Source organism: Wolbachia endosymbiont of Spodoptera picta, from assembly GCF_018141665.1.
GTDB lineage: Bacteria > Pseudomonadota > Alphaproteobacteria > Rickettsiales > Anaplasmataceae > Wolbachia.
In genome coordinates this window covers 173,015-288,357 of sequence record NZ_CP067976.1, presented here as the reverse complement: position 1 = coordinate 288,357, position 115,343 = coordinate 173,015, and the positions used below count along the sequence as shown (strand labels likewise).

Genomic DNA, 115,343 nt, shown 5'->3' with positions numbered 1-115,343 from the left:
ATCCAATGTTAGAAACTGTATCTTTTGTTATAAAGGCTATTTCCCTCAATTTTTGATGTAAACTAGGTGGCAACCTTAACACTGACTGTGCTGGCTCTGATTTTCTAACAGTAGATAAGGCTTCCTCATAAACAGATTCAATTTCCCTAATTGCTTTTAAATCTAATGGTTTATATTCAACAATTGCCATACCTTCGCCAGAGGCGTCTTGAACTGCAGCTCGCCAACTTAAAAAACTATCGAACCTTGTTAAGTTGTCAAATTCACTTAAAAAATCATCACATTCTTCAATGTGTTTTTTAGCTGCACCTGGATTGGTGTGTACTCCATTAAATAGCACTCTTGCTTTAAAGGTTTTATTACAACTTTGAGTACCGTTAACTAAGTTGCTCAGAGTGTCAAACGTCCACATATCAATCCCAGATGGATTAATGGGAAATATAGCTAGATTAGCTAATGATAAGGCAGCCCTTAAAGTTTCATCTGCTCTTCTTGCGTCAACAATAATATCTTGATATTTGGACTGTAAAGCTTGTAGCTCATTTCTGATTACTACACCAATGTTAATTTGGCCTAACACCTTGTGAATACTGTTAATTTTCGGTAAACTTTTGTCCTTGTCTCGCAGGGATGCCCACAAGGTAGCTAGCATTAATGGGTCAAGATCATAGAGAAGGGTCTGGTAGAGACTTATGACCTTGAAATCAGCGATTTGGTCTCATAACCATAGTCTCCCCAAAAGAACCGTGCTTGCGGATTTCCCGCACACGGCTCCACAATACAGCGTTCACACTAGTGCTCCTGTGTATAAAGAAACATATACCTTTGGTTTTGGTAATGGATTTACTTTTAAATAGTGTATAAATTGTTCCCAATCGATACTTTTCTTTTGACTACGTCGGTTTATCCACTTAAATGCTAACTTTGTTGCCAGTCGATTGAATTGAATCAAACACCGATAATTTCCGCTAACTCCGAAGTAGCTATAGTGTCCTGTTAGTTTGGCTTTAAGTTTCTGCCACCAATCTTTGAGGCAGATACGACTTCGTACCATCTTCAACCACTCTTTGATTTCTTTAATCTTTCTAGCTAGGCTTATTTTTGAAGTTTTCTGCTTCATCATAAGTTTACCATTACGACTTTTTCCACAATAATGTGTAAATCCTAGAAAGTTGAAGCTAGCCGTCCTACGTTTCTCTCTTTCTGCTTGATACCATTCTTTCTTACCAAACTTTACTATTTTTGTTTTATTTTCAGCTATTTCCAATCCAAATTTACTTAGTCTTTGTTTCAGTAATTCTAGAAATTCTTTTGCGTCTTCTTCCCTCTCGCAGCCAACTACAAAATCGTCGCAAAACCTTATTAGCTGTATATATCCTCTGGCTTTTGGCTTAAATTTCTTTTCAAACCATAAGTCCAGCACATAGTGTAAGTATATATTAGCTAATACAGGGCTTACTATACCACCTTGTGGTGTGCCTTGATCGGTTGCTTTATAACATCCAACTTCGACTATTCCTGCCTTTAGAAATCGTTTTATTAACCACAATAAATTTGGGTCAGCTATTCGTTCCCTTAGACAATTCATTAGCCATTTATGTTGAACATTATCAAAGAACTTCTTGATATCCACTTCTACAATATAGTTAATTGGTTTGTGCATAACTGCTTTATCTAGAACGTTTATCGCCTGATGACAATTTCTTCCTGGTCGAAATCCATACGAGCTGTCCATAAAGTTTGCTTCATAAATATTTTCTAATATCTTCTTTAGCATTACCTGTACCAACTTTTCTTCTGTTGATGGTATTCCGAGACCGCGTTTTTCCTTGCTTCCAATTTTGGGTATGTATACCCTTTTCACTGGTTGCGGTCGGTATTGCTTTCTCTTCATACTATCCACTAGCATTCTAAGTTTCTCTTCTAGATTTTCTCCATAAGCTTCCACTGTCACACGATCTATACCGCAAGCCTTGTTGCGTTTTAGTTCCTTGTAACACTCTGCAAGATTCTCTTCATTAATCAAATGAACTAGCGATGTAAATTTTACTCGCTTATCTTGCTTAGCCCTTACTGCTATCTGGTTTAGTTTTCCTTGCATACTCCTCCAATCTCTGTTGTATTGGTATAGCAATCCCTATACCAGTCACTATATTGCTAACCGCTTCCCCTTGTATGTGGCTTTCCCACACTCCGAGTACTATCAGTTAGTCCGACTTCCTTTGCATCTTCCTCCAGTCCTTGCCTTTATTGACTTGTTCCAGAGTACCCTTACAGGAATACAAAGGATCTCCCAAGTTCACGTAAGGTCCATCTCAACACATGACGCGGCCTTCGATCCCGATGGGGTGAGTAATATCTTTCCTTAGCGTTATTACCCATGTTGCCTTCCACCAAATGTAAAGTGTCGGCCCCCATGACGCGTGAATTACGGGACTCAATACCTTCACTTTCGTTGCACCCTATGTTGTCCATTCCATTAGCTTTACTACGCTCGTTACCTTACGCAGCATAATGGTTTGTTCCAGGTTGCTGGCTAAGCTTTACCCGTGTTGGATTTTCACCAACTGTTCCTTACGTACTTCTTGGCGCACACAATTTTTCACCCCCCTTGAAATTAAAATAAAAGCAAGATGTCAAACATAGATAGCTCAACTACAAGCTGGTTTTTGTTGTAGTTATTTTCTCACTTTCTTTACTTGCTTTCATTAATTCATCAAAGTCAGATTCATGTAATTTATCTTGTATAACTCTATACTTTTCGTATTCTCCTTCAGCTAGAGCTTTTGCAACTTCAGCACTAACTTTACCAGCATCTTTAAGCACTTCATAATCATTGAACAATAGAAATGCATCCAACTTTTCAACCCAATTCTGCATTTTCATTAGCCGATGCTTTCTTGCTTGAAGTTCCGCATAATCTAGATACATCGAAACAATATGATTTAGTTCACTCAACTCTTTTTCAGTCAAATAGTTTTTTGCAGTACTCACATCACTCTTATGAATTTTGTTGCCAGAACCATCTTTCCATGTAGTTAGCCCCATATGTGGCTTTTCGTGATCAACTCGAGAACATATCAACTCTGCTGCAGTTAAACCATAAATTGCCCAATATAATTTATTTTGTACTTTTGCGTAAAATTGTCTTGTTATATCCGAATGTGGATCATAATCTGCAGAGCATTCAGCATAAATATCTGTAATCTTCTGGTAAAATCTGCGTTCGGATGCTCGTATTTCCCTGATTTTTTCAAGTAATTCATTGAAGTAATCTTTGCCAAACTTTGGGCCGTTTTTTAGCCGTTCACTATTCAATACAAATCCTTTGATGATAAAATCCCTCAAAACTTTTGTAGCCCATACTCTGAAAGATGTAGCCTTTTTAGAATTAACTCGATAACCAACAGCTATGATTGTATCTACATTATAAAATTGCGTCGGGTAATTTTTACCATCTGCAGCAGTTACCTCAAAAGTGGAAACAACTTCTTTTTCTTGTAATTCACCAGATTCAAATATGTTCTTTATATGCTTACTAATAGCCGGCAGTTGCACATCAAATAATTCAGCCATCCTTTTTTGCGTAAGCCAAAGATTTTCATCTCTGCATAAAACTTCAATTTCTATATTTCCACCTGGGGTAGTATAAAATACAATCTTATTCTCATCCATTATCTATCTCCTATAACTTACAAACAAACCATTAATGAAGTTTAAGGAATTTAACCAATTAATTGTCTTTACTGCAACCAAATTCTTTAAAACGTCTTTAGAGGGCTATTATAACTTATTAATGAGCTAGATAGAGGGGGATATATGTTTTATCAAAAATCCATTTGACCTCTTCTCAGCTCCAGTAAACAGTTATTTCCAAAATGGAAACAACTCAAATAGTAAGATGTCTAGGAGTTCCGTTTAGCGGATTCTTAAAGCTCTTTAATTTCTGAGCTACATTCAAATTATTTTAACTTTTTTTCAGAAAATCCCGGAAAAAGTAGCAAGAAATCCGGTATATATATTATAGAAGGGCATTGAGTGTAGATGTGCTTCAAACACAAAAGTCGGCAAACGAACAGAGTAGAAAAGATTGAAGAAAGCAAAAGAAACGAGATAGGTTTTTGGTGAGTTGCGTAATTGAGAATTTATATTTTCAAATTTCTTTAAATAAGACAAAAACTGTATTTTAAAGCTAGATGTGACTTTAGGGTAAAATATACTACTTTTACTTCTCGTCAACACAGTTAACGAACTACCACAGTAAAAGGGTTAATACGGTAACCATAATCTCTACGCAATGATCCAGGCCAACCAACTGTTTGAATCACATCATTACGTTCGATGTTTAGTCCTAATTTTTTAGCTAAGGTGGTTTTTATTGTTCTTTGGATTGTGTTTAGTGGTTTTCTGATGTGATGTTCTGGATCTGCTTCTGGATCAAGATTTAGGCGCTTTTCTATTTCAGTTATGCTAAGCAACATGTGTTTTTCAGGAGGTAATTCTTTTTTACAATCATTCAAAAATTGTTCAAATAATATGCGAAAAACCTTCATACATGCTACAGCTTTCTTATTTAGAATCTCTATATTGTTTACGTAAAGTGAGCCCTCTATCAATTGCAACTTTAATAATTCCTTCTCTTTAGGAGGTTCAATTAGATTAAGTGCAGTATGTAAGATTTGCATTGAAGTATTTGGTATGAACTCTAGTACTCCTCTTTGTGCTGCTTCTTGGAATACTTCAATTAAAGTCTTATGCTGAAAGAAAAGGTCAACCATTTTTACTATGGGCAAATCAAGAGGTATGTTTGATGGATTTTTTCTCAGTATTATTAATACAGTTGGATTAGCTTTAAGCTTATCTATCGTTAAGAATGTTGGATTGGTGCAAAAATCAAGTATGATTAAACTTACAATCTTACCTTGTCCACCAACATGATAAACTCCGCTTTCCACTTTTTGCCACATAAAATTTGTATCACTTAGCTGACCTTCAAACCAATTCATAAATTTCTCTGGGTTTAAATATGCAGATAAGTGGTGAAATCTTTGCTTCTTGTAGGTATTAGGTAAAATATCACGGTTGCAGTTTTCACAAATTATATTATCGCATGCTTCGTTAAAGTCCTCATCAATGAAAATCTCATTGTTACAGTATGGATCAACTATATTGGGCCAATCTAATTTATCTTGTCTACGAGAGCAGATAATGTAAGACCTCTCTTGCATCTTAATTAATTCAAGATCTGACAAATACCTTGCTGCTTCGATGTAATTTTGATTTGGATTAACCCAAGAGCTGCCAGAATTAAGAAGATCAGAGATTTGCTCTTGGCAAGATTGTAAGACCATAAAATTGTTTTATGTATGCTTTAAAATCCTCTCTTTCCCTTTTATTCAGAGGATGTTCAGAGTAGTAAATTGCTATATACTCATCACTTCGCTTGAAAAATAAGCCTATCTTTTTGCCTTGAAATATTACTTTAATCGACTCTATAAGTGGCACTATGTTTCCTACAAATGGCTTTAAAACATGCAATTCCGGTGCAATAGGATCATATGGAGCGACAGTCAAAGTGATATTAGTATAGCTGTAATTGAAACGATTTGACTGAAACTTTAACTCAAAAACACGAATATTTGAATCAGATTCATTAATACAAGTTTCTATAAATTTATGCACCTGTTCCGCGAAATTTTTATCCTGCACATCTACAAAAATACATTCGCAGCCAAAGTAACAACTTGCAATGCTATTTGCTATTTCTATAGCTTGATCAATATTTCTAGCACCAAGATCTACCTGAGTGCCATTTAGTAGAAAATCCAAAATCATCCACTCTGCCTTATGGCCATGAATAACTTTGTTTGAATTTAACAACAAATCTATATCGCTAGCTTTGCGTATTAACACATATAAACGATTCTGATGATAGAAGAAACCTTGTAGTTGATTCTCGAAACTGTCATTTCTCTTAATGTTATTTTCTTTCAGTATTTGTTGTATGATTTCCTCTGAGATAAAGTCCTTAAATGGAGTACTTGGTCGTCTTGGTATTTTTTGTAAGGCAAAAGACATGAAACTCTTTCTTTGTATTTTTTCAAAGTGATAGACAGACTTTAAAAGATTGTAATCTGCATGAAACAGTAGAAACAGCAAAGACTTCTTATCATATTTATTATTATTTTTTACAAGGTAGGATTTCATGAGTTCTGTAGTTAATGCAGATCTTGCAATTTCACTGACAGTAACTTCTAGTTTTGCACGGTCAAAACAGGTAATCAAGTAGTAAGTAACGAGAGAATCGGAATAATTAGCAATCACTTTACGTTTGTATTGTACAGATGTATTATCGTAACTTTCATCATCAAAGAGTTGAGCATTTAATTTATCTTTAAAGGAGTTTTGAAAAATAATATTTAATTGCTTACCAGAAAGTGAATCTATCCAAGACTGACGTATTTTTGTATTGTGAAAACGGTCAAGCAAATGGTTAACAGGGACTTCTAAATCATCTTCCCAAAATTTACGATTTGGATAAATGTTCATAAGAAACTAACCACACCATGATAACATAATAGACTATTTAAATAGTTAAGATAGAAATCTGAAAGTCTTGACCAATAATTATGCAATAGCTGTTTACTGATTTTTAACCAAGTTTTTTCTAAAAAGTTTGCTTAAGAAGAAGATTTTTTGGACAAAAATTTTTCAAATCCTGAATATATATTATATAGCACTCTAGCGAAACAAATTATGAATATAAATGTCAATCCTAACACTGGACCTTGGCAAGCAAACGGGCTGGGCAATTCTAACAGATGGAATAATTGAAAGTGGAAGCAAAGGCTTTCATGGTAGTCGTTTCAGTGGAGGTGGCATGTGCTTCTTGAATCTTCGTAATTGGCTTAATTCTTTGAAACATGAGTTCACTGCAGTGTATTTTGAAGAAGTGAGAAGACATCTAGGAACTGATGCAGCGCATTGCTACGGTGGTTTTCTTGCCGTTCTATCTGCTTGGTGTGAAGAGAACAATATTCCCTACCAAGGTGTTAATGTTAAAACTATAAAACGCTTTATAGCAGGCAAAGGCAATGCAAGTAAGAGTGAAGTTATTGAAGCGATACGTGAAAAAAGTTTTTCACCTAGAGATGATAATGAGGCCGATGCTTTAGCTTTGATGTTCTATATTAGTAAAGATATTAATAAGACAAAAAACCCATAAAAAGTGGGTCCTTTCGGCCATGCTGGAGGGTTTGGTGGGTTTGACCCCAGGCCTTCTTTAGCGTCAGAGATATTTTGAATATTAACTTTTTAATTATTAAGAATTTAAACATATATGAATTTAGCAATCCACTACTATCCTACTCGAGATCTAGTCGAATATGAGCGTAACCCACGTAAAAATGATGACGTAGTAAATAGAATGTGTGCTTCTATTCGGGAGTTTGGTTTTCGTATACCAATAATTGCAAAAAGCGATGGGACTGTGGTTGATGGCCATTTAAGACTTAAAGCAGCAAGAAAACTTGGTATGGAGAGTATTCCAGTGGTCTTAAGTGATAATTTAAATGAACCACAAACCAAAGCTTTTCGGTTACTGGCAAATCAATCAGCTAATTGGGCAAAGTGGGATGATGATCTTTTGAAGGTGGAAATTCAAGAGTTAGAAGATTTACAATTTGATCTTAAAATGACTGGATTTGAGCTAGAAAAAGTTCAACATTTCCTTGATGACTTAGATGGTGAAAAAGAAGATTTTTCTGACTTGGTTGGTGATGAAAAAAGGGTAGAAATAACAAAACCAGGGGATTTATGGATTTTAGGTGATCATAGAATCTATTGTGGTGATAGCTCTGTAGTTGAATCATATAAAGCGCTGTTAGATGATAAAATGGCAGACATTACTGTTTGTGATCCTCCATATAACGTTGATTATGGTAGCAGTCAAGAAAGAGAGGATAAAAAGATACTAAACGATAATCAAGGTGAAAAGTATGAGCTTTTTCTCTATGACATCTGTTCCCATATTTTAGCATATACGAAGGGGGCAATTTACATTTGCATATCATCATCAGAGTTTTCAACGTTGAAAAAAGCATTTGAGGAGGCAGGAGGAAAATGGTCAACATTTATCATTTGGGCAAAGAGTCACTTTACGCTAGGAAGATCAGATTATCAAAGACAATACGAAGCAATGCTCTATGGATGGAAAAGCGGTAATAAACGTGAGTGGCATGGAGGAAGAAATCAAAGTGATCTGTGGTTTTATGATAAGCCAACACATAACTCATTACATCCAACAATGAAGCCAGTAGAGCTAATGGAGAGAGCAATAGTTAATAGCAGTAGACCTGGAGATATAGTATTTGATCCATTTAGTGGTTCTGGAAGTACACTGATTGCATGTGAGAGAACAGGAAGAATCTGTAGGACAATAGAGCTAGATTCAAAATTTGTAGATGTAACCATAAAACGTTGGCAAATATATACCGGAAGAGATGCCCTTTTAGCCAGTACTGGTAAAACTTTTGCGGAAATTCAAGAAGAAAATTCGTAAAAAGGAGCGAAAAGAGAGGAGGAAAAGAGTGGAAAAAATCACACAAACAGAATGGGCAAGAGAGATAGGAGTATCAAAGCAATATGTCTGTTCTTTAGTAAAAAAAGGAATAGTTGAGCTGGAAGATGGACTCATTGACCGAGAACAAGCAAACAGGGCTATAGAAACAATCAGAGATCCAAGTCAACCACTGAGAAGAAAAAACTATTCAGAAAGCGGAGAAAAACTTTCCACGATGTTGCTTAAAACGCGAATAAAAAATGAAATGGAGCGAGGTAAACTTCTTGAGGCGAAAGCTAAGGCTGAGATAGGAGAACTTGTAGCAGTAGAAGAAGTAAAGCGCGATGCGTTTAATGTAGCAAGAGTTGTCCGTAATAATTTGCTTAATATTCCAAATAGAGTTTCAGCACTGCTTGCATCACTGAGCGACACTGAAAAGATTCATATGGCGCTAACCGAAGAGATTACAAACTCATTACAAGAATTATCTAATACTAAATTTCAAATATAAAAAAGATTTTGAATATAAAATGGCTGATAACTTAAGTTTAGAGTTAATAAAATGCCTCATTAATCAACCTGGATTAGATGTTAATGTCAGAGGGTTAAACGGAAAAACTCCACTGCATTGCGCTATAGAGTTTGATGAATTAAGTATGGTAGATCTGTTACTCACGAAAAAGAACATTAATCCTTTTGTTGAGGACAATGAAGGCAAAACCTCCTTAGATTATGCCAAAGAAGGTAAAAAAGCAGAAATATTACAAGCATTAATCAATCACAAATACGGATCAGAACAAGATAGCTTACTTCATTTAGCTGCAATGATAGGTGAAATTAATGCAGTTAGATATTTGATCAGAAAAGGTATTGACGTTAATGTACGAAATGCTCTGCATCATACTCCATTACATCTAGCAGCAGGCATAGGACATGAAAATGTTGTCAAAATTTTAGTGGAAGAAGGAAGCGCTGAAATAGATGTCTTTGATGCACGAAATCAGACACCAATGCACTATGCAGTTAATAACAAGAAGTTGGAGATAGTAAAGTTATTACTGGAGCTAGGAGCAGATGTAAATAGCGCACGTGTAGGACAAAACTCGATGAAATTATCACCTGTGCATATAGCTGTAAGTAATACTAATTACGATGAAAGGGATTTATGTCTTGATATTCTCAAATGCTTAATAAAGGAGCCTAATGCTCAAGTCAATTTGCAGGACTACGAAAATAGAACACCTCTACATTACGCTGAAAGACTTAAAACAATAGAGGTCTTACTAACGCGAGAAGATATAGACCCTCTGGTAAAAGACGATAGGGGCAAGACACCATTTGATTACGCTAAACCTGAGATAAAGAAGGCTTTGATGAGTAATAAATACGGTTCTGAAAAGAATAGTCTACTCCATTTAGCTGCACAAAGAGGAGAAATTGAGCTTGTAGATGCAATCTTAAAGGAAGAAATTGATATTGATATTGTAAATAATAAAGGTTTATCACCTATTTACCTTGCTGCAGAAAAAGGACATTTACATGTAGTAAAATTACTACTGAAAAAAGGAGCAAACTATACACCTGTTTTGCACTTAGCAATCAAGTCAAATAATTTAGAGTTACTTAAAGTTTTATTTACTGAAAAAAATGGAGCGTTACTCTGCAGAGATACCGTTGTTAATTTTCCAACCCTTCATAATAAATATATAGCACAGAGAGAAATAGCAGATAAAAGGATGAAAAAACATAATAATATTATCTGCATCTGTATTACAGTTAGCGCAGTAGCAATGGCAGCATATATAGGTTTAACAGCAACAACAATAAGCAGTACAATCATTTTTGCAACAACAACAGGAATACTTGCGCTTATTATAGCAATAATGATAAGTGAGATGAGCAAAAGATACATAGAAAAGGAATTTCAGAAAAAGATGTTTATGGAACTGGAAGAGTGTAGTTCTACTGTTAATGATGTTGAGATAGAGTCAATTATGAATAGATGCAGACAATGATATACGCTAGAGCTTTTTCTGAAGGTTTAAGACCAGATCCAGAGCTTAAAGTATCAGAGTGGGCAAATGAGTATCGAGTTCTAGCACCAACTGCAGCATCAGAGCCAGGGAAATGGAGAACAGAAAGAACTCCTTATTTAAAAGAAATAATGGATTCACTTTCTCCTTCTTCACCTGCAGAAAAAGTAGTATTCATGAAAGGAGCGCAGATTGGGGGAACAGAAGCTGGTAACAATTGGATAGGCTATATCATCGATCAAACACCAGGGCCAATGCTAGTAGTACAGCCAACAGTTGAAATGGGAAAACGTTGGTCAAAAGGAAGATTTGCGCCACTGATTGAAAGTACACCATGTTTAAAAAGTAAAGTAAAAGACCCAAGATCAAGAGATTCAGGGAATACTGTACAAAGTAAGGAATTTCCAGGTGGAATAGTAGTAATAACCGGAGCAAATAGCAGTGTAGGCCTCCGATCTATGCCAGTAAAATATCTCTTTCTTGATGAAATAGATGCCTATCCAGGAGATTCGGGAGGTGAAGGAGATCCAGTTTTACTCAGCATAGCCCGTACTAATACATTTGCACGGCGAAAGATTTTTTTAGTATCAACGCCAACGATTCATGGAATAAGCAGAATTGAGAAGGAATTTGAAGCTACAGACAAGAGATATTTTTTTGTACCATGTCCGCATTGTAATTATTACCAAATTTTAAAGTGGTCACAAATAAAATGGGAAGATAAAAATCCAAATACAGCACACTATATGTGTATAGAATGTGGTGAAAAGATAGAAAATCATCAAAAGACAGAGATGCTAGACCGTGGAGAATGGAGAGCTACAGGGGCAAAAGAAGGGGAGAAAAAAGGATTTCATCTTTCAAGTCTTTATAGTCCAGTAGGCTGGTATAGTTGGCAACAAGCAGTAGAGGACTTTCTCCATGCAAAGGAAAGCGAACAATTACTGAAGGTTTGGATAAATACTACGCTTGGAGAAACCTGGGTAGATAAAGGAGAAGTACCAGATTGGAAGCAATTATTTAACAGGAGAGAATTTTTTCCCGTAGGCACAGTACCAAAAGGTGAAGTGGTTCTCACAGCAGGAGTAGATGTCCAAAAAGATCGGTTAGAAGTAGAAGTTGTAGCATGGGGAAAAAGCCGTGAAAGTTGGTCAATAGACTACCGAGTATTTGAAGGAGATACAGGAGGAGGAGAAGTATGGGGAAAGCTTTCGGAGCTCCTCAATCATCATTTTATTGGTGAAAATGGTCTTGAATATATGATAAGTATGATGGCGGTTGATGCAGGGTATGCAACGCAGGAAGTGTATAATTGGGTAAGGAGTCATCAAGGCTCTGGAAGAGTAATGGCAGTAAAAGGTGTAAATAAAGCACTAGTGCCACTTAGCAGCCCAAGTAGAGTAGATATAACAGTTGGTGGTCAAAAGCTAAAGAGAGAATAAAGCTATGGCCAGTAGGAGTATCGATATTAAAGTCAGAGCTTTTTCAATTACTTAATGTTTTAAAAGAAGGTGAAGAAGCTCCAGCAGGATATTGTCATTTTCCCGAATATGCACCTGAATATTTTAAGCAGCTAACGGCAGAGCAATTAGTCAGCAAAGTGGTAAAAGGATACACCAAACAAGAGTGGCAAAAGGTAAGAGAAAGAAATGAAGTGCTAGATTACCAAATTTATGCGAGAGCTGCATCTATTGCGCTTGGAATCGATCATTGGCCAGAGAGTAAATGGAATAGTTTGAGTGGAAAAATGGAAAGCAAAAAGCCTAAAAAAGTAAGGCAAAGCCAATGGTTGAATGAGAAGTGAAATGTATAACGAAGAATATTTAATTCAAGTCGAAGAAGCGATAAAGAAACTACAAAATGGAGAGAGAGTAGTATCAATTGCATATGGTGACCATATTGTACGGTACGGGGAAGTTCAAATAAAGGATTTATTGGAGCTCAGGCAACGAATAAAAGCGGGGTTAAAAGTTGCGGGCATGAAGCCAAAGAGGAAAATTGTTTTTTCAACGAGTAAGGGGATCATATAATGATGAAAATCGTTGAAAGGAACCGTATGACAAAAATTATAGCAAAAGAATATACAGAATTTTTAGAGCAGCTGAAAGAACAGATTGCTATTAGTCGTTATAAAGCAGCAAGAACAGTAAATAAAGAGCTACTACTACTTTATCATTATATTGGAACACAGATTCTAGAAAAACAAAAGAGCCAAGGTTGGGGATCCAAAGTAATTGAGCAGTTAAGTAGAGACTTAAAGGCTGAGTTTCCAGAAATGAAAGGTTTTAGCACAAGAAATCTAAAATATATGAGGCAGTTTGCAGGGGAATATCAAGATATTGAATTTGTGCAACAACTTGTTGCCCAATTGCCATGGGGACATAATATATTTCTGATGGACTTAGTTCGGGACAAAGAAGCGAGGCTATTCTACATAAAAGAAGCTATAGAACATGGCTGGTCAAGAAACATCATGGTAATGCAGATTGAACTTGGGTTACATAAACGTCAAGGAAAGGCTATCACTAATTTTAAAGAGAAGTTACCTTCACCTCAATCAGATCTAGCGCATTACACGTTAAAAGATCCATATATTTTTGATTTTTTAAGTATAGGAAAGGATGCTCATGAAAGAGAAGTAGAAAAAGGTCTTGTAGGACATATGGAGAAGTTTTTGTTAGAACTTGGTGAAGGCTTTGCATTTGTAGGTAGACAATTTCATTTAGATGTTGGTGATGAAGACTTCTTTGTCGATCTATTATTCTACCATCTAAAATTACGTTGTTTTATAGTAATTGAATTGAAAGATAATAAGTTTAAACCAGAATACGCCGGTAAAATGAATTTCTACCTTTCAGCAGTAGATGACTTGCTAAAACACGAGACAGATCAACCATCTGTAGGGTTGATTTTATGTAAATCTAAAAATGATGTACTAGTAAAATACACTCTAAAAGATATGACAAAACCAATAGGACTAGCAGAATATCGAATAACTGAAAGTCTACCAGAGAATATAAAGACAGCTTTACCAACGATAGAGGAATTAGAAGCTGAGTTATCTAAAGTTTCAGATAAAGAGAAGTAATGCTACTCAAATCATTCAAACAACTATTTAGTAAGCCAAAAATCAAAAGCTCAGCCTGGGATGCAGCAGGATCAGGAAGAAGATTTTTTCACTTTCAACCAGAGTTAGGAAGTATAAACAATTTGCTGTCTCAAAGCCTTGAAACTTTACGTAGTAGATCACGTGATATGGTGAGAAAAAATCCTTACGCTGCAAATATAATTGATACGATAGTAAGTAACTCTATTGGAACAGGAATAAAACCGCAATCAAAAGCAAGAGATGGAGAATTTCGAAAGAAAGTACAAGAATTATGGCTAAGATGGACAGATGAAGCAGATAGTAACGGAGTAAGTGATTTTTATGGATTACAAGCTCTAGTATGCAGAAGTATGATAGAGGGAGGAGAATGTTTTATACGTTTAAGAACGAGAAAGCTAGAGGATAGATTTTCTGTACCATTACAACTACAAGTACTTGAGTCTGAACATTTAGATAATAAAACAAATCAAACTTTAGGAAATGGTAATGTAATAAGAAACGGGATTGAGTTTAACAGGCTTGGGCAAAGAGAAGCATACTACCTATTTAAAGAACACCCTGGTGAAAGTATGTTTGGAGAATCAGTGAGAGTGCCAGCAAATGATGTTTTACATATTTATAGACCATTAAGACCTGGGCAAATCAGAGGGGAGCCTTGGCTTTCTAATATACTGCTGAAGCTTTATGAGCTTGATCAATATGATGATGCAGAGCTGGTGAGAAAGAAAACTGCAGCAATGTTTGCTGGATTTATTACGAGACTCGATCCAGAAGCAAATATCATGGGAGAAAGTGAAAGTAATGAGCAAGGAGTGGCACTATCAGGTTTAGAGCCAGGAACAATGCAGCTTTTAGACCCAGGAGAAGACATAAAATTTTCAGAACCGTCAGATGTTGGAGGAAGTTATGAAGCGTTTATAAGACAGCAACTCAGGGCAATAGCGATTGGTACAGGGATAACATATGAGCAACTAACAGGAGATTTAACCGGTGTTAATTATTCATCAATTAGAGCAGGATTAATAGAGTTTCGTAGGAGATGTACAATGTTACAGCATAACATAATGGTATTTCAGTTTTGCCGTCCTGTATGGGATAGGTGGTTAGAGTTAGCACTACTTTCTGGAGAGCTAGACATAGGTGAAGAATGGACAAAGGGAAAAGAAGGAGCAAAAAAAGAAGTAAAATGGATACCACAGGGATTTGATTGGGTCGATCCGCTAAAAGATCAGCAAGCACAGCAAATGGCAGTAAGAAATGGATTCAAGAGTCGAGCGGAAGTAGTATCAGAAATGGGTTATGATGTAGAAGAAATTGACCAAGAAATAGCAGAAGATCAAAGACGTGCAAGTGAACTGGGCTTAAGTTTTGATTCTGACGTTACGGCCAATCAAGAGGTGATATGAAACAACAATGGCTAAACAGATGTGTAATGGTAGAACCAAGGAGTTTTGAATTACTGTCACTACAAACAGGAAAGCAGCCTATCTTTAAAAATATAAAACATGCAGTAGGAAATAGTGAAAGAGGAATAATACCGATACATGGAATCTTGACAAAAAAGTCAGAAACTTTTGATGATATTTTGGGAATGACTTCCTATAATCAAATAGAAGCACAAATTACACAAGCAATAGAAGATAGTGATATAGAAACAATCCTGTTGGATATAGACAGTCCAGGAGGAGAAGTAAATGGAGTGTTTGACCTTGCTGATTTTATTTACAGTGCAAGAGGAAAAAAGAGGATAATAGCGATAGCAAATGATGATGCATATTCTGCAGCGTACGCTATAGCTTCTAGTGCTGAAAAGATTTTTCTCACCCGCACTTCAGGAGTTGGGAGTATAGGAGTAATAGCAAGTCATATAGATCAAAGTGGATTTGATGAAAAATGTGGAATAAAATATACCACAGTGTTTGCAGGAAGTAGAAAAAATGATTTAAATCCACATGAGCCAATAACTTCTGAGAGTTTAGAAAATCTAAAAAGCGAAGTGAATCGTTTATATGAAATGCTGGTTGAGCTAATAGCACGGAATAGAAACCTCTCTGTAGAGGCAATAAAAAATACTGAAGCAGGGCTTTATTTTGGTGAAAATGCAGTAGAGATAGGTCTTGCAGATGGAATTACAATTCTTTCAGAGTTTAAATCTATTAATAAAAACAGGAGTATTACTATGAACGAGCAAACTATAACTGACCTAGAAACTAATAATTTAACTAAGTATCGTACTGAAGTTCTTGAATTAGTACGTTTATGTAACTTATCACGAATGCCAGAGAAAATAGGAGAATTTATTGAGCAGGGCGTAAGTGTTGAGCAAGCAAGGGAGGTTTTAATGGAATTACTTGCAGAAAGAACGAAAAAGACAGAGATACTGAGTGCAATACCACAGAATTCAGGAGAAGAGTTGATGATGCAGGTAGCGAAAAGTCGTAGGCATTTAAAATATATAACAAAAGGAGAAAAGCAAAATGAGTAGTATAACAGAACAAAATAATCTAGGTGACTTATTAAAGTATGAGGCATCAAGTCTATATTCAAGAGACCAAATAACGGTAGCAAAGGGTCAAAATCTGAAGCTAGGGACAGTTGTTGGTCGTGATAAAGACAACATGATTAGGATAATAAATCCAACTGCCACAGATGGCACACAAACAGCAATAGGTGCAATAGTAAGTGATGTAAATGCGACAGAAAATGCCAAAGCAGTAATTATTACTCGTAGTGCAATGCTAGCTGATTATGCAGTTGTATGGCCAGCAAATATCACTAAAGAGCAGAAAAATGCAGCAATAAAGCCACTTGAAGCACGAGGGATCATTGTCCGCAAGGGAGTTTAACTAAAATTAATAAGGAGAAAAAGAATGCAAAATCCATTTACAAATACAGCATTTAGCATGACGGCACTAACAAATGCGATGAATATATTGCCGATAAATTATGGACGTGTTGGAAATTTAAATTTATTTCCAAGTAGATCAGTAAGATTTAGACATATTACGATAGAAGAACACAACGGAGTGTTAAGTTTACTACCAACGCAGTTACCCGGAGCACCAGCAACAGTAGGAAAAAGAGGGAAAAGAAAAGTAAGAACATTTACGATTCCACATATTCCTCATGATGATGTAGTGTTACCAGAAGAAGTACAGGGAATAAGAGCATTTGGATCAGAGAGTGAACTGAAAGCGCTGGCAGACGTAGTAACTGACCATTTACAGCTAATGAGAAACAAACATGCAATAACATTAGAGCATTTGCGAATGGGAGCGCTGAAGGGAATAATTTTAGATGCTGATGGGTCAGAATTATTAAATCTGTACAACAAATTTGAAATAACACCAAAAGTAGTAAATTTTGCCCTTGGAACAGCAACAACTGATGTAAAACGTAAGTGTCTGGAAGTACTCCGGCATATAGAAGATAACCTAAGTGGTGAATATATGACTGGAATTCATGCCTTGGTAAGCCCTGAGTTTTTTGATGCATTAACTTCTCATGCTAAAGTAAAAGAAGCATATGAAAGATGGCAAGAAGGAGCAGCACTTCGAAATGATATGAGGTCAGGATTTACGTTCTGTGGCATAACATTTGAGGAATATAGAGGGCAAGCAACTGACCCTGAAGGAACCGTAAGAAGATTTATTGAGAAAGATACAGGTCACTGTTTTCCACTAGGAACAGCAAGCACATTTACAACATATTTTGCACCAGCAGATTTTAATGAAACGGTAAACACACTAGGACAACCGCTTTATGCAAAACAAGAGCCAAGAAGATTTGATAGAGGGACCGATTTACATACGCAGTCAAATCCTCTGCCAATGTGCCATCGTCCGGCCGTTTTAGCGAAAATAGTAACAACATAGTAGGGTCCCCACATAGAAAACTCTATTTATGACCTTAAAAATATACCATAAAAATATAAGATATGCAATATGTTTAAAATAATATGTAAAGACTTTTAGAAAAAATGGTATGCAGAAAAATATAAAGAGATTATTTAAAGATTGTTTTGCCCATTTAGGAGAGTTAGCTTTGTATGAGTCGAAAAATAAGGCGTACATGGTACAAGTATTAAAGCAAGAGCCAGATAAATTATACGAGATTGGTGAAGGGCAATTTGTGGAAGAAACTTTAGCGTTAGAAGTAAGTGCGTTTGATGTGTTAAAGCCAATAGTGGGAGATGTTTTTGTTATAGGTGATCGAAGATATAAAGTACACTCACCGCCACTTAGAGACAAGTCTGGAATAACGTGGAAAATAAAAGCGTCTGGGGTGTAAAATGTGTGCGCCAAGAAGTACGTAAGGAACAGTTGGTGAAAATCCAACACGGGTAAAGCTTAGCCAGCAACCTGGAACAAACCATTATGCTGCGTAAGGTAACGAGCGTAGTAAAGCTAATGGAATGGACAACATAGGGTGCAACGAAAGTGAAGGTATTGAGTCCCGTAATTCACGCGTCATGGGGGCCGACACTTTACATTTGGTGGAAGGCAACATGGGTAATAACGCTAAGGAAAGATATTACTCACCCCATCGGGATCGAAGGCCGCGTCATGTGTTGAGATGGACCTTACGTGAACTTGGGAGATCCTTTGTATTCCTGTAAGGGTACTCTGGAACAAGTCAATAAAGGCAAGGACTGGAGGAAGATGCAAAGGAAGTCGGACTAACTGATAGTACTCGGAGTGTGGGAAAGCCACATACAAGGGGAAGCGGTTAGCAATATAGTGACTGGTATAGGGATTGCTATACCAATACAACAGAGATTGGAGGAGTATGCAAGGAAAACTAAACCAGATAGCAGTAAGGGCTAAGCAAGATAAGCGAGTAAAATTTACATCGCTAGTTCATTTGATTAATGAAGAGAATCTTGCAGAGTGTTACAAGGAACTAAAACGCAACAAGGCTTGCGGTATAGATCGTGTGACAGTGGAAGCTTATGGAGAAAATCTAGAAGAGAAACTTAGAATGCTAGTGGATAGTATGAAGAGAAAGCAATACCGACCGCAACCAGTGAAAAGGGTATACATACCCAAAATTGGAAGCAAGGAAAAACGCGGTCTCGGAATACCATCAACAGAAGAAAAGTTGGTACAGGTAATGCTAAAGAAGATATTAGAAAATATTTATGAAGCAAACTTTATGGACAGCTCGTATGGATTTCGACCAGGAAGAAATTGTCATCAGGCGATAAACGTTCTAGATAAAGCAGTTATGCACAAACCAATTAACTATATTGTAGAAGTGGATATCAAGAAGTTCTTTGATAATGTTCAACATAAATGGCTAATGAATTGTCTAAGGGAACGAATAGCTGACCCAAATTTATTGTGGTTAATAAAACGATTTCTAAAGGCAGGAATAGTCGAAGTTGGATGTTATAAAGCAACCGATCAAGGCACACCACAAGGTGGTATAGTAAGCCCTGTATTAGCTAATATATACTTACACTATGTGCTGGACTTATGGTTTGAAAAGAAATTTAAGCCAAAAGCCAGAGGATATATACAGCTAATAAGGTTTTGCGACGATTTTGTAGTTGGCTGCGAGAGGGAAGAAGACGCAAAAGAATTTCTAGAATTACTGAAACAAAGACTAAGTAAATTTGGATTGGAAATAGCTGAAAATAAAACAAAAATAGTAAAGTTTGGTAAGAAAGAATGGTATCAAGCAGAAAGAGAGAAACGTAGGACGGCTAGCTTCAACTTTCTAGGATTTACACATTATTGTGGAAAAAGTCGTAATGGTAAACTTATGATGAAGCAGAAAACTTCAAAAATAAGCCTAGCTAGAAAGATTAAAGAAATCAAAGAGTGGTTGAAGATGGTACGAAGTCGTATCTGCCTCAAAGATTGGTGGCAGAAACTTAAAGCCAAACTAACAGGACACTATAGCTACTTCGGAGTTAGCGGAAATTATCGGTGTTTGATTCAATTCAATCGACTGGCAACAAAGTTAGCATTTAAGTGGATAAACCGACGTAGTCAAAAGAAAAGTATCGATTGGGAACAATTTATACACTATTTAAAAGTAAATCCATTACCAAAACCAAAGGTATATGTTTCTTTATACACAGGAGCACTAGTGTGAACGCTGTATTGTGGAGCCGTGTGCGGGAAATCCGCAAGCACGGTTCTTTTGGGGAGACTATGGTTATGAGACCAAATCGCTGATTTCAAGGTCATAAGTCTCTACCAGACCCCCCCACCCTTTAGAAAGCCCTATATCTCTGCTTTTCATCTACCAATAATATAGTGGAAATATAAATCTTTGTCTCTGCCATACACGATAAAATTAGAGACGTAAATAAATAAATTTGTCTCCACTTCAAGCGGTTTTTGTAGCTTCTGTTTCTTCTTTTATAGCAACAATTTCAAACTTTTTTCTTTATCTTCATCTACAATTTGTTTATAGAGATTATTTAAAATATTTCCTTAAGAGTTTTAAATAAAAGTCGTTATATTTCAATAAGACCTCCAAAATAACCAGCTCTTGTTATATATATTTACCTAAATTACAAAAGCTGTTCACTTTTTTGAAAAAATATTTTACAACAAATAAAAAACGTGATAGACTAGGGTAAGGTTTTTTTATAGCAAGTAAAAGTTTAAGGTAAAAGATAATTTAGAAGTGCCTCATAATCGAGTTTTAAGCTACCTTACATAAGTAACTTAGGTCTTAGTAGTATAATTGTATCCTGGAGTCGTAGAATCTTTTTAAAACGATATTATTAGCCATCTTGTTTTTTGTAAGCATTTATCTTTCATCTTTTTTTAGGTTATCCAAAATGCAATAGCAGGTTTTTCATATTTTTGTCTCTGTGTTGTATTTTTATTTAGGGCGATCTGATTCATTAAGTCTTTTGGAAATGGAAAAGTAATATTTTCACACACTAAGTGGCTAAAAGCATAGAAATTCAGTGAGTTAAGTATAGTATGTTTTTGTTCCTAATTTTTCAATTTTACTGGAAATCACAAAACTCAGAACAGCTTCTTATTCCTTAAAACCTTACTTTGAAGAATAGGCCACACATTTATCTTCCTTTGAGTGATGCCTTTAATTATCTTACAATAACTAGGTTTATGTCTACTAATATCATGAAATGCAGCTGGTCCACCTGTATGCGTAAGTAGTTAGAGTAGGTTATAGGCGACTTTAAAAAACCGGTTAATTGCCACTTGAGTTTATTTTTTAAATGACTTTTATATTTCGGTTAAAAATTAAAATGGACGGTATATTAGCCTTTTTGAAAACCATTTCAGTTGAGCAGATGGCCACCGCGGAACTTCTCTTAAGGTTTATATTATAATAAACTTATTACAGTTCATGTTTTTTTGCTTAACTTGTTATTAAAAAAGTAACAAATTAAACATTTAAGCGCGTTAATAATATTTAGGTAGGTATTATGAAAGGTACATATCCTATATGTTCTATTATTATATATTATTATTTATTATATATATAATATATAAGGTTTTACCTGAAACTGGGCTACACTCAAAAACCCTCTATAATCCTAGCTTTTAAAGCAATTAAGAAGTTTTTTTGAATTTCAAACTTAAATTACTCTTAACCCTTTAATATAGCCGGGTTTTTTCCTTTTTGGAGATTTCATTTTTCAATCTAAAATGGCTTAAACTGCCAAAAATCTATGTAATCTCGAATCTAAAGCACTTAATTCACAAATAATTATTATGAATAACTTTACTAATATAGCATTTTGTGGCTACTTCTTATAGACGGAAAATCTCTCCCCTGAGTATATTGTAAATGTGTTAAGCTCTATTAAAGTTTAATAGAAAAATCGTAATGAAAAAAATTTTAGAGCAATTCATATTTCGGACTGCATTTCTAGTATATATCGTTTAGAAAAGAAGTCATTTAGTGGAGTATGAAAGCTAATAGAAAGCGGAGTTGTGCAAAATTTTTTAAAAAAGTGAACAGTTTTTATAATTTTGGTGAACATATATAGTAAGGGAACAGTGTAAGTTTAAAGTTAGATGTTTTTATAATAAGGAGTAAAAGTGTTTTGGAAAAATTTCCCTCACTTCCGGAAAGATCGATAAGGGATCCGGTATACTATAGTAAATGGTACAGAAATATAAGCATCTCTTGAGTTATGTTAATAAGTGAACTTAGTTTATGCAGTAAGCAACTGTCATAAATTTTCTACCATATAGGTATATTTACTTATTAAAGTAAGCTTCAAAATGCAAATCATTTGGCAAACCTACCAAATAACCAGATGAACTTACAAAGAGAAATACAAGAAAATCAATACCTTAAGAGAATTTCAAATGGCAAATAAAATTTCATTTGGCAAAATTGCCAATCGGCTCCAAAGCTGCGTATATGTGGAGGTTTAACCAAAATGTTAAATGGCAAATTTCCTTATATATAATATATATTACATACTATAAATATGTAATATATCAATGTGACAAAATAGAAGCATTATGATTATTTAATAGGAAGTTGACATAGTGAGGAAAATATTGTAGAATTACATTAGAGTATTTTCTCTTAAAAGAAAGAAAACTCTAAGAGCCTTCAATCTTACCTTTACTATAAACCTGAACTGACTTCCTTCACTTATTAATATATTTTCAAGCTTTGCCAAGAGAACCACCTACTACATTTTTTACTTCATGATTAAGAGAACAAGACCGCAACCAATATAGCCTTGCTCAAAAACCTTTCAAACACTTAACTTTAAAAGGAGCTTCAACCTATGGTACAAGATTTTTTAACTGATGTCAAAGAAAAAAATACTTTAAATTATGATTTTAACGACGCTGTCTCACATTTAGAACCATTAGAACAATTTGATGTAGAAGAAATAAAAAGACAACTATTATTAAACATCAGATCATGCCTCTCTTATTTATTTCCAAGAGGAACTTTTCATGGTGATAAATTTCAGGTAGGTGATGTACAAGGTAATAAAGGCAAAAGCCTCAAAGTTGAATTAGCGTATGGCAAGGTCGGATTATGGATTGATTTTGCAACTGGGGACGGTGGTGACATTATTGATCTTTGGGCAGCTGCACATGGGAAAAACGCTAAAATAGAATTTGTTGAAGTAATTTCTTCGATAAGTGAATGGATAGGATGTAACAAGCGACCTACTAAAGAGCAAAAGAGAATAACTCAATGGGACTATCTCGATCAGGATAATCAGTTGATTGCCAGCAAATATCGTTATGATACTGCTTCAGGAAAAAGTTATCAACCATTTGATGCTAAAAAATCTACCTTTACTGCACCTGAGATCAGGCCTCTGTATAACATTCCAGACATCACTAAATCTGATAGAGTGATATTGGTAGAAGGGGAAAAATGTGCTGAGCTACTCATAGAACAAGGGATCACTGCAACAACAGCAATGTTTGGAGCAAAAGCACCTATTGAGAAAACTGATTGGACTCCACTTAAAGGTAAACACATTATTATATGGCCAGATAACGATGATCCTGGAAAAGATTATGCTCAAGAAGCCGCAAAAAAGCTTTCTGGTTTTGGAGTTGCATCACTTTCTATTCTCAAGATTTGACCTTACCCAGAAAAAGTAGAGAGGAAGTTAAGACGTTTTTGTCATGAAAATGATGCATCAAATTGTTCAGGGATGCAATAGTTAATAGTAGAATGACGTCGTTGTTTATTATAAAAAATTTCAATGTATTCAAATATGGCAGTTCTAGCTTGTTGAGCAGAGTGTTGTGAAGGATCAATAAGTAGCTCTCTTTTGAGTGAGCTTTTCTGTAGGTGAGTTATCATAACAACAACCCTTATGACTCATGCTAGAGATAATATTTTCTCTATTTAATAAGAATTGGTAATTTTTAGAAGTATATTGTGACCCTTGATCACTATGAAACAGTAGATCTTTGGCGGGTTTGCGTTTATTAACAGCCATAAATAAAGCATCTATAATTAATTGTTTATCCATTGAACTACTCATTGACCAACCAACTACCATACGTGAATATAAGTCAATTATTGCTGCCAAATATAGCCAGCCTTCTTTGGTTTTTATATAAGTAATATCAGTTACCCATACCTTATTGGGCTGGTCCGTAGTAAAATTTTGATCCAGGATATTTGGAGCTATAATCCTACTGTCTGTTTGCTGTTTTTTAGTTTTGAATCTTCTTCTAAGCTTAGCTTGAATGCCATTTTTTTGCATTACATCTTGCACTGTTTTGATGTTATAATTTTTGCCTAAAGCTTTTAGTTCAGCATGGATTTTAGGAGCTCCGTACCTGCATTGTGATGCTTGATATATTTTTTGAATATCTGCTAGAAGCTCCTCTCTTGCTAATTCTTTATTGCTTTTCTCCTGAGCAACCCATTTATAATAACCACAAGCAGATACATTTAAAAACCTACATAACTCCTGTATTTTATAGCTGTTTCTATGATCTTTTATAAAAGAATATTTTACTCCTTTTGGCTGGCAAAATATCCCAGGGCTTTTTTTAAAATGTCTCTTTCCCTAGTTATTCTTGCTAACTCTTTCTTTAAGTCAAACCTTTCTTTGTCATAAGGAGCTAACTTTCCTTTACCTGGAAATGCATCTACTCCTGACATTTTTTCATTATATTTTCTTACCCATCTGCTTAATAAATCTCCACTCATACCTAAATCTCTTGCTATTTTTGCTGACGGTTGACCTGTTTCTCTTACTAGTTTTATTGCTTCCAATTTAAACTCTATTGTATATTCCCTTCTGTTTCCCATATTACACCTCTTTGAAAAAACGTTCTATTTTACTTCAAAAACGTCTTAACTTCCTCTCTACTTTTTCTGGGTAAGGTCAATTCCTCAAGATAAGCCAAAATCTTGGGATGCTGCAGATAGTGTGCTAGAAGGAATGAACGTTGAAGAATTTATCCTTAACAACAAAAGCCCTTATTCTTCAAGAAAGTCAAAAAGAATTGATACTACAGTTTGGACCAATATCCCTCCAGAAAGAAAGTGGGTTATTAAGGATTGGCTCCCTGTAGGAAGTGTTACAGCTCTTTATGGTGATGGTGGTGTTGGAAAACCTCTCCTTGCTCAACAATTAATGACAGACGCTGCTTTTGGTAAACCTTGGCTTGGAATAGATCTGGAAAAAATAAAGACATATGGTGTGTTCTGTGAAGATGATGAAGAAGAACTTTGGCGTCGGCAATGCGCAATAAATGAATTTTATCAATCAGGTATGGAATCTTCTGATTTTCAGGATAATGTTGGCTTATGGTCACGAGCAGGGCACAATAATCAACTTATGGTTTTTAATAACAAAGATACTGGTCAATTAACTACGTACTTTCAAGAGTTACTTGAGGATATTGAATCGTTTCAGCCGAAGCTTGTGATATTAGATACAGCAGCAGACCTATTTGGAGGAAATGAAAACGACCGTTCTCATGTGAGACAATTTATTCAAGGTTGTTGTGGTCGAATAGCTCAAGCAATAAAAGGAGCTGTTTTATTACTTGCCCACCCTTCTGATGCGGGAATAATACGTAAAACTGGCACAGGCGGTTCAACAGCATGGAATAATACAGTAAGGTCTCGTTGGTATTTGACTAGACCAGATAAAGCTAATGCTTCTCCTGATGAGAGAATTTTATCGCGCAAAAAATCTAACTATTCGCAGTGCAATAACGGGCAAATGACACTTTACTGGAAAAATGGGGCATTTGTACATGACAATTCAGTTTTAAATTCAGAACCAATAATCAGAGATCAATATAGTAAAAAGTTGGATTTAGAACGGATGAGAAAACATGAGGTTATCTTGAGTTTAATTCGCAGTAGCGCATATCAAGGTAATATTTATACTGCTGGACAATTTGCAAAGCGTTTTGAAGGAGAAGAGGGTCTTGGCAGTGAGCGCAATATTAGAGAAAGAATAAATAATCTTGCAACTCTTGGACAGATTAAATTCTTTCGTAATGCTGCAGGATATGGGACCAATTCTAAATATGGATTTCTTTGTGTGCAGGATATGGAATTTAAAGTTTCAGTAGGAGATAAAGTAGAGCACAAGTTAATAAAGCCAACACATTACTATCTACAAGCAAATGGTGCGGTCTTGCCTATTAAAGATTTAGATATTTTGTGGTAATTTTTCAAAAAGTTTCTGAAAATAGCAATTACTTTTTTGTTTACAAACAGCCTATGTTTTCACTTATTCAAATTTTCAGAATGTTCAGAACATTTAAGAGGGGTAAGTGAGTTTTCTAAAAAACTTTCATACAAAATTTTCTTTACAATGAATAAAAATGACGACAAAATCATGCACAAGTTTATTTTATACTAATAGAATTAACAAAAGTACCTTTTATTCAAATTTTAAAGGGCATTACAGACGCTAAAGAGGTACAATCGATTTGTGTGTTTTGGGCAAACTCGCTTTAAAACTTAATTACAGGCTTTTTGGTGAATTAAGCAGTAGTTACCTTATTTCAAACAGAGTGGTCTAAGAGGTTTCATCAATAAAAACCATACTTGAAAGTAGCACACACTCAATTATAACTATGGGGCGTCTCTTTCTAAAATTTTACTTAAGAATTGCTAAGAATTACTACAGATGCTAATTTAACGAATTTTGTCTGTTCGATGGTAGTTATCTTCGTCTAGATCATTTAGAAAATCAAAGTGGACTTTACATCTTACTAATTATAAATTAACTTACTACCTAATCAATTCCTGAATTATGTATGAGTAAAATTTTGATAATATTAGCAGCAGGAAAGAGCAGTAGAATGAATTCTGAATATTCAAAAGCGTTGCACCAAGTGGGAAATCTTACTCTTTTAGAACATGTAATTTCTAATGCAAAATTGCTGAGTCTAAAAAGCTTATCAATTGTTGTTAACAACTCCCTTCTAAAAGATTTAGAAAAGTTTGATACCCTAAAAAGTATAATCGATCAATACAATATAAAACTAATAATTCAAGAAGATATTACAGGTACTGGCACTGCAGTTAAAATTGCTCTAGAAAATCTGGAGGACTTATCTGATCAAGACATAGTTTTAATACAGTATGGAGACACTCCCTTTATATCTAGTGATACAGTTATGAAAATGACTGATTGTTTAAAGTATAATAATTTAGTTCTTCTTGGATTCAATAGTCAAGATGAACAATATGGAAGATTAGTAATTGATAATTACGGAAATGTTCAAAAAATCCTAAAAAATGGAGATAAAATGCTTCTTGCAAACTCTGGAATAATAGTTTCATATGCTAAAGATCTTTTTACCTTAGTAAAAGAAATAAAATTTAATAATTCGACCAATGAATATTGTCTTAATGATATAGTGCCCATTGCAGCAAACAATAACTTGGGTGTAGGTTATGTAGTTTCTGATGAAAGAGAAGCAATGGGAGTAAATAATAAGGAGGATTTGATTAAAGCCGAACACTATTTTCAAGAAAGAAGGCAGCCAACTTTTCTTTCATAACTACATTTTTTTATTCATTAATTTAAGTTGACATTTGTTTTATACTGGGTTTATAATACCTTTTGATTCTTACTTGTAAGATAATTGGTACGACAAATTTTCCTATTTGTAGTGAGAGGGTATACATGGGGATATTAATAACAGGTGCCGCAGGTTTGATAGGGTCAACCTTGGTGAAAAAGTTAGAAAACCAAGGCCATGAAGTAATAAGCTGCGATATTAGGTTTCGCGATAATCCACTCAGTTTTTTTTCAGAAGATATAGTACCACTACTTGCTCAGTGTACAGGAATCATTCATCTGGCTGCAATTTCTAGAGTTATACATGGTGAACTTTATCCTACACTGTGTCAAAAAATTAATGTTGATGGTACAATGCGGTTTTTAGGGTTATGTAAGTCACTTCCAAATAAACCATGGTTTATATATGCAAGTAGTAGGGAAGTCTATGGAGAGCAGAAGGAACTGCCAGTTACAGAATCTGCTAGTATCGATCCAATAAATAATTATGCAAAAGGTAAAGCATTTATTGAGGAACAAATAACAAGTTCAAAAGATTTTAATGTAGCAATATTACGCTTTTCAAATGTATACGGTGGTTTACTAGATCATAACAGTAGAGTAATTCCTGCACTCTGTATTAATGCATTAAGAGGTGATCCAATTAAAATAGAAGGTAAAGAATGTGTTTTTGATTTTACCTATTTGGATGATGTTATAGAGGGTATATGCTTAACTGTTAAATATTTACAAAGCGAAAAATCTTCTCTTCCTGCTATTCATCTTACTACTAATAGCCCATGTACTTTAGAAAACTTAGCAAAAACAATATTAAAAGTCACGAAAAGTGATTCTAGAATTGATTTTTATCCTCCAAGAAATTTTGATGTAACTAAGTTCCATGGTGATTTTACTAGAGCTAAAGAGCTACTTGGTTGGTCTCCAAAACATTCATTAGAAGTAGGATTAAGTAAATTTATAAAAAGTCTACAAAACAATACACAAGAATATCCTAACAATATAGATATGGTAATATATGAAAATATTAAAAGCTATTCATGGTTACCCTCCTTATTATAGTGCTGGTTCAGAGGTTTATAGCCAAACTCTTGCTCATGAACTAGCAAATAACAATGAGGTACAAGTATTTACTAGGTATGAAAATAGCTTTTTACCTGATTTTTATTACACTACAGTACTAGATCGTAGTGATTCCAGAATCCTACTGCATTTAATTAATATACCCATAGCTAAATACCGTTACAAATTTATTAATGAAGAAGTAGATATACAATTTAAAAGAGTAATAGATAACTTTCAGCCAGATCTTATACATTTTGGTCATCTTAATCATCTATCAATTACTTTACCAGAAATTGCTTTTAAAGAAAATATACCTACAATTTTTACGCTACATGACTTTTGGTTAATGTGTCCAAGAGGAAGGTTTATTCAACGCAATTCTGAAGATTTGTTACGGCTTTGTGATGGACAAAAGGATCAAAAATGTGCAACCCAATGTTACAAAGGATATTTTACAGGAGATGAAGAATTCCTGAATTTAGACATAAATTATTGGGAACAATGGGTTGCAACTAGAATGAAGCACACAAGGAAAATAATAGACTATATAGATTACTTTATTTCCCCATCGAAATTCTTGATGGACAAATTTACTCAGGATTTTAATGTTCCGATAAACAAAATTTCTTATCTTGATTATGGTTTTGATCTCAATCGTCTTAAGAATAGAAATAGAGTACAAGAAAAAGAGTTTATTTTCGGTTATATTGGTACTCATACTCCCGAAAAAGGTGTTAATCTATTATTGAAAGCTTTTTCTCACTTATCATCTAAAGCAAAACTTAGAATTTGGGGAGCAGCAAGAGAAGAAACTAAAGCTTTAAAAGCGATTGCCGATCAGTTTTCACCTGTTGTTAAAGAAAGAATAGAGTGGATGGGAAGTTATGATAATAAGAATATAGTTACTGACGTATTTAATAAAGTTGATGCAATAGTCGTTCCTTCAATTTGGGGTGAAAATTCACCGTTAGTAATACATGAAGCACAGCAACTTAGAATACCAGTTATAACAGCCGATTATGGTGGTATGGCAGAATATGTAAGAGATGGACTATTATTTAAGCACAGAGATGCAAGTAGTTTATCAGAAAAAATGCAAATCCTATCTACAGATCAGGGGTTATATAGTAAACTTACCCAAAAAGGCTATCCTTATACTGAAAATGGAAATATACCTTCTATAGGTGAGCATACTGAGAAACTTAACAAGATTTACCGTAATGCTATTGAAAAGAAAGGCAAATCAGTAGCTGTTAAACCTGGTCCTTGGAGAATTACTTTTGATACTAATCCAGATTACTGCAATTTTGCTTGTATAATGTGCGAATGTTTTTCACCATACAGCAAAGTTAAAGAAGAAAAGAAAGCTAAAGGAATAAAACCTAAGATACTGTCGATAGAAACTATCAGAAAAGTAATTAAGGAAGCAGCTGGCACACCTTTAAGGGAAATCATTCCTTCTACTATGGGTGAGCCTTTAATGTATAAAAGCTTTGATGAAATAATCAATTTGTGCCATGAGTTCGGCCTTAAGCTTAACCTCACAACCAATGGTTCTTTTCCTATTAAAGGAGCTAGAAAATGGGCTGAACTATTGGTACCAATTTTATCTGATGTTAAGATTTCCTGGAATGGGGCAACTAAAGAAACTCATGAAAAAATCATGAAAGGTTCAAAATGGGAAGTAGTGACAGAAAATTTAAAAACTTTCCTTGAAGTTAGAGATAAATACTTTAGCGATACAGGTGAAAGGTGTACCGTTACTTTACAATTAACATTTTTGGAAAGTAATTTACATGAACTCTATGACATAGTTAAGATGGCCATAAAAAATGGCATAGATAGAGTTAAAGGACATCATCTTTGGGCACATTTTGAGGAAATTAAGGATCTATCTATGAGAAGAGATGAATTAGCAATTAGTAGATGGAATACAGAGGTAAGAAGGTTATATGAGCTTAGAGATAATATGCTATTGCCAAATGGTAAAAAGATAAAATTAGAAAATTTTACAATCCTTTCTCAAGAAGGTATTAAGGATTTGGCTCCAGGTGGTCAATGCCCATTTTTAGGTAAAGAAGCATGGATAAACAATGAAGGAAAGTTTAGTCCTTGCTGTGCTCCAGATGAACTCCGTAAGACATTAGGAAATTTTGGTAATGTTAATGAGGTTAAACTCGAGGAAATATGGCAGAGTAGTGAGTACCTAAACTTACAAAAGAATTATTTAAATTACAAATTATGCAAAACATGCAACATGAGAAAACCTTTGATCAATTAATCAAAGATAATTTTAAATCTATTAAAATTTCACCGTGTGAGAGCTTTCACGAGTTGCTAGGAAATCCTTTATATGAAAATAGGTTTATAAAGGTTGGTAAATTTCATGAGCCCGGTCTTGCACCGGTTTATGATCAGACAGGTGCTTATCATATCAATGTAAGAGGAGAAGCAGTTTATCATAATAGATTTCTGAAAACTTTTGGATTCTACTTTAATAGAGCAGCCGTAGAAGATGATACAGGGTGTTACCATATTGATCCATCTGGATGTAGAGTATACAAACAGTCTTATCAATGGATTGGAAATTATCAGGAAGATGCTTGTGTAGTTAGAAGACATGATAAATGTTTTCATATTAATTTAAATGGCAACAGAATTTATCAGGAGGAATATGATTATGTTGGAGATTTTAAGGATGGTATCGCTGTAGTCTATAAGGATAGTAAAGCTACACATATTAATCATTATGGAAAGTTAGTACATAATAAATGGTATAAAAAACTTAATGTTTTTCATAAAGGGTATTCTATTGCAGAAGATCAACATGGTTGGTTTCATATAGATATTAATGGTGATCCTGTTTACCAGCAGAGATTTAAAATGGTAGAAGCATTTTATAATGGGATGGCAAAAGTTGAAACTTTTGAAGGTGTGTTAGGACAAATCGATATTACCGGAAATGTAAAGTTTAGTATTTTTGATTTAGGTAAAGAATCTCAAGTGCATAGGATTTCTGCAGAACTTTCAGCCTTTTGGAAAACTTACCTAACAAGCGTTGCTATTGAACTTGATTTGTTAAATATTTTACCTGCAACTACGCCAGTTTTATCTAAAAAGTTAAACATTATCGTACCAAATCTAGAAAGGCTGTTAAGGGCGTTGTGGGAAATAGGGTTTATTGATTACGATAAGGACAAGGACTTATGGCAACTATCATCAAAAGGTAAGTGTTTTAAGGGAATACCATTTTTGCCAAAAGCAGCAACGATGTGGGCAAGAGTTGCCGCTGAAAAGAATTGGTTAAATATTGCCGATATACTAAAACAGAAGTCAATCTCTTCATTTGAATCTTTTAAGGAAAGAGAAGCATCAGAAAATAAGAAAATAGCGTTTTACCAAGCATTGCTAGGATATTCTAGGTTTGATACTAAAGAGTTTAATTCTAGAATTAATATAGATGATGCTAAGAATATATTGCTATTTGGTGTACACTCTTTATTTCTTGCTTATTCTGATATACACAATAAAGGTTCTATAGGCCTATATAACGAACATAAAGTACCAAGACAGTTAGTAGAAAATTTAAAAGTCAAACTTATAACTCAGGAAGAACTATCAGTTACAAATTATGAATTAGGTGTCTTTTGCCGCTTTCTACAGCACTATGATGATGATAAAGTATTGTCTTATTTAAAATTGGTCAAAGGAATATCTCGTATTTTATTGATAGAAACTATTTTAGATTACCGCTCTCCAACTGGAGGCTCTGTAGATATTAATGTCATGGTTGAAACAGGAGGTAAACTAAGAACATTAAACGATTGGGAAAAAATACTCAAACAAGTAAAAGGATTCAAAATTTTTGCTGTTTTACCTTTAACAGATTACTTATCAGTTATTGATGTCAGATGTTAATCACATGGAAACATTACAAAAAAATGGTTTTTTTATTATCAAAAATCTGGTTCCTTTAGAGCTAATAATTCAGTCTTTAAGTGATATAACAAATAAGATATCAAAGCTATCCCAAGAAATAAGTGTTTCAACTTCTGACTACTTAAACTGTACCGGCAGATGGGGCATGTTATCTCAAGTAACTAGAATTATATCTCAAGCATTAGATAAAATTATTAAAAATTACCTTGAAAAGTCACTTCAGTGTCAGATACTGCAGAAAAAATCAAATGTTATATGTAAAACTGCTGATTTAATAGATGCAGTTCCCTTTCACCAAGACATCTCCTATAGTTTCAATGATCCTTACCACTTTTCCGTTTGGTTAGCTTTGAATAATGTAAGTGAAACTTCAGGTGCACTACAAATTATAGAAAACAGTCATAAATGGGAAATACAGCCTTTAGTTGATTTTTGGTACCCATATTTTTTTGATCAGTACTCAAACAACCGAGAAAATTACAAAATTAAGTCACTACCTATTTCAGCAGGAGATGCGATAGTTTTTGATTCACGGTTATGGCATGGTAGTGATAAGAATACAGATGCTAAAGATAGATTTGCTTATGTAACAAGGTGGATTATAAAAGATCAAGACCTTCCCTATGTGCCAAAACCTCAGCCTTCAGTTTTTGGTATACTCAATTGTGGTGAGTTAACAGAATCTATACTGAGAGAATGCTTGTCATTGTTTGGCTACCAGGAAAGTATAAAAGCAAAAAACATGGAAGAACTTATCAAGAGCTGGTTAGCCTTTATTACAGATACAACTACAAATATTTCTGAGATCGACACTACTGAGGCTAAGCGAGATTTATATAAGCTGCTTATTCTAAATCAAGCATCAGCACTACATGATGCTGGAGACATCTCAGGAAAAATATACAAAAATTTATGGTTTTCACTACTTGTATTTCTCAATAAAAAAGTCAACGTAGTGGAGCTAGCATTGTAAATGAACAGAAGTAGAGTTGATAGCTTCAAATGTGTATTGATGTTCATCTTGAATATAGTATCTAAATTCAAGCTTAATGTACTTATAATGTCTTTAGTTGCTCTGGTGGTAGCTGTTGATTTGTCTTTTAGAAAGTATTTAGTAAAAAATATTCTAGATACAGCTGTAAAATATCAGGAAGGTAATGTAATTGAAAATCTTTTATTACCTGTAAGCGCTTATCTTGGTATGGCATTACTTATCACTACTGCTTTTAGATTCTATGGCTATTTTGTTGACATTCGAATGTTTACCTTAATGCGTCAAAAAATAGCTGATATGTCTTTTTGTAGGCTACTCCAACAAGACCATTCCTATTATCAGAACAATTTATCCGGAAGTTTAGTACATAAGGCCAGTAACTTAATGGATAGTGTGATAGAGTTAATAAGATTGCTTATAGATTGTTTTTTCGGTTACAGCATAGCATTAGTCTTAGCTATTTATACCTTATCATTAGTAAACATAAAATTTGCAATCGCCACATTCACTTGGGTAAGCATTTTTATTTTAGTATCGATTTTCAGCTTTCGTGTACTTACTGAACTAGCTGATAATTACTCTAAACAAAATTCACAAGTAATAGCTAGTATAGCAGATAGTATTTTAAATGTTATATCAGTAAGGCTATTTTCTCAGCAAGCACATGAGAGACACAAATTTTTTCAAATATGCAAGAAAAGAACTATTGCAGAGAGAAAATTACAATGGGCATACTTTTGTCTTTGGTTTATATATGGCTATTCATTTGATATACTCCAAGCAGTAAACTTGTACTTTTTAATTTATGACTATCAATTGAACAAAATTGCAATAGGAGATATTGCTCTTGTACTTGGAATTAATATATCGATTATAGAGTTTCTTAACCATCTAACTAGGAATCTTACCCAATTTTCTACTCATTTCGGCAAAGTTTCAGATGCATTGCCAATCTTGACTACTGTACCAGAAATTCAAGATAAGGAAAATGCTAAAGAATTAAATTTATTAAGTGGAAGAATAACGTTTAACAATGTTTCTTTTTCTTATGAAGGTCAGGAGCCATTATTTCAAGATTTCTCAGTTACCATTAATCCTTGCGAAAAGGTAGGTCTAGTTGGTTATTCTGGAGGTGGTAAATCTACTTTTATAAACTTAATTCTAAGGCTATTTGATGTTAAAAAAGGTAATATACAGATTGATAATCAAATAGTATCAGAAGTTACACAGAGTTCTTTGAGGCAACAAATATCTGTAATACCTCAAGACCCATTGTTATTTCATGATACTATTTTAGCAAACATCATATATGGTAGACTTCAATCTACTATCGAAGAAATAATGAGAGCTGCAAAGCTGGCTGGTATTCACGATTTCATTATGACTCTACCAGATCAATATGGAACTACAGTCGGAGAAAAAGGCATCAAGCTATCTGGAGGAGAAAGACAAAGAATAATAATAGCCAGGGCATTTTTAAAAAACGCTCCAATATTATTTCTCGATGAACCAACTAGTCAGTTAGATTCTATAACAGAAAAAACAATTCAAATGAGTTTATTCAAATTGATGAAAAATAAAACTACGATTACTATAGCACACCGTATTTCTACACTTTTACACATGGACCGAATTCTAGTATTTAACAAAGGAAAAATTGTCCAAGATGGTAAACATGCTGAATTAGTTTCTAAGCAAGGTCTTTACAAGGAACTTTGGAATGCTCAAATTGGTTGTTTGAATGGCAAAAAATAAGATGGAAAAAATTATTGATCTGAGAAGTGACACTACAACTCTGCAGGGCTCCAACGTTATACATGCAATAAGTAATGCAACTGTTGGAGATTTTGCTTATGGTGAAGACAAAAGCTGTAATGACTTATCAGAATATTGCAAACAATTATTCAAAGTAGAAGAAGCATTATTTGTAACCAGCGGTATGCTTGCAAATAGATTAGCCATTGCCAGTCAAACAAGTCCTGGTGATGAACTAATAACTCATTATAATTACCACGTTAATTTTTTCGATAGCGCAGGCAATGCAAAAGTAAATAATATCGTATTTAACTGTATTAGAAATAATAGCGGAATCTTAGATGTTGATGAAGTAGAATATGCTATTAATTCTAAGCCGAGGTATAAAATTTTTGCTCAGGTGAGTCTTGTTTCTATAGAAAATAGTATAAATGGGTTTAATGGTAAAATTTATCCCTTTGAAAAACAAGTCGAGTTATATCACTTTTTAAAAGCTCACAATGTAAATCTTCATTTAGACGGTGCAAGAATATTTAATGCTCATATCGAAACAAATATTGCTTTAGCAGATTATGCTAAATATGTGGATACAATGAGCTTTTCTTTTACTAAAGGACTTGGCGCTCCTTTTGGTTCAATGCTTATGGGTAAAAGAGAGATAATTGAAAGGGCTAAAAAGCTACAGGTTTGGCTAGGTAGTGGTTATCATCAGATAGGGTATTGTGCTAATGCAGCAAAATACGTACTACAGAATAATATCTCTAGGCTTAAAGAAGATAATAAGCTCGCTAAATTGTTTGCAGATAAGATTAAAGAAATTCCACACATAAAACTGGTACTACCTTATCCAGAAACTAATATAGTAAGCTTCAGTATAAAAGCACTAAATGTAACTAATGAGGTTTTCTTGAGTAAGTGCCAAGCTTATGGTTTATTGCTTTTTCCTTGGCTCGAGTCTCATATAAGAGCAGTTACCCATCTTGGCACAAAGGAAACAGAAATCATGAAAGCTGCTGAAATTATAAAGGAGGTTGTGTTAAATTTAATATGAGAATAAAAATAGATTTCTTTAGCGATTCAAACACTGACCCTTCAGCTAAAATGAGGGAAGCGATGGCTAAAGCAAAAGTTGGAAACGAAGCTGCATGTGAAGATCCAACTGTAAACGAATTAGTGGCAACCGCATGTAAAATATTAGGTAAACCTGCAGGAATCTTTTTGATTTCAGGAACGATGTCCAATGTAATTGCTTATAAAGTACACATTCAAAGACCTGGTGATTACTTGCTGCTTGATGAAACTTCACATCCACTCATAGTACAATCTGGCTTGATCGCAGCCCAGGCACATGCCACTCCTTTGCCCATCAAAGGTACGAGAGGAATATTTACTGGAGAACAAATTGTTGAGTTTATTACTCGTCCTAGTTTAAGAAATATTCCGAGAGTTGGGCTTGTTTCTATCGAACAAACGACAAATTTTGGTGGTGGAGCTGTGTGGCCTTTAGAATATATTCAAGAGATCTCAAGTCTCTGCAAAGAGAATGACGTATTCACTCATTTAGATGGAGCAAGACTGTTCAACGCTTGTGCTCATACTAAAATATCTCCAAAAGAGTATGCAAGTTATTTTGATTCGATATTTATTGATTTTAGTAAAGGATTAGGTGCTCCAATGGGCGCAATATTGCTTGGAAGTGAAGATTTTATTGAAAAAGCTTGGTACTATAAGTTTCAAATTGGTGGAGGTATGCACCAAGCTGGCATTATTTCAGCTGCATGTTTATATGCTCTACATAATAATGTAAATTCTTTAGAAGAAGATCATAAAAAAATGCAGCACCTTATAGAAGGCCTAGGCTCTATAGATCAAGTTATAATTGATATCGACCTGTATAAAACTAATATAGCGTATTTTTCATTACATACTAATTGTATATCTACTCAAGAATTAATAAACGTACTAATGACAAATTATGGAATTAGAATGGCTAACATCAAAGGTAAAATCAGAGCTATAACACATAGAGATATAAGCTATGAAGATATTAATACTACTGTATCTGCTATAAGAAAGATACTAAGTAAGTAATTTTCTGCACTAATTGTTTGCAAACTTCTTGTCAAACAATATTATACCAATATAGTATTATGCTAGCATCTGCATAGAGCTATTTGGGAATAGGTGTGAACTTTGTCTTCTTTCAATATTTACTATTCTTCTGTGGATATATGCTGCTTTATTTATCAAGACAAAGTATACCAATTGCTCTACCACTGTTAATAGATACTGACCATGTAAAATTAAGCTATTTTTTTGCCTGCTTTTCTTTTTTTTATGGAGTATCAAAATTTGTTAATGGAATAATCATGGACTCCAAAAATAATCCATTATTTATGTTTGGGCTATGCAATATTGCAACTGGATTATTAACCATTGGTATAACTTCATCATATAATAATCTAACTTTATTACTGTTAACATTAATATTATTAGCTTGGACACAAGGGTTAGGTTGGCCAGCTATTACCAAGTTTATGGTTACAAACTCTAGCATCTCTTCAATTGCATCATCATGGGGAGTTATGAGCTCATCTCAGCAACTTGGTTCTTGTATTACTTTAATTGTATTACCAAGTATAATTAAAATATATGATGCAAAAAGTGCATTTTTGTACTCTGGTCTCTTATGCTTACTTTTTGGAATTTATACAATATTAAAAGCATATTACAAAGAAAGTGCCAACTTTACTACCTATTATAAGGTGCAGAAATCTCAAATAGGTATCAAGGTAACAAGTTCCATATGGTTTCTATGTTGTGCTACTTTTTGTGCTTATATTATAAAAATGGGAATCTTTTTTTGGTTTCCTATAATTTTAAGGGATAAATTACAAATTTCTCTTGTACAATCCTCACTAATAACAGGCGTATATGATTTAGGTGGAATCCTTGGAACTTTAATCACAGGAAGAATTAGTGATATGTACTTCTTTCAAAATAGAAGCTTGCTGGCATTACTTTACATGTTGGGTATAGCACTCACTTTTATTGCAATGAACTTTGGTCAAAACATAATTCTTATGAACCTTGGTGCAATCTTATCAGGATTCTTTATATTTGGAGTGCAAGTACTGACAGGTGTTATAGCTGTAGAAATTGCTCCACAAAATAATGTGTGTGCAATTGTAAGCTTAACAGGATTATTTCAGTATATTGCAAGTTCAATATTTTCATGCGTGCTCTTAGGAGTACTTGTTAAGCACTGTGGTAACAGTATTATGTTTTCATTTTTTTCCATTTGCTCTGTTGTTGCACTCGTTTGCTTTTCCATACTATCAAGCAAAGATCTAAAAAAACTAAGTAAAGCGGTGTAAAAAAAATTTCTCAACAGTTAAACTTTGTAGATAGATTTTTTACCCAAGGAATAAACATGGTAACCATATCTTAGTAATAGCTCGCTATCTAATAAATTACGGAAATCAAAAATATTAGGTGCAGCCATAATACTCTTTAAACTTGCAAAATCTTGATTTTTAAATTCTTTCCACTCCGTTAATAATAATAAGGCTTCCGCGTCTCTTGCAGCCCCTATAGCATTGTCTGCGTACTCTATATCCTTTAGAACTTGCCTAGCATTATCCATCCCCATTGGATCATATGCAGTAATTTTAGCCTTGTTATTCACTAACAATTTTGCAATATCTATAGCTGGGCTATTTCTTACATCATCAGTACCAGACTTAAAAGTTAGCCCCCATATTGCTATTTTTTTATTTTGGACTCCATTTAATACATATTCTACCTTTTTAGCAATGTTTGTTATATGATTATAGTTAGATTCTTTAACTGAATTTAAAATTTGTAGCTTAACATTGTAGTCTTCAGCAAGCCTTAATAAAGCTGACAAATCCTTAGGAAAACATGATCCTCCAAATCCTGGACCAGCTTTGAGAAATTCCTTACCTATTCTATGGTCCATTCCCATACTGTTAGCTAAAAGGTCAATGTCTGCTCCTAATAGCTCACATAAACCTGCCATCTCATTGATAAAAGCAACCTTTGTTGCTAGAAAGGCATTAGAAGCATATTTAATCATTTCAGCAGTAACTGTATCAGTGACTATTAACGGAATATTCTTATCTATAAATGATCTATATATAACTTCTAGTTTTGCCCTAGCTAGCTTAGTTTTTACTCCTATTATTATCCTATCTGGGTATAAAAAATCTGATACTGCAGAGCCTTGCTTGAGAAACTCTGGATTAACTCCTAAATCAAAGTTATAGCCCTTATTAGATAAATAATTATGTATATTTTCTGCAGTACCAGGAGGAACAGTTGACTTTATCACTATTAAGCAATCTTGATTAACTCTCTCAGAAACTTCACTTACTGCATTATATACATTCTTTAAATTTGCATTTCCTAGGGAGTCTGATGGAGTATCTACAGTTACAAATACTACTTCTGTATTGGGATTTATTTGAGAATACGAATCAAAAAATCTTATCCTTTGTGACTTTATATTATTCTCTAAATAATCTGCTAATCCAGGTTCATATAAGGGAATTTTCCCTGATTTCAAAAGTTCAATCTTCTCAGTATTTATGTCAATGCAATCAACTTTATGGCCCTGCTCCGATAACATTGTACCAGATACTAAGCCTACATACCCTACTCCTATAATAGTTATGTGCATTTTATTATCACCTTAAAAATATAGCTTAGCATCTAAAATAAATACCATTAACAATTATAAACTTTTGTTGTTACATTATTTTTCTTAATTGCCTTACCTTCCGAATAAGCTATAAATAAGGTTGATGGTATTAATATCAAAGTACCATATAAAGCACTTTTATCAGGTAATTCATTAAATATAACGTATGCTACTATTGCAGAAATTATTAGCTCTGTGTATCTATAAGGTGCAAGTGCAGTAGCATCAGTAAGAGCAAAAGCTTTTAACATGAAGAACAGAATTAGGTTTGAACTTATTCCTAAAATCAGCAGTAATACTAACTCCAACAAGGAAGGCATATGCCAATAAAATAACAAAGATGGAGTGGAAAAAATTGTTGTTGTTAGAGCTGAGTAAAATAATATACTTATTATTGTCTCCTTCATTACAAGCTTCTTATTAAGTACATCTAGTATAGCGAAGATTAATGCGGATACAATAAAAATAAGAATTTTAGGATTAAAATCCTCACTATAAGCTTTAGTAGTAATAGCAATACCAATAAAACCAATGACAGCTACTACCCATCTTTGCCAAATTATATTTTCTTCCAGAAAAGGAATTGCAAGAAGCATAACAAATAATGGTATTGAGAAACCTATAATTGTTGCAGTTACTATTGGGCAAATAGTCAACCCATAGGTCCATAAGGTCATTCCACAAAACAACAATGCACCTCTAGTTATTTGAATAGATATTCGACTTGTTTTACAAACTCCTATTCCATAGTAAAATATAAAAGGTATAAGAGTAATAGTGCTAAATAAAAAACGGAAAAAGATTATCTCAAAACTTTGAAGGTGTAAACCGAGACACTTTGATATAGTATCATTAACTACACTACTAAGTAAACTGAGTATAAACCAGGTAACTCCAAGCAAATAAGCTCTTAGTCTGTGATCCATAAAACTCCAAATTTAATATTTTATGAGATAACTTTACTGTACAAAAGATCAATAATAGAAAAGGTTTCTTCTATCTACTGTTTAACCATATTCATAAATATTTAGTAGAAATAATTTGAGAAGTGTTATATAAAATGCAGCTTTATTGCATAATTTTAATAAACAGAAATGCTAACTGATTTTTTTGTAATATATGATAATACTTGCGAATACTATCACATTATCAGGAAAAGTAATCGGGAGTACTGACGGCTGTGGCGATTTTACCAACTAGCTCCTCTGCTAGCATTAGCAATATGTGTTTTCAGCATCAATTTTAAAAGCATTAAATTTGAAGTTTATCAAACAACACGAATTAGCAGCAAAACTTTATGAAAATGCTTCAGTTGAGTTAGCTAAACAAGGATTTAGAATGGTTAATATATTGACTATTTTTACTTGTATCTTAAACACAATTCAATTTTCACACTCATCGGCAGTTAGGCCACTTGCTCGCAAAATAACATCAGTAGAAACACCCGCCTTCACTAGATTTTTCGCAACCTTAATCTTTTCTGTTTTTTTAACTTTCTCTTTGCTATTCTTCATATCCCTAGATAAAAATTTCTTCACTAATTCTTGCTCTTCAGTTTTTCTTAGTAAATTAAGTAGTTCACTATCTTCATTTGTTTTAGGCAGCAGAACTTTAATATTCACTGATAATCCTTCTGCTATTTGATATAATTTGTCAAATGATATGGCAGTGTATCCTATTTCATACTCGTGTATTTCCTTGAGTGTTAAACCAACTTTGTTTGCTAAATCTTTCTGAGTATACCTTTTTATCAATCTCCATTCTCTTATTCTTTGCCCTATTCTGTAGTATATAGAATCAGTGCAGACTCCTTTCTCTGTATTATCATACTCGTAAATAGATAAGCCGGTTGCTTGGGAAATTATGTCAACTGAAACCCCTTCTTTCACTAGATTTTTTGCTATTTCCAACCTTGCCTCTTCTTGATTAATTTTTTCGCTAATATGAACAAACCTGACTAATGAAGGTACTATTTTGCCTAACTTTTGATTCTCGTATATTTTCGTTAGATAGAGTATTTCCTCGTCTTCATAGCTGTCTTCCCTTACTATTACTGGTTCAGGTAATAAATCTATAACGTCAACTGATAATACTCTTGCTATTATATATAGTACTTCAATTGGAATAGGAATATACCCATCTTCATAGCTGTTTACTTCTTGGTATGTTAAACCTATTTGACTTGCTAATCCTATTTGAGTATGCCCTCGCATTAACCTACAATTTTCTATTCTTTGCCCTATTCCGTAACTAACATTGCTTGCAGAAACAAACATTTATCCTCCATTTAAGAAAAAAACTTTATTGCTATAATTTTTTTACGAGCTATCCATCTAAAACCATATCAATAGATAAACCTACCGCTTGCAAAATAGTATCAATAGAAATTCCCCCTTTTACTAGATCCTTTGCAACTTTAATCCTTTCTATCTCTCTCACTTTCTCCTCACAAATACGTATCCCTTCAAACAAAGATTTTATTAGTGCATGACGTAGTTCTTGGCTCTCAATTTCTTTGTATTCTTTAATCAAATTCGGTAGCTCATTTTCCACTTTACTACCTTCATCTTCCTCTGTTAGTAGATCTGTAATACTAATCGATAATGTTTCTGCTATCTCATATAATTTTCCCAGTGGAGTAGCTACGCGTCCTTGTTCATAGTTGCTTATTTCGTCACGTGTTGTACTCATTTTCTCCGCTAAATCCTTTTGAGTATACTCTCTTCCATTCCTTTATCTTTTTGCCTATTTGGTAGTAGATAGAACCAACTTTTTCTTCAACACATTCATCAGCAGACAGACCAATTGTTTTTGCAACAATATCAACAGAAACTCCTGCTTTAACCAGACTCTTTGCAATTTTTATTTTTTCCGATTTTCTACTACTTTTCTCACTAACTTGGACAAATTTGGTTAGCAAACAAAACATCTTACGTAACTCCTGATCGTTAATCTTTTTATATTCTCTTACTAGATTTAATATTTCTTCTTCATCTTCAAGACAGCTTTTTGATACAGGAATAAGATCCGTAATACTGATTGATAGTGCCTCAGTTATAGCATACAACCTTTCAATTGGAACTCTACGATTCCCTTTCTCATATTGCAATATCACCCAGTATTTTACACCAATTTTCTCTGCTAAATCTTTCTGAGTGTACCCTCGCTCTAACCTCCAGCTTTTTAATTTTTCTCCCACTTTATAATCTAGACTTTTTTCCACAAAAAGAACCTTGCATATAATATTTTCTATTATAGCTCAAAGGCTCCAGATATAATAGCCAGACTCTGGAACCTTTAAATTAAAGTGCCCTACAAGTTTCTTTACTATTTTCACGTACTTTGTCTGCCCATGAAAACAATTTTTCACTTACTTCCTTCTGCTTTTCACTCCATATGCCACATCTAGTGAAACTACCTCTTTCTACCGCTTCTTTAAGTTTCACTCCTCCAAAGAGACAGTTTTTTCCTATTTCTTCGCCTCTTTTTTGTAACTCAGCCCACATTTCCTTATTTTCTACTCTCACTTGCACCTGATCTGCCTCTTGGTACAATATAATATTTAGCTTACCAATGCTTGTAGGAAATTCTAACATGATAGAGCTGCCATCTGAAATATCGGTATAGTTTCTTATACCTCCCTTCTCACTTTTAACTTCAACTGCATCATTACCAATTTTTAAGATATTACTTCCTAACTTTCTGTTTGCTTCCAGTATTTTGGCTACCTCTACCTTACTATTCCCAGAAAATTCTATATACGATGTTGTATTATCTATCTCAACATCTATTAATTCTCCTTCTTGCACAGCATTTTCGCCAGCTTCCTCTAGCTCTTCTAGTTGCTTATCTATCTGTGGCTGAACTTCTGGCTGTAGCTCATTATAGATTTCACCTATCAGTTTATTCTGCAGTAGAGTATCATGAAACTCTGCACCACTTAGCATTAATTTACGTATTAGCTTTTTACGATCAGCCTTATCAAATTTATGAAAATGTGTGCCCAGTATCACATATTCCGCGAAGCTCCATTCTCCATCATTACATGCATTTAGCCTTGCTCCAGAAGCTAGTACTTTGTCTATAACTTTGTGCAATTCATTTACGTTTTTTGCCTCTACTATAGAACTCTTAAACCAGCTCAGCTTCTCTGTATTTGGCTTTATTTTTTGCAAAGCTGAGGCAAATGGATTTTTATCTTCTTGATCACTTACAGGTTTTGTGCCATATATATAATCAAGTCCTTTTCCATAGTTGATTTGAACGTTTCTGCTAGGGAAAGGCATTGTATCTTCCAGTTTTATCTCCTTCTGGCTATTAATTTTACTCACAAATTTAGACTGCTCTATATCAACGCTTTCAAGAGCACCAAATATTTTCTTGTGATTAACATTAGTCTTTTTATTCTGATCTTTACTAGTCATATAAACCTCATATTAAAAATACTTTTTAAGTGTACAATAAACTTTGTTATTATACATTATATTACTCATTATAAATTAATATGAGTAGATTTGTAAATACTTTCTGCTATAACAATCCGTTTTCTCTAAAGCTAAAATAACCCCCACTTGTAATGATAATATGATCAAATAATCTAACGCTTACAGTACTACATGCTGCTGCTAAGCTCTTTGTTACTTCTTGATCTTCTTCTGAAGGTTCTAAACTTCCCCCAGGGTGGTTGTGTGACATTATTACTAATGTTGCATTCTTTATTAATGCTTTTCTTGTAATTTCCTTTATGTATACTGGTGCTTTTTCCATTTCACCAATATAGGATTCTTCTCCAATTAGTTGACGCCTTTTATTCAAGTACAGTATTTTTACACATTCCCTTTCTGAGTGGCCTATACTTACGTTTAAGTACTCTACTAGCCCTTGTAAGTCCATTATTGGCTCACTTTTGAGCTTTTCTCTCAGTACCCTTTCTAGTGTTTCCTTAACGCACATAATCATTGCTACTGCAGAATCAGTTACTCCTTCTATGACTTTCAGGTCATCCATTTCTCGACCTAAAATCCTTCCTACTCCTGCATAAGTATTCACCAGATTTTTAGCAATTTCTTGAGCTTGTGGCCTTTCATGTACTGCACTTAAAAATGTTTCCATTATTTCACGATCAAGTAGTGCTTTGCCTTTGCTTTCTAATATTCTGAATTCGATTTCTTCTTTACTTTTATTCATATAATTTACCCTTCACTAACAACAAACTTTTTTTAGATATTTACTGCTGTTTTTTATCAGCATTGGCATAAAGCCATAGCTTTCGAGTGAAGTCAAATCAATTTCTCAATCTTTTTTACTTATTTTTTCATCTAAGAGTAAAGATATTAATATATACTGATTTTTTATTTTAAATCTGTTGAATTTCGCCTAAAGAGAGGCCTATTGTTTTTAAAATAATATTGATAGAAATTCCTCCTTTCACTAAATCCTTTATCTTTTCTGCTCTTTTCACTTTTTCCTCGCAAATTTGTATGCTTTCAAACAGAGATTTTATTAGCGCATAGCGTAATTCTTGACTCTCAATTTTTTTGTATTCTTTTATTAAATCAGGTAGCTCACTTTCTACTATCTCATCTTCCTCTATGAGCAGATCTGTAATGCTAATTGATAATGTTTCTGCTATTGCATATAATTTTTCCAGTGGAATGGCCACACGTCCTTGCTCATAGTTGCTTATTTTATCACGTGTTGTATCCATTTTCTCAGCCAAATCCTTTTGAGTATACTCTCTTCCATTCCTTTATCTTTTTGCCTATTTGGTAGTAGATAGAACCCGTTTTTTCTTCAACACATTCATCAGCAGATAGACCAATTGTTTTTGAAACAGTATCAACAGAAACTCCTGCTTTAACCAGACCCTTTGCAATTTTTACTTTCTCTGCTTTCCTACTACTTCTTTCACTGACTTGGACAAATTTGGTTAGCAAACAAAACATCTTACGTAATTCCTGATCATTAATCTTTTTATATTCTCTTACTAGATTTAATATTTCTTCTCCCTCATCTTCAAGACAGATTTTTTCATTTGATACAGGAATTAGGTCTACAATACCAATCGACAATATCTCTGCTATAGCATACAACTTTTCAATCGAAATTTTTCGTGTTCCTTTTTCATATTGTAGTACTACTTGATACGTTACACTGACTTTCTTCGCTAAATCTTTTTGAGTATACCCCTTTGCTATCCTACAACTTCTTACTTTCTGTCCTACTACTTTATAATATAAAAAATTAGAGTAATTATTCTCTTTTTTCACATTTTATACTCCATAACCAGAAGAGCTGTTACGTATGCTTAATTGGCAACCTTTTTGACAAACTGAACTCATCTCCTTTCAAACAATTTTTCTATATCACTTATTTTCATTTCTATATACGTTGGTCTTTCATGACCAGAATATGGAGTTTTCTCAATTTGTCTTAGTATCTCATTCATCTCTTCCAATTTCATTTTTCTTCCTGCTCCATGGCAAGCGATTGTGGCTGATATTTTATTCACCTTATCCTCTATTGACAACGTATCTTCCATTTCCGTTAACTTATCTACTATATCAACTAGCATCCCTTTTATATCTATTGTTCCCAAGATTGAAGGTATTTCTTTCACCATTATTTTATCTTCTGATTCTATTTCAATACCAAAACCCATTTCAAAAAGCTCATCTTTATAAGTTTCAATCATCCCCATTCCAGCTTGGTTTTTGATTTTAACTGTTTCAGGAAGAAGAAGTTTCTGTCTTTTTATGCTTGTTAAGCACTCGTATATCAATCTCTCGTGGTCTGCATGTTGATCTACTATAATCAGCCTATCTCCAGCCTCAGCAATAATGTAAGTATTGTAGACCTGACAGCGTGCATATCCCAGAGGATAATCCTCTATTAAATCAATTTGCTTCCTTTCTAAAACCATCGTTCCCTTTTGGGATGGAGATTCTCCATATTTAAACGTTTCTGGTAAGCTTTGCCTTCTTTCATCTGGTGCATTGAATTCTTTCATTAGACGATTTTCTAAAAGACTTGGTCTCTTTTCATAAAACTCTTTTTGATTCTTTTTCTCTTTACTATCAACCTGCTCTTGGCTTTTACTATCATTAAAAATTAGCTCCTCTTCAATACCTTGACCACTTGCTGCAAACCTCGTTGATAATGCTTTTATTATCCCTCTTCTCACTGTTTCATATATTAGCCTTTTATTCTGAAATCTTACTTCCGATTTATTTGGATGCACATTTACATCTACTTGATCGTATGGTATCTCTAAGTGCAGCACTGCAAAAGGATACCTCCCACTTAGAATAAAATCTTGATACGCATATCTAATTGCACCAATAAGTAGATTATCTTTTATTGGCCTTCCATTAACAAACGTATAGATCTGAGTTGAATTGCCACGACTAATAGTTGGTTTACAGATGTGTCCCGTAAGTTTGATGCCGTCTTCTTCCTCTTTAACTTCCAGCGAATTGCTCTGAAATTCTTCTTCTGTTTCACATAATCTGTTAAATAATGAAGTTTGCTTAACATATTTTAAGAGCTTTTTATTACCGGAAGTGAGAGTAAACCCAATACTATAGTTAATCATTGCTAAGTTATTTACAATGTCAACAATGCTTTGTGTTTCTGCCCTCTCGGTTTTTAGAAATTTTAATCTATTTGGAGTGGCAAAAAATAAGTCACGAACTTCAATATATGTACCCTGTAGCAAAGAACAAGGTGTAATCTCTCTTATTTTTTCTCCTCCCTCATACCTTATAGACCATGCTTCCTTTGCTCCACTTGCCTTAGACGATAATTTCATTCTGCTTACTGCTGCAATTGAAGGTAAAGCTTCTCCTCTAAACCCAAGGTGCTTGATCTCTATTAACTCACTATCGCTTAATTTTGAAGTAGCGTAGCGCATAAACGCAAGTTCCAAATCTTCCTTTTCTATTCCATTTCCATTATCTGTCACAGTTATAAGATTACGCCCACCACTTTCTATTTTGGTCTCTATCTCTGAACTTCCAGCATCTATTGCATTTTCTACTAATTCCTTTACTACACTCGCTGGCCTCTCTATTACCTCTCCCGCTGCTATACGATTTATAGTTTTTGTGTCTAAAAGAATTATTGCCATAATACTCCACCCAATCTATGAAACTTAGAGTTCCCTCTATTTTTTGGTGATTTCTTGACCTCACAATCTCTATATTTTAGCTTTTTAGATTCCTTTCTAGCAAGTCTATCTGCCTCCTCATTGTACATATTACCGTTGTGAGCTCTAACCCACTTCCAATTAATATCATGCTGCAAAGCAACTTCATCTAGTTCCTGCCATAATTCTCTGTTCTTCACTGGCTTTTTATCGGCTGTCTTCCAACCATTTACCTTCCATTTATTGATCCACTCTGTTATACCTTGTTTAATATACTGACTATCAGTGTGTAAAACAACTTCGCAAGAAACTTTCAACATCTTTAGCCCGTTAATCACAGCCTTTAACTCCATTTTGTTATTCGTTGTGTCTTCTTCACCTCCAGAGATACGTTTCTTGATAAAGACACTTTTATTTTCATACATCACCACGGCTGCCCATCCACCAGGCCCAGGATTTCCGGAACATGCTCCATCTGTATATATTGTAACCTTCTTTTTTTCGCCCATACTTACAGGATATAGATTCAACGTAAATTTGCTACTGAAAATGTTGACATGAAGTTTCAAGATCTTTATCATATACAAGGTGTAGGGAGCCCGTCCTCTCGATGTTAGGTAATCATATTTGAGTCTTTGTACTCGCATTTTTTTGGAGCCTACACCAAAGTGTTTTTGAAACTTTTTATAGCTTATCAGTTCATTTGCTAGGGTTTTAAGGCAGTTATAAAACGATGACTAACACTACATCTAAAGCCTAAAATGTAATTCTCAGGTGATCTTTGACAGATGTTTTTTTTCATCAACACATTCAAAGCTTAGAAAAACAAAAGGGTTGAATATTTCTTCACAATTGTGTATAATAATTAATGCTTTTTATCTTACTTTCTCATGGCTTTTTCTAAATTTCTTGATGCTCGCAATGATTATGCCTTTAAAAGAATATTTGGCACTGAAAAGAATAAAGATATCCTTATTCATTTCTTGAACGATATTTTAGGCTTCACTGGCTTAGCTGCTATTCACGATGTTGAATTCTTGGCTACCATTTTGGACCCTGAAATTGCCGCTAAAAAGCAGAGTATTGTCGATGTTCTTTGTAAAGACTCTCAAGGTTCAAGATATATTATAGAAATGCAGTTCACTAAGACCAAAGGCTTCGAAAAACGTGCTCAATATTATGCTGCTAAAGCCTACTCAAGTCAAGCTGATCAAGGTGATAATTATCATAATCTCAAGGAAATTATCTTCATAGCTGTTGCTGATTGTATTATTTTTCCAGATAAGGCTGAGTACAAATCTAATCATGTCATTTTAGATCAAAATAGCTTTGAACATGACTTAAAGGATTTTTACTTCGTATTCATAGAACTACCAAAATTTACAAAGACAAAAGAAGACCAACTAGAAAATATAGTAGAAAAATGGTGTTACTTTTTTCGATATGCAGCAGAAACAAACGAAGAGGACCTAGATAAAATAGTTGGTAGTGACGTAATAATAAAACGAGCTTATGAAGAGATGAATAAGTTTAATTGGTCAGAAGAAGAGTTACTAGCATATGAACAAATGAAAAAACGCATAATGGATGAGGTAGCTGCTTTAGCTCAAAAATTTGATGAGGGTCTTAAAGTAGGTCACGAAAAAGGTAGACAAGAAGAAAAAATCGAAGTTGCAAAAAACCTACTTAATGCTGGCATTTCTATTGATGTTATTTCCCAGACAACTGGCCTTCCTCAGGCTGACATTACACAACTTAAGGAAGAAACTTTTTAGTCTACTACCTTCTTCCAGCGACTAATTCTCTGGCATTGCCCGCAATTAATACATCATCTAACCTAGTTCTAGGTCCAGATAAACCTAAGCTTTGCGGTTCTTTTATATTATCCATTTTTAGTACGTTATTTTCATTATGTAGCATTTGGTGTATTGATTGATTTAGTGATACATCTAGCTTGTTATTAAATGTAGCCATAAACTTTTCAAATTTCTTCGGACTTAATTTACCAGCTTCTTCATCAGGACATGCTTTCTCTACATACGATTTTAAAATCCCTGAAATTTCATTGAATTTACCACTCATGACTTTTCTAGTAATTTCTTTCTGCATTTCCATATAATCAATATTTAATCGATGCATTGATACACCACTTTTTAATCCAGCTTGCTCTACTACTTTCTCAAATTCCTTTGTAATATTGAGTGCATAGCCCTGTGCTTCTAGTGGGGATATAGACTGATCTACTGTAGAAATATACTTCTGACCTGTAACTTTTCTAATTAATAAATCAAGTAACATTATTGTACCATTAAAATCAACATGTGATAGATAGTGATCTCCCATTTCTAGTATTATATTTCCGCTACTAGGTTTAAATTTAACAGGTGTTTGCCTTTCACGCATTTGTTTTATATTTGCATTTACATAATCAATGTTGTCTCGAAAGAAACCTCCATTTTCTTGTTTTTTATCTGTACCATCAGATGGTAGTGTGGTACTTGTTGAACTACTATTACTTACCGAAGCTTTGGCAAATTGCTCATCAACTTGTGGTATTGAACTTGCAGTATTTGATGCTTCCTCAGATAAAGCAGCTCTAAACCCACCTACAGAACTTTTCACCCAACTAAACAAATCATTTATCCATGAAGATGGTCTTGTACCACTACTTGCTGTTATCTCAGGTTGATCACTTGAATCTATAGCAAGAGGTTTTCTTGACATATGATGATGATTGTGATCTCCATGGTGATGACGGCGTTTACGTTGTACAGGCTTTTCTCTTTCTTGATTAAGTTTTTCTAAGCACTGCACAACATCACTACATTCTTCATTTTTACTATGTTCTCTAAGTTTTTCTTTAGCAATATCTAGTGGTGTCTTACCATCCCTTTCAGTATCGATATTAGCCCCTCGACTGATAAGCTCTCTAACTTTAGGGAGATTTTCTTCTCTTACAGCAGTAAATAACTTCCTGTTTAATTGTTCATGTTCTAAAATTCTCACTATACGACCTTGTTGGCCAAGCAATAATGCATTATTGAGAGATCCTTGATTCTCTTCAAGAGTGTTCTTTGTATTAATAGCAATATCTAGCGGCGTCTTACCATTCTTGTTTTTAGTATCAATATTAGCTCCTCGACTGATAAGCTTTTCAACTCTAGAAAAATCATATTCTCTTACAGCAGTAAACAACTCTTTGCCTAATTGTTCTTGTTCTAAAATCTTGACTATATCTGTGTAACCTTTTTGAGTAGCTAAGTCTAAAGGTGTTTGGCCGTAAGTATCTTTAACCTCAATGTCAGCACCTCTACCAAGAAGAAGTTTAACTGTACTTGGCTTATTTCCTTGTACAGCTACATGTAAAGGTGTCCAACCATTATTAGTTCTATCGTTAATGTTATTAGCATCACTATCTAAAAAAGACTCAACTATTTCAGATTTATCATTATTTTGGGCAGCCAAATGTAAAGGTGTATCACCATATCTATCTTTAGCTCTAATGTTAATATTGCTATCAAGAAAAAATTTAACTACATCAAACTTACCGTAAGCAGAAGCAAAGTGTAAAGGGGTCCAACCATACATGTCTTTAGCCTTAATGTTAGCACCTCTATTAAGAAAAAACTGGACCATGTCCAGATTACCTTCTTGAGCAGCAAAATGCAAAGGTGTTTTACCATCCTTATCTTGAGCATCAATGTTAGCAGCGTCCAAGCTAGCACCTCGGCTTACAAGATCTTTAACTTTTTCAAAATCACCATCTTGTACTGCAGTCAACAATTGTTTATTTAGCCGTAATTCTGCTTGTTGTAAATACTCTACAACATTATCATATTGGTGACCTTTAGCCACATCTAGCGGGTTTCTACCATCCTTATCTTTAGCACTGATATCAGCTCCTTTACCTATAAGATACTCTACTACATCCAGACGACCATTCCAAGAAGCCCAGTACAGCGGTGTCCTGCCATCTTTGTCAGTATCATTAACACTCACTCCCTTACTAATAAGAAACTCTATAATGTTTTTACTATTATTCTCAGCGGCAACATGTATAGGTTTTTCACCAATAGTAGAAGTATCTGCAGCATTGATATTAGCTCCTTTTTCTATCAAGAATTTTGCAACCTCTAATTGATCAAACTTAGCAGCATAGTGTAAAGGTGCCCAACCATTTTTATCAGCCTCATCAACGTTTACCCCCTTGCTGATAAGAAACTCTATAATACTTTTACTATTATTTTCAGCAGCAACATGTATAGGTTTTTTACCAGCAGTAGAGGCGTCTGCAGTATTGATACTAGCTCCCTTATCAACGAGAAGCTCAGCAATCTCTAAACGTCCTCTCCATGCAGCATAGTGCAGTGGTGTATAACCTTGCTTGTCAGTATCATTAATACTCACGCCTTTGCTGAGAAGAAACCCTATGATATCTTTACTATTGTTCTCAATAGCAACATGCACAGGCTTTTTACCATAAGGGCCTTTATCTGCAGCATTAATATCAGCGCCTTTCTTTACCAAAAACTCTGCAACTTCTAAATGACCTTTGTATGCAGCCCAATGTAGTGGTGTCCAGCTGTACTTATCTCTAGTATTAACACTAGCATTTCGACTAATAAGACTCTTCACTTTATTGAGATCGCCATTTTGTACTGCAGTCAGCAATTCTTTATCTAAATCTGACTGTACTTGTTCTATTATTTGTATTATATCTGTATAACCTTCTTGCACAGCCAAATCCAAAGGTGTTTTACCATCCTTGTCTTTAGCGTTAATATTAGCACCTTTATTGAGAAGAAGTTTGACTGTACTTGGTTTATTTCCTTGTATAGCTAAATGTAAAGGTGTTGAACCGTTATTATTTACATCATTAATACCACTAAGATCTCTGTTCAAAATAAATTCAATTACTTCAAGTGTACTATCATGTTGAGCAGCTACATGCAAAGGTGTTTCACCATCTTTATTTTTAACCTTTAAGCTAGCTCCCTCTTCGACAAGATATTCTACTACTTTCACATGACCATTATTACAAGCGTTATGTAAAGGAGTATTATCACTATTATCTTTCGCTTCTAAACTAGCACCTTGGCTAACAAGAGCCTTGACTCTATTAAGATCATCACCGTTTACTACAGCCAACAATTCTTTATTTAAACCTGACTGTGCTTTTTTCAAAAATTCTTTTATATTTTCTTTAACAGCCAAGTCTAAAGGTGTGTTACCATCTTTATTTTTAGCCTTTAAGCTAGCTCCCTTTTCGATAAGATATTCTACTACTTTTAAATGACCATTTTGAGAAGCATAATGTAAAAGAGTGTTACCATTGCTATCTTTCACCTCCAAGCTAGCACCATGGCTAACAAGATCATCAACTTTATTAGGATCACCATTTTTCACCGCAGACAACAATTCTTCATCTAATCCTGATTGTATCTGCTTTATCATTTCTACTATATTTATGTAACCCTTGTGATCAGCCAACTCTAAAGGTGTTTTATTGTCTTTATTTTTAGCCTTTAAACTAGCTCCCTTTTCGATAAGATATTTTGCTACGTTAAAGTGACCATTATTACAAGCATTATGTAGAGGAGTATTATCATTATTATCTTTAGCTTCTAAATTAGCACCTTGAGCAATAAGATCTTTTACTTTATCAAGATTACCATCCCTTGCATTAATTAATAACCCTTGATCCAACTCCGCCTTCTTCAAAATTTCTATCATATCTCCTTTAGTAGCTAAGTCTAAAGGTGTTTTATTATTCTCATCTTTAGCATTGACACTAGCGCCTCTATCAAGAAGAAGTTTTACTACGTTCAACCTTCCTGCTTCAACAGCAAGATGTAGAGGTTTTCTATTATGGTCGTCTTGAGACTCTATGTCAGCACCTTCATCAAGAAGAAATTGAGCTATATCCAGATTACCCTCTTGAGCAGCAAAATGTAAAGGCGTTCCCTGATACGTTATCTCATTATTAAATTTTGCACCGTTACTAACAAGAAGCTTGACCACACCCCATTTACCTGACTGAGCAGCATAAAGTATCGGTGTCCAATCACGCCCGTCTTGAACTTCGATACTTGCACCTCTGTCAAGAAGGAATTGAACCATATCCAAATTATTTCCTGATGCAGCAAAGTGTAAAAGTGTTTTACCTTCCTTGTCTTGAGCATCAATATTAGCTCCTCTATCAAGAAGAAGTTCTACCACGCTCCATTTACCTGATTGAGTAGCAAGAAATATTGGTGTGTACCCAAATTTATCTTGAACTTCAATATTAGCACCTCTATCAAGAAGAAGTTTAACCTTATCAAATTCACCCGCCTCGGAAGCAAGATGCAACAGTGTTCTGTCAAGTTTACCTTGAGCATTTATGTCTCCACTGTTTGGAACCTCTAAATGTATAGAACTCTCTTGTGAATTAACAATAGAACTCACATTATTTAATTTATCAATACTATCTGAATTATGTATTTTATCTACTTCATTACTTAATAATATCTCTTTGTCAGTAAATTTTATAGATAATGTTTTCATTTCAGGTTCTTTATAGAAATCTCTAAAATATATAATACACAACTCATTTGCTTCTATGCCAGCATTAAAGGCATTGGTAACTATCAAGTCATATTTATCATGAAGGTAGGTATACCGCCCTGCTTTTTTAGATATAATTAGTTTACTATTTTCTTCTATGTCTTGAGGTCTTACTACAATAATTTTCTCATCAGAAATAAAGAACGAAGACTTTAAACCTAAACTATCATCGATTTCCATCGGTGCATTATCAAAAATAATTTGTAATTTTTTATACCACTTATTTACAAGGGCATCTTTCAACCTAACTGTTATTACATCTTGCTGCAAGCCGGTAGCTGATATAGATAACTTAATTAATAAATCACTTTTGCCTTTAATAACTGTTGGTATCGGTTTTATACTCAAATCCCTATTTATCTGCTGCACCAACTGATGTAGGTCTAATGTACTTCTTAAACTTTTCTTTCCATTGACATCATCATTAATCACTACTTCTTGAATAGGGAAGTTTTCAATATCAAGTGTTTCATAACCTGAAGTAATTGCACATACATCGTTTCCGCTTAGAACAATATTTCTTCTCTCACTTGCATTGAGTTCATTACATACATCTCTCCTCATAGAATCCGCAGCATTGCTTCTCCCTCTATTATTTAAATAACTATCTAAATATAACTTATTTTTTGACTGATTTAAAAAGGTATGCCTTTCAACATCTTCCACTATAGCAGATATTCTACTTGCTATTTGCTGACTATTTTCTTCAGTTAATATTAACTGATAGTCCACTGCAGTTTGATTATAACCATTTAATTCTCGTATGCTACGTCTCTTGCGAGTAGATCCACAATTTTCAATTTTCCACTTAAATTGACCACCCTCTTCATTTGAAGGCCAGGTAAACACATACCGCCTGTTATTGTCAACTTGGAAAGTAGAAGCACTATTAGGTGAATATAAGTACCTTCCATACTCAACATTCTTGAGATACACATTATCACCATTAGGCTCAACCTTCCACTTAAATTTATCACTATTGCTATTTGAAGGCCAGGTAAACGCATACCGCCTACCCCTGTCACAATCGTTTAAGTGGTATGTACAATCATCATTAGGCGAATACAAATACCTTCCATACTCAACATTCTTTAAATACACATTATCGCCATTGAGCTCAACCTTCCACTTAAATTGATCACTATTTCCATTTGAAGGCCAAGTGAACACATACCGCCTATCCCTGTCACACTTGTTTAAGTGGTACATGCAATCATTATTAGGTGAGTACAAGTACCTTCCATACTCAACATTTTTAATACATATCTCTGAAGAAAATACTGCATTTCTCACTGATTCTGGTAATTTGTTTTTTAGCTTTTCAAGATCAGATTTCTCTTCTGAATTGACGCTAGGCGTTGTCATGGTCTCTCTAATAGAGTAAGCTAATTTGAACATTGCACCATCATTCTTTGGTATTTTGTCAAACGCAGCTATATAACCTGGAATAAACTGACCAATATAATGGTGACTGCGTATAAACCTTAATATTCCTTCTATACCTACACCCGCGTATGTGTCATTTACAGCTTCTTTAATTGCTTCATTAAACAACCTTTCATCGAAATTATAAACCTTATCTATGAGTTCAATAGTCGAAGCACTACGACTATGCAGTATACCCTCCTTTAGCACCTTTTTGGCTGCACTTTTTATTGAATCTCTTAAACTACTTATACAAGACTCTACCAATCTTTTTGCATTAGATGGAATATTTGCTTGGTTAACAACTTCCTTCTTTAAAAATCCAACCTGTTTTATCATTTTAGATGCGTCATTACTTTTAGTCTTGATCCTGTTACAAAGAAGTTCAATTACACCTGAGTCATTATTGTAAGCAGCTAAGTACAGAGGTGTTCTACCATCGTTGTTTTTAGCCTCGATATCAGCACCTCTATCAAGAAGAAGATTAATTATATTTTGCTTGGCTTCTTCAACAGCCAAATGCAGGGGTGTCTGACCCTCCTTACTTCTAATTTCAATGTTAGCACCTTTATCTACAAGAAAACTAACCATATCAAAGTTGCTGTAATGAACAGCATAGTGTAAAAGTGCCCAATTATCATCGTTGCAACTAGTTAAGGCATTAATGTCACCTTTCTTCTCTAAAAATGATTTAAATACACTTTTGCTTATTTCACATTACCGTTGTAAACAGCATAATTCAAAGCTGTCCAGTTCTGTGAACACTGATTTTTATGTTCAACATCAGCAGTACTTTTTTTAGCAGCTTTATCAAGAAGGGTTTTAACTTCATCCCATTTACCTTCATAAACTGCTGTGCTTACCAATGGTTTTAATACCCCCAATCCTGAAGTTATCATCCGCTTATTGCACTGATCTATTATGTCTGAATCATAACCATTCAGCAAAAGATCATTTTCTAACTTTTCAAGCAATGTTAAAATCTGATTACTACTTGGCGTTTTATTTTTTAATTCCTCAATTTGTTCTAAATTACAGGAACTTTCTGTAAAGCTAACCCGGTCTTGCAGTGAAGGAAAACCAAGACATTGATGTGCTGGGTCTCTATTTTCTCTTTCAAAATCGTCAACTGATATTAAACATTTAAAGTCATTTTCTACTTTAGGAGTATATTTACTTCTATTTTGGTAATTTTCTGAAGCTTTATCAATTAAAGCTTGTATTTTTCTGACCTCAGATAAACTAAACCTATCTAATCTACGGAGCGTTATTGGTTCTAAACCTAGATCAAACTCCAACGTAGAAATTCTATAAGATTCAGAATTATTCCAATTGTTCATGTTGATCGTATGATTAGACTTCTTATCACGAAATATTAGATCTGTACCACTACTAGAAACTTCAACCTGATCCGGAGTAATATTTTTTAGTACCATTACTCCTATTCGTTCCTCATCTTGTCCTACAGAAATAGAGATATTTTTTTCTAATTTTTGATTGTGCTGAATGATACTAGTAGAATCACTAAAGTCTTCAATATATTCTTTTACAATTCTTTCATAATCACCTCTAAGTTTATCCTTATACTCCACTACATTATCAACATTTTCTAATAAGCCAGAAGATAGGAAAAGGTCATTATTATTCCATAAAGAATAAGAAATATTTTTCCATTTATTTCGGTTAGTATAAAACCCTTCTATTCTAATAATAAAAGGAATTTCACTTTCTCTTATTAATAAGAGGTCATCTTTATCTTTATATTTTTCAATATCTTCAAGACGGGAATCTATCACTACATGATCATCTTGAAAATCTTTAGGTAACACAAACATGTTTTGAGCTTGTATAGAGTGGAAAAAAGGAACTAATTTACCCTTTCCCGAAGAAGAGGGAGAACAAAACATTGATTGTATATTGGGGATAAAAGTTTCTCCTTTTTTGTTCATAACTATAAGATGCCTATAATTAGGATCTTGAAAGTAATTTTTCACTCGAATGTTACTATTATTGTATTTTAAATACAGATCACATTGCTGGATTGAAAAATCTTTCTCAACTGCCGACATAAATAGTGTATCTAGTTTTTTATCACTTGAGTTATTATCAATTTTAACTTCTCTACTATTTATATCATTGCTAATAAAATACACATCACTTCCTCCTCCTCCCCTAGCAAACATAGTTCCTTGATCGAAGTTTATTACATCATCTTCCAGAGAACCAAAAACCATATGTGGAACTGTACTATTATCCTGATTTTGTACTTTATCTCTAATAACACCAAAGACTTTATAACTCTTATGATTATTTAGAATTTTTTTGTAATGATTTTCAACATTGTCAAAATTATCTAGGGAATGTTCTGAATGTAATTCAAATGAAGTAATTTTTATAGTTGATGAGTCTGATCTTTCAATCTTAGGAACAATATTACTACCATTTTTGTCTATTAGTGCAAAGTGAGGTTTATTACTGCTTTGCTCGACATAATTTTTTACATCAAGAGTAATTTGATTGTTTTTACCAAAATTTATTTTTAAAGATAAAGTATTACTATTTGTAGAGTAAGTTATTTGATCACAATCACCTAATAAATCGATTTCCGGAAAAATTATAGTTCCTGTTCCATCTACATCAATTTCTGAATATAAACCCTTACCTTTGTAGTCTGCAGCTTTTACGTAAAAAGTATAATTGCTCTTTCCACCCTTGACTGTAGTATACGGCGAAATAATTACTTTTTTACAATTTTCAACTACATCTTTCCTATTTTTATCAAGACCACCGCCACTATCTATTATAACCTCACGATCATCGGTTCCTATAAAGTGCTCAGAGTAACCCATGCACAAAATCTCATCCACCTTGTTCTTTCTTCCAACATAGTAATAATTAAAGATGCCATTATTATCAATTTGATCATTGATTAACCAACGACCATTTACTCTTGCCTTTAATGACCCAGAGGCATTAGGCTTAAAACGATAGTTAACGTTCATTCCTATAACTGGATCTTTCAATTGACTTAAATCAATTATATTAACAGAGTTACCTCCACCAATAATTTTACCTGAAAAGCCAATGTTATTTACAATAAACCTATTTACTACATTATTACCACCAGTTATTCTTGTTGCACCTGGATAAATTAGAAAATTATTGTTCCATTCGTTGCTTCCAATAATGACACCATTATCTACATTCTGTAGATCATAGACAATTGTTTTGCCATTTTGCTTTACACCTACTCTACCATCGTGACTAATAACCATTGCATTATCACAGTAGTATAAAGGCGGTTGAACTGAATTTGTAATACCTTTTTCATAATCTTGCCTAGTAATCTTTGGCAAACAAATCCTGCTAGCACCCGGTATACGATCAGGTATAACACGTGAAAGATCTTCGGTATTAGTGTCTTCCTTATCCATCAGAATTTTTGCATAATCTGGACGAAGGGTATTACCGCTTACTTTTTCAAGACCAATACCATAAGCAACAACATTACTAGGGTCATTATTTAAAGCTTTCCAAGCTCCTTTAGCTAGACTATTAACCATTTCCTTTCTTGCTGCAAGATGTTGCACATCTAGTGGTACAGGTTGAAAAGCAAATGTATGCCAAAAAATACGCCAATTTTCATCATGGGTCGTATCATACTTTTTCTCGTACTCCACGATATTGCTGACACCACTATAAATTCCATAACCTACCATGAGCCCAAACCCAACTGCAATACCAACCCGGCATACTTGCTGCTGTAAGAGCAACACCAGAAACAAATGATACACTAGAAAAGGATATAGATGCTATATTATCTCTTATCTCCTTTTCTCCACATGGATTATCACTATCCTCTCTTTTTTTACAATCAACAAGATTACTTGCTGACATACCTATATCAACAATATCAAAAACACCAGCTATAGCTCCTGCCGTACCTTTTGCTATTGTACTTCCAAACTTTACACCTGCAATCCGAATAGCAAATTTTGTCTGTTTACCCAGAGTGCCTGATACAATTTTTCCTGCAACCTTTTCAGCTGATGCTACAACTTTTGGAGTAATTTTAACCATTACATTCTCAATTAGTTGAGATGCAAAAGACCATCCTATCCCACCTAAATTTAATCCACAATCTATTGCTGTTCCATCTTTACAAGATACAATAGCTCCATGAATTCCTCTTATTAATTGTATTCCACCTGCAGCGTTCATTAACCTGCTTTTCAACTTTGAGCTTTTTGTTGTACTACCAGTTTGCTGTGAAATGTCACCGTGCAAATTCTTAACACGTTCATTCTGAATATAACGTTCATATCCTTGATCTTCAGTTACCTTATCAAGTAAGTACTTATGATCCCCTTCAATACTTTTGTCCCCAACAAACTCTATTAACTGAGCATTTTTCGCTTCATCTTGACTACTTTTAACATAAGTTAGGAACTTTTCACTATCAACTATAATCTTATCTATATTATTTTCATCTACCCTTCCCTTAATAAACTTTTTTACATCATCCAATGAAAATAAACAAGGATTAATACTTCTTCTTTTTCTACTACCTTGTTTTACACAATTATTTAGGTCAAATTTCTTTCTAGGTGCTTGTGTTTCAGCAAGTACAGCCTCTAGATTAGCTATACGTTGTGGATCTATACTTAATTTGTCTGAAACATTTTCTCTCGTGCGTATAAAATAAGCTTCATCTCTTCCTTGAACTTGCAAACGGTTACGTATTTCATCAGGAATATTACTTCTACTTCCTTGCAACACAGCATTAATACCTCTAGCGTTTTCTAACGCCCATAAGCCACAATTATAACCATCTCTTTGTTGAGTAACAGGAACATCATGAACGTTAATTTGAGCCTGTTGTAAAACTTGACGAATATTATCTGGAACACTATTACCCAACGAGTCTACATAGTATCCATTATACTGCCCATTTTGATAGGCAACGACCAACGTAACCCAGTGATTATTATCTAAATTAACAATTAAAGTTAATGGCCTTCTTTCACCTCTTGTTGTTACGCTATCTTGAAACTGTTGCAATTGATTAACTATGTGTTCTGATGATCCCACTACTTCAAATAATGTATCAGCTCCATAACCGTATTCTATTCTTGCAATATCAGCTATATCATGTTGTTGAAGCCAATAATGATAATCTTTTTCTGCTGTTGCAGATTCTAATGTACGTAAATTCTCCTCTTGTATACCAATATTTTTGAGTCTCTGAGTTACCTCTTGTATTTCTTCTAAATGTTTTCTCTTAGCTATATCAATAGAACTATGAACTACTATAGCAGGAACAAACTCATCACTCGTTAATATTAAAGAATTTTTATCTTTAGCCTTCATATTAACAACCACACCCATGAAAATTCTTGTACTTTTTTGTAATTTAACTTCAAGCTTTTTAATTTTCCCTTCTAGGGTTTGCATTTCTCTGGTAAGTTCACTTACTTCTTCGTAATACTCTTCTACTCTTTTCTTATAGTGTTTTTGTAACTCTACATTTTTTTTAAGATCAAAATTTTCCTGTTGTAGATTTTCTATTTTGCTTTCTAAACTATCTATTACTTGATTTTCTTCACTGCTAATCTCAAATACCTCTTCAGGAAAATGTGCAAATTTACAAGATGAAATGCCTTCAAGGACGTTACTACCAAATAAATTATATTGTACTACCTGCTTCGAACTAAACATACCTATACCCCCTACTAAAATAAACAAGTAATATATTGTATGCGCTATATATCATAAATACAATCGGTTTGAATATAATCTATTTACTAATTCGTATTGTGAATTTTTATAGAATAGATTTAGGTGTAAAATATTATGATACCATTAAAGTAGATGGATAAAGCACAGTCTTTTTGAGAGGATAAATTTAATGAAAAGACCATACTAATTAGTGTTATAAGGAATTTGATCATTTACTCTTTCCAAAAATCACAAGAAAGTACCTACCTTCGTGAGAACAATTTAAATAAAAGCGGCGTTGTGTAAAAAAGAGGGTAAAAGCAAAAATAGCAGGTTGGTCAACAGGAGGAAGTAAGGAATATTATAAATATCATGCACTGTCAGCAGATAGTAGAGTAAAAGATGCACTAGTGGAATCACCTATACCAGGGAAAGTACAAATTTCAATCTTATCAACACAATTATCCACAACTGGCATAGCTTCAGAAGAGCTACTAGAAATTGTAAAAAAGCAGGTTACTAGAGATGATATAAGGGTTTTAACAGATACAGTAACAGTAATTGGTTGCAATATTACGGAAATAGATATTCACAGCAGAATGAGCATAAGTCCTGTAATATCAGAGGAAGAAATCAAGAAGCAGTTTATTAAGAAGTTTGAATTAGCAAAAAGATTAGGGTGGAGTGTAATAAGATCGTGGATAATAGCGAATCTATTTGTAGATGGTGTAGAAAACGTAGAATTAATCGAGCCAAAAGAGGATGTTGTAGTATTGGGGAATGAGTGTGCAGTGCTTGGCCATGTCAAGTTAGATAGGATTTAAAACGTATTTTTTTGTTTTGTGGAATCGTACCAGTGAGGGGATTGCGTGCAATAAGTGGTTTACTGGATCCAATGTTAGGGAGAGGAAAGTATTGATTTTCTTCCAGAAGTTGTAATTTGTTTTTTAAAGTATGGATAATATGGTCAAATATTAAGGAAAGTGTTTTCGATATTAAGAACATCTTTATTTTTGATCAGTTCTGCAATGATCTCTTGCTTACTCATAAGCTACCTAAATAAAGGAAATTAAAGCAACTTGAAAGAAAAGACAAATGAAAAGTTTATTACCGCCAAACGCAACAAAGCAAGAAAAAGCGCTGGTTAATGCAATAGATTATAAGGTTGATCCGAGCTGTATCAGAGGATTTAAGTTTAGTCTTAAAGAAGAAACATTGCCGTGGTTAGTTGAAGAATATGGATTGGGGGAAATTCTACGTTGGATAAGGGATAAAAGAAAAGCCGTAGTAGAAGGAGTAAAATTTCAAAGACTGAGAGGAACTCCAGCATCACTAAAAATAGCACTAAAATGGGCAAATATAGAAGATATTAAAATTATCGAAGAACCACCTGGTAAACATTTTTTTGAGTTGCAAGTAGGGATAAAAGAGGTACCAAATGACTTCTTCGTAGATGCAGTAGTAGAGCTGGCAAAACTATTACTGCCTGTAAGATCCAGATTGATGAGGATTTTTAACGATTATTATAATGCGCAGAGATTTATATTGGATGAGAGTTTATTTGGAGATCTTCTTTCTGATTATTCAGGGGTAAAAATAGAAAAAGATGGACCAGTGTTATCATTTGGAAGAGTAAATTTTTTCAGGTCTAGTGGTCCAGTTATTAGGATTATAGAAAACTATCTACGCGATCATTATGAACGAGCTTTAAGCAATGATATATATCGCCTAGATGTAGCAATCCTTGGAGAAACCGAGCCTCACACAAAGAATTATAACGGTATTTATGAAAGAAATCATTTGTGGTACAACTTAAAAGCACTATATCCATTACCACAGAGTTTATTACCATCGATTAAATTTGCAAAAGCGCAGATAGTATTATCAGACAGTTGGGATTTAGGAGACATAAATACGTGCTTTCCAGTTAGTAGCGTAGAAGAAAGAGGAAATAAATTTGTATTGGGAAGCGATAAACTTTCATGGCAATATTGGAATTTAAAACACAAGCCAATTTTAGAAAGGTTTAGCGTTACTCACCACTACAAAGTAGAAAACTATACAGATCAGAAGATTACAATTGGTTTAGCTTTAAAAATACAAACTATAATAAAATGCTAAAACATGCAAAAAATTCTTGCCTTGTTAGATCTTTATTATTCATAATAAAGTTACATTTTACGCAATAAATATGTGGGAGTATTGTGTTAAAGACATTGAATTCTGTAAATTATTTTAAACAAGCAGTTAATCGATCTGAGTTAATAAGAGAGCAAAAAAAAGATACACTACCATCTAGTAGTCAACAAATACCTATTGGTTTAGATTTGCCAGAAGGTTTTACAATAGGGGAAGCTATTGGTAAGGGAGATTGTTTCTTTCACGCAGTTGCACAGGGGCTTGAACAGCTTAAACCTAATAGGGGCTTTACTGTAAAATCTTTAAGACGTATTTGTAGGCTGTTTGCAGAGAGTCAACTTAATATTGACTCGTCATGGCTTAAAGAAGCTTTAAAAAATGACTGTAGAATCATTTCTTATTGTTCCACGCATTGGGTTTACCGCAAATGATATTGAGAAAGGATCTGAAGTAATAGATAGATTAAAATTAAATGTGCCTGTGTGGGGTCTACCAGAGATTGAGGGAAGAATAATTTGTATAGTATATAATGTAAGATTGCATTTTGTTGAAATAACCCTTAATGGGGATAAAGAAGTTGTAATAACGCATCACCTTATTGATAAGGAAGGTTACCAAAAGGATATATTAAATAGCGAGATTCTTAGTAAGAAAATTTACTATACAAAAGATACTATACATATAGTAAATCAAGGAGGTCTTCATTTTCAACCAATCTTAAGAGGGACAGTACAGCAAACGTCACTTTACTATTATAAAACCATGGCTAGTGAAAAAAAATTGGACAGTGAGTCTGTTTATTTTCGACAAAATTTCGAAGCAGAAATGAAAGATGTCACAGACAATCAAATGGACTGTGAAGACTATAAAGAATCTAGCCCTGGTGTAGAGGTGTTGCCTGATGAGTCAATAATGGAAGCAACAGTTGATTATGAAGACAGATTATCTGATGAAGAACTTCAGCATGAACGAAGTCAAGATAGTCCTAGAGTAACAAGAGCTTCATCTATAAGCAGCAGTAGTACATGGTATAGTGCATTGATTGATTGTAGGTTAACGGTAGAGGATATAGGTCTTACAGATGATGAAATAGTGAAAAGAGCAACTTTTTTTGTTAAGACTTTTGTTAAAGAATTCGAAAAAAAACTATTTCAATACTCTGAAGAAGTAAAATCAGGTTCAAAAATAAAAAAAACAGGTAAAATATTAGGTCTGGTTGATTCAACTATAAAGAGTGCTATTCCACCAGGTATGCGAGTAATTCCTGATAAAGCAATTGAAATGATAGGTTATCTTTCTGCAGAAGAGCATAAGAAAGGAGCAAAAAGTGTTTCTTCAACAGTTATGCCTTTAGAAGGTAGCACAAGAGAGATTTTAGTAGATGCTAGTTTGGAAATTTTTCAAAAATTTGAGGGGCAGTTTACTGGGATTATGGATGTTAGTAGCCTTTCTTGGGAGAGAGGGATTGAGAAATTAGCAATAGATGCTGTATCCAGAGTAATAAATTATATTTCAGCTAATAAAGAAGAACTTTCCGTTGATCTTATAACAAAAGGTGTTGTTTTAGGTGAATCAAAAGCGAGAACATTTGCTAAGCAAGTTTTAAAAAAACCAGCGAAACTTTTTAAGTCAGAAGCATTTCAGTCTGGATATAAAGTGAAAGATAAGCAAAGTGGTAAAATTTGGATAACCCCAGAATTATATACAGGAGTAGGAATAAAAAAAGTAAATTATGATACTACTGAATATTATCAGCTGAGGAAACATGATAATGCTGAAAAATATGGATATAGACTTCCTTTTACATGGGAATTAGAAAAGTGGTGGGAGGTAGACAAAAAGTATAGGCTTGTTAACTTACCTAAAGAAGAAAAGTATGTGCATATTTTAAATGAGAAAAAAAAGAAAGAATTGGCTGGTAATATATTAAAAGAGATTAATGGAAACGATTCAACGAAAAGAAAAGATATAGAAGAACTGTATGAAAAGATCAAGAATTTCCAAACAAAAAAAGAGGAAAGTGTACGTCCGTTTCTCTTTAATTTGGACCATTTACCACAATTCTTTGTAGAAAGAGGAAATATGTTAAAGATGTTAAACGAGAAGTTAGACATTAAAAAACAAGAAGAAATGCCACGAATGATCTTAATTCATGGAGGCTATGGAGTAGGAAAAAGTGAACTAGCTAAAAGCTATGCGCATAGTATAAAGAGTAAAGGTAACGTTATATGGATAAATGCCAAATCATGTAGCACCCTTTCAAATTCATTTTATAGTCTAGCTAAAAAATTAGGAATTTCTACAGGAGGTTATAAAGGTATACAAAAAATCAATTCTGATATGGAAGGTAAAGAGCAAGTAGATTACAATGATGTTCAAAAGAAAAGAATTGAATCTATTGTTGATAATGTATATGAGAAACTTCAGGATGTAGAAAGTTATTTTATTTTTGACAACGCCAGTCAATATGAGGAGATTAAAAAATTTTTACCGCCTTATGGTTTCATTTTTGGTGGAAAACAGCCTTACATCTTAATTACTTCTCGCAATAAGGATTGGAAAGAAGAGATAGAAAAGATAAATTTGGATAAAGGATTTTCTTCAGCAGAAGCCTTAATGTTTATTGAAAAAGCCTTAGGAATAGAGGATAACTCACACTTACAGATTTACGAGATGGTAAAGTTAGTAAAAGGGTTGAGTTACTTTCCATTAGCTTTAAAAGAAGCAACAAAATACATTAGAGAAGAAGGTATTAGTATTAGTCAATACCTAGAACGCTATAGTAAAGTAATGCAAGAATCAAATCTTGATTGTTTGGAGGAACAAGATATCTCCCCAGAATTATTTACGACTTTGAAGGTCAACTTTGACAAAATAAAAGAAGAAAAAGATATTGGACAACAATCGCATGATATTTTAGCCTCTATGGCTTACTTGAGTCCTGATCAAATTGATACAACAGAAATTTTTCTTCATAAGAAATCAGAAAACGATCAGCAAAAGGTTTTGGATGCACTTAATCTACTTGATAAGTTCTCAGTGATTGATTTAGAGGAATCAATAGCAAGAGTTCATATGGGAGTACAAAAAACAATAAGATTAGAGAAAGAACAAGCAGGAACAGAAGAAGAAATTTTAAGAGAGATTATGACATCATTTTGTCTTACAAATGCAAATCACGCTATATCTGTTTGGAGTCATGCAAGTAAATATGACAGGTTAGTTAATGAATTTATTGATTCTCTTTATGATGGAAGTACTATCTTACATTTACTAGCCAAAGATGGTAATGAGAAAGTTATTAAACGTATATTAAAGAAAGTAGATTCAAATAAATTAAGTAAAATTGTTAATGCTGTTGATAAAATGAAATTTACTTCTTTAGACTGTGCTGCCATGCATGGTCACTTAAAGATAGTTAAATGCTTTATAGAGAAAGGAAGTGATTTGGATGGAGATAATCGCGACCTTACCTCTTTACACTGGGCTGCTGTATGTGGTCAACTAGAAGTAGTTAAGCATTTTATTGACAATAAATATTGGGAGGTTGATAAGTTGAGTGGAGAGGGTGGTACTCCTTTACACTATGCTGTTATCAGTGGTAATATAGATATTATTAAATATCTTATAGAAAAATGGGCCAATGTAAATCTACAAGATGAAAGTTCAGGGCCCTTGCATTTTGCTATTGAAGAGAATCGTTTAGATATTGTTGAATACCTTGTAGAGGAAGGAGCTGATGTAAATCTACATGATAAAAATGATATGAGTCCTTTACACTATGCTGTTATCAGTGGTAATATAGATATTGTTAAATGTCTTGTAGAAAAAAGTGCCAATGTAAATTCACATGACAGAAATGGTATAACTCCTTTGTACTTTGCTACTCAAAATAGTCGTTTAGATATTGTTATCTACCTTGTAGAGAAAGGTGCCAATGTAAATCTACAGGATAAAGATTATATGAGTCCTTTTTGCCATGCTGCTGAAAGTGTTAGATTAAATATTGCTAAATACCTTATAGAGAAAAAGATGTTTATTATAAGTGTAAATCCATATCATAAAAATGATATGAGTTCTGAATGCTATGCTACAGTGTGTAATCACTTAGATAATATTAAGCGCCTTATAACGCAAAGAACTATGGTAGATCCACGGAACAAAGGTAGTATGAGTCTTTTGCACTTTGCTGCCGTACGTGGTTATTTAAATGTTATTGACTATCTTGTAGGAGAGGAAGCTAATGTAAATGCACAGGACAAAGATGGTATGAGTCCTTTGCACTTTGCTGTCATATATGGTCACTCAGGTATTATTGACTATCTTGTAGGAAAGGGGGCTAATGTAAATCTACAGAATAAAAAAGGTGTGAGTCCTTTGCACCTTGCTGTCATATATGCTCACTTGGGTAGTGTTAAGTACCTTATAGGAAAAGGGGCTGATATAAATCTACAGGACGAAGGTGGTATGAGTCCTTTATTTTATGCTCTTACCATTACTATTAAACGCCTAGATATTGCTCGCGACCTTATTGAGTATTCTTCTCTTTTAACGCAACGAATTAATGTGAAATCTAAACTCAGGGATTGTTTGCATAAAAGACAACAGAGGAGATCTGCACATTTAAACGAGTCTAAAAAAAGAAAATTAGAAAATATTAGTGTAACATTTGAAGAAAATGCATCAAATATACAATTGCTTCAAGGTAGTCAGAATCTACCATCAGACATATCAATGCAATTTGAAGGTCTTGCTGATAGAACGGAAAGCATTGTTAATATAAATAGTGAGATTCCCGCATATTCATTTAATAGTGTTGCTGTAGAATCTGTGAATAACAAGAACTTAAAAGGAAGCTAATTTTACAGTAAGCTATTTAATTTCATTAGGGGAATTTCAAAAAAACAGAGAAATAAAGTAATAAATTGATATAAATTCGCGTAGAACAAGTGGTAGACCAACACATTCCAAGAAAAACTCTTCTCTCACTAGATGATTTTGGGTACTGAAAGTAGTGATATCATTTAGTACATTGCAGTAAAAAAAATAGAAGTGTTTTTGCAAGCACTGGCTTTAGTTTTAAAAATACAAACTAAAATAAAATGCTAAAAAAGTTCTTGTTCTGCTGATTTTATTGACCATAATGTAGCAATATTCAATATAACCAATTGTAAGTTAAAAACATGATATAAATGAAGTAAGAGGGAAGATAACTCTACTCACTATAGGAATAGAGTTATCACGGGCGTGTGCGACCGAAAACCAATTGGTATTACAACCGTTTGTATCAAGGTACACTAGCCCTATCTCTCGATACGTTTGAATAGTTGTTTGGGAAATATATATACGCCCGTTTACAATCTTAAATTAACTAAAACTATCGAGATTTATTATGGTTACATCTTATCAAAATTTTATTGGCATTGACATCGGAAAATTTAAAAATGTTGCTGCAGTTTACAACCAAAATAACATTATCAAGTTCGACAATAATGCTGATGGTTGGCAACTGTTGTTTAAAAAGTTTTCAGATATTCTACCTAATTCTTTGGTAACTTTAGAAAATACAGGCAAATATGAGCTTGGTTTATCACATTTTCTTGTTGGCAAGAATATTGCAGTACATCAAGCAAATACTCGAAAAGTAAAAAGTTTTATCTTGTCTCACGGAACTTTAGCAAAGTCTGATAAATCAGATGCGATGGCTCTTGCTCAATACGGATGTGAACGCCATAAAACTCTCTCTCTATTTGTACCTACTTCAAAAGAACAATCAACTCTAGCTGCACTGTGTCAACGTCGTGATGACATTACGCAAATGAGAACTCAGGAAAAGTGTAGACTGGAAGCTCCTGAAAATGACCATATAAAGGAAAGTTGCCAGAAGACCATTGAATTTTTCAATAATCAAATAAACGAACTCAATGACACTATACAAAAAATTATTGATGAAAGCCATGAGCTACAACAACGTCAAAAAATCCTTAAAACAGTTCCTGGAATAGGCAAAAAGTTATCACAAGATTTTTTGTGTTTAATGCCAGAGCTTGGCTACTTAAGTAGAAAAGAAGTAGCAAGTCTTGCCGGAGTAGCACCTCATCCTAAGGAAAGTGGTAAAGCTGTTGGTTACCGAAGGATTATGGGCGGTAGAAGTAATGTTCGTTCAAAGCTCTTCATATCAGCCATAGCTGTTACAAAGTCAAAATCTGTACTTGGTGCCTTTTATTCTAAGCTTGTTGAAAGTGGTAAGAAGAAGATGGTGGCTATAACAGCTCTTATGCGTAAAATTATAGTAATTGCTAATGCAAGACTTAAAGCAGCAATTGCTTCACACAGTAGCAACTGACAATGAATATTGTGAATAAGTACGTCCACACAAACTTAAAGTACTTATTCACATATTCATTGGCTTAAGCAGGCAATAGCTGTTTGACATAAAATTCTATTCCTATGACGAATGGATTTTTATTACCTACATGATTGGATCAAGTTGCAAAATTACACAATAAAAAATTTTTTAAAAAACATAGTTGATTGTTATATGATAAGGAAAAACATCATTTAGAGATTGAAGTATTAGACAAAATAACACTGAAAGCTGGGGAATCGAGCATAGAGATGACGAAGAGCGAAATAAAACTGAAAGCAGATAGAATAAACCTTAATTAAATGAATAAATCAGTTGTGCGGTTAGGGGATTATTGTATAGAAACAACACCGCATTTTTGCATTAGTGGGAGTAACAATGTTTTTGTAGATGGTAAGCCAGTTTGCCGAAAAAGAGATAATTTTACAGAAGGTAGAGTATTAACTGAAGGATCAAAAACAGTATTTGCAAATGGTCTTAAGTTGGGGATTCAGTATCTTGTGGTTTCAAGGTAATAAGTGGAAGTAATAATGTTTTTTTAGGATAAAAATAAACCATCTGTTATACTTACCAAAAGTAAGGTTATGAACATGGATATAACTACTAGTCTATTAGGAGACATTAGTAATTTAATAGATAGAGCAAAGAATCATCTTTCTGTTCAATTCAACTCTACTCTAGTATTGTTAAACTATTACATATTATTACAAGCAAACAATAAACTAACGAAGCTCCCATAACAACAGAGCAGTCAATAATATGTGCTATGACACGTCTAGCTATTCCTGCATAATTTACTTTAGTATCGATCTATACTCCTTACATGTTCACCTAGTATGTAATATTAGCAATTAAATAATAGTAAAATTGGTTCTTTTATGTAGAAAACATTAGTTCCTTAGCATCACAACAAATTGAATTATTTACTCCTTCAAAAAAGGTCGTATATTTTTGAGAACAAGTTGCATAAAAATAGGATTGTAAAAATAGAAGCTTGCAACCTTTGCAACGAAGTTAGGCAAACTAGCTCATATATAAATGTGGTGAAAGTAGGCTAATATAGCTGATTTCAGCGTATATTAAAATTATTATATTAAAAAGTTTGTACAGATCACATAGTAGACCAATTCATTCCAAAACAAACTCTTCTCACACTGCTGATTTTGAGCGCCGGAAATGGTTATATTATTTAAATTTATTAACACTATATACTGTAAAGTTAACGGCTGCTCATTTAAGATTTTCCTTCAAATAACTTGATATGTAAGTTTTTTTTACACTCCCTTCACAACCGGTTACCTCTGCCTGCCACTTTTACCTTTGCTAAGATCAGAGATATTACTAGCTTTAGGATCTTCTAAGGTAGATTGTGGGTTACCAAAATTGCCTATATCACTAACACTAAGTGACATAGGTGGTCCTTTCCCTCCTTGTGGTTGCTGGTGCCATACCCCATGCGTTGGATATTGGCGCTCTAAAAAACTTAATAGTAATTGACAAATTTCATTTAGCCTTTGACATGATATAACAACCCTTCTATTGAGTAAATGCTCCTCCTCAGGAAATTGGTGAATATTATCAATGTTTTGAAATTCTCTTGAGATTGCTCTTCTCCGCTCTTGAAAGTATTGTCCATTTCTAAGATTGTCTGGATCAACTATATTATCCAGGCCTGGAACATTTAACGTAAGAAGATCACGCATTTCATCTAACACACCTCTACCTTGTTCTCCAAGATCACCATTTCGTTGTAAAGCTTGACTAATATCTCTGGCGTTTTCTAATGCCCAGATACCGCAATTATGGCCATCTCTCTGCTGTACTAACGCATTGTCTTGCTGGTCAGCAAGAACATTATGGACTGGAACAGGAGCACCATTTACTATAAGATTGTTTAGCTTATCCGGAACGTTACCACCAGTTGAACTAGCATAATACCCATAATACTTCCTATTTTGAAAGGCAATAGTTAATGTAGCCCAATGGCTGCCATCTATATTAACAATCAAATTTGATATCAATATTTCATTGTTTTGCATTTCTTTATTGCTAATATGATTTTGCAACTTTTGCAAATGATCATTTACTCACCCTATAGGTAGTGTGGCAAAGAGCACATTATTATGCAAAACAGGCTGTAAGTTATATAGTGTTGTCCTTGCAGCAGAACGTATATCCCTTTCTTGAAGCCAATAATGATAGTAACGATTATCTGTTGCAAAGTCTAGTGTGAGTATATCATGCACATTTTCTATCGAATTAAGACCCATTATATTATCTTGAATATGCAGATTTACTAGGGGTAAAATATCATCTTCTAGCCTTACAATTCTTTCTGTCCTTCCACCGGGTCCTGAAGCACGACTGGAGTCAAGTTTATTTCTATGTGAAAATATAAGGTCCTCTGCTCCCTGTGCACCTCTATTAAATACAGCATAAGATAAAATCATACTTTCACAAGTAGAAAGTAACCTACATCTTTTCACTTCATTCGTAAATTTACGTATCTTCTGTTTTGCATTACTTCTCTGTTGTGCTACTACCCTTTGATCATTAGCAAATCCTAATATCAATCCAATTGAGTGAACATCTGAATCATTCTCTGTAGGTTGACTTGATACTAGGAGATCTAATCTATGCTCTGCAACTCTTGTATTTACTCGCTCCACTATTTTTCTTACCATTCTTATATCGGAAATATATATTTGACTTATCTTGCACCTAGAAACTACTTTACAAATATCGTCACAATTATAAAACACACCATACAATATAGACCGAAACTTGTCCTCGCTATCTACATCTATTATTGCATTACCATTCATATTTTCTGGCATTAATACTGCAGAAATGTTTCTAAGTAATTCTTGATACTGAGCTTTATCTCGCCAGCCATCATTTAAAACTTGATCTAAGGCATTATACACATTTCCAGCATTAGGGACTTTCACAAGATTACCACCAATAAAATTATTTGCATTATTATTTTGGTAATTGTGATATAAACCAAGGTTACCTGTATGAATATTAAAGTAAAGTTGATTATTAAATGTGTATGAAACTTCCCATACATGAACATTATTCCCATTCATATTAAGATCTTGTAAATTGATTGCTCCTTGTTGTCGTGCATCGTGAGCTCTAATATGAAGTATAACTATATCAGAACCTTCAGCATGAAAGACCATAGTTAAACATCTTAAACCCTCATCACCATGTCTAAATGTATACTTTGTTACAGGTGCTTCCCCTCCCCCTTCGAGTTGTAAATGGTGCCTATCAAAAGCACTACTTCCAGAAGCGAACCCAATTATGCAATCAAATATTCTATTATAATTCTCTGCATTTCTTGGTATTTCAGCAGGAAGATGTTCAAGTAAGAAATCTCTAACATTTTCTCTAATGCCTTCATTCTCTACACACTCAAATAATCTTTGTACTAAAGGAAATTTATCCTGTTGAAGTTCTACTGTATCAACACTAAAAGGATCTAGATTTACATTAAAATTCAATCCAACACAAACAGTATGCTTTGATGTAGGTATAAATGAAGAATTGTATAACCTTTCAGCGTAGCCTATGGCACGGTTTAATGCAACATCTGACGGTACCTTACATCTAGTAATATTAAAAATAAAAATATTTTTTCTCTCTGCTTGATGATGTACAAGAAAAGCAACGTGTGAATTTCCAGTAGACAATTCAAGGTCGATATCTATTTTGTAGCGATGACTAAAATTTACTAAAAAACTTAATAAAAACCCGTGACTCTCAAATTTTTGATTGCGATTTTTAATATTATTTTTTAGCGCTTGTTTGTAATTACCATAGATGTGAGTGATGTATGGCAAAACTTCCTCGCGCATTCTACGTTCTACATTTTGTTTTTGGTTGTTTGCTAGTATTCCCATAAAGTTGTCAGTCCCTTGTTGACTTTGTACTACCTGTGCAAAATTGACTGATCTATCAAGTTGTCTGAGCTGATTTTGATTAAGTTGTATTCCTTCTATTTCCTTAACTGTCAACACACTGCGTGGCGCAAGCACATTAATCTCCCTAAGCCTATTACGTTCTATATGCCTCAGAAGGCTAACCTCAGACGCTGAATATTTAGCAAATCTATCTCTTTCACTAATCACCCCGAATACTTTTGCAATTGCCTTTCCCTGACTCTTGCCCTTTCCATGCATGTATACTTTGTATTGCTCAAAAATTAAGTCTTTTTCCCTTAAATTTGGATTTTGCTGTCTAATCTCTTGCACTAGAGCATTTCTCTCCCTTGTACTGAACCTTAACCCATCACTATTAGGACGATCAGAAATACTGTAACATCTGACAACTTGCTGTCCGTCACGATAAACAGCGACTTTTAGGTTCCCTGTATTTCTATTTCTACCACCTGTATCAATACCATGATTATCAAAACGAAAATACACTCTCTCATTTGCTTTTAAGATATTAGCATCATGTGCAGTAGCAAACATACTAAAAAAGAATACAGGAAGGAAACGACCTGAACCCACATGATGCGAGAAAGATGAACAACGATCTAAAAAAGATTCAAATTCTTGTCTAAAAGCTTCAAGATTTCCATCAACTAAACTTCTAATTAAAGACACAAAACACCTCCCTATTTGCTACAACGAGAAAAATCACTTACACCAATGGGTGAACTACTTAATTAACACTCAGCGTAAAGGCCCTTTTCCTCTTACGAGAACCAGAAGAAATCACACCAGGAAATTCAAGCTCGGGCTCATTACCGGGAGTATTAAATAAACTGTGTCAAACCGCATTTTTAGCTCAACTCAATTTTCAATCTGTTGGGAAAGAAAATGTCGAGCTGAGATATAGTCAATGCCCAATCATGTACAGGCATAGTCCATTTCTCCTCCGCTTTCTTTATAGCACAATATACCTGTTTATACAAGGCATTTATGCTAGTAAATGAGCCCTTGGTTTTGGTGAATTTCCTAATTTGCCTATGTAGCCCCTCTATGGGATTAGTAGTATAGATTATCCTCCTAACTGGGTCGGAATACTTAAAATAACCAGATAGGTTTTCCCAATTATTCTGCCAAGATTTTATAACCATAGGGTACTTTGTGCCCCATTTTTCATCTAGTTCCAACAGATAATTCTCGGCAATTTCCTTACTTGAAGCTTGATACACCTTCTTTAAATCACTCAAAAAACTCTTTGCATCTTTACTAGCTACATACTTCAGTGAGTTACGTATCTGATGCACTATACACATCTGCACTTCTGCATAGCACTGATAGGCATGTAAATCACAGTGAATTTACGCAGCTAATTTAAATTTAGCCATACCTATATCAGTAAATTTGTTCAATAAGTAGCACTTAATTAACAGCTCTTTTTCACGATTTACCTCTGATTTATTTTTCAAGCTAAACCCAAATATTTGCTTCAACCTATAGAAAAAGACTTCAATATAAGACCGTGCTCCATACTTAACTTTTTTCTTCCATTCATTAATACCATCTTCATAATTCTCATATGACCTAATTCTACTAATATACTTGTTTCTTTCTGATAAGTAGTCAGCTAAACAAATTTTAGTATCCTTCCTAGGGCAAATAATAGGCACAATATTGTATTTTCTGCATTCTTTATACACACTTTTTATATCATAAGCCGCATCTGCTCGAATAGAACAAATGTTATATTTATCACTGACTTCTTCTAACATATCGCAGACCGGCAAATAGTCTACAGCAACACCACTAGTGTAGTTCATGCTTATTGCTTTCTTATCATTAATTAGACGCAACGTGTATTTTTAACTGGACACGTTTCTTAAATCATTCAAGCTTTTCTTGTAACTGTTATTTTGCAGAAAGCAATGATGGTAGGGCTATTCAAGTGCTAAAAAATATTAAAGAAGGTGAGCAGCTGCTCATTGACTACGGTGGTTCTTACGTATTTGACATCAATATCGTTTATTTACATCCAACTGATAATGATCTTTCATATGAGGAAAAAGTGGCTGCTAATAAGGGATATGAACTATTGAAGATAACGAAAGACACAGTTCCATTAAGCAGTATGAAGAAAATTTTCGACTTCGATGATTGTGATGAGATTTATTTAACCAAATTGCATAAACAAGTGCTTTTCCCAAAACTTCAAACTGAATTCAATAAAGGCGAAGTAAACGAAGAAGAGGTTGATTTGCCATGTTATTTTTTAAAAAATAAGAAATATTCTTCCATTCAACAACAAGTTACACCTTTAATGTTTGCTTGCTATAAAGGACTTATAAAGGAGGTGAAGTACTTATTGAAACACAATGCTGATCCTTTACGCAATACGCTACATGGAGGGCATAACTCGCTGATTTTTACAATTTTAGGCACTGCAGAGAATAATACAAAAAAAGAAATTTTTAAACTTTTAACAGAAAAAGTGTTCTCTTCTAGACCTCGATGTTATAAATATCTAATTGAGGAAGAAACAGACTCTCAAGGTCTGAGCATATTTGATTACATTTGTAAGAGCGATCTCTTAACCATTATTACTGATCCTCAAGATAAAAATTCTGCAAACAAAATTTTACTTAATCTTCAAACAAAAATTTTAAATGGCAATTTTCCAAATAAGTTTTCGAAAAATGTTGTAAAGCAAATAGATCTTAAGAAGCTCAGTTTTGAGTTGCCTTGTGTTAATTTCTACGATAAAAATTTCAATAGTAAAAATAAACGTATAAAAAAAGAAGAAAATAATCGAAAAGCAACTTTAACCGCAAGTGAAATAAAAAGAGAATATTATAAATATGTTAAGGCTGAGGTTGATGTAATTCAAGCTGAGGAGATTGAAGGCTTGCTGAAGAAATGTGAATATAAACTTAATCATAATGAAATAATTGAGATGTATAAGCAAGTCTTTGCTCACTGTGCATGTTACTTAGATGCTGTGGACAGCTTAAAATATAAAAACAAAGTCGATAATTTATTAAATTTTTTTCAGAACAAGATTTCCTGGAAAGAGAAGCTATTGATATTCAGTTACGCTCTTCAGAATCTTAGTTATTGGCATGGACGTGACTATGATGGGAAGCCATGGAATTCCATTCAAGCCTTCAAATACCTAAAAGATAAGCTTGATACAGATGAATATTGTGCTATACGAGATAAGATGTCTGTTAAAAAGAAGGAAGAGTTTGATAGTATGATGGGTCATTTTACCGATGTTAATATTGATCCTGCTATCATAAAAAAACTTTACAAATAGTTAATAGTGTGTACTAATGGCAGTATGTGTTTTTTGAGATCTGTATCATGAAAGCGTGTATAGTAAGTTCTATAAAGTCCAATCTTGAAAATGGTAAATATTCAGATGCTTGTTCAGATTTTTACAGCGAAGGGTATGACAACGAAGTGGACTTTTTATGTTATATTTTAAGAGAAAAAAGACTTGATTGCTTTTTAGAACCCTTGTTACTCTTTTACAAGCGAGATCTTCCAAGAATTCTCAAAGTAGCAGATAAAAAAATGGTGAACATTTTGTGTGCGTTGCATACAGAGAAAGAAAGTTGCATAGGGTTCTCGAGGCGATCAAGCTTGAGGTGGGGTCCTGTTACCTAAGGAGAGAAAGTTGCCTTTCCCCCCTCGGCTTCAAAACCGGACTTAACAGTTTCCCGTTATCCTTCATGGCTTTGTTGCATAGCTAGTGTTGGTTGAGGTTATTGTAAGAAGAAAAGCTTTTTAATATATGGCTACTAACGCATTTTGTTGTAAAATAGGCATTTTTCAAACAAGTACAACTTATGCCACAAAAAATGAGAGTAAGTAACCAAAGAGAATATAACGAGTTTCTCAAAAAAAGAGGAAATGTTTTTCATTTTGTTAATCAAGCCATAGAAAATTGGTATGAAAATAGTCCAAAAGTTGCAGGTGGCAATAACACTTATAGTGATAAAGTTGTAATTTTAATACACATATCTTTTTAGAATTGGCTTGAGACAAGCTGTAGGTTTTGTAAAAGGTTATATGGTACAAATAGGCAAAAAACTTAAGATTATCAGCTATACACAAGCTTCCAGAAGATTTAAAAAGCTTAATTTGAAGATTGATGACCATAGAAGCAATAAAGACGATCTGGAAAATGTTGAAATTGCCGTAGATAGCACTAGAGTTAGTATCTACAATAATAACGGTGGGCATAGTAAGCTTAATATTTGAAAAAGAAAATACAGTGGTTATGGTCAAGTAAGAAAATTACATGTTGTTTTAAACATAAATGATAAGAAAGCAATAAGCATGAACTACACTAGTGGTGTTGCTGTAGACTATTTGCCGGTCTGCGATATGTTAGAAGAAGTCAGTGATAAATATAACATTTGTTCTATTCGAGCAGATGCGGCTTATGATATAAAAAGTGTGTATAAAGAATGCAGAAAATACAATATTGTGCCTATTATTTGCCCTAGGAAGGATACTAAAATTTGTTTAGCTGACTACTTATCAGAAAGAAACAAGTATATTAGTAGAATTAGGTCATATGAGAATTATGAAGATGGTATTAATGAATGGAAGAAAAAAGTTAAGTATGGAGCACGGTCTTATATTGAAGTCTTTTTCTATAGGTTGAAGCAAATATTTGGGTTTAGCTTGAAAAATAAATCAGAGGTAAATCGTGAAAAAGAGCTGTTAATTAAGTGCTACTTATTGAACAAATTTACTGATATAGGTATGGCTAAATTTAAATTAGCTGCGTAAATTCACTGTGATTTACATGCCTATCAGTGCTATGCAACAAAGCCATACTGGATCTCGCCTCTTCATAGATAATAGCAGAATGTTTCTTACATATTGATCACTTATCGGATTACCTTGACTATCTATCTCTTCTGGAGTAAATTGACCCTTAGAGAATGCAAGCTGTTTATTGAAAAAATCACCTATCTTATCCATTATACAATACCTAGATGCCATATCATACCTTGGCAGTGGGTTATCTATTCCACCTATTTTCTCTTCAGTCAATTTCTGACCTAAAAAAACATTATTTAACCTTGTATCCGACCAACAATTTTCATCTTGGAATATATTGTACAAAAACTGCAGCTTATCATCCTTAAAGAATTGCACATACTCCATATAGTTTTCTACCCATCTCTTGATAGCTAATTTCTTTTCAGCAACATTTGGATCTGTACGTTGAATAGAATCTTGCAATTTTTCAAGTACTCTAGCATGACGATCTGTCCATCTTGGCATTCTACCTCCTATATAAAAATATTTACTGCATTATGCAAAAGTTAGAATCAAATATCAACAATAAAATTATCAAGGATAAAAAAATTTTATGAAAAACATTTTCTATATTTAGGCATTCTATGTTTGACTGATACGTAGAATTAGTGAGAGAATCAAATAGGCCAGTAGCAAGAATAGTGGAAGAGTTAGATATAGGCTTTAATATATTAGACTAATGAATAAGGGCTCTAAAGGAGTTACAATACTTAGGCTTTTTCCTTAAGTTTTGAAATTTCAACTTTAGGAAGACCGGTAGATTCAGCTATTAAGTCAACAGATACACCTGCTTTAAGTAGGTTTTTTGCAACTTCAATTTCTCTTTCTTTTCTGCCTTTTTCCTGGCCGATTTGGATGCCTCTTTCTTCTCCAACCCTAAGACCTTCATCAAATTTTTGAGCTAAAGCAGCTATTTCATCCATTATACGTTTTTTCATTTGTTCATATGCTAGTAATTCTTCTTCTGACCAGTTAAACTTATTCATCTCTTCATAAGCTCGTTTTATTATTACATCACTACCAACTATCTTATCTAGATCCTCTTCCCTTGTTTCTCCTGCATATCGAAAAAAATAACACCATTTCTCTACTATATTTTCTAGTTGATCTTCCTTTGTTTTTGTAAATTTTGGTAATTCTATGAATACGAAGTAAAAATCCTTTAAGTCATGTTCAAAGCTATTTTGATCTAAAATGACATGATTAGATTTGTACTCAGCTTTGTCTGGAAAAATAATACAATCAGCAACAGCAATAAAGATAATTTCCTTGAGGTTATGATAGTCATCACCTTGATCAGCTTGACTTGAATAGGCTTTAGCAGCATAATATTGAGCACGCTTTTCGAAGCCCTTGGTCTTAGTGAACTGCATCTCTATAATGTATCTTGAACCTTGAGAGTCCTTACAAAGAACATCGACAATACTTTGCTTTTTAGCGGCAATTTCGGGATCTAAAATAGTAGCTAAGAATTCAACATCGTGAATAGCAGCTAAGCCAGTGAAGCCTAAAATATCGTTCAAGAAATGAATGAGGATATCTTTATTCTTCTCGGTGCCAAATATTCTTTTAAAGGCATAATCATTGCGTGCATCAAGAAACTTCGAAAGAGCCATAGGAAATCCACTTAAAAAGCATTAATAATTATACATAATTGTGAAGAAATATTCAACTAAAATGCAAACATAGAAGTTTTTGTATATCTTTGTTTGGTAGTATTAACATGTATAATATTTATGGCAAACATCTCAATAAGGTATCAGATAGCACAAAAAGTAAGGAACTGGAGGTTAAAGCGAGGATATACTCAAAAAGATTTAGCGAAGAAAGTCAGTGTAACGTATCAAGTAGTACTACAATATGAAAAAGGAACACGAAAAATTTCGATTGAAAAGTTGTATGCTATAGCAGAGATATTGTCGATTGGTATTGTAGACCTAATTCCTGTATCAAATGAAAAAATCTGTCTTGAAGATGAGGGAGAAGAAATATTAAATCTAGTAAGAGAATATAAAAAGATTAATGATCAGGAATTACGTAAGATGTTTTGTTTGCTAACCAAATTTGTCCAAGTCAGTGAAAGAAGTAGTAGGAAAGCAGAGAAAGTAAAAATTGCAAAGGGTCTGGTTAAAGCAGGAGTTTCTGTTGATACTGTTTCAAAAACAATTGGTCTATCTGCTGATGAATGTGTTGAAGAAAAAACGGGTTCTATCTACTACCAAATAGGCAAAAAGATAAAGGAATGGAAGAGAGTATACTCAAAAGGATTTGGCTGAGAAAATGGATACAACACGTGATAAAATAAGCAACTATGAGCAAGGACGTGTGGCCATTCCACTGGAAAAATTATATGCAATAGCAGAAACATTATCAATTAGCATTACAGATCTGCTCATAGAGGAAGATGAGATAGTAGAAAGTGAGCTACCTGATTTAATAAAAGAATACAAAAAAATTGAGAGTCAAGAATTACGCTATGCGCTAATAAAATCTCTGTTTGAAAGCATACAAATTTGCGAGGAAAAAGTGAAAAGAGCAGAAAAGATAAAGGATTTAGTGAAAGGAGGAATTTCTATCAATATTATTTTAAAAACAATAGGCCTCTCTTTAGGCGAAATTCAACAGATTTAAAATAAAAAATCAGTATATATTAATATCTTTACTCTTAGATGAAAAAATAAGTAAAAAAGATTGAGAAATTGATTTGACTTCACTCGAAAGCTATGGCTTTATGCCAATGCTGATAAAAAACAGCAGTAAATATCTAAAAAAAGTTTGTTGTTAGTGAAGGGTAAATTATATGAATAAAAGTAAAGAAGAAATCGAATTCAGAATATTAGAAAGCAAAGGCAAAGCACTACTTGATCGTGAAATAATGGAAACATTTTTAAGTGCAGTACATGAAAGGCCACAAGCTCAAGAAATTGCTAAAAATCTGGTGAATACTTATGCAGGAGTAGGAAGGATTTTAGGTCGAGAAATGGATGACCTGAAAGTCATAGAAGGAGTAACTGATTCTGCAGTAGCAATGATTATGTGCGTTAAGGAAACACTAGAAAGGGTACTGAGAGAAAAGCTCAAAAGTGAGCCAATAATGGACTTACAAGGGCTAGTAGAGTACTTAAACGTAAGTATAGGCCACTCAGAAAGGGAATGTGTAAAAATACTGTACTTGAATAAAAGGCGTCAACTAATTGGAGAAGAATCCTATATTGGTGAAATGGAAAAAGCACCAGTATACATAAAGGAAATTACAAGAAAAGCATTAATAAAGAATGCAACATTAGTAATAATGTCACACAACCACCCTGGGGGAAGTTTAGAACCTTCAGAAGAAGATCAAGAAGTAACAAAGAGCTTAGCAGCAGCATGTAGTACTGTAAGCGTTAGATTATTTGATCATATTATCATTACAAGTGGGGGTTATTTTAGCTTTAGAGAAAACGGATTGTTATAGCAGAAAGTATTTACAAATCTACTCATATTAATTTATAATGAGTAATATAATGTATAATAACAAAGTTTATTGTACACTTAAAAAGTATTTTTAATATGAGGTTTATATGACTAGTAAAGATCAGAATAAAAAGACTAATGTTAATCACAAGAAAATATTTGGTGCTCTTGAAAGCGTTGATATAGAGCAGTCTAAATTTGTGAGTAAAATTAATAGCCAGAAGGAGATAAAACTGGAAGATACAATGCCTTTCCCTAGCAGAAACGTTCAAATCAACTATGGAAAAGGACTTGATTATATATATGGCACAAAACCTGTAAGTGATCAAGAAGATAAAAATCCATTTGCCTCAGCTTTGCAAAAAATAAAGCCAAATACAGAGAAGCTGAGCTGGTTTAAGAGTTCTATAGTAGAGGCAAAAAACGTAAATGAATTGCACAAAGTTATAGACAAAGTACTAGCTTCTGGAGCAAGGCTAAATGCATGTAATGATGGAGAATGGAGCTTCAATTATTACTGCTCACCATATGAGAAAACCAAAAGGAGAAAAACCTATACTAACTGTTGAGCAAGCAAGAGATGCAATTAGAGGTACCTCTGCCCTTGTTAATGGTGTTAGATGTTCATATGCTTTTTGGCCAATAGAAGATACAGCTAAGCAAGAAATCTTTAGGTCAATGGGTGAGACTCCAAGACAAAATGCTTTATTTTCCGGGGCAGTTGTTAAAGCAAATGGGTTAGCTGATCGCACTGTACGTACTTACCTAAGAAATCAAGAAACAGGACTACTAGAAGATATAACGGCACAATTAAAAGTTAAAGACATTAGTGATAAAAGTCTTAAGATATACCTTATCAATGCAATTAAACGATCTGCTATTGCAGGACATCCATTTACTCATACAGGAAGCACAGGAGTATATAAACAACGGCATAGGCTACCTGAAATCTTTCACAGTATGGGAAGAGATAGATTAGAACGTGTGGTGCAGGAGCTTTTACAGGCAAAACAATTAGTAAAAGGAATGTCTAAAGGTTCAAGAGAAGATAAGTGGCTTGACGTTATAACAGGACCATTTGCTTGTGGTATAGGAAAATTCACTCCTGGAGCTGAAGATTTTAGCTGTAGACAAAGCTTATAAGTCTCTATCTTTATTTACAAATCCCTCATACAGGTTTAAAATACTATAAATAGGGATTCTAAAATATACTATCAGTTTTCTTAATATATTATCAAATTATTTATCATTATATGATACAACTTACAGCATATTTATAGTAAGGTGTTAATCATGAAAGAGGCAAAGAAGAATCCAGTAGTTAGATTAAAGGCTACAGCTAAAGAATTCAATTTTAGTAAATTAAGAACAAATCAAGATAATAAATTAGCGAATTCCGGTGAAACAATGTTCTTAGATTTTCAAAGGATGAATTTTATTATTAACGGAAAAGAAATAGATAAAAATTTTATTATTGCATTTAAGGAAGGAGCTAAGTACCGCAGAAGCGAACTTTTTAATAGTGATGATATATATAATGACGAAATATTTAACAAAAAAGGAACAAGAGAAATAGATACGGATCATGGCAAAGCATTTGTTGCTTCAGTACTTAAAGATATTGAGAAAGAGCTTGTACAAGATGCATTTGGCGAGTTGTGGAAGGATCATTGCGAAAATCCTGAAACTGCTGATAATCAAAAAACTGATTCATATAAGAAAGAATTTGAAGAATTTTACAATGCTGGTCAAGAGTATACCGATCTACTACCTATAGAGAGAGATGAAAACAAGGATTACCGTTCCTTTGCAAAAAAAGTTTTCAAAAAAATGTTTAGATACGCTGGGGCAGAAGTTCCAAGTAATGCTATTTTAGAAGAGCTAGTCACCAATTGTAATCAAGCTGGGTATGAGGCTGCTCCATTTATACAAACCCAACTTGCACTTGGACAGTCGTTCATAGTAGAAAATCCTAAAAAAGTAATAAACATTGATTGTGCTAACCAAAATAATGTAAGAATTAGATCTAACATGAAGCTACCAATACTTTCTGTCAAAGATCATATGCATGGAGATAAAATATGTAATCTGTCCAGTTCATTGGAATTTATAATTGAATCTTGTGATGGTGAAGACTTTGTAACATACAGAGATGGTAAATTATCACTTACTATTCCTAAAGAGTTGGAAAACTATAAAGATAATGGCAAGACCTTGTTTGACATTATTAAAGAATATTTTCAGAAATTCTGTGCAGAATTAGGGTTTAAATATGAGACAAAAATACAAATAGAACATGTCTTAGGTACTTAAATTAAAGTAAGTAACCATTTAGATGGTACGATATCAACCACAGGATCAGATGCAAATGAAGAGTTCATCAATCTTTTAAGGAAAAATCTCAGAGGGAGGTTATTGGGATCAGGAGTTACTCTAGGGGGTGAAGATGTTGATGATATTATTGAAGTCAGAGTATCTGCAGTTATGGATCTATTAAGTGATTATGCTAAATTGGAAGATAATAAAGAAAATAGAGAGTTATTAATAAGTGAAGTAGCAGATAATTTAGGGCTTTTCTTTCAAGGTAAAATAGCACCAGAAGTATTGAAAGAGTTTGATGATAAAATAATAAAGTTGATGAATAGCGAAGGTATAGAAAGTAATATAGATCAACATGTAATGGAATTAGAATCTTTACCTTTTTTGATAAAAGGTGAGGTTGATCATAATCAAGTCCAGTGTGTTGTAAATATTTTTACCAATTTAATTATTGAAGGGAAAAGAGAAATATGCGAAAAAAAGGTGCGATTAATGCAATTGATGCAATTCATAAGAAGGTAGATAAGGCAATTATTGAACAAGAAAAACAAGCAACCAATAAACAAGATATAGAAAATGATAAATGGACAGATAGAATCAAAAAACAGAGATTATCTATGGAACCACATGAACATTTACATTAAAAACACTGGTATGCTCTTTAAATATCTTAGAGTTTAATCTATTTTTTTATTCAATCTACTTAATCAAAAATATTAACTTTGGAGCCAGAAACTACAACCTATTATAAGCTATGATTTCAATTAAAAAGGGATAAGACATCAAATGGTTGAATTACATTCCTGATTCCTGGGTTATTCACTAAACAGTTAGAAATCAAGGAAGCTAAAACCTGCATAAAACCTAGACTTTTTGACCTACATTCCTAAAAGCATTCCTAGTAACTACATACTTAAAGTGAGCTAATATGGCTGATTTTACCATTCCTAAAACCCTTATATATTATATATATATAATAACAATAGTAATAAATAAAATAAATATATAAACTACAAATAAAAATTATCAAAAAGAAGGAAGATCAAAAAGACCACTGCAAAACATTACTTAGATTTTATGAAAAAGATACAATTTAGAGATAATTGCAATTAGTGCGGTTTTAAAGGGATTTTACGACTTCATGGTACAATTTGATCACTGAGACCTAAGTTGCTCGTGTAGGATAGCTTAAAACTCAATTACGAGGCATTTCTTTTGCTTTAAACTTTTATCTTTGTAAAAGAAACCCTTGCCTAGCTTATCACGTTTTTTATTCGTTGTAAAATATTTTTTCAAAATAATAAACCAGATGAACGGCAAAGAACAGAAGCGACTGCGAGACGGAATGCTTTGTGTTGAAGGCCTTGTTTTCCTTTTCTACCTTACTATAAACTACTGATTAAAGATACAAAAATAAAAAGAAGCAAATACAGTATTTTAAAGCATTTTATGAGTTTAGGTTTGTTGTTTCTATCTTATACTAAAGAGCCTCTATAATACCGCTAAAAACGCGAATAAAAGGCATACAAACTCTATATGAATGTAATCCATTATAAGAGATGAATAAGTTAGAGTTTTGAGATTAACTCAAGTAAATTGCTACAAAAAACGTCCTGTAGACTTAGCAGCACCTAAAGAAAGTATAAAAGGATTGAGACGATAACCATGGTCTTTGCAAGAATATCCTGGCCAGCCAATGTTTTCAATAACGTCGTTACAATTTGCACCAAGCTCTTTGGATAAAATTTCTTTTATTGCTTTAATCATTCTATTTAGTGGCCTTCTAATCTTGTACTCTAAATTGTGAATTTCTGAATTAAAACCCAAGTGCTCTCCTAGTTGATTGATATTAAGGAACTTATATTTTTCTGCTGGCAATCCGCTTTTGAAATCCTGCCAAAACTGAGCTAACAAAACGTGCATAATACCAAGGCGTGCTACTGAATGCTTACTGATAATTTGAATGTTATTTATGTAGATTGAGTTATTTATAATGTGCAAATGTAGTATCTTAGGCTGAGATAGCTCAGTGGATGGAACGAGCAACATTTATTAACTTATTATGTTTAATAAACTTATTATAGTATATTTTCAATAAAAAAGTAGAATTTTTTGGACGAATTTTGAAGTTACCGTGTATATATATTATGTACACACTACAACGTACCTCTAATTTCTAGTAATGTCAATCTTAACACTCGACCTCGGCAAACAAACGGGCTGGGCAATTCTTACAGATGGAGTAATTGAAAGTGGGAGCAAAAGTTTTCATGGTAGCCGTTTCAGTGGAGGTGGAATGTGCTTCTTAAATTTTCGTAATTGGCTTAATTCTTTGAAACATGAGTTCACTGCAGTGTATTTTGAGGAAGTAAGAAGACATCTAGGAACTGATGCAGCCCATTGCTATGGCGGTTTTCTTGCAGTGTTGTCTGCTTGGTGTGAAGAACATCATGTGCCATACAAAGGTGTTAATGTTAAAACTATAAAACGCTTTGTAACAGGCAAAGGTAATGCAAGTAAGAGTGAAGTTATTGAAGCGATACGTGAAAAAGGTTTTGCACCTAGAGATGATAATGAGGCCGATGCTTTGGCATTAATGTTTTACGTTATGAATCTTAGTAAAGATTTTAACATATCAAGAATGCCATAAAAATGGGTCCTTTCGGCCATATTGGAGGGTTTGGTGGGTCAGACCCCAGGCCTTTTCTAGTGTTAGACATATTTTGAATATTAACTTTTTAATTATTAAGATATGAATTTAGCAATCCACTACTATCCTACTCGAAACCTAGTTGAATATGATCGTAATCCTCGTAAAAATGATGACGTAGTAAATAGAATGTGTGCTTCTATTCGGGAATTCGGCTTTCGTATTCCAATAGTTGCAAAAAGCGATGGAACTGTGGTTGATGGTCATTTAAGACTTAAAGCAGCAAGAAAACTTGGTATGGAGAGCATTCCTGTTGTTTTAAGTGATAATCTAAATGAACCACAAACCAAAGCTTTTCGATTACTGGCAAATCAATCAGCTAATTGGGCAAAGTGGGATGATGAGCTTTTGAAAGTAGAAATTCAAGAGTTAGAAGATTTACAGTTTGATCTTAAAATGACTGGATTTGAATTAGAAAAAGTTCAACATTTCCTTGATGATTTAGATAGTGAAAAAGAAGATCTTTCTGACTTAGCTATTGATGACAAAAAAGTAACAAAACCAGGTGATTTATGGATTTTAGGTGATCATCGAATCTATTGTGGTGATAGCTCTGTAGTTGAATCATATAAAGCGCTATTAGATGATAAAATGGCAGATATTACCGTATGTGATCCTCCATATAACGTTGATTATGGTAGCAGCCAAGAGAGAGAAGACAAGATACCGTCTTGCAAGTCAACAAGAGAGAGAAGACAAGATACCGTCTTGCAAGTCAACAAAAAAATTACAAAAATTGTTCAAGCTGTATCATAAAATTAAAAAATACTTCCAATTCACATTTTGTGTAACGGTACACAGATTATAGTTAGTGAATATGTTGATAAGTAAATTTCCGCTTTTTTGTACGTATAAAATTAATTTACTTATCAACATATTCACTAACCAGTTACAAAATTTGTGTAAGATACTATTTTACATAATTGGAGCGTTTTTTGCTTTTAAAGCACTAAACTTTCAGCCAAACTCCTAGCTCTGTAGTTTTTGATATGATCTGGATCAAAAGCCTTCTTTGACCTTAAAACACCAAAAACAATATGGAGTAACTTACGCATTGCAGCTCCCACAATGGCCATGTTATGCTTGCCTTTCTCTTTTAACCTTTTGCAAAAAGTCATAATAGTAGGATTATGATTCTTAGCTACTATGGCAGGAAAGTACATTGCCTTACATAATGTTCGTGAACCGGATTTACTTAATCTGGGCTTGGCATGTACAGACGTACCTGACGTTATATTTCGTGGTATAGCTCCAGCATATGCTGCCAATTGCCTGGCATCCTTGAAAGCTTTTATGTTAGGAACTTCAGCCAAAATAGCTACTGCTGATTCTTCTCCTATTCCTGGAATGGTCAATAGAAGTTGAAAATTTTCCAACAATTCTTTGTGTTTATTTAATAGTTCACGTAAGGAGTTTTTTATTCTTTCTATTTTTTGTTTTATGTTCATTGCAAGGTCTTCCCAAGCATTTGCAACTTCTTTAGGCAGTCTCTCTTTTTTTTCTAAGTGGTTATTTACTAATGTCAATTCATCTTTTAACGCAGCCGAGCAACGATAAAGATGCTTTAATTTCTTTAACTCAGGAGAAGGTGGTGCCCAACGAATAGGTTCCTGTCTTTGGCAATAATCGGCAATTATCTCTGCATCAGTCTGATCATTCTTTTGTCGTATAAGCTTACTTTTTGCATAAAATCTTATACAAGCTGGATTAACAACACTCACAAAATGTCCAGTATTGTGTAGAAATTCAGCTAAGGCTTCACTATAACAACCAGTAGCTTCCATGCAGGCTTTTACTTGTTCTACATTATGCTTTTGTAGAAAGCTCAGTAAACCTTGAAACCCATGATCATTATTCTTGAAACTCCTTTTCCTGGTTTCACGTTTTCCTTTGTTGCTTATGAATGAAAGAGAAACATCAAAGCGATCTTTTGATATGTCTATACCCAAAAAGTTGTTGATCATATGTAACTCCATACGTTACTATTAAAATGAAAAGTAAGGCTAACCTTGTGGATACAGAATTATAACCATTTAGGTCTTTCTACGATACCGTTCAGCCTATACTTTTGAGAAGGGAACTCTTGTCTACCACACAGATTTTATATCTAAGGAGATATTCAAAGTTCTTCCCTTCTCCACCTAATGCTTAAGCTTAAAACATCAGATGCTTTTGACAAGATACAAGAGGATATTGTGGAGATAATTCAATATTATATTCAAAAAGAATATGATAGGAGTGTAGATGGTGCAAGCATAGTTGAAGCTCTTGTTCTAGATAAATATTCACAGAAAATACATGGTAAAGTGGCACAGTATGGAAAGAGGAGTTATAATATCATAGATCTGTATGAAAATATTGGAATTGTAACGGGGAAAGAAGACTCTCTTATCTATTATGAAAAAAGAGATAAATCTAGTCAGTATGGTTATCGTCGTCTTTTTATATGTGAGAAGTTGAGAAAAGTGTATGATGAAGTAAAAACTACAAGTACGGAATTTGAGGATTACGTATATACTTTGGATCAACAAAGCTTTGTAAACACTGTGGAAGAGGTGTTCTCTATTGTTAATGAAGAGATTCAAATACCAAGTAGAGGAAAATGGAATAATCTTGTCGAACAGGTTAGATCACACATTGAGAAAGAAGCAGAGTCTTTATTTAAGGAAATTAAGTTTCTTCATAGAAAAAGAAAAACAAGCCTACTCTGTCGTCAAGAATCTTTAATCACAGCAGAAAAAAGAAAGCCCATTAGTGCTCGAGATACGGCAGCAAGCATAAAGCGGCTAAAAAAATCTGAAAAAAATCTTGAATATATGTCTTTAGTAAAAGACAGTCTAGTAAAGTTACAAGATTTAGCTTATTATTCTAAGGTAGAAAAAATATTTAAAAGCCATACTGAGGAAATTTTTCAAGAGTATAAGAAATCCTTTGAATTACATTATAATGACACAAAAAAAACTGATGGATTTCAGCTTAGTATAAAGGGAATTAATCAATCTTTCTTTTCTATAAAAAGATTTAAATCTAAATTGAAGAAACAGAAGCTTAAAGATGTGTGTCCCGCAGTAGATGACTTTACAGGAAGGCAAGAGCAAGTAAAAAGGATATGTCAAGAACTGCAAAAGGAAAAAGGAGCAGTGGTAGTAATAACTGGTAAATATGGCATGGGCAAAACTCAACTGGCTAGAAAGTGTGCTGAGGAAAGTAGAGAAAGTTATAGCCATATCTATGAGATAGAAGACAGTAACATGTTACCTATAGAGAGGCGTTTTTCTTCTTTAACCAAAAGGAAGTTAGGTATATATATGGAAGAAAAAAAATCACTAATAGGAAGTAAAAAATGTCTAATTATTTGTCATAATGCTAAAAGAGAAGACATAGAAGAGGTTCTAGAGGTAGAGGATCGAGTAGGTTTTGATTTTTTATTCACTTTTCCTGATCAGCCTTGTAAAGGCGTAGTAGAAGTCGCTTTGGATGCTTTTGAAGAAGATCAAGCTGTACAACTTACTAAAAGAATTTTAGGAATAGTAGATAAATCACAAGACGAACAAATAAAAGTATTTGTAAAAAGGCTTGAAGGTTTTCCATTAGCTATAAAGCTAGCAGCAGCTTATATTAGAAATAGTAAGTTAAGTAATTCAAAAGAAGCATTTGGAATTCATGAATATTTAATAAAATATGAAGATCTTGATCAGGTAATTCCAAAAAATAATAAGCAGGACAAATATGATAGGGTTTTATTAGTAACAACAGGCATTTCCATGGAGGTAATGGAAAAGAAAAATGGTGGAGTACTTTTTAGGTGTTTGAAAGTTATGGCTCATTTGGGTAATAGCTACATTGACCCTGATATGTTTTTAGTTTTGGTTGAACTAGAGTCTACTTTCAAATTGATGGAAAATTATTCTCTGCTTGATATAGAAATGATAGGCAGAAAAAAAATGTATGTTATACATGAATCGATAAAAGAAGCCATACGTTCGCAAATCGCTGAAGATCAAAAGGAGGATATACTGCTAACTGCTGTGGAAATATTTGAAGATGAATTTAGCAATTTGTTGGAAAAAACTGATACTTTGCATCTTATAGCCTTAGTCGATTACCTTGGAAACTATAACACTTTTAAAGAAGAAGAGCCTTTTGTGATTAGATCTATCACACGTTTACATTTAGAGGGCGAGTATAAGGAAGTTGTCAGGCTTTCAACAAGAATATTGCCGATTATTGAATCTTCAACGGAAAATTCTTTAAAAATTAGATATTTACGTGCCCTTGCGTTAGTTGCATTAGAAGATTGTTCAGGGTTAAAAGAGCTTTTTGAACTCAGAAAAAGCAGCTACAGGGGTTATTTTGAGCAAATGCTTCTAGATCATTTTATAGTTATTACTTACACCATAGAGGAGAAGTATGATTGTGCATTAGATTATTTACGAAGTTGTGCTTCTCTACTTTCTGTCAGTGATAACTTATCAAGTAGATTGGCAACTCTATCAATTGATTTGGCTAGAGTATTTGTAATGAAGGAAGAGTATCTATGTGCATTTACAGTATTGTACTACGTTGAACATTTTAAAGTAGAATTTAATTCTACGGGAAAAGATAATTTCTATCAAGATTTTTTTAAAAACCATGACTTATTGTATTTTTCATACCTCAAATACACCCGGATCTTAGGAAAACTTTATAGCATTCAAGATGAAAAATACTTCTATCTTACAACAACATCGCCACATATCAACTTACATAAATTGAATTCATCGATTTTACAAGAATGTTTATTTGATATTCTAAAATACCAAAAGCAAAGTCCTTTCATACTTAGAAGTCCTTTTATTGAAAAAATGATAAGTATGAAAGATAAAAGAAATCTATTAGATGAAGTGTTAACGGAGTTCAACAACTTGATTAGCTCAGGTGAGTTGTATGAAAGCAATCATATAGGTTTTTATAAAAATCTTATACAATTATCTGTTGGGTATGCCTATCTTGGAAAAAAAGGGGCATCACAAGAACTTAAAAACATGCAAGAGTTACAGGAGAGAAGAATAGGGTTAAATCATCTTGGTACTACACAAAAAATGTCTACTGAAAGTGAAAGAAAAAAATGTTTAGAAAAGGAAATAGAGAAAAAATCATTTCTTCCACAATCCAAAGTAGTTGATTTTGCTGTTGGTAATACTTTATATGAAGATAGTGTAAATCTATATTGTAGAAACAGTATAAGCTTTTTACACTATGTTGTCACTGCTAGCTCAGATATTATTGAATACCTTACAGATAAATGGGCTAATATGAATCTAAAATTCAGTAGTCTCTTAAATATTATTCCTAGCCTTTTAGAGCGAGGAGCTTGCATAAATCTACAAGATAAGCGTGGTAGGGGGGTTCTGCACTATGCTGTTATTGCTGGTCACCTAAATATTGTTAAATACTTTGTAGAAAAAGGAGCTAATGTAAATCTACAGGATAGAAATGGTGTTAGTCCTCTACAATACGCTGTTATCGCTGGTCGCTTAGATATTATTGAATACCTTTTAGAGCAAGGGGCTACTATGAATCTAGAATACAAAGATCTTTTGCGTTATTGTATTGCTATTCATGACCAAAATATTAAAGCGCAATCAATTATGTCCTCAGGCCCTTGTTCTTCAGACTTAAAAGTGCAATCACATAGAAAACAACAGAAGACAACTATACATTTAGGTAAGTCTAAGAAAAGAAGATTAGAAAATACAAGTGCAATATCTAATGAAAATACGCCGAATATACAACTGCTTCAAGATAACGTATCAGACACATCAATGCAATTTGAAGATCTTGATCATAGAATGCAAGGTGACATTTGTAATAAGTTAGAGGAAAAAGTTAATAGTCAATTGGAAAATAGTGACTCACAGCAGTTAGTTGACAATAGGTACTGGTGCATGCAATAAAATGAAGGAGCATAAGTGATAAGGTATCCGTACCTTCATTTAACAGAATGGCGCTAGATCAACACATTCCAAGAAAAACACTTCTCACGTCTCTTGATTTTGAGCGCTGGAAATGGTTATTTTGTTGTCCCAAACTTGGGACAACAAAATAGCCTAAAGATACAATATCTATAAAAGTTACTTGTATTATCGATTTCATTTACCTTTGCAAGTTCTAGCAATCCCAACTTTGGTTTTAGTATTTTTTCTTGTGTTGTATTCATATCTGACACTCCTTTAAAACTTGTTTATATTTTTATCTTACTTTGTTTGCTTGTCAGATCAAATCTAAACTATTATACCCCCCCAAAGCCAAAAATACATTTTTCTTTATATGCATAAGAGGGACGACTGTGAAAACTAATATTGATGAGCCGTGTGCGGGAAATCTGCAAGCACGGTTCTTTAGGGGGAGTTGTAGTAATAAAACTCAAACGAGAGGAGTAAAGCTACAGCTTCTACCGAACAAGTTGCCTTGCAAGGAAAAAGTCTTTTTCCTCCCGATCTTGGAGTTGCTTTGCAAGCAAGAAATCCTATTATTCTTATGTTTGTTTTGCTAAGACTTTATTCTTATTAAGCAGTGGTTAATAATGAGCATGGCTTTTATTATAGAATGCCCCCTATAGAAGTATATAGACTATGAAGACTTATCTTACAGGTTGTGGTACTTGTTGTTGATAAAATGTTTTTTCTACACGTGCTTCTTCCACACTGCACCTTCTTGATAAGACTGGCTCCTCAAGGCATTTTATACGTTGCTGTACATCATTAATGCACTGCCCTATAACATCACCAATTTTTCCATCAGCATTTTTTGCCAAGAACTCATCAAACCTCTTCTCAACCTCTGCTCTCTCAGAGATATCCTTTGAAAGGTTACAATACTCCAAAATTTCATCTAATTGAAGTTCTTTTGCTAATTGAAAGTCTTCTTGCTCTTGAATTTCCTTAGTTATAACCCTAGCTCTAGAGTAATGGTTTCCACCCAGGTATATTACTTCCTTCTTCTTATTGCCCCATAATTCATCTTTCCTTACATACTCAGGATTTATCATGTTTGGTTCTGGTTTATATATTGTCATACCTTCCTGACCCTCAAAATATGCTTCGATTTCAGTATTAGATAAAGAAGCTAAAATAGGGATTTCACCGTGAAAAACAAAATACCCTTGTTTTTGTATTGCTTTGAGATAAGTCTGATAGAAGTCTTTTTGACCAATAACTGAATCTAATATTCTGTCGTTATTAATTATATATTCCTCTTTATATTTTTCTTTAGTAAGCGTGGTGTCAAGTCTATATGCACAAGACTCAAGCTCTTCCTCTACCCTATTATACAATGTTTTCTCATTTTCTTTCTTTAGTAAATCTTCAATACTAAGTAAATCTCTTTGCTGCACATTATGCTCATTATATGCATTGGTAGCTTGCTTTATTACTTCATATATTTCATTACAAAATTTTTCATCTTCAGAAAACTTTTCTATAATGTTATTTTTTAAAGCTTTCGTTCTTTCAACACTTTCATTTATTATATCGTCAACTTTTTTATTTATTTCCTCAATGAGCTCTTTTATCTCTTTTGGTACATTAAGCACTTCCCCAGTGTTACTCAATAGATCTACAAAGAATGTTCTCAAGTGTTGCTTAAGAGCATTTGGCATTTTCGGATCATTCAATGATTTAAACTGATTTAAAAATTCGCGCCACTCTTTACGCATTGCTTGAGCTTTGTCAGTTTTGTATACATTAGAACTATTTTCACCAAACACGGCATGGAAAAAGCAATTGCCATCTCCTGCAGTATCATACTTAGCTACTTGACTGCTAGAAAGTTTTTGTTCCACATCACTAACGGACTGCCCTACAACATCACTAAGTTTACCTTCATAGAAATCGTTAGGGTAAGAATTACTATTTAAAGGAGTTATTTCTTGCCCAAAGCTCTTGAACCTTTTCGGACTTTCAACACCGTGAAGACCACTTGATGATTTCCGTTTCCTAGGTACATTCATTTGCCCTAATATCCTGGGCCTTTCTATTCCAACCTCAACATCATGAAAGTCACTTGGTAGTTTCCGTTTCTTAGCTGTAGTCATAGTTTTTACTTTAATTTAAGTTATATACCAACAAAATTGTAACTAATTAAGTATAGCAGAAATTTTTAAATTATGCAATAATTATTGCTTTAAATAACAAATATGAGCTTTAACTGTGGCATAGTTGGACTGCCAAATATAGGAAAATCAACCTTATTTAATGCACTTACAGAGTCAAGTGCAGCCGAAGCTGCAAACTATCCTTTCTGTACAATCGAGCCAAATGTTGGCAAAGTGCCAATACGAGATCAGCGTTTGAAACAAATTGCCGCGATTGCTCACTCAGGGAAAATAATCTACAATCAACTGGAAGTTGTCGATATTGCCGGCTTGGTTAAGGGTGCGAGCAAGGGTGAAGGACTAGGAAATAAATTTTTGAGTCATATCAGAGAAGTTGATGCCATTGTTCATCTGCTCAGGTGCTTTACGGATGACGATATCAGCCATGTAAACAGTAAAATAGATCCAATATCAGATGCTGAAATAGTGGAAATGGAGTTAATTCTAGCTGATATTGATAGCATAGAAAAAAGGCTTCCTCAATTGGAAAAGAAAGCAAAGCAAGGTGATAAAGAGCTAAAGAGACAACTTGAATTAATGCAAGAGGTATTAGCTACTTTAAAATTAGGTAAACCGGCAAGAAGCTTGGAGAATATCGATGAAGATGAGATGAAGTTGCTTCAATTGCTAACAACAAAGCCTGTTATGTATGTATGCAATATTGAAGATACGAATATCATAACTGGTAATGAACTATCTAAAAGGGTAGAAAAAATGGCGGAAGAAAATAAAAGCAAATTTTATTGTATTTCAGCGAAACTTGAAGCAGATATTGCAAATCTTGATAGTGAAGCGGAAAAACAGAATTTTTTATCAGAATTTGGCTTACAAGAATCAGGACTTGATGGAGTAGCACGTATTATGTATGGAGTGCTAAGTATGATAACTTTTTTTACTGTGGGCCCCAAAGAAGCACGTGCATGGCCAATAAAGATAGGATCAACAGCTGACAAAGCAGCAGGTGTAATTCACACTGATTTTGAAAAGGGCTTTATAAAAGCAGAAACCATAAGCTTTGAAGACTATATAAAATATGGAAGCGAATTAGCTTGCAAAGATGCAGGGAAAATTCGCTTCGAAGGCAGAGATTATATCGTGCAAGATGGCGATATAATGCACTTTAGGTTTAATGTCTAATTAGTCTAGCACCTTCCTGATGTAGCCCGTGAATTTTTATATTCTCTTCTCTCTTCTTCCTCTATCTCCTCTTCAGATAAAGGAGAGAAAGAGAACTGCCCTATCTCCAGATTATCAAGTTTAGTTCCAGGAGTTTCATCACATCTCTTTATTATCTCTTCCTGTGATTGTACATCTTGCTCCAGATATCCTTCTAAAAATTCATGTAAAGCTTTACCTTCTATAAGCACATCTTCGCTTTGCTCAGCTAATTTCAAAATTTCGTCTAGTTCAACATCTTTACCATTAATAGTTGCCTGACCAATCTCAATTTCACTAGGATTTACATTTAAACTAATAAAGCAGTTAACAGAATTACCTTTCTCATCTTCTGCACTCCACCTAATTTTCATATCGCATGTTGCATCTTTTGCAAAGCGGTAATTTCTTTTTCCATTATCATTCTTCTCAACCGTTGCTATTCTTTTATCGTTACTGTATATTTCTACTATCTTTACCTCATTTTTATTTCTTTCCATCCCTTCAATTTTGTCAGTGAAAAGACGGCTGATTTCTAAGCTACACCCAGGCTTAGAAATATTAATACTAAGATGATCATAATGATTAAGAGAACGTTTTGCATATGCGCATGGCACATAACATCCATCAAAAAAGGCAACTGCACTATCAGTTTTGAGAAATTCCTGTCCGTTACTCATCCCTTCTTCGACTCGAAGAAGATATCTACCCAACCTCTTTTTAAAATTCTTTCGCTTGTCTTCAGGAATAGACTTTTCATTCAATATACTTATTATTTCTTTTTGCTTACTTAATACCACATAATTAAAAAGGAAAATGTTCTTATTCCATCGATAATAATTCGCTATTTTGTCAAATGGATCTGCAGGCCAGCCTTTATTATAATTTACGTTATCCTTATCATCTTTACACAAATTATCCTTAAGGCCAAAATTCAATTTTCTAAAATCTGATAATACTTCTTCTACCCTATCTTCAAAAAATTGAAGTTTATTTTGAAATTCTTTCCCATAATTCATTTTCTCATTTATTTTAAGAAGATATTCACTAAATTTCTTCCTAAAATTTTCTTGATCTTTGTGGGCAAGCCTCTGATCTAATATATCTGTTATGTATTTTCGCTTATTCAATATTACGTAGTTAAAAAGGTCACTTTTTTTCCTCCTTTCATAATCTTCTGCTATTTCGTTAAAACACTCATTACTGTTCTTAAAATCCAATTTTTCGAAGTCTTGGAGCACGTTTTTTACATCATCCTCACTAAATTGAAGATTTGTTTGAGGAGACGCGTCAGTTCTACTTTGATCATCAAGTTGAGGATTTTTTTAGTAGATTGGACTAATAAACTTTCTGTGCTGTTAGAGAAAGAATGATTATTTTCTTCAGATTGAGAACTTTTCTTTTTAGACGTATTAGTAAAAAAATTAGTTAGTGAACTAAACATTAAGCACCTCTTAGTATTACTATTTAACTATAACTTAATGCCAAATGTTGTAAAGCTAAAATTAATATGTAAATTCATTTTTTTAAGACAATTATAAGTATCTTCCTTCTATAAAAATTTTATAATCAGCATATGACAAATGTTTAAGATATTGATTTTGTTTGTATTTTTATTACTTTACCAGGCAATATTATTAATGAATTAGTCAGACAAATATCTTGGCCAAACTTTACTCCATCCACAAACTCTCCATTTGTTACTCCAGTTGCAATGAATACTGATTCACTTCTTGCCATGTCTTTCACGGTGTAGATTTTTTCTGGGTCAGTGATATTCAAATTTTTTGCTCTTTCTTTTAATTGATCCGTGTCAAATATTAATCTTCCTTCTATCTGCCCACCGATTGAGCTTAGCGCTGCTGCTGCAAGCACTCCTTCTGGAGCTCCTCCTGTGCCGATATACATATCGTGATTGCCATTTATTAGCGAAACTATGGCTGCAACATCACCATCATCTATTAATTTCACTTTTGCTCCTAGCTTCCTAATTTTTGCTATTAATTCATCATGTCTTTCACGTTTAAGTACAGTTACTATAAGATCACTTGCTTTACATCTTTTTGCCTTGGCTAAATTGTCCAGATTCTTCTCAATCCTATTTTTTAGTGAGACTACACCCTCTGGGAGATTTTTTCCCACTGCTATCTTTTCCATATAAACATCAGGTGCATGTAAAAAATTACCTTTTTTTGTTGCAGCAAGAACAGACATTGCCCCTTGTTTATAATGAGCGCAAATCGTAGTGCCTTCAAGTGGATCAGCAGCGATGTCAATCTCAGGGCCACTTCCTGTGCCAACTTTTTCTCCGATATATAGCATCGGTGCTTCGTCCCTCTCCCCTTCCCCAATCACAATTGTACCATTTATTTCCATTGAGTTTAGCACCGTACGCATTGCATCAACTGCAACCTGATCGGCCTTTTTTTCATTACCAAGGCCTGCCAATTTATATGCAGCAAGTGCTGCAGCTTCGGTTACTTTCACTAACTTATAGGCTAAATCTTCTATCATTTGCTCGAGAATCATAAATCAATATATATCATGCCATTTGATACTGCAAGATTACTTGACTGAATAATGAAAAAGTTGATATAATAAGCGTATAGCAATAATAGTAAGATTTGAATATGATCGGTAATTTAACTTATGAAGATGTAAAGAAATTTGTAACTGATAATCCTAATATAGCTGCTCAGGAATTTGGTGAGAAGCTAAAACAAAGTGGGCCAACAGATGCAAAGATTTGTGATTTGTTTATGGATATTCTTCGCTCAGGGAAAAGCAGTATTTTAAATGATTATGATACATTTCTAAAAATTGTTGAATTGCTCGCAAAGTCAAATATTAAAATTGATATTAGAGATACTACTTCTAAAACTGTATTAGATTACGCTGTGTCAGGTGAAAAACCTAACGTTATAAAGATATTTTTGGATAGCGATAAATTTGATCAAGAAAGAAAATCGAATGCTTTGTTGACCGCCGTTAATGAAGGTAAAGTTCAAGAGTTTGAGATATTTTTAGATTACATAGATCATACGAAAATACTAGAGGTTCTTAACACAGCTCCTCACAATGAGAGCACTGAAGTTATGAAGATACTCTTGAATAACAAAAGATTTACTGGAGAAGAGAAAGTTCAGGCTTTGAGTAATGCCTCTGTAGATGGCGACCTACCAAAAGTTAAGTTACTTTTAAAGTATATGATAGGTATACCAGAAGATGGTATAAGAAATCTTCTAAAAATAATTGAAGAAGGGAAATTATCACTCAGAGAACAACTTCAAATAGATTCTGAGTTTAAAGTCGACTTCAGCAATTCTGATCACAATAAATATCTCTCAAGCTGTGTAATAATTGCACTGCTTAGATCAGCAATAAACAAAAAAGAGAAGCAAAACACACCTGATGGAGCAGAGTCCAATGTCAGTAATACAAGCACTGGTCTCACGCTAAATAATGATGACATTAGGAATCTGTGTCTTGATATAGATAGGGTTACAAAACAGGATAGCACAGTTACTAGTTTTGAAGATTTGCAAAAAAGGTTAAGAAGGAAGGGAATTAATCTTCAGAGCAAATGTGAAAAAAATGCTGTGCTAGAATATGCAATTAAAGATCAAAATTTGAACGTTATAAAATTTCTCTTACAAAATGGAATGACCATCATCAATGCAATCGGTCAAGAAGGAAGGTATTACGTTAGCAAAATTGAAGGAGACAAACCTATATTATGCTTTGTTTTCTCTTACACTGATGATGACAATGCTGAGATTCTGAGCACGTTACTGCAAAGTGTTAATGCAGAGCAATCAAAACTAGATCCTGAAAGTGAATTGTACAGATTATATCAACAGTTAAAGGATGATGCATTCTGCACTGCTTCTTCAAAAAAGAATTCTGTGGCAGCAACAGCACTGATACAAAATGATCGAGAAATAATTGTGCCGCATGGATCAGCAACAAATAAGGAACAAGAAACATTCCACATAGAAACAAATAGTGTATCCAATAGTAATAGAAATGTTATTAGTAGACCTGTAGCAACAGTGCTCCCTGTTAGTACTAATGGTAATAATAACAAAAATGAAGCACCTGTATCAACAAGGACTGGCCCAACTGTCACACCAAATAATGATAAGAAAGCTAACGGCTTTGTAGAGGCTCAATTTTCTCCACCACATGAAAAAGAAACTAAATACAAAAAAAGTAAGGAGAGTTTTTACGCCTCATTAAGGAGTGATGTTGTTGGAGTTGTTATTGCAGGATTGTTTGTTGCTGCTGCTGTGATGGTTCCATCTTTAGCTGGTGCATTAGTTTGCAGTGTCCTAGCTATTTTAGTTGTAATAGTAACTGGATTACATGTAAAAAATTCTACACTGCCAAGTTATAGAGCAATGGAAGAAAATAAGGTTGAGCATATAAACCCAAGCATGCAAACGCTGTAAGTTGAGAAACTGGGACTCTAACTCCTAGAACGGTGTTGTAAACCTGTGTTAGTTTCTTCTACTTTATTAAGATTAAGTGGGACTAGTGCGATTCGAACGCACGGCCTTCGGATTAGGAATCCAACGCTCTATCCTACTGAGCTATAGTCCCATGTCTTCTGCTATTTATGCAAAATTATAGCAAAAAGTCTCGCATTTTTCTAGGTACCCTGTACAATTAATTCACAATAATAAAAAATATTTCTGTATTTCTTGAATGTAATACTGTTATATTTAATAATACGATTCCAATTGAAAGATTAATGCTAGTTAACAATATTAGTTACTTTTATAGTAATCAAGATGGCTTTGCTTTAAGCAACATCAACATTCAAGTGAAGAAAGGAAGTGTTGCCTGTTTACTAGGTCATTCTGGCTGTGGCAAGTCAACAATTCTAAAATTAATCGCAGGAATAGAAAATCCAAAATCTGGAACCATTGTTATAAATGATAAATTAGTTGCAAGTAACAAAGTGTCAATTGCTATAGAGCGTAGAAATATCGGATTGATTTTTCAGCATTCTGCATTATTTCCTCATAAAACAGTAATAGAAAATATAACTTTTGCTATTTGCAGTACTTCTAAGAAAGAAAAATACCTTACTGCATTGGAAATCTTAAAGCTATTTAATATAGAAAAATATGAAAACATGTACCCTCATGCTTTATCAGGAGGACAGCAACAATTAGTTGCAATAGCAAGAGTAATGGCGCAAAATCCTGATGTTGTTTTGCTCGATGAACCATTTTCTAATTTAGATATACTGCTCAAATATCGAATAAGGCACCATATATTGTCACTTTTTAGAAGAAAAAATATTCCTGTACTCATGGTAACTCATGATCCGCAAGAAGCGTTGAAAGTTGCAGATTTTATTTACGTGATGAAAAATGGTAAAATTATTCAATCAGGAGTTCCTAGCTACATATACCACAGACCTAAAGATGATACGTTAGCAAAATTTTTTAGTGAGCTTCCTTTTACTCTACAGCTAAACTAAACTTAATGTTAGGCTAAAACTATTATAAGATAATTAAAAACTCTTGATTTATAATTCAATAAAAGTGATATAATTTATGTATCACTTGGCTTCAGTCAAGTTTTAATACCTAAAAATTAATATTTTCAACGGAGGTACAAATGAGTTTAGGTCCATGGCAGCTGTTTCTAGTCTTAATAATAATCTTAGTTCTGTTTGGTGCAGGTAGGTTACCACAAGTTATGGGTGATTTAGGCAAAGGCATTAAAAACCTTAAACAAGAACTTAAGGATTCAGAGAAACTATCATCTAATGAACCAGATCGTTAGCTTCCTTATGTTTCGTGACACGCACTTTAGTGCGTGTCATTTGTTTAAACAAGGCTAAAGAATTGAAGAGGTATGATTGAAGTACAGTAATAATTATGTTAGTTAGAATGTTATTAAAGGTTAATCGTGGAAGAAAGTGAGAAATTGACTGAAGATAAAAAATTGGCCTCTGATATTCTAAAAGAGGTTGCAGATACCAATAACAACGATAGTGATAAAGTAACATTGTTTGATATTAAAACAGCTTTACATGAACGTGGTTTTAGTATTTTAATAATCATCTTCTCTTTACCGCTATCAGTACCTATACCTGTTCCACCTGGCTATACAACCATTCTTTCTATACCTTTAATCTTATTTTCACTGCAGCTTCTATTTGGGTTTGATTCTCCTTGGATGCCTAATTGGCTAGAAAGGAAATCTTTTCAACGTTCAACACTAGCTCTCGTGGTAGAGAAAACTTCACCTACATTAAAAAAAATAGAAAAGTTCATGAAACCAAGAATGTCTTTTATTTTTCTTGGTCCGGGTGAAAAGATTCTAGCTTTTATGATGTTGCTTTGTGCAATAATAATAGCTCTTCCATTACCTTTTACTCACTTCCTTCCTGCAATTGGTATAACTCTTATTTCACTCGGCATTATGGGTAAAGATGGATTTTTATCTACGTTAGGAGTATTAGTTTCATTCTGTGCGTTATTGGTTACCCTTATTGTAATAGTTAAAGGACCAAAACTTATAGCCGGAACACTTTCTCTTCTTAAAAGCCTTATAACTTAAAAGCTTTACAACACTTTAATAAAAGAATGAAGTACAGCATGAAATGAATAATCGATATTGAAATATAGCAATAACTATGTTAGTTAGAATGTTATTAAAGGGTAACTGTGGAAAAAAGTGTGAAATTGACTGAAGATAAAAAATTGGCCTCTGATATTCTAAAAGAGGTTGCAGATACTAATAATAACGATAATGATAAAGTAACATTATTTGATATTAAAACAGCTTTACATGAGCGTGGTTTTGGTATTTTAATAATCATCTTCTCTTTACCGCTATCAGTACCTATACCTGTTCCACCTGGCTATACAACCATTCTTTCTATACCTTTAATCTTATTTTCACTGCAGCTTCTATTTGGGTTTGATTCTCCTTGGATGCCTAATTGGCTAGAAAGGAAATCTTTTCAACGTTCAACACTAGCTCTCGTGGTAGAGAAAACTTCACCTACATTAAAAAAAATAGAAAAGTTCATGAAACCAAGAATGTCTTTCATTTTTCGTGGTCCTGGTGAAAATATTTTAGCATTTATAATGCTGCTTTGTGCATTATCGATAGCAATCCCACTTCCTTTAACTAACTTCATTCCTGCAATTGGTACAACTCTCATTTCACTGGGTATCATGAGCAAAGATGGATTTCTTTCTATAATGGGAGTATTAGTATCATTGTGTGGGTTATTACTTACTCTTGTCGTAATAGTTAAAGGACCACAGCTTATATTTGGAGCATTTTCTTTTCTAAAAAGCTTTGTATATGGTTAAGCTTTACAACACTTTAACAAAAAAAAAAGAGCCCTTTACACCGATCGATAAAGATCATATAAAAATGTACGTTTGTGGGCCAACAGTATATGATACAGCACATATAGGTAATGCACGTTCTATTGTTGTTTACGATGTATTATTTCGACTGCTTAAATTTTGTTATGGAAAAGTTACTTATGTGCGTAATATAACCGACATCGATGACAAGATAATCAATGCAGCAAATGAGAAAAATAGTAATATAGAAAGCATTAGCAAATATTACACTAAAACTTTTCATGAAGACATGGAAAGCATAAATTGTGCAGAACCAACATATGAACCAAAAGCAACGGAAAACATAGATAACATTATCAAGTTAATTGAGTCTTTGCTGCAAGCTGGTCATGCTTATGAATCCAATAAACATGTATATTTTAGTGTAGAATCTTACCCTGAATACGGCGTTTTATCAGGAAAAAAAATTGATGAACTAAACTACGGTAGTAGAGTTGAAGTTGGTGAAAATAAAAAACACCCAGGAGACTTCGTACTTTGGAAACCTGCAAACGAAACTGACTATAAACTTTCAAGTCACTGGAATAGTCCATGGGGAGAGGGAAGACCAGGGTGGCATATAGAATGTTCAGCAATGTCATATGCTTACCTTGGCAAAGATTTTGATATTCACGGTGGCGGTATAGACTTGCAATTTCCTCATCATGAGAATGAAATTGCGCAGAGTAAATCTGCATTTGCTGAGTCAACGTTTGCAAAATATTGGATACACAACGGTTTTCTTACGGTAAATGAAGAGAAAATGAGCAAATCATTATTTAATATAGTCAAAGTAAGGGATTTGCTAGATAGTGGAGTCAGAGGTGAAGTAATACGTTATGTACTGCTCAAAACTCACTATAGAAAACCACTTGATTGGACAGAAAATGTTATCTCTGAGTCGCAAGAAACTTTAAACAAGTTTTATCGGTTATTACGTAGTACATGTATTAAGGAAAGTGATGCAGAAGTCTCTAAAGATTTTATAGAGGCTTTGAAAAACGATTTAAACATTCCTGAAGCTGTAGCCATATTGCATGAAATGGCCACAGAAATCAATAAGACAAGTAATGAATGTGAGAGGCTCAAATTAACTAAGAAGTTTGTTAAAAGCGCAAGGTTCATTGGTCTTCTTGAGTCAAGTTATCAAGAGTGGTTTGCAAGTGGTGTGAGTCATCAAGAAATAGAAAGGTTGATAGACTTAAGAAAAGTAGCAAAACAAAATAAAGATTATGATACTGCAGACAAAATAAGAGAGCAATTGAAACAAATGGGGGTTACAATTTCTGACAACGAAGATGGTACAACAACTTGGTATGGAAAATTATCTCCTATTGTTTATAGATAGCCTAGTATCATCGCTTATCTTACCCATACATCAAGGTTTTGTACTTTACACTATGTTATGCTTTAGGTCAAACTACGATCAACTACTTATATTACTTTTTGGAGTATTAGGATCCAGTCTTGGTGGAATAGCTAACTGGTATTTAGGTAGAATAACAATTTTTATCAGAAGATCACATCACAAATTAGAGAATGAAGACAAAACACCAAAAATTGTAAGGCACCTACTGATTTGTGCAGTTGCATTGCTTTCGTGGGTACCACCACTTGGAAGTGTGACTCAGATTTTATCCGGTTACTTCAAGTTAAACCTTTATATTCTTGTTCCCTTAATTATTTTATCTAACTTCCTCTGTTTGTTGTATCTAACGTTTACCATCTAACTAAACATCAATAAACAACTTTTCTTCTGGTCATATTGAGCTAAATTTCTTCTTCAAACTACCTTTTAAAATGCTTTTATTAGTTTTTGTCATAATACGATCAAATACTCCTAATAACCTCTTAAGTAAGCTTGGGGTTAGCGAAGAGATAGGATTAACAGATACGTTGTTGTTTTTATCATCACCATTTGCTTTGTAGTCTATTGAAATAATCCCCCTACTCTTCCCACCAGTCAGAAGTTTTCCGATTATAGGGATTTTCAACAAAGATTTGTTAATTGAGTATGCCGGTATTACTTGTCCTTCAACCTGGAATTTATAACCCTTAATATCGAGCGTACCACTAGTGCTAATGCCTAGTTCCGCTCCTTCAAGCCAAGATTCTTCAATTTCAACAGTGCCATCTTTATATGAAAAAGGTGCATTACACTTATAAAAATGTACACCTTCGTTCTTTATAGCATTTACAATACCAGGCAGTGAAGACATTGATAATAAAGTGGTAAGCAGTGGAGCATCTTTGATATAGAAATTGCTGATAGATAACATACCATAATGTTCTCCATTTTCTCTCTTAGAAGATAGATAAAGAGATAATTTGCCATTTTTAACTGATTTACCAATACCTAAAGAACGCAAAAGCATACCTGAATTATCCGCGTATATTTCAAGCCCTATTTCACTATGTTCTACTAGTATATTACTGTTATCTTCTAAAAACTGTCCTGTGAATTGACTTCCACTACAATCACCTTTAGCACAAGTTACATTTAGCTTAGCATCTTTTATGATAATTCCTTCTTTCATAATTATATTATCAACATTCATAGTAACTTCTATTTTGTTATTTAATCGATTACTATCTTTGCCAAGTAAACCTAACACATCACTTAAGTTGATTTTCTCACCGTGAATAATTATGACATTTTTCTCCTTACCTGATTCAATTTCTATACTAAAATTATTATCAGGTAATTTAAAGTTGCTAGAATTTAAATATAGATTTCCATTTTCTACTCTTCCGCTAAATTTTATGTCTAGATCATTTCCTACAACATCTAGTTTATCTATTAGTAACTTACCTGCTCCTTTTAGCCTTGTAGAAAATAAAACTTCATTGTGATCTTCAAAATGGTTTTTCCACCCTAAGTAGCTTGAACGCAACTCGAGCTCTGATAAATCTATATTACCATTAACATACCCTGTTTTGTCTTGATACATTACTGACTCTATATTTGCATTGATATAACCATCACCGAAATTAAGTATTTGAGCAGGTAAACCTCCAGTCAAACTCCAGGCAAAATTTTCATTTTTATTGCTACTTTTGAGGTCAAATAGCAGCTGTGTATTATTTACCATACCACTGCCATTTAAATCAATAAAATCTCTGCCGAAATCAAGCTTAATATCATACTTACCAAGACTTTCATTATATACGACCAAATTATCAATTTCAGAATAGAAATTTGCTGAGAAGTCCACTTTTTTACTATCACCATTTAGATTAAAAATACGAAAATTGAATATAGAATTTGCTATTCCACCTACTTTATCTCTTTCAAATTTTACTACATCATCCAGCTTAAATTTTATAGGCTCATATAACCCATAAGCATCACTTACAGCCTGACCATTAATGGTAAGAACAGAATCTTCTTTATTGAGAGAGTTCATTTCAATATGACCACTATTGATAGTAAAATTCTGAAACTTAGCTCTATTTACAATAATTTTGAGATTGTTATCCTTGAGAGTTAACTCACCGTTCAAGTTCTCTACTCGTTCAAAATCCTCATCAAATTGAACGCTGCCATTTTCTATATCAGCAACAATTACAATACCTGACAGATCATCATTTATTAAACTATCGATTTTACCGTTAAAACTTATAATTGTATTTATAATATTCCCATCAATATTATTACAATACCACTTTCTAAATTCATTGTTCACTAGACCATCTGGTACATAAGTACATAAATCTTTTGCAACAAGTTTACTAATATTAACTCTAAGCAAAGCATGATTTGTGCCAAAGTTCATTTTGCCAATCAAAGAAAGGTAAGTATCATTTAACTTAAAATGAAAGTTTTTTACGCTAATGATTTCATCACTATATGTCAAATTTACATTTACATTAGTCAAGGCTAAGTTTTTACCTGAGTGACTCTCTGTATTTAACACGTATATGTTTCCATCCATAACTTCATCCTTTCCATTAATTCTCATTGAGAAGTTCCCTTTGAACCCTATTTCTTTGTCCAAATTGTAACTTTTAACTAGTGTGGAAAACTCGTTAAATAGCCCCAACTTTAGGTTATAAAATGTTCCATACAAATTTAACAAATTATTGCGATTTTTTATCATAATAGATAAATCATCTAGAATCCCCTTTTTATCTTTTGTATGAACACGAATATCCAAAACATTAAAATTTTCCTCCTTTCCTACATATACTTTATCAATGAAGAATTCACCTTCCATATTTCTATTGATAGCAATGTTAGTAATTTCAATCCTTGAGTCTGCATTTAAGTAGAAAAAAATTTTTCTTATTGTCTTCAGCAGATTTTTTGTACTACTCATCTTATCTGTCATTACAGATGTTGTTATTCCTCTGGTCTCTTCCTTTTTGATATATATGTGTACATTACCAGCTAAAACCTGAGAGAACTTTTTGGAACTTAACTTAAAGTGTACGAAAAGCTCAGGAACTTCTATGGTAAAGTCAGGATTTGTTATTTTTAAATCTGTAATGACTAGCTTGCCATCTTTCTGCCAAATAACCGAGGTACTCTCCATGCTGACATCCGAATTGGTAAATATCTTTAATATTTTTTTCTTTATATAAAAATTAATATAACTAATATTGATTTCTAAAGGACCTTCCCCTTTAAAAGGGATAAAGAAGCAGAATATAAATAATAAAATTATAGAAAATGATAGAGCTATTTTTTTAAGCATCGATTATTGCTTTTCTTGCTAAGCTGTCGGCTTCTTCATTGTATTTATCACCATTATGCGCTTTCACCCACTTCCAGTTAATCTCATGTTGCAAAGCAACATCGTCTAATTCTTTCCATAATTCTATATTTTTTACTGACTTCTTATTACTTGTCTTCCAGCCGTTCATTTTCCACTTATTTATCCATTCTGTTATACCGTATTTAATATAGAGGCTATCCGTATACAAACTGATATTACAAGGAAATTTTAATACCTTCAGTCCATTGATCACTGCTGTTAACTCCATTTTATTATTTGTAGTATTTTCTTCTCCACCACAGATGTTCTTTCTATGATTTTGAAATAATATGATTGCTGCCCATCCTCCTGTCCCTGGGTTACCAGAGCATGCTCCATCTGTGTATATTGTCACTTCCTTTTTCTTCATCTTTAACTGTAGTGAATTAATAAAGTATATCGTTGCTTCTATAAAATCACAATTTTTATAGATATAGAGGCAATTTAAGCTGCACCTTTAAATTTTATTATGGAAATAAAAAAAAGTGCTACAACGAGCATTATTAGAAGAGAAAGTAAAAGATAGTTTTTATGTTCTTTCATGGTTAAAACAAATCAATAGAGCAGTAAATAACGCTGGCAAACAGAGAAAATAGATAAGAAATCGAATAAGAAAACATTTTTTTCTGCGAGCTATGACTCTTAAGCCTTATAACGGATGCAGCAAACCAAATAAAAACACACCCTTCAATAATTGCCATACTGAGGTAAAATAGAGCCTTTTTCAAAAATAGTGCTGGAAGTAAGCTAGTTAATACGAGTAACACGCTATAGATTAATATATATTTCCTCGTTTTTTCTGGACCATAAACGATATTGAACATTGGAATCGATGCTTTTGTATAATCTTCAGATCTATTTAAGGATAGAGCCCAAAAATGTGGTGGAGTCCACATAAAAATTATTAAAAATAGAATACAACTTTCCCAGCTTACAGAGTCAGTTACAACCGCCCAGCCAATCATTGGAGGAAAAGCACCTGCTGCACCACCAATAACAATATTCTGCGGAGTACGCCTTTTGAGCCAAATTGTATACACAAAAACATAAAATAATATGCTAATTGCAAGCAAAGCAGCAGAAACATGGTTCACTGCTATTGCCATGATAAATACTGACAATATTCCAAGAGTTATGCCAAATTCAAGCGCGCTTTCTGCAGAAACTCTACCTGAAGGTATAGGGCGGTTTTTTGTTCTCTCCATAAGCAAGTCTATATCTCTGTCATACCACATATTTATTGCACCTGCAGATCCTGAACCAAGAGCAATGCACATAAGAGATATTAGTGCAAGGAAAGGATGAATGCTACCTGGTGCAGCAACCATTCCAGCAATTGCAGTAAACACTACAAGGTACATTATCCTTGGCTTCAGCAAATGCCAAAAGTCCAATATTGTCGATTCAACGTTTAACAAAGCACTTATATACACTTTATTTTACCACTGGTGGCTTTTCGAAAGTATGAAAAGGTGGTGGTGAAGATACCGTCCACTCTAAGGTATCACCCCCCCAAGGATTATCTCCAGTTTTTTTGCCCCACTTAAAGAGATGTATAACTATAAATACAAAGAACATAACTGAAACAAAGGACATATATGAGCCAATTGAGGATATATAATTCCAAGGGATAAACGCGTCGGGATAATCAGGTATACGCCTTGGCATACCTGCTAATCCCAGGAAATGCTGGGGTAAGAAAGTGACATTGGTGCTAATAAAAGTGAGCCAAAAGTGTATCTTTCCTAAACACTCGTTATATTGCTTACCTGACATTTTGCCTATCCAATAATAAAAACCGGCGAAAGCTCCAAATAATGCAGCAAGCGACATGACATAGTGAAAGTGAGCAACGACATAATAGGTATCGTGCAAAAGCTTATCTATTCCACCGTGAGAAAGAATTATCCCTGTTATACCACCTCCAACAAACATGAAAATAAAACCTAATGCAAATAGCATTGGTGTCTTCAATTCAATCGCTCCACCCCACATAGTTGCAATCCAACTAAAGACTTTTACACCAGTTATAACACCAATGAAAATTGTGCTAGTGCTAAAAAATATAGCAGCATCCTCGCTAAGCCCAACAGTAAACATATGGTGAGCCCAAACCATAAAGCCAAACGTTGCTATTCCTATCATAGCATAAACCATTCCCATATAACCAAATACTGGCCTATGAGAAAAAGTTGACACAACCTGACTGATGATACCAAATGCAGGAAAAATAATTATGTAAACTTCTGGATGACCAAAAAACCAAAACAGATGTTGAAATAACACAGGATCACCACCACCAGCAGGATCAAAAAAGGAGGTACCTATATTACGATCAGTGAGCAGCATAGTTATAGCACCAGCAAGTACCGGTAAGGCAACAATTAACATAAATGATGTGAGTAAAATAGACCAAACAAATAGTGGTATCTTAGTGAGTGACATACCTTTTGCACGCATATTGAATATGGTAACTATAAAGTTGATCGCCCCAACAATTGATGACATACCAGCAATATGAAGTGCAAGTATAGCAAGATCAACTCCTGCACTTGGGTGGGACATAATTTGCGACAAAGGTGGGTATAAAGTCCATCCTGTTCCAGGACCTTCGCCAGCAAATACCGAGAGGATAAGCAAAATAAAAGATGAAACTAACAACCAAAAACTTAAATTATTCATACGAGGAAATGCCATATCTGGTGAACCAATCATGAGAGGTACGAACCAATTACCAAATCCTCCCATTAAGGCTGGCATTATCATAAAAAACACCATTATTACCGCATGCCCTGTAATCATTACGTTATATAGCTGGTAATTATTGTTAAGTATATTAATATGCATTAGCTGAGTACGAATAATTACCGATAATAATCCACCAATAATTCCAGCTAATATGGAAAAAATAATGTATAGTGTCCCTATATCTTTGTGATTAGTAGAAAACAGCCAACGTCTTATACCTTTTGGTGCATCACTCATATCTATACTCCAAACTTAACTTACTAATTTTTTATCTTCAATCCACTTATTAAAATCTTCTTTACTCACTGCTTCAACAACAATTGGCATAAATCCATGACCTTGACCACATAGTTCATAACATTGCCCATAATAAATACCGGGCTTCGTGACGTTAAACCATGCTTCATTCAGCCTACCTGGTATTGCATCAATTTTTATACCAAAAGCCGGTATTCCCCAGCTATGTATTACATCTCCTGCTGTCACTTGTAAACGAATATTAGTATTGATAGGTAAAATAACGTTATTATCAACAGAGAATAGTTTTAAATCTCTTTCGGTAAAGTCTTCTTTTCCTTTTATATAGCTGTCAAATGAAATACCTTGATATTCTGGGTACTGGTAACTCCAATACCATTGATGACCAATAACTTTTAGTGTTATGTCAGCTTTTGGCACTTTCTCCTGTAGTTTAATTAATTCAGCATTTTTAAAAGCCAATACCCCAACAATAATCGTTGGTATAACAAACCAGATAATTTCTACAAAGATATTATGAGTTATTTTACTAACATTTTTCACTTTGCCCTTACGAAAGCGAAATACTACATAAGCAAGCAGGGCCCATACAAAAAGCATAATTGCAATCATTACACTCATCACAAACGAATGTGACTTAACTATAACCTCCATTATCTCAGTTGCAGGCGCAGGAAATCCAAATTGCCAAGAAGTAGGAGCAGAAGCAATTGATATGTTTGAGTAAAACATTATCAATAATGCAAATAACTTCACCATATTTTTTGCTGTAAAACTAACTGTATAATAATATATATAAACTTACTATGCAAACAGAGATTATAGAATGTACACAAGTGTTTTGCTAAATATTGAATCAAAAGTAAATGATGATTAATGTTTTTTTAGCATTTAATAAATATAATAATACGATACTAACTTGAGGAAAAAGCATTTACATGAATCTATTTTAAGTTAAAATATTATAATATTTTAAGTTAAGTATTTACTTTAAGGAAATTCTATAATAAGTTTAATAGTGTCTGTTATTGCTAATAACCCTCTAGCCTCACACCTAAAAGCAGTAACAGACACTATTAAACTTTAGGTAAGTTTGTCTATTTATAATTCATTAAGGTACAAATCTTACTAATTCCTTTAATTCTATTATACAGCTGAGTTTACTAATTAACCTTTAATGTTTACGTTAGCATTTGCATCTTAAATCAAAGATTTACATATTATAGAAAATAATTATAAAATAATACACTACTTGTGTGTAAATTTTTTTGCATATCAAACTCTGTAAACAAATTTTTTAGAAAAGCCAAATAAATTATCTCTCTATGAAAGATCTATCGAATGTTGCAATTATAGGTGTAAACAAGAACGATAAAAGAGTGCGGGATTGAGTAACTACATATACTTCTACTGGCATACCAGGATATAGGTATACGTTTTTAAATTGAGCAAGTTCTGATTTTGGTATCACCACTCGCACTGAATAATAACGCCCCATCCTTGGATCATCAAGAGCATCAGGGGAAATATGGTTTACTATACCGTTAATTAAACTTAAGCGACGTGCACTATAAGCGCTCAGCCTTACTTTAACTTTCAGCCCTTCTAGTCCGTCGATAGAGACTATATTGCTATCTTTCTTTTTTGCTGACAGTATCTCTTCTATGTTTCTGGTTAGAACTTTAGCATCTATTATTAGATCATCATCTGATGGTACTATACTCATGATTGGAACTCCAGATTGTATAACACCACCTTCAGTGTGGTATCTTATATCTGTAACTATACCATCTTGAGGTGATTTAATTATTGTACGTGCTAACGAATCTTCAGCAACCATCAGCCTCTCTTTTAAGTCTGCAATAGATGTATTAACTTCCTTAAGCTCAGCATTTGCTCTTTCTTGAGCATCATTCTTCAAATTTATAATCTCTAACTCATTTTCTCCAATCTTTTGCTGTACTTGAGATATTGCAGAACGGTAATGTCCAACTCTACCCTCAATTTCAGCAAACTGTTTTTCTAAAGCTAAAATGTGTGGTTTGCTTATATGGCCACTATCAAGTAATTGTCTTTTTGTTTCTAACTCCTCAGTTATCAAGTCATATTGCTTATGGGCTGCATTTAGTTGAAAATTTAGCCCTGCTAATTCATCATTTAACTGCTTTATACGTTGTTGCAGTATGTCAGTTTTTCCTAATATACTCTTTCTCTGAGAGTTGAACAACTTTACCTGATTCTTTATCGCTTTATTTACAGGTTCATCGTTAGATAATCTTTTAACCTCATCAGAAAATTCTAGCGTATCTAAGTCTCCCCTAATTGCAATAAGTCTTGCTTCAGTTGCCAAAAGTGATAAGAGTTTTTCTTTAATTATACTTAAATTTGCCTTTTCGTTAACATCACTTAATAAAACTAAAGGCTCATCTTTTTTAACTGCTTGACCTTCTTTTACTAAAATTTTGCTTATTATTCCCCCACCCAAGTGTTGCACTATTTTTCTATTTGAAGAGACAATAACTTCTCCACTTGCATGCACTGCTCCGTCAATTGGAGCTATAGCTGACCAAATACCACCTATTCCAAAAAAGATGAATATCACCACTAAACCAAAAAATAGTGGTCCCCATGTGACTTTTAGGACTTCATTTACGTTATTACTCTCACGTTTAAAAATAAAATTTATCATCGCATCAATCCATGCGAACGTCTTATCCAAAAATTGATATTTCTTCTTTCTATTTCCTGCCCTTTGCATATCTATATCATCACTACCAATCAGGCCTGTCAAAGAAAGTCCAGCACTAAGCTTTTTTAACTTACTCATTATAATACTACTGCGAATTCTTGTTAATCAGGATAACACACAAAAACAAAGAATCTATACCTTAAGTACTTTACTTAGACTACGGAACATCAGAATAAACTATTTAGTAACAATTCTTATACTCCATTCAATGGTTCAGCATTAGGCTAGAAAATCAAAAAGGTTTTACAATAACCATAATAACTATAATTATTATTAACACTGTTACTGCTTCGTTTAAAACACGAAAATAAACGTGAGTTTTCTTATTCAAGCCCACTGCAAAATTTTTCCTATGCTTTGCAAGTAGGACATGAATAGCAAACATTAAGAATAATGCTAGCGCTTTTACATGAAACCACCCTTCGCGATATGCTTCCCTAATAATCATTAGCATAATTCCAAAACTAAGGGAGAAAAGCATTGCAGGGTTTATGATATATCTAAGGAATCTCTTCTCCATTATTTGAAGTAAGCTGTCATTTTCTGACCCTGGTTTTACAGATGCATGGTAAACATAAAGCCTTGGTAAATAGAGCATACCTGCCACCCACATAATTACAGAGATAACGTGAAAAGCTTCAAGCCAGTGATAGTAATCCATATAGATAGTATTATAAAATGTTAAAAATTTCTGGTATGATCTCAATTTAATAAAAGAAAGTCAATATGAAAGCAGAAAATTTCACTAAAGAACAGGTGATTGGATTCTACAGAAAAATGCTTCTCATACGCAGATTTGAGGAAAAAGCAGGACAATTATACGGAAT

Annotated in this window: 75 protein-coding genes, 1 tRNA gene and 15 pseudogenes (2 of these 91 running past the window's edge); 53 read left to right on the top strand and 38 right to left on the bottom strand. The window is 33.6% G+C overall.

Annotated features, from left to right (window positions below; all coding sequences use genetic code 11):
• From JKF54_RS01195 to JKF54_RS01175, 5 genes are all read right to left on the bottom strand, one after another.
• On the bottom strand, positions 1–652 hold the 5' portion of the coding sequence (locus JKF54_RS01195; protein ID WP_211908288.1) for a P-loop NTPase family protein. 41 nt of this gene lie to the left of the window's left edge; 652 of the gene's 693 nt are visible here — the first part of the coding sequence; the start codon lies at positions 650–652; its stop codon lies beyond the left edge, outside the window.
• A 135-nt stretch (positions 653–787) separates the two neighbouring features.
• Positions 788–2,101 (bottom strand): group II intron reverse transcriptase/maturase, encoded by a 1,314-nt coding sequence (gene ltrA, locus JKF54_RS01190; RefSeq protein WP_211907771.1) that lies wholly within the window; start codon positions 2,099–2,101, stop codon positions 788–790.
• A gap of 554 nt (positions 2,102–2,655) precedes the next feature.
• Positions 2,656–3,675, bottom strand: a complete 1,020-nt coding sequence (locus tag JKF54_RS01185; protein WP_211908286.1) for a virulence RhuM family protein — start codon at positions 3,673–3,675, stop codon at positions 2,656–2,658.
• A gap of 569 nt (positions 3,676–4,244) precedes the next feature.
• Positions 4,245–5,351, bottom strand: a complete 1,107-nt coding sequence (locus JKF54_RS01180) for a hypothetical protein (RefSeq protein WP_211908284.1) — start codon at positions 5,349–5,351, stop codon at positions 4,245–4,247.
• Positions 5,317–6,549 carry a hypothetical protein gene (locus JKF54_RS01175; protein ID WP_211908282.1) on the bottom strand — a complete coding sequence of 411 codons (1,233 nt, stop codon included), beginning with the start codon at positions 6,547–6,549 and terminating at the stop codon, positions 5,317–5,319. The genes JKF54_RS01180 and JKF54_RS01175 overlap by 35 nt, the downstream gene beginning before the upstream one ends.
• Before the next feature lie 217 nt (positions 6,550–6,766).
• Here JKF54_RS01175 and JKF54_RS01170 point away from each other — a divergent pair, with 217 nt between their 5' ends.
• The 14 genes and pseudogenes from JKF54_RS01170 to JKF54_RS01105 all read left to right on the top strand — a co-directional run.
• Positions 6,767–7,225 (top strand): crossover junction endodeoxyribonuclease RuvC, encoded by a 459-nt coding sequence (locus tag JKF54_RS01170; protein ID WP_211908280.1) that lies wholly within the window; start codon positions 6,767–6,769, stop codon positions 7,223–7,225.
• A gap of 114 nt (positions 7,226–7,339) precedes the next feature.
• Complete coding sequence (locus tag JKF54_RS01165; protein ID WP_211908278.1) at positions 7,340–8,560, top strand: DNA modification methylase; 1,221 nt, start codon at positions 7,340–7,342, stop codon at positions 8,558–8,560.
• Between the two features lie 28 nt (positions 8,561–8,588).
• Positions 8,589–9,071 (top strand): hypothetical protein, encoded by a 483-nt coding sequence (locus JKF54_RS01160; RefSeq protein WP_141457100.1) that lies wholly within the window; start codon positions 8,589–8,591, stop codon positions 9,069–9,071.
• A 19-nt stretch (positions 9,072–9,090) separates the two neighbouring features.
• On the top strand, positions 9,091–10,575 hold the full coding sequence (locus tag JKF54_RS01155) for an ankyrin repeat domain-containing protein (protein ID WP_211908276.1): 1,485 nt from the start codon (positions 9,091–9,093) through the stop codon (positions 10,573–10,575).
• Positions 10,572–12,397 (top strand): annotated as a pseudogene (locus JKF54_RS01150) (phage terminase large subunit family protein). The gene JKF54_RS01155 and the pseudogene JKF54_RS01150 overlap by 4 nt, the downstream one beginning before the upstream one ends.
• A gap of 1 nt (position 12,398) precedes the next feature.
• Positions 12,399–12,623 carry a hypothetical protein gene (locus JKF54_RS01145; protein ID WP_211908700.1) on the top strand — a complete coding sequence of 75 codons (225 nt, stop codon included), beginning with the start codon at positions 12,399–12,401 and terminating at the stop codon, positions 12,621–12,623.
• 26 nt (positions 12,624–12,649) lie between these two features.
• On the top strand, positions 12,650–13,681 hold the full coding sequence (locus JKF54_RS01140) for a PDDEXK nuclease domain-containing protein (RefSeq protein WP_211908698.1): 1,032 nt from the start codon (positions 12,650–12,652) through the stop codon (positions 13,679–13,681).
• The gene (locus JKF54_RS01135) at positions 13,681–15,108 is read left to right on the top strand and encodes a phage portal protein (RefSeq protein WP_211908274.1); all 1,428 of its coding nucleotides are present in this window, start codon (positions 13,681–13,683) and stop codon (positions 15,106–15,108) included. The genes JKF54_RS01140 and JKF54_RS01135 overlap by 1 nt, the downstream gene beginning before the upstream one ends.
• Complete coding sequence (locus tag JKF54_RS01130) at positions 15,105–16,187, top strand: S49 family peptidase (RefSeq protein WP_211908272.1); 1,083 nt, start codon at positions 15,105–15,107, stop codon at positions 16,185–16,187. Before JKF54_RS01135 ends, JKF54_RS01130 begins: the two co-directional genes overlap by 4 nt.
• Positions 16,180–16,548 (top strand): head decoration protein, encoded by a 369-nt coding sequence (locus JKF54_RS01125; protein WP_211908270.1) that lies wholly within the window; start codon positions 16,180–16,182, stop codon positions 16,546–16,548. Before JKF54_RS01130 ends, JKF54_RS01125 begins: the two co-directional genes overlap by 8 nt.
• A gap of 24 nt (positions 16,549–16,572) precedes the next feature.
• Positions 16,573–17,577 carry a major capsid protein gene (locus JKF54_RS01120; RefSeq protein WP_211908268.1) on the top strand — a complete coding sequence of 335 codons (1,005 nt, stop codon included), beginning with the start codon at positions 16,573–16,575 and terminating at the stop codon, positions 17,575–17,577.
• A gap of 109 nt (positions 17,578–17,686) precedes the next feature.
• A complete protein-coding gene (locus JKF54_RS01115) occupies positions 17,687–17,992 on the top strand; it encodes a head-tail joining protein (protein WP_211908267.1) in 306 nt (101 codons plus the stop codon).
• Positions 17,993–18,490: 498 nt separating this feature from the next.
• Positions 18,491–19,804: a group II intron reverse transcriptase/maturase gene (gene ltrA, locus JKF54_RS01110; RefSeq protein ID WP_211907771.1), complete on the top strand. Its 1,314-nt coding sequence runs from the start codon at positions 18,491–18,493 to the stop codon at positions 19,802–19,804.
• A 2,641-nt stretch (positions 19,805–22,445) separates the two neighbouring features.
• Positions 22,446–23,264: pseudogene (locus JKF54_RS01105) on the top strand (AAA family ATPase); the annotation flags it as partial.
• Positions 23,265–23,308: 44 nt separating this feature from the next.
• Here the strand turns inward: JKF54_RS01105 and JKF54_RS06850 are convergent.
• Positions 23,309–24,454 (bottom strand): annotated as a pseudogene (locus tag JKF54_RS06850) (IS3 family transposase).
• Between the two features lie 121 nt (positions 24,455–24,575).
• On the opposite strand from JKF54_RS06850, the gene JKF54_RS01085 reads away from it, so the two are divergent.
• From JKF54_RS01085 to JKF54_RS01040, 10 genes are all read left to right on the top strand, one after another.
• Positions 24,576–25,832 carry an AAA family ATPase gene (locus tag JKF54_RS01085; RefSeq protein WP_246433207.1) on the top strand — a complete coding sequence of 419 codons (1,257 nt, stop codon included), beginning with the start codon at positions 24,576–24,578 and terminating at the stop codon, positions 25,830–25,832.
• A 607-nt stretch (positions 25,833–26,439) separates the two neighbouring features.
• The gene (locus JKF54_RS01080) at positions 26,440–27,177 is read left to right on the top strand and encodes an NTP transferase domain-containing protein (protein ID WP_246433206.1); all 738 of its coding nucleotides are present in this window, start codon (positions 26,440–26,442) and stop codon (positions 27,175–27,177) included.
• A gap of 125 nt (positions 27,178–27,302) precedes the next feature.
• Positions 27,303–28,256, top strand: coding sequence for an NAD-dependent epimerase/dehydratase family protein (locus tag JKF54_RS01075; protein WP_211908264.1), 954 nt, complete (start codon positions 27,303–27,305; stop codon positions 28,254–28,256).
• A complete protein-coding gene (locus JKF54_RS01070) occupies positions 28,213–30,540 on the top strand; it encodes a glycosyltransferase (RefSeq protein ID WP_211908263.1) in 2,328 nt (775 codons plus the stop codon). Before JKF54_RS01075 ends, JKF54_RS01070 begins: the two co-directional genes overlap by 44 nt.
• A complete protein-coding gene (locus JKF54_RS01065) occupies positions 30,501–32,177 on the top strand; it encodes a WG repeat-containing protein (RefSeq protein ID WP_211908066.1) in 1,677 nt (558 codons plus the stop codon). Before JKF54_RS01070 ends, JKF54_RS01065 begins: the two co-directional genes overlap by 40 nt.
• Before the next feature lie 4 nt (positions 32,178–32,181).
• A complete protein-coding gene (locus tag JKF54_RS01060; RefSeq protein WP_211908674.1) occupies positions 32,182–33,171 on the top strand; it encodes a phytanoyl-CoA dioxygenase family protein in 990 nt (329 codons plus the stop codon).
• The gene (locus JKF54_RS01055; protein ID WP_211908065.1) at positions 33,172–34,947 is read left to right on the top strand and encodes an ABC transporter ATP-binding protein; all 1,776 of its coding nucleotides are present in this window, start codon (positions 33,172–33,174) and stop codon (positions 34,945–34,947) included. It begins immediately after the preceding gene.
• A gap of 1 nt (position 34,948) precedes the next feature.
• The gene (locus JKF54_RS01050) at positions 34,949–35,998 is read left to right on the top strand and encodes a threonine aldolase family protein (protein ID WP_211908672.1); all 1,050 of its coding nucleotides are present in this window, start codon (positions 34,949–34,951) and stop codon (positions 35,996–35,998) included.
• Entirely contained in the window at positions 35,995–37,038 is a 1,044-nt protein-coding gene (locus JKF54_RS01045; RefSeq protein WP_211908064.1) for a threonine aldolase family protein, read from the top strand. The genes JKF54_RS01050 and JKF54_RS01045 overlap by 4 nt, the downstream gene beginning before the upstream one ends.
• Positions 37,039–37,178: 140 nt before the next feature.
• On the top strand, positions 37,179–38,324 hold the full coding sequence (locus JKF54_RS01040; RefSeq protein ID WP_211908062.1) for an MFS transporter: 1,146 nt from the start codon (positions 37,179–37,181) through the stop codon (positions 38,322–38,324).
• A 17-nt stretch (positions 38,325–38,341) separates the two neighbouring features.
• Here JKF54_RS01040 and JKF54_RS01035 read toward each other — a convergent pair whose 3' ends face one another.
• The 9 genes and pseudogenes from JKF54_RS01035 to rnhA (JKF54_RS00995) form a co-directional block, all read right to left on the bottom strand.
• Positions 38,342–39,649, bottom strand: a complete 1,308-nt coding sequence (locus JKF54_RS01035) for a UDP-glucose dehydrogenase family protein (RefSeq protein ID WP_211908060.1) — start codon at positions 39,647–39,649, stop codon at positions 38,342–38,344.
• Between the two features lie 47 nt (positions 39,650–39,696).
• Positions 39,697–40,596: a DMT family transporter gene (locus JKF54_RS01030; protein ID WP_211908059.1), complete on the bottom strand. Its 900-nt coding sequence runs from the start codon at positions 40,594–40,596 to the stop codon at positions 39,697–39,699.
• 456 nt (positions 40,597–41,052) lie between these two features.
• Positions 41,053–41,946, bottom strand: coding sequence for a WO male-killing family protein Wmk (wmk, locus tag JKF54_RS01025; RefSeq protein WP_211908262.1), 894 nt, complete (start codon positions 41,944–41,946; stop codon positions 41,053–41,055).
• A 49-nt stretch (positions 41,947–41,995) separates the two neighbouring features.
• Positions 41,996–42,893 (bottom strand): annotated as a pseudogene (gene wmk, locus JKF54_RS01020) (WO male-killing family protein Wmk).
• Between the two features lie 79 nt (positions 42,894–42,972).
• Positions 42,973–44,094: a hypothetical protein gene (locus JKF54_RS01015; RefSeq protein WP_019236553.1), complete on the bottom strand. Its 1,122-nt coding sequence runs from the start codon at positions 44,092–44,094 to the stop codon at positions 42,973–42,975.
• Positions 44,095–44,200: 106 nt separating this feature from the next.
• A complete protein-coding gene (locus tag JKF54_RS01010; protein WP_211908248.1) occupies positions 44,201–44,857 on the bottom strand; it encodes a JAB domain-containing protein in 657 nt (218 codons plus the stop codon).
• Positions 44,858–45,026: 169 nt separating this feature from the next.
• Positions 45,027–45,939, bottom strand: a pseudogene (wmk, locus tag JKF54_RS01005) (WO male-killing family protein Wmk).
• A gap of 68 nt (positions 45,940–46,007) precedes the next feature.
• On the bottom strand, positions 46,008–47,798 hold the full coding sequence (gene mutL / locus JKF54_RS01000) for a DNA mismatch repair endonuclease MutL (protein WP_211908261.1): 1,791 nt from the start codon (positions 47,796–47,798) through the stop codon (positions 46,008–46,010).
• An 80-nt stretch (positions 47,799–47,878) separates the two neighbouring features.
• Positions 47,879–48,325, bottom strand: a pseudogene (gene rnhA / locus JKF54_RS00995) (ribonuclease HI); the annotation flags it as partial.
• 381 nt (positions 48,326–48,706) lie between these two features.
• Between rnhA (JKF54_RS00995) and JKF54_RS00990 the strand changes: the two are divergent.
• Positions 48,707–49,591, top strand: coding sequence for an Rpn family recombination-promoting nuclease/putative transposase (locus tag JKF54_RS00990; RefSeq protein WP_211908259.1), 885 nt, complete (start codon positions 48,707–48,709; stop codon positions 49,589–49,591).
• A 4-nt stretch (positions 49,592–49,595) separates the two neighbouring features.
• Here JKF54_RS00990 and JKF54_RS00985 read toward each other — a convergent pair whose 3' ends face one another.
• From JKF54_RS00985 to JKF54_RS00975, 3 genes are read right to left on the bottom strand one after another with little or no spacing between them, the layout of a single operon-like run.
• Positions 49,596–56,558 carry an ankyrin repeat domain-containing protein gene (locus tag JKF54_RS00985; RefSeq protein WP_369800776.1) on the bottom strand — a complete coding sequence of 2,321 codons (6,963 nt, stop codon included), beginning with the start codon at positions 56,556–56,558 and terminating at the stop codon, positions 49,596–49,598.
• Positions 56,555–59,623, bottom strand: coding sequence for a hypothetical protein (locus JKF54_RS00980; RefSeq protein WP_211908257.1), 3,069 nt, complete (start codon positions 59,621–59,623; stop codon positions 56,555–56,557). Before JKF54_RS00980 ends, JKF54_RS00985 begins: the two co-directional genes overlap by 4 nt.
• Positions 59,544–61,565, bottom strand: a complete 2,022-nt coding sequence (locus tag JKF54_RS00975; RefSeq protein WP_211908256.1) for a Ulp1 family isopeptidase — start codon at positions 61,563–61,565, stop codon at positions 59,544–59,546. The genes JKF54_RS00980 and JKF54_RS00975 overlap by 80 nt, the downstream gene beginning before the upstream one ends.
• Positions 61,566–61,870: 305 nt before the next feature.
• Here JKF54_RS00975 and JKF54_RS00970 point away from each other — a divergent pair.
• The 7 genes and pseudogenes from JKF54_RS00970 to JKF54_RS00940 all read left to right on the top strand — a co-directional run.
• A pseudogene (locus JKF54_RS00970) lies at positions 61,871–62,389 on the top strand (baseplate J/gp47 family protein); the annotation flags it as partial.
• A gap of 271 nt (positions 62,390–62,660) precedes the next feature.
• On the top strand, positions 62,661–63,686 hold the full coding sequence (locus tag JKF54_RS00965) for a phage tail protein (protein WP_246433205.1): 1,026 nt from the start codon (positions 62,661–62,663) through the stop codon (positions 63,684–63,686).
• Positions 63,687–63,769: 83 nt separating this feature from the next.
• Positions 63,770–64,135, top strand: a complete 366-nt coding sequence (locus JKF54_RS00960; protein WP_211908255.1) for an OTU domain-containing protein — start codon at positions 63,770–63,772, stop codon at positions 64,133–64,135.
• A complete protein-coding gene (locus tag JKF54_RS00955; protein WP_211908254.1) occupies positions 64,083–68,564 on the top strand; it encodes an ankyrin repeat domain-containing protein in 4,482 nt (1,493 codons plus the stop codon). The genes JKF54_RS00960 and JKF54_RS00955 overlap by 53 nt, the downstream gene beginning before the upstream one ends.
• Positions 68,565–69,096: 532 nt before the next feature.
• Positions 69,097–70,050, top strand: coding sequence for an IS110 family RNA-guided transposase (locus tag JKF54_RS00950; RefSeq protein WP_211908252.1), 954 nt, complete (start codon positions 69,097–69,099; stop codon positions 70,048–70,050).
• A gap of 188 nt (positions 70,051–70,238) precedes the next feature.
• A pseudogene (locus tag JKF54_RS00945) lies at positions 70,239–70,373 on the top strand (phage baseplate assembly protein V); the annotation flags it as partial.
• A pseudogene (locus JKF54_RS00940) lies at positions 70,374–70,618 on the top strand (PAAR domain-containing protein). It abuts the pseudogene before it with no gap.
• Between the two features lie 748 nt (positions 70,619–71,366).
• Here JKF54_RS00940 and JKF54_RS06700 read toward each other — a convergent pair.
• The 4 genes and pseudogenes from JKF54_RS06700 to JKF54_RS00925 form a co-directional block, all read right to left on the bottom strand.
• Positions 71,367–72,146, bottom strand: coding sequence for a hypothetical protein (locus JKF54_RS06700; protein ID WP_305847077.1), 780 nt, complete (start codon positions 72,144–72,146; stop codon positions 71,367–71,369).
• Between the two features lie 12 nt (positions 72,147–72,158).
• Positions 72,159–74,690 carry a hypothetical protein gene (locus JKF54_RS00935; protein ID WP_305847076.1) on the bottom strand — a complete coding sequence of 844 codons (2,532 nt, stop codon included), beginning with the start codon at positions 74,688–74,690 and terminating at the stop codon, positions 72,159–72,161.
• 179 nt (positions 74,691–74,869) lie between these two features.
• Positions 74,870–75,340, bottom strand: a pseudogene (locus tag JKF54_RS00930) (transposase); the annotation flags it as partial.
• Positions 75,341–75,373: 33 nt separating this feature from the next.
• Positions 75,374–75,832, bottom strand: coding sequence for a transposase (locus tag JKF54_RS00925; protein ID WP_246433177.1), 459 nt, complete (start codon positions 75,830–75,832; stop codon positions 75,374–75,376).
• Positions 75,833–75,870: 38 nt separating this feature from the next.
• Between JKF54_RS00925 and JKF54_RS00920 the strand changes: the two genes are divergently transcribed.
• Together JKF54_RS00920 and JKF54_RS06845 are read left to right on the top strand one after the other, a co-directional pair.
• On the top strand, positions 75,871–77,325 hold the full coding sequence (locus JKF54_RS00920; protein WP_211908694.1) for an SET domain-containing protein-lysine N-methyltransferase: 1,455 nt from the start codon (positions 75,871–75,873) through the stop codon (positions 77,323–77,325).
• Between the two features lie 535 nt (positions 77,326–77,860).
• Positions 77,861–78,812, top strand: a pseudogene (locus tag JKF54_RS06845) (IS5 family transposase).
• Between the two features lie 12 nt (positions 78,813–78,824).
• On the opposite strand, the gene JKF54_RS00905 reads toward JKF54_RS06845, so the two are convergent.
• Positions 78,825–79,313 (bottom strand): hypothetical protein, encoded by a 489-nt coding sequence (locus JKF54_RS00905; protein ID WP_305847075.1) that lies wholly within the window; start codon positions 79,311–79,313, stop codon positions 78,825–78,827.
• Positions 79,314–79,558: 245 nt separating this feature from the next.
• Positions 79,559–80,464: an Rpn family recombination-promoting nuclease/putative transposase gene (locus tag JKF54_RS00900; RefSeq protein WP_211908250.1), complete on the bottom strand. Its 906-nt coding sequence runs from the start codon at positions 80,462–80,464 to the stop codon at positions 79,559–79,561.
• A gap of 120 nt (positions 80,465–80,584) precedes the next feature.
• Between JKF54_RS00900 and wmk (JKF54_RS00895) the strand changes: the two are divergent.
• From wmk (JKF54_RS00895) to JKF54_RS06215, 7 genes and pseudogenes are all read left to right on the top strand, one after another.
• A pseudogene (wmk, locus tag JKF54_RS00895) lies at positions 80,585–81,479 on the top strand (WO male-killing family protein Wmk).
• A 169-nt stretch (positions 81,480–81,648) separates the two neighbouring features.
• On the top strand, positions 81,649–82,305 hold the full coding sequence (locus tag JKF54_RS00890) for a JAB domain-containing protein (protein ID WP_211908248.1): 657 nt from the start codon (positions 81,649–81,651) through the stop codon (positions 82,303–82,305).
• A 106-nt stretch (positions 82,306–82,411) separates the two neighbouring features.
• Positions 82,412–82,855, top strand: a pseudogene (locus JKF54_RS00885) (hypothetical protein); the annotation flags it as partial.
• A pseudogene (locus JKF54_RS00880) lies at positions 82,806–83,447 on the top strand (P-loop NTPase family protein); the annotation flags it as partial. The pseudogenes JKF54_RS00885 and JKF54_RS00880, both read left to right, overlap by 50 nt.
• Positions 83,448–83,597: 150 nt before the next feature.
• Entirely contained in the window at positions 83,598–84,617 is a 1,020-nt protein-coding gene (locus tag JKF54_RS06225; RefSeq protein ID WP_246433202.1) for a hypothetical protein, read from the top strand.
• Between the two features lie 102 nt (positions 84,618–84,719).
• Complete coding sequence (locus JKF54_RS06220; protein WP_246433201.1) at positions 84,720–85,145, top strand: hypothetical protein; 426 nt, start codon at positions 84,720–84,722, stop codon at positions 85,143–85,145.
• Positions 85,094–85,267: a hypothetical protein gene (locus JKF54_RS06215; RefSeq protein WP_246433200.1), complete on the top strand. Its 174-nt coding sequence runs from the start codon at positions 85,094–85,096 to the stop codon at positions 85,265–85,267. Before JKF54_RS06220 ends, JKF54_RS06215 begins: the two co-directional genes overlap by 52 nt.
• Before the next feature lie 955 nt (positions 85,268–86,222).
• On the opposite strand, the gene JKF54_RS00870 is transcribed toward JKF54_RS06215, so the two are convergent.
• A complete protein-coding gene (locus JKF54_RS00870) occupies positions 86,223–86,672 on the bottom strand; it encodes a hypothetical protein (protein WP_211908246.1) in 450 nt (149 codons plus the stop codon).
• A gap of 133 nt (positions 86,673–86,805) precedes the next feature.
• Between JKF54_RS00870 and JKF54_RS00865 the strand changes: the two genes are divergently transcribed.
• Together JKF54_RS00865 and JKF54_RS00860 are read left to right on the top strand one after the other, a co-directional pair.
• Entirely contained in the window at positions 86,806–87,273 is a 468-nt protein-coding gene (locus tag JKF54_RS00865; RefSeq protein ID WP_211908244.1) for a crossover junction endodeoxyribonuclease RuvC, read from the top strand.
• A 102-nt stretch (positions 87,274–87,375) separates the two neighbouring features.
• A pseudogene (locus JKF54_RS00860) lies at positions 87,376–87,996 on the top strand (ParB N-terminal domain-containing protein); the annotation flags it as partial.
• Between the two features lie 278 nt (positions 87,997–88,274).
• Here JKF54_RS00860 and JKF54_RS00855 read toward each other — a convergent pair.
• Positions 88,275–89,297, bottom strand: a complete 1,023-nt coding sequence (locus JKF54_RS00855; RefSeq protein ID WP_070357039.1) for an IS110 family RNA-guided transposase — start codon at positions 89,295–89,297, stop codon at positions 88,275–88,277.
• A gap of 180 nt (positions 89,298–89,477) precedes the next feature.
• On the opposite strand from JKF54_RS00855, the gene JKF54_RS00850 reads away from it, so the two are divergent.
• Positions 89,478–93,269, top strand: coding sequence for an ankyrin repeat domain-containing protein (locus JKF54_RS00850; protein WP_246433199.1), 3,792 nt, complete (start codon positions 89,478–89,480; stop codon positions 93,267–93,269).
• A 116-nt stretch (positions 93,270–93,385) separates the two neighbouring features.
• Here the strand turns inward: JKF54_RS00850 and JKF54_RS00845 are convergent, their stop codons facing one another.
• Both JKF54_RS00845 and JKF54_RS06210 read right to left on the bottom strand, forming a co-directional pair.
• Positions 93,386–93,532, bottom strand: coding sequence for a hypothetical protein (locus JKF54_RS00845; RefSeq protein WP_211908242.1), 147 nt, complete (start codon positions 93,530–93,532; stop codon positions 93,386–93,388).
• A gap of 423 nt (positions 93,533–93,955) precedes the next feature.
• On the bottom strand, positions 93,956–95,407 hold the full coding sequence (locus JKF54_RS06210; RefSeq protein WP_246433198.1) for a hypothetical protein: 1,452 nt from the start codon (positions 95,405–95,407) through the stop codon (positions 93,956–93,958).
• 102 nt (positions 95,408–95,509) lie between these two features.
• Here JKF54_RS06210 and ychF point away from each other — a divergent pair, with 102 nt between their 5' ends.
• Positions 95,510–96,604: a redox-regulated ATPase YchF gene (ychF, locus tag JKF54_RS00835; protein WP_211908240.1), complete on the top strand. Its 1,095-nt coding sequence runs from the start codon at positions 95,510–95,512 to the stop codon at positions 96,602–96,604.
• 5 nt (positions 96,605–96,609) lie between these two features.
• Here ychF and JKF54_RS00830 read toward each other — a convergent pair whose 3' ends face one another.
• Positions 96,610–97,863 carry a hypothetical protein gene (locus JKF54_RS00830; protein ID WP_246433197.1) on the bottom strand — a complete coding sequence of 418 codons (1,254 nt, stop codon included), beginning with the start codon at positions 97,861–97,863 and terminating at the stop codon, positions 96,610–96,612.
• Positions 97,864–98,209: 346 nt separating this feature from the next.
• Positions 98,210–99,133 carry a class II fructose-bisphosphatase gene (gene glpX, locus JKF54_RS00825; protein ID WP_211908692.1) on the bottom strand — a complete coding sequence of 308 codons (924 nt, stop codon included), beginning with the start codon at positions 99,131–99,133 and terminating at the stop codon, positions 98,210–98,212.
• 119 nt (positions 99,134–99,252) lie between these two features.
• On the opposite strand from glpX, the gene JKF54_RS00820 reads away from it, so the two are divergent.
• The gene (locus JKF54_RS00820; protein WP_211908238.1) at positions 99,253–101,073 is read left to right on the top strand and encodes an ankyrin repeat domain-containing protein; all 1,821 of its coding nucleotides are present in this window, start codon (positions 99,253–99,255) and stop codon (positions 101,071–101,073) included.
• 77 nt (positions 101,074–101,150) lie between these two features.
• Here JKF54_RS00820 and JKF54_RS00815 read toward each other — a convergent pair.
• Positions 101,151–101,224, bottom strand: a tRNA-Arg gene (locus JKF54_RS00815).
• Positions 101,225–101,375: 151 nt separating this feature from the next.
• Between JKF54_RS00815 and JKF54_RS00810 the strand changes: the two genes are divergently transcribed.
• The 6 genes from JKF54_RS00810 to JKF54_RS06715 all read left to right on the top strand — a co-directional run bounded on the left by JKF54_RS00810 (position 101,376) and on the right by JKF54_RS06715 (position 105,734).
• Positions 101,376–102,113, top strand: a complete 738-nt coding sequence (locus tag JKF54_RS00810; protein WP_211908236.1) for an ABC transporter ATP-binding protein — start codon at positions 101,376–101,378, stop codon at positions 102,111–102,113.
• Positions 102,114–102,253: 140 nt separating this feature from the next.
• Entirely contained in the window at positions 102,254–102,421 is a 168-nt protein-coding gene (tatA, locus tag JKF54_RS00805; RefSeq protein WP_006013840.1) for a twin-arginine translocase TatA, read from the top strand.
• Positions 102,422–102,547: 126 nt separating this feature from the next.
• Positions 102,548–103,201 carry an exopolysaccharide biosynthesis protein gene (locus tag JKF54_RS00800; protein ID WP_211908234.1) on the top strand — a complete coding sequence of 218 codons (654 nt, stop codon included), beginning with the start codon at positions 102,548–102,550 and terminating at the stop codon, positions 103,199–103,201.
• Between the two features lie 107 nt (positions 103,202–103,308).
• A complete protein-coding gene (locus JKF54_RS00795) occupies positions 103,309–103,965 on the top strand; it encodes an exopolysaccharide biosynthesis protein (RefSeq protein WP_007302767.1) in 657 nt (218 codons plus the stop codon).
• The gene (cysS, locus tag JKF54_RS00790) at positions 103,958–105,352 is read left to right on the top strand and encodes a cysteine--tRNA ligase (RefSeq protein WP_211908232.1); all 1,395 of its coding nucleotides are present in this window, start codon (positions 103,958–103,960) and stop codon (positions 105,350–105,352) included. Before JKF54_RS00795 ends, cysS begins: the two co-directional genes overlap by 8 nt.
• The gene (locus tag JKF54_RS06715) at positions 105,321–105,734 is read left to right on the top strand and encodes a YqaA family protein (RefSeq protein WP_319606902.1); all 414 of its coding nucleotides are present in this window, start codon (positions 105,321–105,323) and stop codon (positions 105,732–105,734) included. Before cysS ends, JKF54_RS06715 begins: the two co-directional genes overlap by 32 nt.
• Before the next feature lie 30 nt (positions 105,735–105,764).
• Here the strand turns inward: JKF54_RS06715 and JKF54_RS00785 are convergent, their stop codons facing one another.
• The 7 genes from JKF54_RS00785 to hemJ all read right to left on the bottom strand — a co-directional run bounded on the left by JKF54_RS00785 (position 105,765) and on the right by hemJ (position 115,177).
• Positions 105,765–108,701: a YhdP family protein gene (locus JKF54_RS00785; RefSeq protein WP_211908230.1), complete on the bottom strand. Its 2,937-nt coding sequence runs from the start codon at positions 108,699–108,701 to the stop codon at positions 105,765–105,767.
• The gene (rnhA, locus tag JKF54_RS00780) at positions 108,694–109,131 is read right to left on the bottom strand and encodes a ribonuclease HI (RefSeq protein WP_211908228.1); all 438 of its coding nucleotides are present in this window, start codon (positions 109,129–109,131) and stop codon (positions 108,694–108,696) included. Before rnhA (JKF54_RS00780) ends, JKF54_RS00785 begins: the two co-directional genes overlap by 8 nt.
• 175 nt (positions 109,132–109,306) lie before the next feature.
• A complete protein-coding gene (locus JKF54_RS00775; protein WP_211908226.1) occupies positions 109,307–110,194 on the bottom strand; it encodes a heme o synthase in 888 nt (295 codons plus the stop codon).
• 1 nt (position 110,195) lies between these two features.
• Positions 110,196–111,746, bottom strand: a complete 1,551-nt coding sequence (gene ctaD / locus JKF54_RS00770) for a cytochrome c oxidase subunit I (protein ID WP_211908224.1) — start codon at positions 111,744–111,746, stop codon at positions 110,196–110,198.
• Between the two features lie 15 nt (positions 111,747–111,761).
• Entirely contained in the window at positions 111,762–112,526 is a 765-nt protein-coding gene (gene coxB / locus JKF54_RS00765) for a cytochrome c oxidase subunit II (protein ID WP_211908222.1), read from the bottom strand.
• Between the two features lie 556 nt (positions 112,527–113,082).
• Positions 113,083–114,594, bottom strand: coding sequence for an HlyD family type I secretion periplasmic adaptor subunit (locus tag JKF54_RS00760; RefSeq protein WP_211908220.1), 1,512 nt, complete (start codon positions 114,592–114,594; stop codon positions 113,083–113,085).
• A 154-nt stretch (positions 114,595–114,748) separates the two neighbouring features.
• Positions 114,749–115,177: a protoporphyrinogen oxidase HemJ gene (hemJ, locus tag JKF54_RS00755; protein ID WP_211908218.1), complete on the bottom strand. Its 429-nt coding sequence runs from the start codon at positions 115,175–115,177 to the stop codon at positions 114,749–114,751.
• A gap of 65 nt (positions 115,178–115,242) precedes the next feature.
• Here hemJ and pdhA point away from each other — a divergent pair, with 65 nt between their 5' ends.
• Positions 115,243–115,343, top strand: the 5' portion of a protein-coding gene (gene pdhA, locus JKF54_RS00750; RefSeq protein ID WP_010401363.1) for a pyruvate dehydrogenase (acetyl-transferring) E1 component subunit alpha. The gene runs 880 nt beyond the window's last position; the window shows 101 of its 981 coding nt (coding positions 1–101); its start codon is at positions 115,243–115,245; its stop codon lies off the right edge, out of view.

Excerpts from the sequence above, each read along its gene's own strand:
- JKF54_RS01065 (WP_211908066.1), top strand. The coding sequence starts at position 30,501 with ATGCAAAACATGCAACATGAGAAAACCTTTGATCAATTAATCAAAGAT.
- JKF54_RS01030 (WP_211908059.1), bottom strand. The coding sequence starts at position 40,596 with ATGGATCACAGACTAAGAGCTTATTTGCTTGGAGTTACCTGGTTTATA.
- JKF54_RS00865 (WP_211908244.1), top strand. The coding sequence starts at position 86,806 with ATGTCAATCTTAACACTCGACCTCGGCAAACAAACGGGCTGGGCAATT.
- JKF54_RS01035 (WP_211908060.1), bottom strand. The coding sequence starts at position 39,649 with ATGCACATAACTATTATAGGAGTAGGGTATGTAGGCTTAGTATCTGGT.
- coxB (WP_211908222.1), bottom strand. The coding sequence starts at position 112,526 with ATGGTGAAGTTATTTGCATTATTGATAATGTTTTACTCAAACATATCA.
- JKF54_RS00810 (WP_211908236.1), top strand. The coding sequence starts at position 101,376 with ATGCTAGTTAACAATATTAGTTACTTTTATAGTAATCAAGATGGCTTT.
- JKF54_RS01040 (WP_211908062.1), top strand. The coding sequence starts at position 37,179 with ATGCTGCTTTATTTATCAAGACAAAGTATACCAATTGCTCTACCACTG.
- JKF54_RS01155 (WP_211908276.1), top strand. The coding sequence starts at position 9,091 with ATGGCTGATAACTTAAGTTTAGAGTTAATAAAATGCCTCATTAATCAA.
- JKF54_RS00905 (WP_305847075.1), bottom strand. The coding sequence starts at position 79,313 with ATGCCAAGATGGACAGATCGTCATGCTAGAGTACTTGAAAAATTGCAA.
- JKF54_RS00845 (WP_211908242.1), bottom strand. The coding sequence starts at position 93,532 with ATGAATACAACACAAGAAAAAATACTAAAACCAAAGTTGGGATTGCTA.
- JKF54_RS01075 (WP_211908264.1), top strand. The coding sequence starts at position 27,303 with ATGGGGATATTAATAACAGGTGCCGCAGGTTTGATAGGGTCAACCTTG.
- JKF54_RS01140 (WP_211908698.1), top strand. The coding sequence starts at position 12,650 with ATGACAAAAATTATAGCAAAAGAATATACAGAATTTTTAGAGCAGCTG.
- JKF54_RS01145 (WP_211908700.1), top strand. The coding sequence starts at position 12,399 with ATGTATAACGAAGAATATTTAATTCAAGTCGAAGAAGCGATAAAGAAA.
- JKF54_RS01115 (WP_211908267.1), top strand. The coding sequence starts at position 17,687 with ATGCAGAAAAATATAAAGAGATTATTTAAAGATTGTTTTGCCCATTTA.
- JKF54_RS06715 (WP_319606902.1), top strand. The coding sequence starts at position 105,321 with ATGGAAAATTATCTCCTATTGTTTATAGATAGCCTAGTATCATCGCTT.
- ychF (WP_211908240.1), top strand. The coding sequence starts at position 95,510 with ATGAGCTTTAACTGTGGCATAGTTGGACTGCCAAATATAGGAAAATCA.
- JKF54_RS01180 (WP_211908284.1), bottom strand. The coding sequence starts at position 5,351 with ATGGTCTTACAATCTTGCCAAGAGCAAATCTCTGATCTTCTTAATTCT.
- JKF54_RS01185 (WP_211908286.1), bottom strand. The coding sequence starts at position 3,675 with ATGGATGAGAATAAGATTGTATTTTATACTACCCCAGGTGGAAATATA.
- cysS (WP_211908232.1), top strand. The coding sequence starts at position 103,958 with ATGGTTAAGCTTTACAACACTTTAACAAAAAAAAAAGAGCCCTTTACA.
- JKF54_RS01055 (WP_211908065.1), top strand. The coding sequence starts at position 33,172 with ATGAACAGAAGTAGAGTTGATAGCTTCAAATGTGTATTGATGTTCATC.
- JKF54_RS00890 (WP_211908248.1), top strand. The coding sequence starts at position 81,649 with ATGAATAAAAGTAAAGAAGAAATCGAATTCAGAATATTAGAAAGCAAA.
- JKF54_RS01165 (WP_211908278.1), top strand. The coding sequence starts at position 7,340 with ATGAATTTAGCAATCCACTACTATCCTACTCGAGATCTAGTCGAATAT.
- JKF54_RS01015 (WP_019236553.1), bottom strand. The coding sequence starts at position 44,094 with ATGACTAGTAAAGATCAGAATAAAAAGACTAATGTTAATCACAAGAAA.
- JKF54_RS00820 (WP_211908238.1), top strand. The coding sequence starts at position 99,253 with ATGATCGGTAATTTAACTTATGAAGATGTAAAGAAATTTGTAACTGAT.
- JKF54_RS01135 (WP_211908274.1), top strand. The coding sequence starts at position 13,681 with ATGCTACTCAAATCATTCAAACAACTATTTAGTAAGCCAAAAATCAAA.
- JKF54_RS01060 (WP_211908674.1), top strand. The coding sequence starts at position 32,182 with ATGGAAACATTACAAAAAAATGGTTTTTTTATTATCAAAAATCTGGTT.
- JKF54_RS00950 (WP_211908252.1), top strand. The coding sequence starts at position 69,097 with ATGGTTACATCTTATCAAAATTTTATTGGCATTGACATCGGAAAATTT.
- JKF54_RS00785 (WP_211908230.1), bottom strand. The coding sequence starts at position 108,701 with ATGCTTAAAAAAATAGCTCTATCATTTTCTATAATTTTATTATTTATA.
- JKF54_RS00975 (WP_211908256.1), bottom strand. The coding sequence starts at position 61,565 with ATGTTTAGTTCGAAGCAGGTAGTACAATATAATTTATTTGGTAGTAAC.
- JKF54_RS00870 (WP_211908246.1), bottom strand. The coding sequence starts at position 86,672 with ATGTTGCTCGTTCCATCCACTGAGCTATCTCAGCCTAAGATACTACAT.
- JKF54_RS00760 (WP_211908220.1), bottom strand. The coding sequence starts at position 114,594 with ATGAGTAAGTTAAAAAAGCTTAGTGCTGGACTTTCTTTGACAGGCCTG.
- JKF54_RS00990 (WP_211908259.1), top strand. The coding sequence starts at position 48,707 with ATGGCTTTTTCTAAATTTCTTGATGCTCGCAATGATTATGCCTTTAAA.
- JKF54_RS06215 (WP_246433200.1), top strand. The coding sequence starts at position 85,094 with ATGCGAAAAAAAGGTGCGATTAATGCAATTGATGCAATTCATAAGAAG.
- JKF54_RS00855 (WP_070357039.1), bottom strand. The coding sequence starts at position 89,297 with ATGATCAACAACTTTTTGGGTATAGACATATCAAAAGATCGCTTTGAT.
- JKF54_RS01010 (WP_211908248.1), bottom strand. The coding sequence starts at position 44,857 with ATGAATAAAAGTAAAGAAGAAATCGAATTCAGAATATTAGAAAGCAAA.
- JKF54_RS00925 (WP_246433177.1), bottom strand. The coding sequence starts at position 75,832 with ATGAACTACACTAGTGGTGTTGCTGTAGACTATTTGCCGGTCTGCGAT.
- JKF54_RS01130 (WP_211908272.1), top strand. The coding sequence starts at position 15,105 with ATGAAACAACAATGGCTAAACAGATGTGTAATGGTAGAACCAAGGAGT.
- tatA (WP_006013840.1), top strand. The coding sequence starts at position 102,254 with ATGAGTTTAGGTCCATGGCAGCTGTTTCTAGTCTTAATAATAATCTTA.
- JKF54_RS01045 (WP_211908064.1), top strand. The coding sequence starts at position 35,995 with ATGAGAATAAAAATAGATTTCTTTAGCGATTCAAACACTGACCCTTCA.
- JKF54_RS01175 (WP_211908282.1), bottom strand. The coding sequence starts at position 6,549 with ATGAACATTTATCCAAATCGTAAATTTTGGGAAGATGATTTAGAAGTC.
- JKF54_RS00965 (WP_246433205.1), top strand. The coding sequence starts at position 62,661 with ATGAAAAGTTTATTACCGCCAAACGCAACAAAGCAAGAAAAAGCGCTG.
- ltrA (WP_211907771.1), top strand. The coding sequence starts at position 18,491 with ATGCAAGGAAAACTAAACCAGATAGCAGTAAGGGCTAAGCAAGATAAG.
- JKF54_RS06210 (WP_246433198.1), bottom strand. The coding sequence starts at position 95,407 with ATGACTACAGCTAAGAAACGGAAACTACCAAGTGACTTTCATGATGTT.
- ltrA (WP_211907771.1), bottom strand. The coding sequence starts at position 2,101 with ATGCAAGGAAAACTAAACCAGATAGCAGTAAGGGCTAAGCAAGATAAG.
- JKF54_RS01120 (WP_211908268.1), top strand. The coding sequence starts at position 16,573 with ATGCAAAATCCATTTACAAATACAGCATTTAGCATGACGGCACTAACA.
- JKF54_RS00900 (WP_211908250.1), bottom strand. The coding sequence starts at position 80,464 with ATGGCTCTTTCGAAGTTTCTTGATGCACGCAATGATTATGCCTTTAAA.
- JKF54_RS00955 (WP_211908254.1), top strand. The coding sequence starts at position 64,083 with ATGACTGTAGAATCATTTCTTATTGTTCCACGCATTGGGTTTACCGCA.
- rnhA (WP_211908228.1), bottom strand. The coding sequence starts at position 109,131 with ATGAAGAAAAAGGAAGTGACAATATACACAGATGGAGCATGCTCTGGT.
- wmk (WP_211908262.1), bottom strand. The coding sequence starts at position 41,946 with ATGTTTGTTTCTGCAAGCAATGTTAGTTACGGAATAGGGCAAAGAATA.
- JKF54_RS01070 (WP_211908263.1), top strand. The coding sequence starts at position 28,213 with ATGAAAATATTAAAAGCTATTCATGGTTACCCTCCTTATTATAGTGCT.
- hemJ (WP_211908218.1), bottom strand. The coding sequence starts at position 115,177 with ATGGATTACTATCACTGGCTTGAAGCTTTTCACGTTATCTCTGTAATT.
- mutL (WP_211908261.1), bottom strand. The coding sequence starts at position 47,798 with ATGGCAATAATTCTTTTAGACACAAAAACTATAAATCGTATAGCAGCG.
- JKF54_RS00850 (WP_246433199.1), top strand. The coding sequence starts at position 89,478 with ATGCTTAAGCTTAAAACATCAGATGCTTTTGACAAGATACAAGAGGAT.
- JKF54_RS01050 (WP_211908672.1), top strand. The coding sequence starts at position 34,949 with ATGGAAAAAATTATTGATCTGAGAAGTGACACTACAACTCTGCAGGGC.
- ctaD (WP_211908224.1), bottom strand. The coding sequence starts at position 111,746 with ATGAGTGATGCACCAAAAGGTATAAGACGTTGGCTGTTTTCTACTAAT.
- JKF54_RS06225 (WP_246433202.1), top strand. The coding sequence starts at position 83,598 with ATGAAAGAGGCAAAGAAGAATCCAGTAGTTAGATTAAAGGCTACAGCT.
- JKF54_RS01125 (WP_211908270.1), top strand. The coding sequence starts at position 16,180 with ATGAGTAGTATAACAGAACAAAATAATCTAGGTGACTTATTAAAGTAT.
- JKF54_RS01170 (WP_211908280.1), top strand. The coding sequence starts at position 6,767 with ATGTCAATCCTAACACTGGACCTTGGCAAGCAAACGGGCTGGGCAATT.